Here is a 110774-nt window from a genome sequence, read left to right as displayed (position 1 = left end):
ATCCAGCGCTCGGCCAGCCGCCGCAGCCGCTCCGCCTTGGCCCTGCTCACGGCCGCCATCGGATGCTGGAAGACCCCGGAGCCGACCAGGCCGGCTCTGCGCGTCTTGACCTCACAGACGACCAGTGCTTCGCCGTCCATGGCCACGATGTCGATCTCGCCGGTCCTGCCACCGCGCCAGTTGCGCTCCAGAACCGTCATTCCGGCTTCGCCCAGCCGCCGCGCGGCCAGATCTTCGCCGTACCTCCCGAGTGCCCCCTGTGCGTTCATGTCGGCACCACCTCCGACACCCACACTGGGGCTCACCCGCGAGCGCTGTGGATCTTGGTGGACAGCTCATCCATTGTGGATAAACCGCTCACCCGTGACGGTGAACCGAGCGGTGAAACAGCCGGTCGACCGACCTGTGAGCCGGCCGGTCAACCGCCCTGTGAACCGAGCGGTCGACCGGCCGGTGAACTCAGCCTCCCGGCAGTTCGAGATCGCTCTTGTTGAGCTCCTCGATATTCACGTCCTTGAACGTCAGGACGCGCACCTGCTTCACGAACCGTGCGGGCCTGTACATGTCCCACACCCAGGCGTCCGCCATGGACACCTCGAAGAAAACCTCACCCTGGACCGAGTGCACCTGCATCTCGTAGTCGTTGGTGAGATAGAAGCGCCGTTCGGTCTCGATCACATATTTGAACAGACCGACGACATCGCGGTACTCCCGGTAGAGCTTCAGCTCCATCTCGGTCTCGTACTTCTCGAGGTCCTCGGCGCTCATGGCATGTTCCCCTTCAGCCGTGCGTCCCCCTATTGTGCGTCAGCCCCTGGAGCCTCTACACGATTTCCGTGTCGAGGGTCTCGGGCCGGCTCGGAGGACCCTCGTCGAGCAGCCTGCGAAGCAGCTCGGCGAGCCTGGTCGGATACACCGTCTCATGTGCCTCGGTCAGTTCCCGGCACGTCCACCAACGCGCTCCCGCGACAGTCCGCCGTTCCAGCTCCGTCAGCCCTGTCGCCCGCGTGGCCGTCTGTGACGTACGCGCGAGGAAGTACCGCTCGTCCTGGTCCCAGCGCCGCCCGGCGAAGGGGAAGGAGCAGAACCGCTGCCACAGGGCGGGACCGAGCTCGACCTCGGTGATGCCCGTCTCTTCCATCAGTTCTCGCAGCGCGGCCTGTTCATGCGTCTCGTCGCCCTCCAGACCGCCGCCCGGCGTGAACCACCAGTCGTTCGCAGGGTCGTCCGGCTCATGACCGTGCAGCAGCAGAATCCGGTCCTGCGGGTCAAGGAGAACCACCCGCGCGACCTCCCGCAACGCCTGCGGCTGCGGCTCAGCCGACACGGGCGGTCGCCCCCGAACCGTCGCGGCTCTGCGGACGCTCACGCCCGCGCCGCAGCCGCTTGGCCACCGGACCGTACGCGGCCCCGCCCATGACCAGGGCGGCACCGCCCACGACGGCCCACACCATGAGCCGCACGGGCCCGGGGTCGGAGATGCCGCCCGGCATGCCCGCGAAGCCATCGGGGCGCTCCAGCGTCCCGAACTTGCCCATCGGCCAGGCCACCGCGTCGACCCGCCCCTCCACCGCGCTGCGCGGCACGGAGCCATGGTTGGAGTCGCCGAGGTGCACGCTGGAGTCCAGGGAGCCGCTGCGCTCGTCACCGAGCAGGAAGAGGTTGCCCTCGGGGACCGTGGTGGCCGGGATACCGGTGGCCGCGGCGCCCTTGCCCTCGGGAAGATACGGTTCTGCGACCTTCTTGCCGTTGACCATCAGCTTGCCGTCCGTGCAGCAGGAGATCCGGTCACCGCCGACGCCGACCACACGCTTGACCATCGGCAGATCGCCCCAGCTCGCCTGCCGGAAGACGACGACGTCACCCCGGCGCACGTCGCTGCCGCCGTCCATCCGCTCCGCCAGGACCCGGTCGCCCGCGCCGATCGTCGGCGTCATCGAGCCGGTGGGAACGGTGTACGGCTGGTACACGATGGCGCCCCAGACGAAGCCTCCCAGGAAGAGCACACAGCCGAGGGCCACGGCGATGCCCGACAGCACGCTGCCGAGCCGTCCGTGGCCCTCGTCCGTACCTTGTGTCCTGCTCATCCCAGTGCTCCCCCATATCGGAGACGACCCCGCGCCCCTAGGAGCAGGAGCGCGGAAGATCAGCGATCTGGGACGGCACCCTACCCGGCGGTACCTCCGCCAGAAACCCTCGCGTCCCGGGCCGCGGCCACCGTGAGCCGGCGCCTGCGCCAGAGCACGAGCGGGACCGCACCCGCGAGCCCGAGGGCCGCCGGCGCCGCGCTCATGGCGGCGTTGATGCCCTGCTGGTCGAAGGTGTCCGGCTTGGGCAGCGTCGCCCAGCGGGTGGGCGGCCAGGCGATCACGATGGCGCGGCCCACGACGTTGTCCACGGGGACGGCGCCGCCGCCGGGCTGGTTCTGGTGATAGCGGGAGTCCAGCGAGTTCTGCCGGTGGTCACCCATGACCCAGATTTTGCCTGCCGGAACGGTGACCTTGAACTGGCCGCCCTGGTCGTCGACGGTGCAAGGGGTGTTGCCCTCGAAGACGTACGGCTCGTTCAGGGCCTTGCCGTTGACCTTCACCGGTCCGGTGCCCTTGCACTCGACCGTGTCGCCGCCGACCGCGATGACCCGCTTGATCAGGTCCTTCTCGTCCGCGGACGGCATCAGGCCGACCCAGCCCAGAACACGCTGGATCGCGTTCGGGTCGGGCGTGGGCTCACCGTCCAGCCAGTGGCCGGGGTCCCGGAAGACGACGACCTCGCCGCGCTCGGGCTCCGAGCCGAACCACGGGGTCAGCTTGTCGACCAGGACGCGGTCGCCCTTCTGGAGCGTGTTCTGCATCGAGTCCGAGGGAATCGAGAACGCCTGCACCAGGAAGGTCTTGATCACCAGCGCCAGGATCAGCGCGATGCCGATGAGGAGCGGCAGCTCCTTCCAGAAGGAGCGGGGCTTCTTCGCCCCCTTGGCCCGCTTCCCGTCCTGCTCACCGGGCGCGGGCGTGGCGCCCGCGGAGTCACTCGCCGGGTTCACGCCGTCCGCTGCGGCCTCGACCTCGGGCTCGTCCGACCGCCCTGGCTGCTCCTCGGGCCCACCGTGCCCGGACCGTGCGCCGACCGCCACATCCCCCACATCCACTCCTCAGTCCGTGCCGCTGCCCGCTCTTGATGTGATGCAGGCCCACCACTCCCATAACGAGCGGGAGTTCCGCAGGGGTCGGGAGTCCGGTCAATCCGTATCGATCGCCGGGAGCCACCCTATGCGACGGCCCCATGGCGGTGTCCGACCCCGCACGCGCGTCGGGCACGGACGCGTACGTTCCGGGCTCCTCCAGCTTGCGCCAGTGGTCGAAGGGCCAGGCGATGACGAGCGCGCGTCCCACCACGCTGTCCTCGGACACGGTGCCGCTGAACTTCTCGGTCCGGTGGAAACGGGAGTCGGCGGAGTCCGAGCGGTGGTCGCCCATGACGAAGAGGCGCCCCTCGGGGACCTTCACCTCGAACTCGAAGGACGACGGCTCGTCACCAGGATTGATGTAGGGCTCGGTGAGCGGGACGCCGTTGACCGTGAGTTTCTTGTTCTTGTCACAGCACTTCACGGTGTCGCCGCCGACGCCGACCACGCGCTTGATCAGGTCTCGTTCGTCGTCGGAGGGCAGCAGCCCGATGAAGGTCAGGCCTTCCTTGACCTGCTTGACGACCACGGGGTCGTCCTTCTTCTTGGTCTGTTCGTCCTTGAGCCAGTTTCCGGGGTCCTTGAAGACGACGACGTCACCGCGCTCGGGCTTGGCTCCGAACCACGGGGTGAGCTTGTCGACGAGGACGCGGTCGCCGACCTTGATCGTCTGTTCCATCGAGCCGGAGGGGATCACGAAGGCCTGCACCAGGAAGGTCTTCAGGACCAGGGCTATGAGCAGCGCGACGCCTATGAGGAGAGGTATCTCCTTGATCGCGGAGCGCTGTCTGCGCCGCTTGACCTTCTTCGCGAGCTTGCGCCGCTCGGCCCTGCCGGGCAGTACGGGACCGGTGGTGGGCCGGGAGCCGGTGGGCAGCCTGGTGTCGGCCCGGTGGCTGGCGTCGCGCGTCCGTCCGCGGTTACCCATGCGCGCCGCCCGGTGCGGGCACGCGCGCGTAGCCTTCGGGACGCTCCAGGGAGGTCCAGTGGCCGATGGGCCAGGCGATCCAGTCGGCTCTGCCGATCACGGAGTCGACGGGGATCATCCCGCCGCCGGGGGCACCGAGGTAATCACGGGAGTCGCGGGAGTCGCTGCGGTGGTCACCGAGGAGGAACAGGCTGCCTTCGGGGACGACGGCGACGAAGGGCACCTTCGAGGGGGCGTCCCCCGGGTACAGGTACGGCTCGTCGACGGGCTCGCCGTTCACCTTGATCCTCCCCCGCTTGTCGCAGCAGACCACCCGGTCTCCCGCCACCCCTGCGACCCGCTTGATGTAGTCGGCATCCCCGAAGTAGCCGCTGCCGTCGAAGACGACCGCGTCACCTCGCTGCGGCTCGGAACCGAAACGGTACGCCAACTTGTTGACGAGTACCCGGTCTCCGACCCGGAATGCGGGCTCCATGGAGCTGCTGGGGATCTGGAACGGCTGCATCACGAAGGTGCTGACGACCAGCAGGGACACCATGCAAACGAGCAGCGTCAGGGTGATTCTGCCGCCCGGCACCCGGGAGACGAACGACATAAGAGCGGAGCGCGACCGGTCCTCCGCCCCCGCGGACTCCCCGTCGCTCTGGGCGCTCGGGGAATCGGTGGGTGGGGAGGAGCGGTCGCGCTCCGTGTGCTGTGCTTCGGTGTCCATCGGGGCCAGATGCTATCCGGCTCCGATGTGGACCCGTGCGCGAGCTCAGTTGTCGCGCTTCTCCTTGATCTTCGCGGCCTTGCCGCGCAGCTCACGGAGGTAGTACAGCTTCGCGCGACGGACGGCGCCGCGGGTGACGAGCTCGATCTTCTCGACGATCGGGGTGTGCACCGGGAAGGTGCGCTCCACGCCGACGGAGAAGGAGACCTTGCGGACCGTGAAGGTCTCGCGCACGCCGGCACCCTGGCGACGGATGACTACGCCCTTGAACTGCTGCACACGGGAGCGGTTGCCCTCGATGACGCGCACGTGGACGTTGACGGTGTCACCCGGGCGGAAGGCCGGGATGTCGGAGCGCAGCGAAGCGCTGTCGACGGAGTCGAGCAGGTTAGCCATGATCGTCTGCTTTCTTCACTGATGCCACAGGTCATCAGCGGGAAGTTCGTGATGAGGATTCGATAGCTGTTCGCGTCGGGCGGGCGTCGTTCCCCCTGTGGCAGGGGCGCACGCTGGACGTACAGCAGCGACCTATTGTTCCACGGCCCCGGGGTCTCGCCCAAATCGGCCGTCGGGACCCGGCCGCCACCCCAGGATCGAGAGCATCTCGCGGTCCTTCTTGTCGAAGGCGGCGGGGTCGCAGCGCTCGATCAGGTCGGGCCTGTTGCGGACCGTGCGCCGCAGCGCCTCGTCCCTGCGCCAGCGCGCGATCTTGCCGTGGTGGCCGCTGATCAGCACGTCCGGGATGCCGTGACCGCGCCACTGGGGAGGCTTGGTGTAGACGGGGCCTTCGAGGAGGTTCGCCATGGCGCCCGGTGCGAAGGAGTCGTCGCGGTGGGACTCGGCGTTGCCGAGGACGCCGGGCAGGAGCCGGGCCACGGCCTCGGTGACGACCAGGACGGCCGCCTCGCCGCCCGCGAGGACGTAGTCGCCGATCGAGACTTCGTAGACGGGCATCCGGGTCGCGTACTCGTCCACGACGCGGCGGTCGATGCCTTCGTAGCGCGCGGGCGTGAAGACCAGCCAGGGCCGCCCGGAGAGCTCTACGGCGAGTTCCTGGGTGAAGGGCCGCCCGCTGGGCGTGGGGACGACCAGGACGGGCCCGTGGGCCCCCGCCTCGTACCCGTCGGCGAGTACGTCGTCGAGTGCCGCGCCCCAGGGGTCGGTCTTCATGACCATGCCGGGGCCGCCGCCGTAGGGGGTGTCGTCGACCGTGTTGTGCCGGTCGTACGTCCACTCCCTGAGGTCGTGCACGTTCACGTCGAGCTGTCCACGCGCGCGTGCCTTGCCGACGAGGGAGACGTTCAGGGGTTCCAGGTACTCGGGGAAGATCGTGACGACGTCGAGCCGCATCAGGCATCGTCCTTCGAGGAGGCCTCGTCCTTCGAAGAGGCGTCGTCCTTCGAGGAGCCCTCGTCCGATTCGGCCTCGTCGTCCCTGGCGGAGGCGATCTCCGCGCGGTCGTCGATCAGACCGGGGGGCGGGTCGATGATCGCCCGCTGCTCCTCCAGGTCGATCTCGGTGACGATCTCCTCCACGAAGGGGATCATCACCTCGCTGCCGTCGGGCCGCTCGACGATGAACAGGTCCTGCGAGGGCAGGTGCGAGATCTCCGTGATGCGGCCGACCTCGACCCCTTCCGTGGTGACGACGTCGAGGTCCATCAGCTGGTGGTCGTAGTACTCGTCCTCGTCCTCCGGAAGCTCTTCCGGATCGACCTCAGCGATCAGCAGGGTGTTGCGCAGCGCTTCGGCGCCCGTGCGGTCGCGTACGCCCTCGAAGCGCAGCAGCAGCCGGCCGCTGTGCACCCGCCCGGTCTCGATGGTCAGCGGCCCCGTGGACGCGGGGTCGGTGGCGAGGACGGCGCCGGGGCCGAGCCGCAGCTCCGGCTCGTCGGTACGCACCTCGACGGTGACCTCGCCCTTGATGCCGTGGGCGCGGCCGATCCGCGCGACTACCAGCTGCACTGCTCTCTCCTGTGTCTACAGACGACTACGGGCCGGGGAAGGCCCAGAAGCCCTCCCCGGCCCGTGCCGGTGCTACCTGTGGTTCAGTGAACCTGGTCCACGTCGACGAGGTCGACGCGGACACCGCGGCCGCCGATGGCGCCCACGACGGTCCGCAGAGCGCGCGCGGTGCGGCCGTTACGGCCGATCACCTTGCCGAGGTCTTCCGGGTGGACCCGGACCTCGAGCACACGCCCCCGGCGCAGGTTGCGCGAGGCCACCTGCACGTCGTCGGGGTTGTCGACGATGCCCTTCACGAGGTGCTCGAGAGCCTCCTCGAGCATGCTCAGGCCTCGGTCGACTCGGCGGACTCGGCCTTGGCCTCGTCTGCCTTCTTGTCGGCCTTCTTCGCCTTCTGGGTGATGGCCTCACCCTTGGCGTCGTCGCCCTCGAGGCCCTTGGTGAAGGCCTCGAACGCGGCGCGCTTGTCCTTGGGCTCCGCGACGAGCAGCGGCGCCGGGGCCGGCAGGCCCTTGTGCTTCTGCCAGTCACCGGTGAGCTTCAGGATCGCCATGACCGGCTCGGTCGGCTGAGCGCCGACGGAGAGCCAGTACTGCGCGCGCTCCGAGTCGACCTCGATGCGCGAGGGGTTCTGCACCGGGTGGTACAGGCCGATCTCCTCGATGGCCCGGCCGTCACGGCGGGTACGGGAGTCGGCGACGACGATGCGGTAGTGAGGCGAACGGATCTTGCCCAGACGCTTCAGCTTGATCTTGACTGCCACTGGAGTGGTGTCTCCTGGTCTTGACGTGGTTGGGCACAACGAGATGCCACGTGGGGTTGCGGTACTCGGGGTGCCCGATGGACGCGTCAGCCGGAGGCGAGAGGGTTCCTATGCGGCTGTCGAGTACAGCTAGCCATTGTGCCATACCTCGCCGGGGCGTCCGCACCCAGTCCGGACGCCCCGACCGGCACACCTCCAGCTCAGCCCCGTCAGCGGGCGGCGGCCCCGACCACTTCCGGAATGCGGAAGGGTTTCCCGCAGCCGCCGCAGACGATGGGCGCCTGGGCGAGCACCGAGGGGACCACGCGGACGTTGCGTCCGCAGTCGCAGACCGCCTTGACGCGGACGCCCCCTCCGGAGGAGCCGTGCCGGGCGGCCGGGCCGCGGAAGCTGCGTGCCGTGTCGGCGGCGGTCGCCGCCGTGTGCGCCTTGAGGGCGCGCTGGAGCCGCTCGATCGTGGGGCGGTAGCGCTTGCGGGCCTCGGGGTTGAGCGTGACCAGCGAGAAGCCGCTGCTGGGGTGCGGCTCGTCGGGGTGGTCGAGACCCAGCTCCTCGGCGATCGCGAGGAATCTGCGGTTGTGGTAACGGCCCGCGCGTGAGGTGTCGCGTACGCCGCGTGACGCGGCGATGCCATGGACTGCCTCGTGGAGCAGTCGCTCGAAGGAGAGCTCGGCGCCGCAGGCGGACGACGACTCTCCGATCAGGGATTCGGGCGCGGCAAGATCGGGCAGCTCGGGGTGGTGCCGCTGAATATCGGCCCACGCCTGTGCCAGCTCTGCGGCGAGAACAGGTGGTGTCGTGCTCACGTCGTGAACAACGAGCAGGGATGCCCGGGGGTTCCATTCCGGGGCATCCCAAATAATTTGCACGTACCCGTCAGTTGCCGTTGATGTGTCCGGACGAGGGCGGGTGCGCTGATCTGCGCAGAAGCCTCGCAGCTCGTGGCAAGCCGGTACGTAGTAGCGCGTACGCCCCGGCGCGTAGAGGCGCCCCGCACACCGGGGCTCGTGTTGCGCGGGCAGGCGTGCGAGCCGAGAACAAGCGCCCTGGCACCGGAGGCCCGCCCGTCAGTAGGCGCGGGCCACCACAGCGACGTTACCGGGGGTCTCGTCGGCGTCGGGCACCGCCCCGTCCTCCGCGACCAGACACCGTACGGACACGGAGTGCTCGGCGAGCTCCGCCTCGCCCTCCGGGCCGAGCGCGGCCCACGGGATGCGCGCCCAGCCGCCCGCGGCCGTGGCCTCCACCGCCTGCTCGACGGTGGTGACGTCACAGGTGCGGGACTCCCGGCGCTCGCGGGCCTGGTCCAGGAGCAGTTGCTGGTCCTCTTCGAGGACCGCGGGCAGCAGCGCCGCCAGGAAGTCGATCGCCACCGGCTCCTTGCCGCCCCTGATGCGGCGGGCGAGCATCGCGGTGCCGTTCGCGAGGTCGCGGGGGCCGACCTCGACGCGGACCGGCACTCCCTTGAGTTCCCAGTCGACGGCGCGGCGCCCGAAGGGCGTGTCCGTGCGGTCGTCGATCCGCACGCGGACGCCGGCGGCCGTCAGGCGGTCGCCGATCTCGCGGACCGCGGCGAGCACCGCCTCGTCGTCCTTGACGGCGAGGACGACGGCCTGGACCGGGGCCAGGCGCGGCGGGACCCGCAGACCGCTGTCGTCGCCGTGCATCATCACCAGGGCGCCGATCATCCTCGTCGTACTGCCCCAGGAGGTCTGCCAGACGAGTTCCTGCTTGCCCTCTTTGGAGAGGTACTGCGTCTGGAAGGCCCTGGCGAAGTTCTGGCCGAGCTCGTGGCTGGTGCCGAGCTGGAGGGCCTTGCCGTCGCCCATCATGCCTTCGAGGGTGAGGGTGTTGACGGCGCCCGCGAAGCGCTCGGCGGCGGTCTTGCGCCCGAGGACGAAGTCCATGGCGAGGACGTCCCGCATGAAGGCTCCGTAGACGTCCCGGTGGATGCGGGCCGCGAAGTCGCGTGCGTCCTCGTAGGTGGCGTGCGCCGTGTGCCCCTCCTGCCAGAGGAACTCCGACGTCCGCAGGAAGAGCCGGGGCCGCAGTTCCCAGCGGACCACGTTCGCCCACTGGTTGATCAGGAGCGGCAGGTCGCGGTAGCTCTGCACCCACTTGGAGAAGTACTCGTTGACGATCGTCTCGGAGGTGGGGCGCACGACGACCGGCTCTTCGAGCTCCTTGCCTCCGCCGTGCGTGACGACGGCGAGTTCGGGGGCGAAGCCTTCGACGTGCTCGGCCTCCCTGGTCAGGTACGACTGGGGGATGAGCAGCGGGAAGTAGGCGTTCTGGGTGCCCGTCTCCTTGATGCGCGCGTCCATGTCCTGCTGCATGCGTTCCCACAGGCCGTAGCCGTACGGCCGGATCACCATGGTGCCGCGCACCGGGCCGTTGTCGGCCAGCTCGGCCTTGTTGATCAGGTCCTGGTACCAGCGCGGGAAGTCTTCCGCCCGAGGCGTGAGAACGGGTGCCTTAGCCATGGCGCGCATGGTACGGCGGGGCCCCGGAGCGCGTGAATTGAATTCCTCCGGGGGGCGCACGACGGTGGCACGCAAGCATTGCCCCACAACCTCTGGACGTCGCGACGGATGCGGAGTTCCCTGGCATACGGGGGGAGTGCGAGCGCACTGCACGGGGGCGGACGAACCGTTTGAATACGACACTCCAGCAACTCTCGGCGGATTGGGGCGCTTTCCATGACACCTACACTCGCGCAGCCGCACCTCCCCCGCGCGGGCTCGACCCCCCGCGGCGTGGACCGGTGCGCACGCGCGCGTGACTGGGCGGAAATTCAGGAACGGATGCTGGTTCCGCTCTATGAAGCGGTGTACGAACGACTCGACGTGGGCGGCGGAACCCGGCTTCTCGGCCTCGGCTGCGGTTCCGGACTCGCCCTGCTGATGGCGGCGGCACGGGGCGCCTCGGTCACCGGTCTCGACCCCTCGGCGCCCGAACGGCTCGCCCTGGCCCGCGAACGCCTGCTGCCCGAGGCGAGCCCGGACGCGCAACCTCAGGGCGAGGCCCGGCTCGTGGACGGCGGCCCCGCCGATCTGTCGGGGCCGGGCGCGTCCTCGTACAACATGGTCACCGCGTTCCAGCCGATCGGTTGTACGGCGGGCGACTCCGAAGGGCTCTCCGGGCTCCTGGAGTCCGCCGTTCCGCTGACCGGGCACGGCACCCCCGTGGTCCTGGTCGGCTGGGGTCCGCCGGAGCGCTGCACGACCTCTTCCGTACTGAGGGTGGCGACCAAGCTCGCCGACCCACTCCGTAGTACGGGCAGTTGGCGCCCCGCGCTCCGTGACGATCTGGAGGAGGTCGCCCAGCGGGCGGGACTCAAACCGGACGGCTCGGGACGCGTCGCGTGCCCCTTCGGGTACGCGGACACGGACAGCGCGGTCCGCGGTCTGCTCTCCACGGGACTGTTCGACGCGGCGGTGGGCGCGACGGATCAGGTCCAGGTCGACAAGGAGCTGACGGAGGCCCTGCACCCGCACAAGCGGCGGGACGGGACGGTGTGGATGCCGAACGTGTTCCGGTACCTGATCGCGCGTACGCGGTAGCCGGAGCTCGTACGCGGCAGCCCGGCTAGTTCCGGACCAGGGCTGCCCGCAGCCGGTCGAGCAGCACCCCGGCCGCCGGGCTCGCGGGCCCGTCCGTGCGCCAGATCAGGGCGATCCTGGCGCGGGGCCGGGGGTCCGTGATCTCCAGCGTCCGCAGTCCGTAGGCGGCCGCCGTGCGGGGCTCGATGGCCGGCAGGACGGCCACTCCTAGGCCGCGGACGACGAGTTGGACCAGGACCTGCGGGGCGGCGGCCTCGAAGGCGATGCGGGGCCGGACGCCGGCCTGCGCGCAGGCACGGTCGAGCACGCCGCGCAGCCCGGTGCCGCGCGGCAGGCTGATCAGCGGGCGGTCGCGCAGCTCGGCCAGTGGCACGGTCGTGCGGCCCTCGGGAGCGAGGAGGGGGTCGCCCGGCAGGACGACGGCCACCAGGGGTTCGTCGATCACCAACTGGAGGGAGATGTCCGGCGGGATCTCCTCGCCCGTGAGGCCGAGGAGCGCGATGTCGAGTTCGCCGCCGCGCACCGCGGCCAGCATCCGGTCGGAGCTGTCTTCGGTGAGGGCGATCTCGACTCCGGGGTGGTCGTCGTGGAAGTCGGCGAGTACGGAGACGACGTCGAACTCGTGGGTGGCGGCGCCGGACACCAGGCCGAGCGCGATCCGGCCGCGGAGCAGTCCGGTGAACTCGTCCACGGTGTGCCGCACGCCCTCGACGGCGGCGAGCGCGGCCCGCGCGAACGGCAGGACGGCGCCGCCCACCTCCGTCAGCGTCACCGACCGGCCGGAGCGGTCCAGGAGGGGCTGTCCGAGCTCCCGTTCGAGCTGCCGGATCTGGGCGCTCACCCCGGGCTGGGCCAGGTGCAGGCGTTCCGCGGCGCGGGTGAAGTTGGCCTCTTCCGCCACGGCGACGAAGTACTGGAGCTGCCGGAGTTCCATAACCAGCAATGCTAGTGGCGAGAAGATCCAGCTCTTGGACTTATGGCGAGGCGCTGGACACCCTGGAGACGTGGACATCAGAAAGGCCATCGCCGCCGAACGCCGTGACCTCGCCGCCCTGCTCGACGAACTGACGCCCGCACAGTGGGAGGCGCCGACTCTCTGCGCGGGCTGGCGGGTCCGGGACGTCGCGGCCCATATGTCGCTGGGCTTCCGTTACTCGCTCCCCAAGACGCTGACCGAACTCGTCAAGGCGCGCGGCAGCCTCCACCGGATGACCGACCGCTGCGCCCGCAGGGACGCCGCCGCCCACCCCACCGGGCAGCTCGCCGCCTTCCTGCGGGAGAACGCGGACCACCCCTGGCAGCCGCCCATGACCGGGATCGAGGGAGCCCTGGGCCACGACGTGGTCCACGGCCTCGACATCTCGGTCGCCCTCGGCCTCGGACGCAGCGTCCCTCTGGACCGAATCGGCGTCCTTCTTAAGAAGGTCACGCCCAAGAGCACGAAGTTCTTCGGGGCGGACGTCGGCGGCGTCGAGTTGCGCGCCGACGATCTCGACTGGAGTTACGGCAGCGGCGCTCCCCTGACCGGCTCCGCGCAGGATCTCCTCCTTGTCCTGTACGGCAGGAAGCTCCCCGCGGGCCGTCTCCGGGGAGAGCCGCGGAACCGGTTCGCCCGGCAGGCGGCCTAGTCGGTGTACTTGGTGAGCCGGGTGATGCCGGCGATCCGGTACGCCGCCTCCTCCTCCAGGGTCTCGTTCTCCAGGAGCGCCGTCGCCAGGGCGTCCAACTGGTCCCGGTGGTCCCTCAGCTGGCGGCACGCGCTCTCGTAGCAGGCGTCGACGATCCGCCGCATCTCGTGGTCGATCGTGTCGAGGGTGACCGGGGCGGCCGAGAGTCCGTAGGCCTGCTGGGCGTCGGCCGGGAGCGCGGAGAGGCGGCCCACGCGCTCGCTCATGCCCCAGCGGCCGACCATGCCGCGGGCGATGTTGGTGACCTGTTCGAGGTCGTTCTCGGCGCCCGTGGTGATGGCGTCGAAGACGACGTGTTCAGCCGCCATGCCGCCCAGGGCTCCGACGATCCGGCCGCGCAGATACTCCTCCGTGTACGCGTACTTGTCGGAGTCCGGGGTCGAGAGCGTGACGCCCAGGGCGCGCCCCCGCGGCACGATGGTGATCTTGCGGACCGGGTCGGCGCCGGGCTGCAGCATGCCGAGCAGGGCGTGCCCGCTCTCGTGGTACGCCGTGCGCCGCCGCTCCTCGTCGGGCATGACCAGCGGTCGCTCGGCGCCCAGCTGGACCTTTTCGAGCGCTTCGGAGAAGTCGGCCTGCGTGACCAGCTTCTGCTTGCGCTTGACCGCGAGCAGGGCGGCTTCGTTGGCGAGGTTGGCGAGTTCCGCGCCGGTCATCCCCGGTGTCGTACGGGCCACCTGGGCGAGGTCGACGTCGTCCGCCATCGGGATCTCACGGGTGTGGATCTTGAGGATGGCCTCGCGTCCGTTGCGGTCGGGCGGGCTGACGGTGACGACCCGGTCGAAGCGGCCGGGGCGGGTCAGGGCGGGGTCGAGGATGTCGGCGCGGTTGGTGGCCGCGAGGACGATGACGCCCTCGGAGCCGGAGAAACCATCCATCTCGGTGAGAATCTGGTTCAGCGTCTGCTCGCGCTCGTCGTGCCCGCCCATGCCGCTGCCGCCGCCGCGCGCCCGTCCGATGGTGTCGATCTCGTCGATGAAGATGATGGACGGCGCGACCTTCCTGGCCTCGGCGAAGAGTTCCCGTACGCGCGATGCGCCGACGCCGACGATCATCTCGATGAACTCCGATGCGGACGCCGAGAAGAAGGGCACCCCCGCCTCACCGGCGACGGCCCGCGCGAGCAGCGTCTTGCCGGTGCCGGGCAGGCCCGCGAGCAGTACGCCGCGCGGCATCTTGGCGCCCATCTCGCGATAGGCGCCGGGGTTCTTCAGGAAGTCGACGACGTCGCTGAGCTCGCCCTCCACCTCGTCGATGCCCGCCACGTCCTCGAAGGTGGTGCGCTGCTCGCCGGGTTCGAGCTCCACCGGCTTCGGCGGCGCCTTGCGGCCCAGCATGCCGCCCGCGCCGCCGCCCATGCCCGAGCTCATCCGCCGGGCGATGAAGATCCACAGGAAGACCAGGAGCAACATCGGGGCGAGCGAGATGAGCAGGTTGGAGAGGAAGCTGCGCTCCTGGACGACCGGCTCGGCGGTGACGGTGACGTCGTGCTTGGTGAGGTCGTCCCAGAGCTTGTCGTCGGCGAACGCGGGGCGCTGGGTGAGGAACTTGGTGTACTTCCCCTTCGCGTCGCCCGGCTTCTCCTGCTCCTTCTTGAGCTGCCCCTGGATCGCGTCGCCCTTGGAGTAGATCTTCGTGACGTTCCCGGAGTCGACCTGCTTGCTGAACTCCGTGTACGAGATCGTCGGCTCGTCGCCCTCGTTGAAGAAGGAGAGAACGAGGTTGGCGATGAGATAGACGACGAGCGCGGTGAGGATGAGCCCGCCCCACCCGCCCGGCATCTTCTTCTTGGGCGGCGGCGTGGGCGCGGGCGGGGGTGCGCCCTCGGAGCGCCAGGGCTTGTCGGTCGCCCGGCGCGGCGGCACAGGGTTGCTCATATGGGGACGTTACGACACAAACAGGGGCCGGGCACCTGCTCCGGAAACGCCTGAGGCGCCCCTCCCGGCAGAGCGGAGGAGCGCCTCAGGCGGCGTACGACGCGCGGCGTACGACGGGAAGACGTCAGCCCATGAACTTCTTGAACTCGTCCGGCAGCTCGAAGTTCTGCCCCTGCTGTCCGGCGGGGAGGCCGAAGGCGCCGCCTTCCTGACCGGCCTGCTCGCGGCGGGCGGCGGCCTCCTGCTCCTCCTGCTTGCGCTTCATCGGGTTGCCCGACTTCCGCTTGCCCTTGGCCACCTTCTGCTTCTTCTTCTGCTTGCCGGGGCCGCCCCCCATGCCCGGCATCCCCGGCATGCCCGGCATTCCGCCGCCCTGGGCCATCCGCGACATCATCTTGCGGGCCTCGAAGAAGCGCTCGACCAGGTTCTTGACGGCGCTGACCTCGACACCGGAGCCCTTGGCGATACGGGCGCGGCGCGAGCCGTTGATGATCGCCGCGTCCGCACGCTCGGCGGGCGTCATCGACTTGATGATGGCGGCGGTGCGGTCGACGTCCCGCTCGTCGAGGTTGTTGATCTGGTCCTTGATCTGCCCCATGCCGGGCATCATGCCGAGCAGCTTGCTGATGCTGCCCATCTTCCTGACCTGCTCCATCTGGGCCAGGAAGTCGTCGAGCGTGAAGTCCTTGCCGCCCTTGCTGCCCTGCAGCTTGGCGGCCATCTTCTCGGCCTCTTGCTGGGAGAAGGTCTGCTCGGCCTTCTCGATCAGCGTGAGCATGTCGCCCATGCCGAGGATGCGGGACGCCATGCGGTCCGGGTGGAACGCGTCGAAGTCGTCCAGCTTCTCGCCGTTCGAGGCGAACATGATCTGGCGACCGGTCACCTGGGCGATCGACAGGGCGGCGCCACCACGGGCGTCACCGTCGAGCTTCGACAGGACGACGCCGTCGAAGCCGACGCCGTCGCGGAAGGACTCCGCGGTGTTGACGGCGTCCTGACCGATCATGGCGTCGACGACGAAGAGGACCTCGTCCGGGCTCACGGCGTCGCGGATGTCCGCGGCCTGCTGCATGAGCTCCTGGTCGATGCCGAGCCGGCCGGCGGTGTCGACGATGACGACGTCGTACTGCTTGGTCTTGGCGAACTCGATCGAGTCCTTGGCGACCGCGACGGGGTCACCGACTCCGTTGCCCGGCTGCGGGGCGTAGACGCCGACGCCCGCGCGCTCGGCGACCACGGAGAGCTGGTTCACGGCGTTGGGCCGCTGCAGGTCGCACGCCACCAGGAGCGGCGAGTGGCCCTGCCCCTTGAGCCAGAGGCCGAGCTTTCCGGCGAGGGTGGTCTTACCGGCACCCTGCAGACCGGCGAGCATGATGACGGTCGGCGGGTTCTTGGCGAACCGCAGGCGCCGGGTCTCGCCGCCGAGGATGCCGATGAGCTCCTCGTTGACGATCTTGATGACCTGCTGGGCGGGGTTCAGGGCCTGGGAGACCTCGGCCCCTGCGGCGCGCTCCTTGACCTGCTTGATGAAGGCCCGGACGACGGGAAGGGCGACGTCCGCCTCGAGCAGGGCGATGCGGATCTCGCGCGCCGTGGCGTCGATGTCCGCCTCGGACAGGCGGCCCTTGCCCCGGAGGTTCTTGAATGTCGCTGCGAGGCGGTCGGAGAGAGTGTCGAACACGGCGGTCGCGAATCCTCGGGTCGAAGGGGGCGCCCCCCGCTCGCACGGAGCTGAGCGTGGGGGAGGGCGGATAGGTCGCCCTCCAGGGTATCTGCACCACTGCGGGTGTGGGTCCGCAGTATCCGGGCGGAGCCCAGCACCACGATGCGGGTGGTCACCTACCCCCGCAGCGCCCCTTCCACTACCCCCGCAGCGCCCCTTCCACCGCCCTGGCCACCCCCGCGGCCCGCTCCCCCGTAAGCGGCCCCGACCCCGCTTCCGGCTCCGTCACGTAGAACGCGTCCACCGCGTTCGCACCCAGCGTGGAGACATGCGCACTGCGCACCACCACCCCGGCCGACTCAAGCGCCCGCCCGATGCGGTGCAGCAGACCCGGAGCGTCCTGTGCCCTGACCTCGATCACCGTCGCGACGCGGGAGCCGGCCGGAGCCACCGTCACGCGGGGCGGCGGAGCCACCGTGCCCCGGCGGCGGGGATACGCCGCGTCCCGTTCCGCGAGGCGCGCCGCGATGTCCAGCGAGCCGTCGAGGGCCCGCACCAGATCCGCCCGCAGCCGAGCGGCCTGCGGCAGCGAGCCGTACTCCGCCGCCACCCGCCAGTTCAGGAGCAGCACCGGGTCTTCGAGCCCGGACGGAAGGCCGACCCCGCGCAGCTCCGCGGTACGCACGGCGAGCCGGTGCATCGCGAGCACCCCCGCGACGGCGGGCAGCACGCCGGGCTGGTCCGGCACCGCGATGACCAGCTCCACGCCCAGCGGCTCGGGGTCCCCGGCCGCCCCCTCCTCGGAGCCCGCTGCCCCCTCCGTCTGCGCGCGCAGGGAAAGCACAGGACCGCCCGTACGGAACGCCTCCACGGCGAGCCGCTCCTGCTCGGCGGTGGGCGCGACGTCCTCCGCGCCCTCCGGCTCGTCCCCCGAGAGCACCGCCCCCACCCGCTTCACCAGGTCGGCGACGAGCGATCCCCGCCAGGCGGACCAGGCCGCGGGACCGGTGGCGAGCGCGTCCGCCTCGGTCAGCGCGTGCAGCAGCTCAAGGGTCCCCGCGGACTTCACCGCGTCCGCGACGGACCGCACCGTGGCCGGGTCGTCCAGGTCCCGCCGCGTGGCCGTCTCGATCAGCAGCAGGTGATGGCGTACGAGGGTCGCGAGAACCGCCACGTCCGCCCGGTCGAAGCCGATCCGGGCGGCGACGTCACGGGCGATGATCTCCCCGGCCTCGGAGTGGTCCCCCGGCCAGCCCTTGCCGATGTCGTGCAGCAGCCCGGCCACGAGCAGCAGGTCGGGCCGCCCCACGCGCCGGGTCAGCTCCGAGGCCTGGACCGCCGTCTCCACCAGATGCCGGTCGACCGTCCATGTGTGCACGGCGTTGCGCTGCGGCCTGCACCGCACCCGCTCCCAGTCGGGCAGCAGCCGGGTGATGAGCCCCTCGGCCTCAAGGGCCTCCCACACCTCCACCGTCGGCCGCCCCGCCCCGAGCAGCGTCACCAGCTGCTCCCTGGCCTCGGCGGGCCACGGCGTGGGCAGCGGCCGCACCGCCGCCGCCATCCTGCGCACCGCGTGCAGCGAGAGCGGCAACCCGGCCTGGGCCGCGGCGGCGGCAGCGCGCAGCGGCAGTACGGGATCACGCTCGGGCCTGGCCGCCCGGGCGAGGACGACCTCCCCGTCCTGCTCCACCACGCCCTCGGCCAGCGGCGACCGCTCCGCCGCCGCCCCCTTGCCGCCGCCCAGCATGGCCCGCAGCCGAGGCCGCACGGAGCGGGACCGCAGCACCCGGCTCACCTCGCGCCACGTCACGTCACTCGCGTACGAGACGGTGCGAGCGGCCTCGTACACCTGCCGGAGCAAGGTGTCCGCGTCCAGGAGTCCGAGCTCGGCGGCGACCTGGTCCTGCTCCTGGAGGGCGAGCCGGTCCGTGGCCCGTCCCGTCGTCAGATGCAGCGCGTCCCGCACGTCCAGGAGCCGCCGCCGGGCGTCGGACAGCCCCTCGCGCGGTGCGTCCGCGAGCCATGACGCGGCGACGGCCCGCAGCGCGGTCGCGTCCCTGAGGCCGCCGCGGGCCTCCTTCAGGTCCGGCTCCAGGAGGTAGCTCAGCTCCCCCTGCCGCTCGGCCCGTTCCTCGCACAGCTCGCGCAGCTCGGGCAGGCGCTTCGGCGCGAGGTTGCGCCAGTCGGCGAGTACCGCCGTGCGCAGCCCGGCGGTCAGCCCCAGGTCGCCCACGACGTGCCGGGCGTCAAGGAGCCCCAGCTGCACCTTCAGGTCCTCGCCCGCGGTCTTGCGCGCCTCGGCCGGTGTCCGCACGGAGTGGTCGAGCGCGAGCCCCAGGTCCCAGATGGGGTACCAGATGCGGTCCGCGAGGGCCGCCACCTCCCCCGCGTCCGCGCTGCCGTCGTGCAGCAACAGCAGATCGAGATCGCTGCGCGGCGACAGCTCTCCCCTGCCGTAACCGCCCACGGCGACCAGCGAGACCCCCCTCGGCACGCCCGCACCCGTACCCGCGCCCGTGAAGAGCCCGGTCAGCCAGTCGTCCGTCAGATCGGCGAGGGCCGAACGGCGCGGCGGCCCGGACTGCGCCTCCCCCTGAAGGAGGCGCAGCCGGGCCGCCGCATAGCCGCTGGGTCCGGAGTCTTCCGAGTCCGATTCAGTACGTACGTCCACACTCGTCACCCAGCAGCTCCTGTCAGTCCCGCTCAGTCCCGCTCAGATCCGCTCTGTTCCGGTCGACCGACCCGGCCCACCCCGGCCCGCGTCACAGCGCATCGGGCCCGCGCTCGCCGGTCCGCACCCGTACCGCCGTGTCGACCGGGACGCTCCAGACCTTGCCGTCCCCGATCTTGCCCGTTCGGGCGGCCTTCACCACGACATCCACGAGCTGTTCGGCGTCGTCGTCCTCGACGAGGACCTCGATACGGATCTTCGGCACGAGATCGACGGTGTACTCGGCGCCGCGGTAGACCTCGGTGTGGCCGCGCTGACGGCCGTAGCCGCTGGCCTCGGTGACGGTCAGACCCTGGACGCCGAAGGCCTGGAGGGCCTCCTTGATCTCGTCGAGGCGGTGCGGCTTGACGACCGCGGTGATGAGCTTCATGCGTCCACCTTCTTGTTCTTGCCGGCGTCCTTGTCCTTGCCGGCGTCCTGGGCCGGCGGGCCGGGCACGGCGGCGGTGCGGGGCGCGGTGCCACCGCCCGCTCCGCTGAAGTCGTACGCGGTCTCGGCGTGCTGCACCTGGTCGATGCCCGCGACCTCCTCGTCCTCGCTGACCCGCATCCCGATGGTCTTGTCGACCAGGAGGGCGAGGACCGCGGAGGCGATCAGGGAGTAGGCGAGGACGGCGCCGACACCGGCGGCCTGCTTGCCCAGCTGCTCCAGGCCACCGCCGTAGAAGAGGCCCTTGGCGTCGGACTGGACGCCACCGGTGGCGAAGAAGCCGACGAGCAGCGAGCCGACGACACCGCCGACGAGGTGGACGCCGACGACGTCGAGGGAGTCGTCGTAGCCGAACTTGAACTTGAGGCCGACGGCCATGGCGCACAGCAGACCGGCGATGGCGCCGACGGCGATCGCGCCGAGCGGCGAGATGGAACCGCCGGACGGGGTGATCGCGACGAGTCCCGCGACGGCACCGGAAGCGGCGCCGAGCGTGGTGATCGCGCCGTGCCGGATCTTCTCGTAGGCGAGCCAGGCCAGCATGGCGGCGGCGGTGGCGACCTGCGTGTTCAGGAACATCATCGCGCCGACGCCGTCGTCGTTGCCCAGCCACGATCCGGCGTTGAAGCCGAACCAGCCGAACCACAGGAGTGCGGCGCCGAGCATGACGAGCGGCAGGCTGTGCGGCCGCATCGGGTCCTTCTTGAAGCCGACGCGCTTGCCGATGACCAGGATCACGCCGAGCGCGGCGGCACCGGCGTTGATGTGCACGGCCGTACCGCCGGCGAAGTCGATGACGCCGAGCTCGAAGGCCCAGCCGCCCGTGCCCCACACCCAGTGCGCGACCGGGAAGTAGACGATCGTGGCCCAGAGCGCGACGAACAGCGCCCAGGCGGTGAACTTCACGCGGTCGGCGAGCGCACCGCTGATCAGTGCGGGTGTGATGATCGCGAACATCAGCTGGAAGACGGCGAAGACATAGACCGGGATGGAGTAGCCGTCCCACAGCTCCGTGAGCCCTATGCCGCTGAGGCCCACGTAGTCGGACGACCAGCCGAAGAGGCTGCCGTGGTCGGTGCCGAACGCGATGGAGAAGCCGTACAGCACCCAGAGGATGGTGACGATCCCCAGACTGATGAAGCTCATCATCAGCATGTTCAGCGTGCTCTTGACGCGGACCATGCCTCCGTAGAAGAAGGCGAGTCCCGGCGTCATGAGCATCACCAGGGCGGAACAGATGAGCATGAACCCTGTGTTGGCGGCAGACAGCTGCGGGGCGTCTGCGGCGATCGTGATGCCTGGGGGCATCGGCGTCTCCTCGTCGTCGTATGCGGCCCGTGCGGGCGGGCTGAGGGGGGTGGGCCGTTATGCGCCACGACATTGGCGCAGCGCCGTTTCCGGGGGCGCCCCTCGATGTTTCGCCGCAGTGACGAAGAGGTCGTACGTGTTACGCGTCCATGAACTGCCGGATCAGGCAGGGGGCGGTTTCATACCCTGCGCACACGGCAAAGACCGGCCGCGGCGGCCATCCGATTGACCTGGCGTGGGGGAGCCGAGTCGGGCAGTTCGGGATGGGCCGGCCGCGGCCGGAGTTCCGGTGGGGCGCCGTCAGACGGCCTCCGCGGTTTCCGGCATCTCGACGGCGAGCTGCTCGGTGAGCTGCACGACCTCGGCGTTGTCGCCGAAATCCCGTACGGCGGTGTCGACGGTCTTGCGCAGGCGGGTGTTGACCCGCTCGGAGCGGACCTTCTTGGCGATGGTGAGGGCCTTGCCCGCGAGGATCGTGCTCTGCTCGGGCTCGCGCTGGAGCAGGTGGACCGTGGCCATCCCGATGAGGTTCAGTGCGTACGAACGCTGGTGCTCGGAGTCCTTGCCGAAGAGGTCGACGGCGCGCTCCATGACGGGCTCGGCGAGCGAAGCGTACGTGGGGCTGCGTCCCGCGACATAGGCCAGGTCACGGAACGAGTGGGCGTTCTCGCCGTTCAGCTCGGCCTCGGAGAAGAAGCGGATCCAGTCGGGCTCGGGCTCGTCGAACTCCAGGGCGTCGGCGAAGGTGTCCTCGGCCATGCGCACGGCACGCTTGCACTTGCCGGGCTGGCCCATGCTGGCGTAGGCGCGGGCCTCCATCGCATACAGCATGGCCTGGGTGCGCGGGCTCGCGCAGTCCCGGCTGCCGTACTGCGCGAGGTGGATCAGTTCGAGCGCGTCGTCGGGCCGCCCGAGGTGGATCATCTGGCGGCTCATGCTGGAGAGGATGTACGAACCGAGCGGCTTCTCGCCCGCTTCCTTCGCGGCGTGCAGGGCGAGCACGAAGTACTTCTGGGCGGTGGGCTGGAGGCCCACGTCATAGCTCATCCAGCCGGCCAGCTCGGCCAGCTCGCCCGCGACCTTGAAGAGCCGTTTGGACGTGGCCTCGGGCTGGGGCTCCTGCAACAGGTCCGTCACCTCGTGCAGTTGGCCGACGACCGCCTTGCGCCGCAGCCCGCCGCCGCACTGGGCGTCCCACTGCCGGAACATCACGGTCGTGGACTCCAGGAGGTCCAGCTCCGGTTTGGAGAGCCGGCCGGGCCTGCGCGAGGGCGTGGACGGCTCGGGGTCGCCGACGGGGCTGGTCGGTCCGGGGACCAGCCAGCGCTGCATGGGCTCGATGAGGGCGGTGCCCGCGGAGAGCGCGAGCGAGGTGCCGAGGAAGCCGCGCCGGGCCAGCATGAGGTCGCTGCGCGAGAACTCACTGATGAGCGCGACGGTCTGGGGGCCGGTCCACGGCAGGTCGACACCGGATACGGACGGCGACTGGTGCGCGGCGCGCAGCCCGAGGTCCTCGACCGCGACGACGCAGCCGAACCGCTCGGAGAACAGCTCCGAGAGGATGCGCGGGATGGGCTCGCGGGGATTCTCGCCGTCCAGCCACCGCCGTACGCGCGAGGTGTCGGTGGAGATGTGGTGCGCGCCCAACTGCCGTGCCCTGCGGTTCACTTGGCGGGCCAGCTCGCCCTTCGACCAGCCGCTGCGCATGAACCAGGAATTGAGCAGTTCGTTGGGGCGCTTCTCAGCGTTCGTACCACTTCCGCCATTGCCGCCCACTGGAACGCCCCCATCCCTCAAGACACTTACGCGCGGTCTCACGCCAAGCCCTAGCCAAGCCCTACCAGAATGCCGTGTATTGCGGCTCTCCGTCCGGAGAACGTCACCCATCGAACAGGAAACCGACTTGCCTCCGGCATACCCACGAGTGCACGACACTCGGGCTCCGTGCACTGAAAGTAATCCTACGATCACCCGTCCGGCGAGGGCGATCGCGTAAACGCCACCATTCGCCACCCCTTCGAATGAACTCCCGCTCCGCAACAAGCGATTCACTTGACAGTGGACGTCCGAGGGTGGGCGGAAGGGAGCACTTGAGGGCGCGCATGACCGAGCGCACCCCCCTTCCAGTCACCGGGCGCCCGCACAAAAGCACAGGGTCACGATCCGATTCCGTCACGTAACCACACCGCGCTTGACCCGTTGGAGGGGGCATGGGCTTCACGATCGGCGGCATCCGGGGAATCGACAAGCCCCGCACCGGTTCTCGACGGCGCGGACGCGCCTCGGACTGCACCGCGGTGGCCGAGTACACCGGACTGTGGGGATGGGCCGCGGTCCCCGGCGCACGCGCCCTGGACGGCCGCTGCTCCTGCGGCGCGGACGACTGCGCGGCGCCCGGCGCGCATCCGCTGGAGTTCGCTCCGGAGGTCCCCGCCGGGGCGACGCTCGACGAAGTGACCGAGGCCTGGGCCCAGTTCCCCGGCGCCGCCGTGCTGCTTCCCGTGGGCCGCGCCTTCGACGTGCTCGAGGTGGCGGAGACCGCGGGACGCCGGGCGCTGGTCCGCCTGGAGCGCATGGGCCTGCCGCTCGGCCCGGTGGCGGCCACCCCGGACGGCCGGGCGCACTTCTTCGTCGCCCCCGGCGCCGCCGCCGAACTCCCCCAGCTGCTCTACCGCATGGGCTGGGACGACGCCGGCCTCGACCTGCACGGCCGCGGCCCCGGACACCACCTCACGGCCCCGCCGTCCGACCACGCGGGCCTGGGCCCGGTGCGCTGGCTGCGCGCCCCCGATCTCGACTCGGCGACACATCCGCCGCAGGCGCGGCTGATCCTGGGCACCCTGGCGTACGTGGCACACCGCTCACCGGCGTAACGCCCGCACAGCGAAATGCCCGCCCCGGCTGCACCCCGGGGCGGGCATTTCTTTCGTACGCGGCACAGGAAGCATGCGCGGTGAAGCGGTGCGCACCCGCGGGTGCGTCGTGGCTGGTCGCGCACTTCCCCGCGCCCCTGGGGGGCGCTACTCGCCGATCAACGCCTCCACAAAAGCCTCCGGCTCGAACGGCGCCAGATCGTCCGCGCCCTCGCCGAGCCCGACCAGCTTCACCGGCACGCCCAGCTCGCGCTGGACCGCCACGACGATGCCGCCCTTGGCCGTGCCGTCCAGCTTCGTCAGGACGATGCCGGTGATGTCGACGACCTCTGCGAAGACCCGCGCCTGCACCAGGCCGTTCTGCCCGGTCGTCGCGTCCAGGACGAGCAGCACCTCGTCGAGCGGCGCGTGCTTCTCGACGACGCGCTTGACCTTGCCCAGCTCGTCCATCAGGCCGGTCTTGGTGTGCAGCCGGCCCGCGGTGTCGATGAGGACGACGTCGGCGCCCTCCGCGATGCCCTCCTTGACCGCGTCGAAGGCGATCGACGCCGGGTCGCCGCCCTCGGGGCCGCGGACCGTGCGCGCGCCGACGCGCTCGCCCCAGGTCTGCAACTGGTCGGCGGCGGCCGCGCGGAACGTATCTGCGGCGCCGAGCACCACCGAACGGCCGTCGGCGACCAGGACGCGGGCGAGCTTGCCGGTGGTGGTGGTCTTGCCGGTGCCGTTCACGCCGACGACCATCACGATGCCGGGCGTCTCCAGGCCCGACTCCGTCTTGACCGTGCGGTCGAGCTCCGGGCCGACCAGGGTGAGGAGCTCCTCGCGCAGGAGGGTGCGCAGCTCGTCCGGGGTGCGGGTGCCGAGCACGCGGACGCGCTCGCGAAGGCGCTCGACCAGTTCCTGGGTGGGGGCGACGCCGACGTCGGCGGTCAGGAGCGTGTCCTCGATCTCCTCCCACGTGTCCTCGTCCAGGTGCTCGCGGGAGAGGAGCGTGAGCAGCCCCTTGCCGAGTGCGTTCTGCGAGCGGGAGAGCCGACTGCGCAGGCGAACCAGGCGACCTGCCGTGGGCTCCGGGGTCTCGATCTCCGGCGCGGCCGGCTCTTCGATGACGACGGGTGCCGACGCCGAGGGCTCGGCGAGCGGGAGTTCCACCTCCTCGATCGTGCGGCGCGGTTCGTCGCGCGGCGTCTCGGCCTCGTCGCCGACATGCGGCTCGGCCGGAGGAGCGGTGATGGTGGGCGTCGAGGACGGGGACTTCGGCGGCAGCTGCTTCTTCTTGCGGCTGCCGATCACGAGCCCGCCGAGCGCGCCGATCACGACCACGGCGATGACTACAGCAAGGATGACGATTTCCATAACTCACCCAGTATCAGCCATGGGGGCAACACGGGCCCAGGCTGGAGCTTCCTCCAAAGAACATAAGCTCATAGAGGCCACTACTCGGACTAAAGTACGATGGAGCTCTCCGCATCAACGCGCGTAGAGTCCAACGCGATCACCCCCACGGACGGATCGCGGCGTTGCGATCCGAGCGAGAGGCACGGACCCCACCCCATGAGCACCACCGCCGAAACCGAAGGCGCCCTGGAGACACGCGGCCTCGAGCCCGTCCCCGACTCCGAGCGCACGGGCCGGACCCGCGAGCTGTTCCCCACCTGGGTGGCGGCCAACATCAGTGTCCTGCTGCTCACCATGGGCGCGGGCCTCATCGTGACCAACGGCCTGAACTTCTGGCAGGCGCTGGTCGTCGCCCTCGTGTCGCCCCTCCTCAGCTACGGCCTGGTCGGCCTGATCTCGATCGCGGGCAAGCGCGGCGGCTCCCCCGGCATGACGCTCTCGCGCGCCGTCTTCGGCCAGCGCGGCAACCTCTTCCCCGGCTCGCTGATCTGGGTCGCGCGCTGGGGCTGGGAGACGATCAACGCGGTGACGGGTGCGTACGCGATCATCACCGTCCTGGACATCTGCTTCGGCGTGAAGTCCAGCACGTGGCTGACGGTCGTGACGCTGGTCGCCTTCGTCGCCTGTACGTTCCTGATCAGCGGCCTGGGCCGCAAGGTCCTGCACATCTGCAACACCTGGGCGACGTACCTCTTCGGCGCGTTCAGCGTGCTCGTCCTGGTCTACCTCGTGGCCAACACTCCCTGGTCGGACGTCTTCTCGAGGTCCGCGGGCTCCACCGCCGCGATGGTCGCGGGCATCGGCACGATCGCAGCGGGCGGCATCAGCTGGGTCCCCACGGGCCCGGACTTCACGCGCTACCTCCCGCGCAGGGCCTCCAGCAAGGCCCTGGTGGGCAACGCGATCGGCGGCGCCGGCATCGTCGTCGTGCCCATGGTCCTGATGGGCGCGGTCATGGCGGTCAGCACGCCGAGCCTGTCGAAGGCGTCCGACCCGGTCTCCTTCCTCGGCGAGCTGCTGCCGACGTGGATCGCGGTGCCGTACCTCCTGATGGCGCTGATCGGCATGCTCCTGATCAACTCGATGTCGATGTACTCCGCGGGCTTCACCGCGATGACGCTCGGCATCAAGGTCCCGCGCACCTGGGCCGTGTCGATCAACGCCATCATCAGCCTGATCTTCGGCTACCTCCTGATGAACGTGGCGACCAGCTTCATCGGCTCGTTCATCTCCTTCCTGACCCTGCTCGCGGTCGCCTTCTCCGCCTGGATCGGCGTCTTCGGCATCGACATGCTGCGCAGGAAGACGTACGACGGCGAAGCCCTGATGGACACCAAGCGCACCAGCGCCTACTGGTACAAGGCCGGTTTCGCCTGGCAGGCCATGACCGCGTGGGCGATCGCCCTGGTGGCGGGCCTGCTCTTCACCAAGGTCGACTGGTTCAGCGGTCCGCTCGCCACGTCCTGGATCGGCCGCAACGGCCTGGGCTGGCTCGCCACGATCCTCATCGCGGCCGCGCTGTACGCGGTGCTGCCGAGGAACCCGGCCGTCGAGGCGCCCGAGGGCCGCGAGGGTCCCGAGGGCAAGGGCGGCGACGAGACGGAGCTGGTCTCGGCCTGATCCGGATCGGCCCGTCCCGGAGTCTCGGCCTGATCCGGATCGGCCCCTCCCGGATACTTCTCATCTGACACGACGTCAGCTAGCGTCCCCCTTCGCCGCCCACGGTGAAGGGGGACGTTTCCCATGCCCGTCACAGTCGTACGTTTCAACCTCGTCGAACCGGATGCCACGCCCGCCTCGCTCAGCGACCGCTACAAAGCCGCCCTGGAGATGGCCGCCTATGCGGACGACCGGGGCATCTCCACCGTGCAGACCGAGGAGCACCACGGCGTCGGGAACAACTGGCTGCCCTCGCCCTTCACGTTCGCCGGCGCCGTGTTCGGCGCGACCCGGCGCATCGCGGTCACGGTCTCCGCGATCATCGGCCCGCTGCACGATCCGCTGCGGCTCGCCGAGGACATCGCCGTACTCGACCTGCTCAGCGGCGGGCGTCTGGTGACGGTGGCGGGGATCGGCTACCGGCCCGCCGAGTACGAGGCGTTCGGCGTCGAGTGGAAGCGCCGCGGCAAGCTCCAGGACGAGCTGCTCGAAACCCTGCTCAAGGCATGGACCGGCGAGCCCTTCGAGTTCCGCGGCCGCACCGCACGCGTCACCCCGCGCCCGTTCACCCGGCCCCACCCGATGCTCCTGGTCGGCGGCTCCTCGCAGGCGGCGGCCCGCCGCGCGGCCCGGCTCGGCCTGCCGTTCTTCCCCAGTGCCCATCTGCCGGAGCTCGAGGCGTACTACAACGAACGCCTCACGGAGTACGGCACCGAGGGCTGGACCATGATGCCCGCCGCCGAGACCCCGCTCCTGCACATCGCGGACGACCCCGACCGCACCTGGGCCGAGCACGGCGAGCACTTCCTGCACGAGGCCCGCACCTATGCGTCCTGGCAGTCCAAGGACATCCGCTCGGCGGTGAAGTCCGCCGCCACCACGGTCGATGAGCTGCGCGCCGAGGGCGTCTACCGCGTCCTGACGCCCGACGAGTGCGTGGCGTACGTACAGGGCGGCGCCGCCAATCTCGTGCTGCACCCGCTGTCGGGCGGGATGCCGGTGGACGAGGGCTGGCGCAGCCTGCACCACTTCTGCGAAAACGTACTGCCCCGGCTCAAGGAATAGGTCCTTGAACCGGGGCAGCTTCCTCGGAGGAGGGGCAGCGGGGATTAGCCCATCTCCTCCAGGGTCTTGCCCTTCGTCTCCTTGACGAACTTCATGACGAAGGGGATCGAGATCACGGCGAAGGCGCCGTAGATGATGTACGAGCCGGTCAGGCTCCACTCGGACATGCTCGGGAACGTCTTGGTGATCGCGAAGTTGGCGAGCCACTGGGCCGACGCGGCGACACCGAGGGCCGCGGCGCGGATCCGGTTCGGGAAGATCTCGCCGAGCAGGACCCAGACCACCACGCCCCAGGAGAGGGCGAAGAAGAGCACGAAGGCGTTGGCGGCGATGATCGCGGTCAGGCCCTGAGCGTTCGGCAGCGAGACGTTGTCGCCCGAACCCGTGCGGTAGGAGAACGCCCAGGCGCAGGTGAAGAGCGCGAGCGCCATGCCCGCGGAGCCGATGATGGCGAGCGGCTTGCGGCCGATGCGGTCGACGAAGACCATCGCGATGACCGTACCGACGATGTTCACGATCGACGTCTCGAACGAGTACAGGAACGAGCTGCTCGGGTCCTTGCCGATCGACTGCCACAGCTGGTTCGAGTAGTAGAAGATCACGTTGATGCCGACGAGCTGCTGGAACACCGAGAGGCCGATGCCGATCCAGACGATCGGCAGGAAGCCGACCTTGCCGAGCAGGTCCTTGAACGAGGACTTGTGCTCGCGGCGCATGCCCTCCTCGATCTCGGCGACGCGCCCGTCCAGGTCGATCTCGGTGCCCTCGACCTCGCCGAGCACCTTCTTCGCCTCGGTGTCACGGCCGACGGAGATCAAGAAGCGCGGCGACTCGGGGATCGCGAAGGAGAGCAGGCCGTAGAGGACGGCCGGGATGACCATGACGCCGAGCATCAGCTGCCAGGCCTCCAGGCCCAGGAGCTTGCCGCGCTGGTCGCCGTCGGCCATGTTCAGGATGCCCCAGTTGACCAGCTGGGAGACGGCGATGCCGATGACGATCGCGGCCTGCTGGAACGAGGCGAGACGGCCTCGGTACGCGGGGGGAGCCACCTCGGCGATGTAGGCCGGGCCGATGACGGAGGCCATGCCGATGCCGATGCCGCCGATGAAGCGCCACACCGTCAGGTCCCACGCCGCGAACGGCAGGGCGGAGCCCACGGCGCTCGCCGCGAAGAGGACGGCGGCGATCTGCATGCAGCGGATGCGGCCGATGCGGTCGGCGATGCGCCCGGCGATCGCGGCACCGACGGCACAGCCGAGCAGTGCGGTGGCGATGATCCAGCCGAGCATGTTCGCGTCTACGTCGAAGCGGTGCTGGATGGCGACGGTGGCGCCATTGATCACCGAACTGTCGTAGCCGAAGAGGAAGCCACCCATCGCGGCGGCTGCCGTAATGAAGATGACATGGCCGAGATGGTCCGGATGGGCCTCTCTGCCTCCGGGCTGCGGCGCCTTCGTTGTGCTGGTCACATGGACTCCTCGGGCCACCGGCAACATCGCCGGGGGTGGGGGTGAGCACTTCAAGTGGCGCACAACTTCGCGCCGCCCACCACCTGAAGGTAAAAGCAACGTTGCAGAGACTATGCCTTCAAGTTTCGAAGTCAATACCTGGGTTCCTGTGAAATGCAGGCACCTCTGAGGCAGGCTTCGTTCAAGTGTTGAAGTAATGAAGGGGAGCCCGTGAAGGACTGAGGCCAGCCGGTGAAGGGCTAACGCAGTCGCTGGCTGATCACCTTGGAGACGCCGTCGCCCTGCATGGAGACGCCGTACAGCGCGTCCGCGACCTCCATCGTCCGCTTCTGGTGCGTGATCACGATGAGCTGCGAGGCCTCCTGCAACTCCTCCATGATGCGGATGAGCCGCTGCAGGTTGGTGTCGTCGAGGGCGGCCTCGACCTCGTCCATCACGTAGAAGGGGCTGGGCCGCGCCTTGAAGATCGAAACGAGCAGCGCGACGGCCGTGAGGGACCGCTCGCCGCCGGAGAGCAGCGAGAGCCGCTTGACCTTCTTGCCGGGCGGCCGGGCCTCGACGTCGACGCCCGTGGCGAGCATGTTGTCGGGATCGGTCAGGATGAGCCGGCCCTCGCCGCCGGGGAAGAGCCGCGAGAAGACGCCCTCGAACTCCCGGGCCGTGTCCCGGTAGGCCTCGGTGAAGACCTGCTCGACGCGCTCGTCGACCTCCTTCACCACTTGCAGGAGATCGGCCCGCGTCTTCTTCAGGTCCTCCAGCTGCTCGCTGAGGAACTTGTGGCGCTCCTCCAGTGCGGCGAACTCCTCAAGGGCCAGCGGGTTCACTTTTCCGAGCTGCTGATACGCCCGTTCGGCTGACCTCAGCCGCTTCTCCTGCTCGCCCCGGACGTACGGCACGGGCTTATTGCGCCGGTGCTCCGGATCCTCGGGCAGCTCCTCGCCCTCGGCGGGGGGCGAGGGCGGTACGAGCTGGTCAGGGCCGTAGTCGGCGACGAGACCTGCCGGTTCCACACCGAGTTCCTCCAGTGCCTTGGACTCCAGCTGCTCGATCCGCAGCCGCTTCTCGGCACCGAGTACCTCGCCGCGGTGGACTGAATCCGTCAATTTGTCGAGCTCGGCCTTGAGGTCACGCCCCTGGTTGCGCTCGGCGGTCAGATCCCGCTCCCGCACCTCCTTGGCCCGCTCGGCGGCCGCCCGCTCCTCCTGCGCCCGTACGAGAGAGACCTCGACGTGCGCGAGGAGCTGCCGCGCACCGGCGGCGACGGCCCCGGCGACCTCGGCCTCGTGCCGCATCCGGGCCTTGCGCTGCTCGGCACGCGCGCGTGCCTCGCGTTCGGCGCGGGCGGCCCGGTCGAGCGAGTCGGCACGTCCGGCGAGCCCCTTGACCCGCTCCTCATGGGTACGGACCTGGAGCCTGGCCTCCATCTCGGTCTGCCGGGCATTGGCCCCGTCGGCGGCGAGCCGGTCCCGTACGCCGGTGTCGGGCTCCTCCTCAGCCGGTGCCTCCTCCGCCACGGCGAGGCGCTCGGCCAGCTCCTCGGCGTCCTGGACCGCCTTGTCGAGCGCCTCCTGCGACGTGGCGGCGGCAGCCGCACTGCGCTCGGCCTCACCTGCGGCACCCCGCGCCTGCCCGGCGAGCGCGCCGAGTTGCTGCGCCACGGACGACTTCTCCCGGTCGGCGGCGCGCCTGCGCTCCCCCAGCTCCTCGACGAGCGCCGCGGCCTCCTTGCGCCGCTCGCCCGCGTCCTGCTGGGCGTGCGCCAACTCCTCGCACTGCGCGGCCAGTTGTTCGAGCTCGGCGGCCGCCTCGTCGACGGAGGCCTGCACCTCGATCAGGCTCGGCGCCCCCGCGGACCCGCCGTGCGCGAAGTGCGCCCCCAGCAGGTCGCCTTCGGTGGTGACGGCGGTGAGATCGGGGTGGGCGTAGACGAAGTCCTCGGCGTCCTCGAGCGTGCCGACGGCGACCATGCCGCGCAGCAGCCGCCGCACCGAGGGCATCAACTCATCGGGCCCGCGCACCAGTTCGGCGACCATCGGCGGCCCGTCGGACCCTGCGGAGCGTGCGTCACCGGCATCGGCGTCCGGCGCCCCCGTCAGCAGCAGCGCGGCCCGCCCAGCGTCCTGCTTGCGCAGCAGCCGGATGGCCTCCGCCGCCGACGCCGGAGTGGCCACCGCGATCGCGTCGGCCGCGGCTCCGAACGCCGCCGCGACCGCCACCTCGTGCCCCGGAGCCACCGAGAGCAGCTCCGCCGCCGGACCGAGCAGCCCCGTGAGGCGGTCCTTGGCGGCGAGCAGCGCCCCCGTGCCGTCCTTGCGCCGCAGGCCCAGCGCGAGCGCTTCGTGCCGGGCGGCGACCGCGGCCCGCTTGCGCTCGGCAGCGGTGGCCGCCTCCCTGGCGGCGGTCAGGGCGCCCTCTGCCTCCGTGAGGGAACGCTTCGCCTCGTCGTGCCGCTCGCCGAGCTCCGCGTCACCGGCGTCGAGCCCGTCGACCTCCGCCTTCAGCTGCTCGTACTCCTCCTGCGCGGCGACCGCACGCTCCCCCGCCTCGTCCCGCGCCACGGCGAGCCGGTCGATCTCGGCCTGTGCGGAGGCCGCCCGCGAACGTGCCGCGTTGACCTGGCCGTTCAGCCGCGCGAGCCCTTCACGCCGGTCGGCGATGGCCCGCGCCGCGTCCTTGAGGCGGCGCTCCTCCACCGCAAGTTCCCGCTCCAGATCGGCACGGTGCCCGACGGTGTCCTCAAGCGCGTGCTCGGCCGCTTCGAGGGCGGCTTCCAGCTCCGCCTCCTGCTCGCGGATCCGCGCGGCCTCGCGCTCCATGTCCTCGGGGTCACGCCCGCGCCGCTCCTCCGGGGGCGCGGCGGTGGCGCTCTTGACCCGGGCGTCGGCGAGCGAGACCGTGCCGCGCACCCGCTCGGCCAGCTGCGACAGCTCGTACCAGGTCTGCTGCGCGCGCTGGAGCCGCGGCGTCAGGCGGCGCACCTCGTCCTCGAGCTCCGCCTCCCGGTGGAGCGCCTTCTTCAGCTCGGCCTCGGCACTGTCCTTGCGCCGCTTGAGCTCCGCCTCGTCGGCGACCTCGGTGCGCAGCGCTTCCCGCAGGCGTACTAGATCGTCGGCGAGCAGCCTCAGGCGGGTGTCGCGCAGGTCGGCCTGGATCACGGCGGCCCTGCGCGCGACGGCGGCCTGTCTGCCCAGGGGCTTGAGCTGACGCCTGAGCTCGTCGGTCAGGTCCTGTACGCGGGCGAGGTTGGCCTGCATCGCGTCGAGCTTGCGCAGCGCCTTCTCTTTGCGCTTGCGGTGCTTGAGGACGCCCGCGGCCTCCTCGATGAAGGCGCGGCGCCCCATGGGATCGGCGTGCAGGACGCCGTCGAGCTGGCCCTGCCCGACGATGACGTGCATCTCACGCCCGATGCCGGAGTCGGAGAGCAGCTCCTGGATGTCGAGCAGGCGGCAGGTGTCGCCGTTGATCTGGTACTCGCTGCCGCCGTTGCGGAACATGATCCGCGTGATGGTGACCTCGGCGTACTCGATGGGCAGGGCGCCGTCGGAGTTGTCGATGGTCAGGGACACCTCGGCGCGGCCGAGCGGGGGGCGCCCGGTGGTGCCGGCGAAGATGACGTCTTCCATCTTGCCGCCGCGCAGCGACTTGGCACCCTGTTCGCCCATGACCCAGGACAGCGCGTCCACGACATTGGACTTGCCGGAGCCGTTCGGTCCGACGACGCAGGTGATGCCCGGTTCGAACTTCAGCGTCGTGGCGGACGCGAAGGATTTGAAACCGCGCAGTGTCAGGGCCTTGAGGTGCACGCCGCCGGACTCTACCTTTCACTGACCGTTTCACCCAGGAAGATGCAGGGCACATCAGACGATAAGGAAGCGACCTGCGCAGCGACAAGAAAGTCGGTCGCGGCGACAAAGAAAGAAGGGACGCCGAAGCGTCCCTTGCAGATCTGGACAAGCGGCTGACATGGGCAGCCCGACCATGAGCGTTAACAGGCATCCCGCAGAGCGAAGAGTGCGTCATCGCGTAGAGGTGAGTGTTTCACCGCGTTGAGGTGAGTGCGTCACCGCGTTGAAGCGTCACGCAGCCTGCGGGTCGTGCGCCTTGGTAGGGGTAGTGGTCAGGTGAGCGCAGGCTCCGCCTGGGGTACGTCGAGGCTCTCGAGGAGCGATTCGTGAGAAGCGGCAGCCGCGAGCGCGTCGTTCTCGGCCTGGATCTTGGTGAGCTCGGATTCCAGGTCCTGGACACGCTGCTGGAGCCGTCGCATCTCGGCGAGAAGTCGCGGGTCGGAACCGCCGACGTAACCGAGAAGCGCCTTTGCCATGATGGATGGTCCTCCACAATGAGTGACCGACCGAAGCGGTGTGGGTCGTGAGGGAATCGCACCCGCGGTGCTTGGCACTCGTTGTTCTTGCTGGGTCTTGCTGGCCGTTCTCACATGCCAAACAGCTAAGGTGCGCGGGGATTCCAGAGTCTCACCAAAAAGTTTGACGGTCAACACGATCACGCCCCGTATTGGCGGGCAACCCGGGGGCCTGCGGCCGTAACAACGGCGGCGCGGCCTCTGCTGCGGGGCCCTGGGGGCGTGTCGATCATCCTGCACGGGGGAGCCTGCCACGACATGCCGTTCTTGGCAACCACCAGGCGTTTTCTGTCCCGGACCGTTGCCGTGGCCCCTCCCGGACAGGTCCGCCCGGCAGCTCTCCGTCAGCGAATCGCGAAGGTGTCGTAGATCCCGCGCGGCGTGTCCCAGATCTCAGTCACACCGTCGACGCGGCCGGGTGTGTCGCCCTCCCGAAGCCAGTCGAGCAGCCCCTGGGCACCCGCGCGCCGCCCCTCGGCGACGACTTGCACACGGCCGTCGTCGAGATTGAGAGCAAAACCACTCAGGCCGCCGATCTCCAGCGCCTTGGCCCGCGTGAACCAGCGGAAACCCACGCCTTGCACCTGGCCACGCACCCAGGCCGTGAGTCTGACTTCTTCCTTCATGGGTGCACGCTAACCGGCCAATTGCTCTCGGAGCACTTCGCCCCCATGCGCCATCGCGTACAGTCCCGACTCGATGAGCCTCACTCGTACGGGTGAGCCACTTTGACCGCCAGTACGAGGAAGGCCAGGAGATGGGACGCCACCGACGCTCCGGCGCAGGGGCAGCCGCCACCGGCCGCGCCACAGAGGGCTTTGACGCGTACGACGCGTACACCGACGGGCACCCCGGTACGCCGGAGACCCGCCCCGCCGCCGTGTCCCACCGCCGCAAGGGCCGCCGCTCCGCACCGGTGCGCACCGGCCTGCTCGGCGTGTCCGCGGCCGTCGCGATGGGCGCCGTGGCCGTGGCGTCCGGCCTCGTACCCGGCGCCGAGAACTACTCCCTGGGCGGAGGCGGCGACTCGAACAAGGTGCGCGCCGCCACCACCCCCAGCGACGTGGCCCCCCAGGGCGGCGACAGCGGCACCGCCGACCGCGAGTCGGCCCCGCCGAGCCGCGGCTCCGAGCGCCCCTCCGCCCCGGACCCGACCCCCTCGCAGACCGCAGAGAAGCCCTCGGCCGAGCCTTCGAAGAAGCCGTCGACCAAGGCGCCCGCGCCCCGGACCGACGAGAAGAAGAAGACCCCGGCCCCGAGCACCCCCTCGCGCACGCCCTCCCAGAAGCCCAAGGCTCCGCCGGCCGCGTCGACGTCGCCGTCCGCCGAGAGCGCGGCCGAGGCGGCGGTGCTCACCCTGGTCAACGAAGAGCGGGCCAAGGCGGGCTGCTCCCCCGTCCGCGCCGACGCAGCGCTCGCCGCGCTCGCCGGGGACTTCAGCGCGGACATGGCCGAGCGGGACTTCTTCGACCACACCGACCCGGACGGCGCGACCCCGTGGGACCGCGCGGAGAAGGCCGGGATATCGGATCTGGGCGGCGAGAACATAGCCCGCGGCCAGGCCAACGCGCAGTCCGTGATGGATGCCTGGATGAACAGCCCCGGCCACCGGGCCAACATCCTGAACTGCGACTACAAGACCCTGGGCGTCGGCGCGCACTTCGCGCCGGGCGGCCCCTGGTGGACGCAGGACTTCGGCTTCTAGGGGCGGACCAGCTCACTAACCACTGGTTAGCGCCACCCCTTGGTTTGCGCTGTGCGGGAGTATGCTGGCCGCATGGATTCCGGCACCGAAGACCTGGCGTACGACGTGTTCTCCAGGCAGTGCCCCTCGCGCGGCACCCTGGAGCACGTCACCGGACGCTGGGGCGCACTCACCCTGGCCGCGCTGCACGACAGCTCGTTCCGTTTCAACGAACTGCGCCGCCGGGTCGACGGCGTCAGCGAGAAGATGCTGTCCCAGACCCTGCACGCCCTGGAGCGCGACGGCCTGGTGCACCGCGAGGCCCAGCCCACGAACCCGCCGCGGGTGGACTACCGACTGACCCCGCTGGGACGCGAGATCGCCGACCGCCTGATGAACCTCATCCACTTCGTGGAGGGCAGGATGGACGGCGTGCTCGAAGCCCGCGAGCGCTACGACAGCCTGGCGACCGGCGGCCGCTGACAGCGCGGGCAGAAGTAGCTGGAGCGGTTCATCCAGGGACGGCGGCGCATCGGCGTACCGCAGCGGCGGCACGGCTCGTCCTCACGCCCATAGGCGTCGAGCGACCGGTCGAAGTACCCGGACTCGCCGTTCACGTTCACGTACAGGCTGTCGAAACTGGTGCCGCCGACGGCCAGGGCCGCATTCATCACATCCCGTACGTGGCCCAGGAGTTCGGCCGTGCGCGGGCGCGTGAACGTAGCGGTGGGCCGCTCGTAGTGCAGCTTGGAGCGCCAAAGCGCCTCGTCCGCGTAGATGTTGCCGACCCCGCTGATCAACGACTGGTCGAGCAGGGCTCGTTTGATCGTCGTACGGCGGCGGCGCAGCGCGGTGTGGAAGGCCGCGTCGTCGAACAGCTCGTCCAGCGGGTCGCGTGCGATGTGCGCGATGACGTCCGGAAGGCCGTCCGGAGTGTTCGCGTGCAGCGAGAGTCCGCCGAAGGTGCGCTGGTCCACGAAGCGCAGCTCGGTGCCGAGTTCGTCGGCGAACCGGACCCGGATCCTCAAGTGCTTCTCGTCGGCGGCCTCTTGGGGCTGCACGAGCAGCTGCCCGCTCATGCCGAGATGGGCCAGGATCGAGGTCCCGCTCTCCTCGACGGGCAGCCAGAGATACTTCCCGCGCCGCATCGCCGTACCGACACGCTGGCCCTTGAGGCGGAGCCCGAAGTCCTCACCGCCCGCGACATGCCGCCGCACGGAGCGCGGATGCAGCACCTCGACACCGGCGACGGTGCGATGAGCCACCCACCGCTCAAGCCCACGCCGGACAACTTCAACCTCGGGCAGCTCGGGCATGGGGGTCTTGACTCCGGGTGACGGGCGGGCGGGTGGGAAACCCGCCGCGAAGCGGCGAAAAAGGCTGGTGCCGGCCACCAAAAGGCGACCGGCACCAACAGTAAAGCGCCTGTCAGGCAGACGGAGCTTCGGAGCCCCCGTCAGCCTTCGCGGCAGCGGCGGATGCAGCCCCGGCGGCGACTTCCGCCGCCTTGATCCGCTCATCCGCAGCGGAGCGAATCTCGCGCCACGCGGACTCCGCGGCCTGCTGCTCCGCTTCCTTCTTGCTGCGGCCGGTGCCGGTGCCGTACGAGACGCCTCCGACGCGGGCGGCAGCAGTAAAGGTCTTCTCGTGGTCCGGGCCGCTCTCCGTGACGAGGTACTCGGGAACACCGAGGCTCTCGGTCGCGGTGAGCTCCTGGAGGCTGGTTTTCCAGTCCAGGCCCGCGCCCAGGTTCGAGGACTTCTCGATCAGCGGGTCGAAGAGCCGGTGCACCAGCTCGCCCGCCGCGTCCAGACCCTGGTCCAGATAGACCGCGCCGATCACCGCTTCAAGGGTGTCGGCGAGGATGGATGCCTTGTCCCGGCCACCCGTGCCCTCTTCGCCCCGGCCGAGCCGGATGAAAAGGCCGAGTTCGAGGCCGCGACTGACCTCCGCCAGCGCACGCGAATTGACCACCGCGGCCCGCAGCTTGGCCAGCTGGCCTTCGGGCAGGTCGGGGTGGGTGCGATAGAGCGTGTCCGTGACGACGAGTCCGAGCACCGAGTCCCCGAGGAACTCGAGCCGTTCATTCGTCGGCAGACCGCCGTTCTCGTACGCGTACGAACGGTGGGTCAGTGCACGCACCAGAAGGGCGGACTCGAGTTTGTACCCGAGCCGCCCTTCCAAAAGCGTGTGGGACGAGGCCGTGTTTTCCGCCTGCTTCTTGGCGTTCTCCGCCTTGGCGTCATCCGCCATTTTGTGGCTAGACACGGTGCCTCTCACCAGCCGCTCAGACCTCGAGGACCTGGCGCTTGTTGTACGTGCCGCAGCTCGGGCACGCGATGTGCTGCAGCTTCGGCTCCTGGCAACGCTCACACGAAACCAAGGTGGGGACCGCAGCCTTCCACTGCGACCGGCGGTGGCGCGTGTTGCTGCGCGACATCTTCCGCTTCGGAACAGCCACGGCTACTTCTCCTGCTTCTCGTCGACGCCGGCTTCGGCGCCGCTCACGTCGTCCTTCTCGCCGTCCTGGATGGTCCCAGCGAGTCCCTGCAGCGCCGCCCAACGGATGTCGGCGACGTCATGGTGGTGCTCCGGGTCGTCCGCGAGCCGCGCTCCGCACTGGGAACACAGGCCCGGACAGTCGTCCCGGCACACCGGCTGCATCGGCAGTGCGAGCACCACCGCATCACGCAGCACTGGTTCGAGGTCGAACAGGCCGTCCTCGAGATAGAGCCTGTCCTCGTCTTCCTCGGCGTCGTCGGCCGGTTCCGCAGCGCGGCCCCGGTCGTCGGCGTCAGGGTACGAGAACATCTCCTGGAAGTCCGCTTCCACCTCAAGCTTCAGCGGCTCCAGACACCTTACGCACTCCCCCTCGGCCGTTGCACGGGCGGTGCCTGTGACAAGCACCCCTTCCATGACCGACTCAAGGCGGATCTCCAGCTCGACCGGAGCGCCGGCCGACACTCCGATGACCCCGTCGATGCCGAAGACACCCGGAGAACCGGGGGCCTCGACGGACCGGGTCAGCCGCTGCAGCGCACCAGGACGCCGACCCAGCTCGTGTGTGTCGAACACGAGAGGGTTTCGGTGGTCAAGGTGAGCACTCAGGGCTTTTCCTGCTTTCGATCCTGGAAGTTCAAGGAGAGCGGCCCCGTCATGATGAGCTTGGCTCATTGACCGGGCAGCCCGGATCGCGGACGTACGCGCGACCGAAGAGCCAGGATACTGGACCTTTCGCTCTCGGCCCAATCCGGGCCCTGCCGGTCCGCCGGGCAGGCGCTAGCGGCCCTGTTCGTACTGGCGCAGCTGCTCGGCAGTGATCATGCCGGTGTCGAAGAGGCTGGTCTCGTCGAGCACGCCGGGAGCGGGGTGGTGCTGCTGCTGCGGCTCCGCGTACCCCTGCTGCTGGGTCTGGTCGTAGCCCTGCTGCGGGTAGCCGTACGGATCTTGCTGCTGGTAGCCGTACGGGTCCTGCTGGGCGTACTGCTGCTGGTAGGCGTACTGGTCCTGCTGCGGGTAGCCGTAGGGGTCCGGCTCCTGCTGGGGCGGGGCGTACGGCTGCTGCGCGGGGATCTGCGGGGCCGCCTGCGGCGGCTGCGGCGCCTCGGGGACCGGCGCGGGGACCACAGCTGCCGCGGGGTCGGTAAGACCCGCGAGGTACTCGGCGTCCGTGGTGTGCGCCTGCGGTCCGCCCAGTCCCTCGGCGAGGCCCGCGAGGTCGTCGGCGGGCGCACGGCCGTGCAGGGTCTGCCGGCCGCGGCCGACCGCCTCCAGGGTCTTGGCAAGGACCGCCTCGAAGGCGCCGAGCTTGGCGTCCACGTACGCGTCCGCGTCCCGGCGCAGGGTCTCGGGGTCGTGGCTGCGCTGCGGGGCGTCCTCGTCCTCGTAGCCCTGCTCGTCGAGACCGGGTCCGGTGCCGAGGAGCTTCTCGCGGCCGCGGCCGACCGAGCCGAGGGTCTTGGTGAGGACGACCTCGAAGTTGGCCAGCTTGCTGTCCACGTAGTCGTCGGCCTCGACGCGGACGTCCTCGGCGGCCTGGCGGGCCTCCGCGAGGATGCGCTCGGCCTCGCCCTGGGAGTTGCGGGCGACCTCCGTGTCGGAGATCAGCGAACCGCGCTCGGCGTGGGCGGTCTCGATGATCCGCTCCGCCTCCTGGCGGGCCTGCTCGACCATCTGCTCACGGCCGCCGATGAGCTCCTGCGCCTGGGCGAGGGAGCCGGGCAGCGCCTGGCGCACCTCTTCGAGCATCGACAGCAGATCGGCGCGGTTGACCACGCACGAGGCCGACATGGGCATGGACCGGGCGCTGCCGACCGCCTCGACGATCTCGTCGATCTTCTTCTGCACGTCCACCGTGTGCTCGCCACTCTCTACAGCTGGTTGGAGACGGACGGCACGACTGTAAGGCCAGTCGGCGGCCGTCCGACACCGGGTGACGGGCTGTCAGTTCGCGTCACTTCTTGCCGATGCGCTCCGTCAGTGCCTCGTGGACCACCGGAGGCAGCAGATGGGCGACGTCACCGCCCCAGGCGGCGACCTCCTTGACCAGCGAGGAGGAGAGGAAGCTGTAGGTGGGGTTGGTGGGCACGAAAAGGGTCTCGACGCCCGAGAGGCCGTTGTTCATCTGGGCCATCTGCAGCTCGTAGTCGAAGTCGCTGACCGCTCGCAGACCCTTGACGATGGCCGGAATGTCGCGCTGCTTGCAGAAGTCGACGAGAAGGCCGTGGAAGGATTCGACCTCGACGTTCCCGAAGTCGGCGGTGACCTCGCGGATCAGCTCGATCCGCTCCTCCACGGAGAACAGGCCCTTCTTCGACTGGTTGATCATCACCGCGACATGCACCACGTCGTACAGCCTGGAGGCGCGGGCGATGATGTCGAGGTGTCCATTGGTGATGGGGTCGAATGACCCCGGACAGACGGCGCGGCGCAACTGAAGTCCCTCGCTCTCCGGTCCGGTCATGGCGCGATCACTGAGTCGTCGCACGTAGAGGCGGCGCGACCGTACCAAAACGTGGCTTCGCCGTAGCGACGGGACCTGGTTGCGTCGAAGCCGTCGGGCCAGCTGAATTCTCCGCCTCTGGTACTGCGTTCAACGGTGACGAGCGCATCGTCCGTGAGCCAGCCCCCGGCACGGAGTGTGAGCAGGATCTCGCGAAGATCGTCATCGGTGACGGCGTACGGAGGGTCGAGAAAGACCAGGTCGTACGGGGTCGTGGGGGCGCCGCCCTGGATGATCTGGGCGGCTTTGCCCGCCCTGACCTCGGCGCCGGGCAGGCCGATGGACTTCACGTTCTCCCGGATGGTGCGCACCGCGCGGGCGTCGGTCTCCACGAGCAGGGCGTGGCTCGCGCCGCGGGAGAGCGCTTCGAGGCCGACGGCCCCGGACCCGGCGTACAGGTCGAGGACGCGCGCGTCGTCCAGCGTCCCCTGCAGGGCCTGCCAGGTGGAGAACAGGCCCTCGCGCGCGCGGTCGGACGTGGGCCGGGTGCCGCTTCCCGGCGGGACGGCGAGGAGACGTCCGCCGGCCACTCCGGCGATCACGCGGGTCATCTGAGTCCTTGTCGGTGTACGTACGGGAAGATCCGGCCCCAGTCTCTCAGCCCTTGTGCGTCCGCCGCTTGTCAGCCCATGGCTCAGCCCTTGTCCAGATACTGCTCGCGCTCGTCGTCGAGGAGCGCGTCGAGGGCCGTGCGCAGCTCGGGCAGGTGCTCCAGGTCCGGGTCGGCGGAGACCACCGCGACGGCCTCCTCGCGGGCCTCAGCGATGATCTCCTCGTCCTCGATGACCGCGAGCATGCGCAGGCTGGAGCGGACACCGGACTGTGCCTGGCCCAGTACGTCGCCCTCGCGGCGCTGCTCCAGGTCGATCCGGGAGAGCTCGAAGCCGTCGAGCGTCGCGGCCACGGCCCCGAGGCGGGCGCGGGCGGGGCTGGCCTCGGGCATGTCGGTGACCAGGAGGCAGAGACCGGGTGCCGAGCCGCGTCCGACGCGGCCGCGCAGCTGGTGCAGCTGCGATACGCCGAAGCGGTCGGCGTCCATGATCACCATGGCGGTGGCGTTCGGGACGTTCACGCCGACCTCGATGACCGTCGTCGCGACCAGGACCTGTGTCTCGCCCGCGGCGAAGCGGCGCATCACCGCGTCCTTGTCGTCGGGCTGCATGCGGCCGTGCAGGACCTCCACCTTGAGTCCGGCGAGCGGGCCGCGGGAGAGCTGCTCGGCGACCTCGACGACGGCGAGCGGGGGCCGCTTGTCGGCGGTGGCTTCCTCCTCGGCCTTCTTCTTGGCCTTCTTCGCGTCGGCGGCTTCGTCGGCGTCGTCACCGATCCGGGGGCAGACCACGTACGCCTGGTGGCCGTTCTCGACCTCCTCGCGCACGCGCTCCCACGCGCGCGCCAGGAAGTGGGGCTTGTCCTCGGCCGGGACGACATGGCTGGCGATCGGCGAACGTCCGGCGGGGAGCTGGTCGAGGACCGAGGTCTCCAGGTCGCCGAAGACCGTCATGGCGACCGTGCGCGGAATGGGCGTGGCCGTCATGACGAGGAGGTGCGGCGGCTGCTTGCCCTTGCCGCGCAGGGCGTCGCGCTGTTCGACGCCGAAGCGGTGCTGTTCGTCGACGACGACCAGGCCCAGGTCGTGGAACTGGACCTTGTCCTCGATCAGGGCGTGCGTGCCGATGACGATCCCGGCCTCGCCCGTGACCAGGTCGAGCAGGGCCTGGCGGCGGGCGGCGGCGCCCATGGAGCCGGTGAGCAGCGTGACCTTGGTGCCCTGGTCCGCGCCGCCGAGCATGCCGCCCTCGGCGAGCTCGCCCATCATCTCGGTGATCGAGCGGTGATGCTGCTGGGCGAGCACCTCGGTGGGCGCGAGCATGGCGGCCTGCCCGCCCGCGTCCACGACGGCGAGCATGGCGCGCAGGGCGACCATCGTCTTGCCGGAACCGACCTCTCCCTGGAGGAGGCGGTGCATCGGGTGCTCGGTGGCCAGGTCGTCGAAGATCTCCTTGGAGACCTTCTCCTGGCCGTCGGTGAGGGTGAAGGGCAGCTTGGCGTCGAAGGCGTCGAGCAGGCCTCCCTCGCGGGGGCGGCGGGCGATCGCGGGCAGCTGCGCGTCCGCGTACCTCCGGCGGGCCAGGGCCACCTGGAGGACGAAGGCCTCGTCCCACTTCAGGCGGTCGCGGGCGGATTCGATGTCCGCCTTGGTCTGCGGGCGGTGGATCTTCAGGAGCGCTTCGGGGAGCGGGATCAGCTCCCGGCCGTCGCGCAGGCCAGGCGGCAGCGGGTCGAGCGCCTCGCGGGCGCTGGGCAGGACCGCGTCGACGGACTTGGCGATCTTCCAGGACTCCAGCTTGGCGGTGGCCGGATAGATCGGGATGAGGGCGCCGGCCCAGGAGTCCACCGCCTCGTCCGCGCCGCCGGGGTTGTCCGGGTCGCGCTTCAGGAGTTCGTACGCGGGGTGGGCGAGCTGCATCTTGCGGTTGAAGACGGACGCCTTGCCCGCGAACATCGCGCGGGTGCCGGGCAGCAGGTCCTTGTGCGGTTTGTGGATGCCCCGGCCGAAGAAGACCAGCTGGAGCTGGCCGCTGCCGTCGGTGATGGTCACTTCGAGGCGTTGGCCCCTGCCGCCGTTGAACGTCAGGATGCGGGCCGTCGCGACCTGGGCGACCACCGTGACGTGCTCGTCGAGGGGGAGGTCGGCGAGGCGGGTGAGCTCGCCCCGCTCCGCGTACTTCCGCGGGTAGTGGTGCAGCAGGTCGCCGACCGTGTGCAGGTCGAGGTGCTCGGCCATCACCTTCGCGGTGGCGGGACCGACCACTTTCTTCAGGGGTTCTTCGAGCGCGGGCACGAGATCCATTGCACACCACCCCACTGACAATTCGGCGTACGTCTCTGAAATCCGCTGGTCAGGGCCGCCGCGAAGGCCGGTTACTCCACGCCGATGAGGAGCAGCGCCGACTGGCGGCCGCCGCGGTAGACCACCGTGTCGACCGCCAGATGCACCTCGCGCACATGCTTCTCCAGCTCGTCGCCCAGGCTGTCCGGCACGTCCTCGCCGAGCACCAGCGTGACCATCTCGCCGCCCGCGGCCAGCATCCGGTCCAGGACGGACCTCGCGGTGCGCGTGGTGTCGTCGCCGATCACCGCGACGTCCCCGTCGATCAGGCCGAGTACGTCACCGGCCTGGCAGATGCCCGCCATGGTCCACGACTGCCGCTCGGCGACGGCCAGCTCGGCGTACCGGGTCGCGCCGGCCGCCGAGGTCATCGCGACGACGTCCTCGTCGAAGCGGCGGTCCGGCTCGTGCACGGCGAGCGCCGCGATGCCCTGGACCGCGGACCGGGTGGGGATCAGCGCGACGCGCACCCCTTCGGTGCGGGCCTGCTCCGCGGCGGCGGCAGCGGTGTGGCGCAGCTCGGCGTCGTTCGGCAGGAGCACCACCTCGCGCGCGTGGGCGCGCCGGACGGCTTCGACGAGCTCCCCGCTCGCGGGCGGCTCCCCCGGCCGCGCGGGCACGGTGGTGGCCCCCGCCTCGGCGTAGAGACCGGCGAGGCCCTCCCCCGGTACGACGGCGACGATCGCGCGCTGCGCGCGCTCCCGCGGCGGCTGTGCGGCGCCCGCGGTGTGTGCGTCTCCCGCTCCGAAGTGGGTGATGCGGATGCGGTGGGGCCGCCCCGCCTCGACGCCCGCTTCGACTGCGGCTCCTGCGTCGTCGACATGGACGTGGACGTTCCACAGTCCGTCGCCGCCGACGACGACGAGCGAGTCACCGAGCCCGTCGAGCCGCGTCCGCAGCCGTGCGACGGCCGTGTCGTCGGCCTCCAGGAGGTAGATGACCTCGAAGGCCGGGGCCGGGGCGTCGGCCTGGATGTCCTGGCACTCGACGGGTTCCGCGGGTTCCACGCGCGCGTGGCCGCCCGAAGCGCCCGTCTTCACGTACGGGGAGAGCACCGTCTGTCCCGACAGGGCCCCCACCAGCGCCCCGAGCACCGCCACGAGACCGCGCCCCCCGGCGTCCACCACTCCCGCACGCCCGAGCACGGCCAGCTGCTCGGGCGTCGCGTCGAGCGCCCGGCACGCGCTGTCGTACGCGGCCCGCGCCACCGCACCGCAGTCGCTGTCGTCCCCGGCGTCGCAGGCCGCGTCGGCGGCGGCGGCCGCCACCGTCAGGACCGTGCCCTCCACGGGACGTGCCACCGCCTGGTAGGCCGACTCGGCGGCCCGCCGGAGGGCGAGCGCCAGGGCCGGGCCGTCGGCGTGAGCAGTGTCACGGTCGGCGCCGAGGACCTGCGCCATCCCGCGCAGCAGCTGCGACAGGATCGTGCCCGAGTTCCCGCGGGCGCCTATCAGCGCGCCGTGCGCCATCGCCCGTACCGCCTCGGCTAGGGAGGGCCGGGCGGGTTCGAGGCCGGTGAACACCGCGTCGACGGCCTGCGAGGCCGATTCCACGGTGAGGTAGAGGTTGGTTCCGGTGTCTCCGTCCGCGACCGGATAGACGTTGATCGCGTCGATCTCCTCGCGGGCCCCTCCCAGGGCGTCCAGAGCGAGGCCGCACCAGGCGCGCACCGCGACGGCGTCGAGGTTCTGCGGCACCTGCTCGCCTCCTAAGGGCATCCGGAATGGACGCAGCGTAGACCGGGACGGGCGAAGGACCCGGGGCGGGGCCGGGGCGAGACATGGTAGTTTCGTTCTACCGAAGCAGTCGTTGTATGCTGCTCCGGTTGCCCGATACCCATCGGGCCATTCCTCCTGGCAACGCCACCCACGATCATTGCACTGATCCCGGCATGCCGGGATTAACCGTAAGTGCATCTGAAGTCTTGGAGTGACCCGTGGCTGCCAACTGCGACGTCTGCGGCAAGGGGCCGAGCTTCGGCAACAACATCTCGCACTCTCACCGCCGTACGTCCCGTCGCTGGAACCCGAACATCCAGCGCGTTCGTGCCGTGGTCAGCGGGACGCCGAAGCGGCTCAACGCCTGCACCTCGTGCATCAAGGCCGGCAAGGTCTCGCGCTGACGCATGTAAGCGCGGCCACCTAGCTGGTTGCTGAAAGAGCCGGTCCTCCCTCGGGAGGACCGGCTCTTTCGTGTGTGCGTGTAAGTACCCGCAGTACTTACTGGCAGGAGGGGGCGTCCGTGCCCGCGATCAACTCGGCGACCGTCGCGACCAGTTCGGCAGAGGCCGGCATGCCGGTCTTGACGGCCTGTACGCCGAGTTGGTTCTGCGCGGTGACGGCGGTGGCGACGCTCACTCCATGTCGCCGTTGTCGCCGAAGTGGTCCCAGCCCTTGCTGGTCCAGGGCGCCCCGTCCACCGTGACCTGGGGCAGCGCCGAGGGGTTCAGGACCTCGCCGATGACCTTCCAGCGGGCGGGGAGCTTCACGTCGGCCGGGAACGTCGCCACTATCGCGTGGTCCTCGCCGCCGTTGAGCACCCACTGCAGCGGGTCGACGCCGACGGCCTGGCCGATGTCGTTCATCTGGGAGGGCACGTCCACGGCTCCGGAGCGGATGTCGATGCGCACCTTGCTCGACTCGGCGATGTGGCCGAGGTCGGCGATCAGACCGTCGCTCACGTCCGTCATCGAGGTCGCTCCGAGGCCGGCCGCTGCGGGACCCGCGTGGTACGGCGGTTCGGGCCTGCGGTGGGCCTCCACGAAGGCGCGGGGCGAGCGGAAGCCGCGCGAGAGCACGGCGTGCCCGGCGGCGGACCAGCCCAACCAGCCGGTGACGGCGACGGCATCGCCGGGCTGCGCTCCCGCGCGGGTGACCGGCTCGTGGTTGCGCAGATCGCCGAGCGCGGTGATCGCGACGGTGATCGTGTCGCCGCGTACGACGTCGCCGCCCACGACGGCCGCCCCGGCGACCTGGCATTCGTCCCGCAGGCCGTCCATGAGCTCGGTGGGCCAGCTGGCGGGGAGTTCGGCGGGCACGACAAGGCCGAGCAGGAGAGCGGTCGGTACGGCGCCCATGGCGGCGATGTCCGCGAGGTTCTGCGCGGCGGCCTTGCGGCCCACGTCGTACGCGGTGGACCAGTCGCGGCGGAAGTGCCGGCCCTCCAGGAGGATGTCGGTGCTGGCCACGACCCTGCGGTCCGGCGCCGACACGACGGCGGCGTCATCGCCGGGCCCGAGCCGGACGGCCGGGGTGGAGGTGAGCCGGGACGTGAGTTCCCTGATGAGCCCGAACTCCCCCAACTCGCCGACGGTTCCCTTCACCGGGACTCACCATGCCCTTTCACGCTGCTCGGCTTGCGGTCGCGAGCCTTCACTGTCATAGGTACGGTCGAGATGACCGTCAACTTCTGTTGCCCGTCCGCCGCGATGTGCGCGCCACAGCGATCCCGGGTCTCCCCGCGAGAAGCAGCGACGCGGTACCGTGGCGTCCCTTCTCCCCACATGATCCTCGTGGCCGCCCTGGAGGTTCCGTGGTACAGGCGTACATCCTGATCCAGACCGAGGTCGGCAAGGCGTCGACCGTCGCCGAGCTGATCGGCAAGATCCCGGGAGTGATCCAGGCCGAGGACGTGACCGGACCCTACGATGTCATCGTGCGCGCCCAGGCGGACACGGTGGACGAACTCGGCCGCATGGTGGTCGCCAAAGTCCAGCAAGTGGACGGCATCACCCGGACCCTGACCTGCCCCGTCGTGCACTTGTAGCCCCCGTCTACCCTTGGCCGGTGATGATTTCCCGTCGCCGGCGCCGCTGCCTGGTCTCAGCTCCCGCTCTCGCACTCCTGATCGCGTCCGCGGGCTGCTCCTCAGCAGACGAAGAGGTGAAGGCCACGGTTCCCACCCCGGACAGCAAGGTCACCGAACTGTGCCGGAACCTGGACAAGCAGCTGCCGGAGAAGGTGGACGGTCTCGCACGGGTTGATCCCGCGCCGAAGTCGGAGCTGACCGCCGGGTGGGGAGACCCGGCGATCATACTGCGCTGCGGTGTCGCCAAACCGCCGAAGATGAACGACCCCGAGGCGGACGGCGTGACGGCGGACGGCGTCAACTGGCTGATCGAGGAGCAGGACGACGGTTCGTTCCGCTTCACCTCCACGCTGCGCGAGGCGTACGTGGAGGTGACCCTGCCCGAGGAGCGCGCGGGGAGCGGCGTGAGCCCGCTGACGGACTTCGCCGCCCCCGTCAAGAAGACGATCCCCGAAGGGATCTCTTCCTAGCGGTTGCTAGCGCAGCCCCGTGGACCGGTTGAGGGCGGCCTGGACGAGGCGGTCCACCAGCTCGGGGTAGCTGACGCCGCTGGCTTCCCACATCTTCGGGTACATCGAGATGGGCGTGAAGCCGGGCATCGTATTGATCTCGTTGATCACGAACCCGTCCTCGGTGAGGAAGAAGTCCGCGCGCACCAGGCCCTCGCAGGACGTGGCCTCGAAGGCGTCGACCGCGAGCCGCTGGATCTCGGCGGTCTGCTCGGGCGTCAGCGGGGCGGGCACGATGCCGGGCGTCGAGTCGATGTACTTCGCCTCGAAGTCGTAGTAGTCGTGCGACTGCACCGGCGGGATCTCGGCGGGCACGCTGGCGCGCGGCCCGTCCTCGAACTCCAGGACGCCGCACTCGATCTCGCGGCCGCGCAGAAGCGATTCGACCAGGATCTTCGGGTCGTGGCGGCGGGCCTCATCGATCGCCTCGTCGAGGCCCTCGAAGGAGTCGACCTTCGTGATGCCCATCGAAGAGCCCCCGCGCGCGGGCTTGATGAACAGCGGCCAGCCGTGGTCGCCGGCGAACTCCGCGATCTTCTTGCGGGCGCCCTCCTGGTCACGGTCCCACTCGCGCGGGCGGATCACCAGATACGGGCCGACGGGCAGCCCGAACGAGGTGAACACCCGCTTCATGTACTCCTTGTCCTGGCCGACGGCCGAGGCGAGCACTCCGGCGCCCACGTAGGGCACTCCGGAGAGTTCGAGGAGTCCCTGGAGGGTGCCGTCCTCGCCGTACGGGCCGTGCAGCATCGGGAAGACGACGTCGACCTCGCCGAGCGCCTTGGGCACGGAGCCGGGCTCGCTGTAGACGACCTCGCGGTTGTTGGGGTCCAGGGGGATCACCACTCCCCCGTCGGCCGAATCGGCCAGTGCGTCGACGTTGGGCACCTGGCGGTCGGTGATCGCCATGCGCTCGGGATCGTCGGCGGTCAGCGCCCAGCGGCCGTCCGTCGTGATGCCGATGGGCAGGACGTCGTACTTGGTGCGGTCGATGGCACGCAGTACGGCGCCCGCCGTGACGACCGAGATGCCGTGCTCCGAGCTGCGGCCGCCGAACACGACGGCCACACGCGGCTTGCGGAGCGGCAGCTCAGAGCTCTGCTCGGGGTGCGCCTTGGGGCTCTGGGGGGAGTTCTCGCTGCTCATATCGGCTTGAGGGTACCCGCTGGCCCCCGGAGAGTCAGCGGCGCTCGGGCTTGGCGCTGCGCGACATGAGCTCCTTGAGGGCGACCACCGGCGGCGTGCCCTCGTGCACGATGCCCACGACCGTCTCCGTGATGGGCATGTCGACGCCGTGCCTGCGGGCCAGTTCGAGGACCGACTCGCAGGACTTGACGCCCTCGGCGGTCTGCTTGGTGACCGCGATGGTCTCCTCGAGGGTCATGCCCTTGCCGAGGTTCGTGCCGAAGGTGTGGTTGCGCGAGAGCGGCGACGAGCAGGTGGCCACCAGGTCGCCGAGGCCCGCGAGTCCGGAGAACGTCAGCGGGTCCGCGCCCATCGCCAGGCCCAGACGGGTGGTCTCGGCGAGGCCGCGGGTGATGAGCGAGCCCTTGGTGTTGTCGCCCAGGCCCATGCCGTCCGCGATGCCGACGGCGAGACCGATGACGTTCTTGACGGCGCCGCCGAGCTCGCAGCCGACGACGTCCGTGTTCGTGTACGGGCGGAAGTACGGCGTGTGGCAGGCCGTCTGGAGGCGCTGCGCGATCGATTCGTCCCGGCAGGCGACCACCGCGGCGGCGGGCTGCCTGGCGGCGATCTCACGGGCGAGATTGGGCCCCGTGACGACGGCGACGCGGTCGGCGGCGACCTTCGTGACGTCCTCGATGACCTCGCTCATCCGCATCGCGGAGCCCAGCTCGACGCCCTTCATCAGGGAGACGAGCACGGTGCCGGGGGCGAGCAGCGGCGCCCATTCGGCGAGGTTGGCGCGCAGCGTCTGGGAGGGCACGGCGAGCACGGTGAAGTCGGCGCCGGCCGCGGCCTGCGCCGGGTCGGTGGTCGCCCTGAGGTTATCCGGGAGTTCGACGCCGGGGAGGTAGTCGGGGTTGCGGCGCGAGGAGTTGACCGCGTCCGCGAGTTCGGCGCGGCGGCCCCACAGGGTGACGTCGCACCCCGCGTCGGCGAGCACCATGCCGAAGGCGGTACCCCAAGAGCCCGTTCCGAAGACGGCGGCCTTCACCGGGTTCGTCACTTGCTGTCCTCCGTGGTGTTCTCGGTGCTGTTCCCGGAGACGCTCCGACCGTTCCGGTCCGCCGCCTTGCGTCGCTGGGCGAGCCGCGCCTTGCGGGGGTCGTAGGGGGTCTCGGGGGCCTTCTCCTGCCGGATCTCCTCCAGGAGTTCGGTGACCGCGGCCATGATCTCCTCGGTCACCTCCCGCAGGATCTCGGGGGTGGGCTCCTTGTCGTAGAAGCGCGAGAGATCGACCGGCTCGCCGGCGAGGACCTGGAGCTTCTTGCGCGGGAAGAGGTTGAGCTTCTTGCTGTACGGGGGAAGCGCGAGGTTGGCGCCCCACTGCGCGACGGGGATCACCGGGCACTGGGTCCGCAGGGCGACCCGCGCGGCACCCGACTTGGCCGTCATCGGCCACATCTCGGGGTCCCTGGTGAGGGTGCCCTCGGGGTAGAACGCCACGCACTCGCCGCGCTCGATCGCGTCGACCGCGGCACGGAAGGCGTCGAGCGCGTTCGTGGTCTCGCGGTAGACGGGGATCTGGCCCGTGCCCTTCATGACCTTGCCGACGAAGCCGTCCTTGAAAAGGCCGTCCTTGGCCAGGAAACGGGGCACTCGTCCGGTGTTGTACTGAAAATGCGCGTACGACAGCGGGTCGATATACGAGTTGTGATTCACCGCCGTGATGAATCCACCGTCGGCCGGAATGTGTTCCATTCCTCGCCAGTCCCGCTTGAACAGAACCACCAGCGGCGGTTTAGCGATGACCGCCGCCAGGCGGTACCAGAAGCCGATTCTGCGGCGGGACACTCGGACACCTTCCTCCATGAACCCGGACGGCCGCACAAGTGTCGCCCCGGGCTGCCTGTCTGTCGAGAACACCGTACGCCCGCTCTCGCGGCCCGGGCCTCCCAGCAGGCCACAATGGGCGCTGACGCGAAGGACGGAGCCGCCACCCGTGCAGTGGACCCTGGTAATACCCCTGAAGCCGCTGGAGCGCGCCAAGAGCAGGCTCACGGCCGCCACCGGCGACACTCTGCGGCCGGGCCTCGCCCTCGCCTTCGCCCAGGACACCGTGGCCGCGGCGACGGCCTGTCCGGCGGTACGGAGTGTGGTGGTCGTCACGGACGACGGCCTCGCCGGGCGGGAGCTCGCGGCGCTGGGAGCCCGGATCGTGCGCGACGAGCCGGCGGGCGGCCTCAACGCCGCTCTGGTCCACGGGACGGCGGCCGTGCGCGCCGTGCGGCCCGAGACCCCTGTCGCGGCGCTGAATGCCGACCTTCCCGCACTGCGTCCCCCGGAATTGGCCCGGGTGCTCGACAGCGCGGCCCGATTTCCCCGCGCTTTCCTCGCGGATGCCGCCGGAATGGGGACCACACTGCTGTCCGCGGCCCCCGGCACGGAATTGCACCCCGCTTTCGGCGAGAGGTCGCGCGCCCGGCACGCGGCGTCGGGCGCCGTGGAACTTCCGCTCGGCGGCGTCGATTCCGTACGCCAGGACGTGGACACCGGCGACGACCTGCGGGCCGCGCTCGCGCTTGGCGTGGGGCCGCGTACGGCGGCGGCCGCGGCGCGGCTGCTGATCGCCGACTGAGTACGCTTCCCCCATGCAGGCGACCGCGTACACGTACGACTCCGAGACCCGCAGCGGCAGCGTGCTGCTCGACGACGGCACGCCCGTGCCCTTCGATCCCCCGGCGTTCGACGCGGGCGGCCTGCGGTTGCTCAGGCCAGGACAGCGGGTACGGATCGAAGTCGAGGGTGAGGGCGAGCAGCGGCGCATCACTCTGGTGACGCTGCAGACGTTCTGAGCCCCCGGCCCCGTCGCCTCCGTCCGGGCCCCGCACACGCCGCGGGCCGGGCTCCCAGTGGGGAGCCCGGCCCGGCGCGTGAGTACCCTCGTGCCCTTACTTCTTGCGGGCGGTCGCCTTCTTGGCGGTGGTCTTGCGCGCCGTCGACTTCTTGGCGGGAGCGGTCTTCTTGGCCGTGGCCTTCTTGGTGGCCGGCGCCGTCTTCTTGGCGGTGGCCTTCTTGGCGGCGGGAGCGGCCTTCTTGGCCGTGGCCGCCTTCTTGGCGGTCGCCGTGGTCTTCTTGGCGGTGGCCTTCTTGGCGGTTGCCGCCTTCTTCGCCGTCGCCGTGGTCTTCTTGGCGGTGGCCTTCTTGGCGGTCGCTGCCTTCTTCGCCGTCGCCTTCTTGGCGGTGGCCTTCTTGGCCGCGGCCTTCTTGACGGTGGCCGAGGCGCCGCCCGAAAGGCTGCCCTTGGGCGCCTTCTTGACCGCGACGTCGTTCTTCGGGAGCTTCTTCGAGCCGCTCACCAGGTCCTTGAAGCCCTGTCCGGCGCGGAAACGCGGAACCGAGGTCTTCTTGACCCGAACGCGCTCCCCGGTCTGCGGGTTGCGGGCGTAACGGGCCGGACGGTCAACCTTCTCGAACGAGCCGAACCCGGTGACCGAAACACGGTCTCCGCTGACCACGGCACGGACGACTGCGTCCAGAACCGCGTCCACGGCGTCGGCGGCCTGCTGGCGGCCACCCACCTTGTCGGCAATCGCTTCTACGAGCTGCGCCTTGTTCACGTCTTCCCCTTCGGAGACCTCGCCCGAGCGTATTCGCCAGGCTTTTTCGCACGTTAGGCAGATATATACCGCAAATCAAACACGAAACGGGCTAATCACCCTTGTGCCGCAACGAACTCGGCTGTCCATGAGTTCCTCGAAGGTTCCTCGAAGGGCCGTTTGAGCCTTGTGACTCAGGTGTCTTCGGGGAATCGGCCCTCGTCAGCTTGGTCGAGGTCCGCCATGAATCGCTCCAGACGCCTTGCCGCATCGGCGAGATCGTGTTTGGCCGCGGCCGTAATGACCAGCAGCTTCCGGGTCAGCGCCATCCGTACGCCCTCCGGGACTTGCAGTGCACGCACCCTTGAGTGCGCTTCCTTCAGTTGGTCCGCAACAAGCCCGTAGAGCTCGAGTTGGCTGTTACGTTCCATGCACCGATTGTGCCATCTGGGGCGAGTTGTCGCCTCCGCAGGGGGTAACTACCCACATCCGGCGCCCTCCTGAGGGTACCCGCTCGGAGCGAGTACAAGGGGATTTCAAGCCTCTTCTGCCGTCCGAATCAAGGGAGTTGAGACCACCCGTTCAGGTCATCGGGTACCCGTCCGGGGCCAGACACAGATGTACCCCCAACCGTCCACGATTGGGGGTACACCAGGGTCTTGCGGGGGTGTCAGACCTGCACCGTCCGGGGCTTGTACGAGCGTCGCTTCGACTCGTATTCGGCGATGTCCGGCTCGTTCTGGAGCGTGATGCTGATGTCGTCCAGACCGTTCAGGAGACGCCAGCGGGCGTTCTCGTCGAGCTCGAAGTCGGCGGTGATGCCCTCGGCGCGAACCTGGCGATCCTGCAGGTCAACGGTGATTTCGGCCTGCGGGTCGGCCTCAGAGAGCGCCCAGAGCGCGTCCACGACCTTCTGGTCGAGCACGACGGTCAGCAGGCCGTTCTTCAGCGAGTTGCCGCGGAAGATGTCGGCGAAGCGCGAGGAGATGACGGCCTTGAAGCCGTAGTTCTGCAGCGCCCACACGGCGTGCTCGCGCGAGGAGCCCGTACCGAAGTCGGGGCCGGCGACCAGGACCGTGGCGCCCTGGCGTTCGGGTTTGTTCAGGACGAACTCGCCGTCCTTGCGCCAGGCCTCGAAGAGCCCGTCCTCAAATCCGTCCCTGGTGACCTTCTTCAGCCAGTGGGCGGGGATGATCTGGTCGGTGTCGACGTTGCTGCGGCGCAGCGGGACGGCCCGGCCGGTGTGCGTGGTGAATGCTTCCATGGCTCTCAGACTCCGGCGGTGACGGGGGCGTCAGGGGCATCGGTCAGGTCGGCGGGCGACGACAAGTGGCCCGTCACCGCGGTGGCGGCGGCGACCTGCGGCGACACCAGGTGGGTGCGGCCGCCCTTGCCCTGCCTGCCCTCGAAGTTGCGGTTGGAGGTCGACGCGGAGCGCTCGCCCGGCGCCAGTTGGTCGGGGTTCATGCCCAGGCACATCGAGCAGCCCGCGTGCCGCCATTCGGCGCCCGCGGCGACGAAGACCTTGTCCAGGCCCTCCTCGATGGCCTGCAGGGCGACCCGGACCGAGCCGGGGACGATCAGCATGCGCACGCCGTCGGCGACCTTGCGGCCCTCGACAATGGCGGCTGCCGCCCGCAGGTCCTCGATACGGCCGTTGGTGCAGGAACCTACGAAGACGGTGTCGACCTTGATGTCGCGCAGCGCCTGCCCGGCGGTCAACCCCATGTATTCCAGGGCCTTTTCGGCGGCGAACCGCTCCGAGGCGTCTTCGTACGAAGCAGGATCGGGGACCTGCGCCGAGAGCGGCGCGCCCTGGCCCGGGTTGGTGCCCCAGGTGACGAACGGCGAGAGCTCGGCGGCGTTGATGTAGACCTCGGCGTCGAAGACCGCGTCCTCGTCCGTCTTCAGGGTCTTCCAGTACGCGACCGCGGCGTCCCACTCCTCGCCCTTCGGGGCGTGGTCGCGGCCCTCGATGTAGTCGAAGGTGGTGGCGTCGGGGGCGATCATGCCCGCGCGGGCGCCGGCCTCGATCGACATGTTGCAGATGGTCATGCGGGCTTCCATCGAGAGCTTCTCGATGGCGGAGCCGCGGTACTCCAGGACGTAGCCCTGGCCGCCGCCGGTGCCGATCTTGGCGATGATGGCGAGGATCAGGTCCTTGGCCGTGACGCCTTCGGGCAGTTCGCCGTCGACCGTGATGGCCATGGTCTTCGGGGGCGCCATCGGCAGCGTCTGGGTGGCCAGGACGTGCTCGACCTGGGAGGTGCCGATGCCGAACGCCAGCGCGCCGAAGGCGCCGTGCGTGGAGGTGTGCGAGTCGCCGCAGACCACGGTGGTGCCGGGCTGGGTCAGGCCCAGCTGGGGGCCCACCACGTGGACGACGCCCTGCTCGACGTCGCCCAGCGAGTGCAGCCGCACGCCGAACTCCGCGCAGTTCTTGCGCAGCGTCTCCAACTGGGCGCGCGAGACCGGGTCCGCGATCGGCTTGTCGATGTCGAGGGTCGGGGTGTTGTGATCCTCGGTGGCGATGGTGAGGTCGAGACGCCGCACGGGCCGGCCGGCCTGCCTGAGGCCGTCGAAGGCCTGCGGGCTCGTCACCTCGTGCAGCAGGTGCAGATCGATGAAGAGGAGGTCGGGCTCGCCTTCGGCGCGCCGGACGACGTGGTCGTCCCAGACCTTCTCCGCGAGTGTCCTACCCATCGCTTTCCCTCCGACCGGCTGTGTTGGGCCGGCCCAACTAGAGAATGTTCGTCCACGCCCGTACCCCTCGTGCCGTGCGTGGACCGCTTTCCGTTGGTCCGCGGATCGCACGTACAGGGTGACGTGTTCCATCGGAAATTGAACTTGCGTTTCACAGAGTGAGACGCGAGTATCGACGCATGGACAACTCTAGCGGCGTCGGCGTTCTCGACAAGGCGGCTCTCGTCTTGAGCGCCCTGGAGTCCGGTCCGGCCACCCTCGCGGGGCTGGTCGCGGCCACCGGACTCGCACGACCCACGGCACATCGCCTCGCCGTGGCACTGGAACACCACCGGATGGTGGCGCGCGACATGCAGGGCCGTTTCATTCTCGGCCCGCGGCTCGCGGAACTCGCGGCGGCGGCCGGCGAGGACCGCCTGCTCGCCACGGCGGGCCCGGTCCTCACGCACCTGCGCGACGTCACCGGCGAGAGCGCGCAGCTCTACCGCCGCCAGGGCGACATGCGCATCTGCGTCGCCGCGGCCGAGCGCCTCTCGGGCCTGCGGGACACGGTGCCCGTCGGCTCGACGCTCACCATGAAAGCGGGCTCGTCCGCGCAGATCCTGATGGCCTGGGAGGAGCCGGAGCGCCTGCACCGCGGCCTCCAGGGCGCCCGCTTCACGGCCACGGCCCTCTCGGGCGTACGCCGCCGGGGCTGGGCCCAGTCGATCGGCGAGCGGGAGCCGGGCGTCGCGTCCGTCTCCGCCCCCGTGCGCGGACCCTCGAACCGCGTGGTCGCCGCCGTCTCGGTCTCCGGACCGATCGAGCGCCTGACCCGGCACCCCGGCCGGATGCACGCGCAGGCCATCATCGACGCCGCCGGGCGCCTGTCCGAGGCCCTGCGCCGCACGGGCGGCTGACCCGCGACGCCCGCACCCAGCACTCAGAACGCCCGAGGGGCCGCCTCAACGCCGCGGCTGCCCCTCGGGCGTTTTCATGTGCCCTCTTACGCATCCCCCGTACGCACCCCCGTGCGCCTCCTGTGCCCTCAGGCCGCCTTGAGCCGGTCCGCGGCCCTGTCCCCCCGGCGGCCGACAGGGACCACGCCGATGGCCTTGCCCAGGCCGAACTCCGGCATGTTGATGTAGACGGCCTCATGGGCGCCGGCCGGCACGTCGTACGTCTCGTGCCAGAAGCCGACCTTCCCCTTGCCCTCCCGCAGCCGCCGGTTGAAGGCGGCCCAGGCGGGCCGGTGCTCCTTGCCCTGCTCGGACGCGTAGGCGAGCAGCTTCTGTGTCGACTCCCAGTACTGCACGACGTACAGCAGCCGCGGACCGCCCAACAGCAGCTGATACCCCAGCATGCCGCTCCCCCGGTCCACGGACAGCTCCTTGAGCATCCGCGGCATGGCACGGAAGACGGGCCACCAGCTGCGCACGGCGCGGAAGTTGTTGATGCGCATCCCGATGGTGAAGACGGTCACGCCGCCCTGCGCATCGGCGGTCATGCGCCCTTCGATCGGCTTGGTGCTCACGATGATTCCCCCATCCGGAGAGCCTTAGATAGTGGCACTATCCATGATTGGATAGTGCCACTCCCCAAGTGGATACGCAAGGGGGTAAGACGGCAGGACAGGCAAGAAGGAACAAGAGGAGAAGTGAGCCGATGAGACTGGCGGAGCTCAGCGCGCACAGCGGGGTCTCGACGGCCACGATCAAGTACTACCTGCGCGAGGGTCTGCTCCCGCCGGGCCACCGGGTGACGGCGACGCAGGCCGAGTACGACGAGACCCACCTGCGGCGACTGCGCCTGGTCCGGGCGCTCATCCAGGTGGGCCGGGTGCCGATCGCGTCCGCACGGGAAGTGCTCACGGCCCTCGAGGACGACTCGCTGGACCACAACTCCCGCTTGGGTACGGCCGTTTGGGCACTCCCCCACGGCCCCGAGGCCGCCGAGGACGACGCGCACACGCAGGCCGCGCGGCGCAGTGTCGACGCGCTCCTCGACCAACCGGACTGGGAGCACGCACGGGAGTACGGGGACGATGCGCCGGCGTACCGGATGCTGGTGACCGCGGTCGGCACGCTGTCCCGGCTCGGATATCCGTGCGCCGTCGAGGACTTGGCGCCCTACGCGCGCGCCGGTCGTCAACTTGCGGTGGCCGACCTGGACTTGATCGAGCGGTACGAATCGCCGGACGAGCAGTTGCAGGCGGCCGTCGCCCTGACCGTGCTCTATGAACCGGTGCTGCTCGCGCTGCGCCGTATCGCACAGGCCGAGGAGTCCAACCGCCGCTTCGGGCGGGGCGCCGAGGAGGAGTGAGGGAACGACGAAGGGGCCCTCCCTGACGGGAAGGCCCCTTCGGCTTTCTGTACCCCCGACCGGATTCGAACCGGCGCTACCGCCTTGAGAGGGCGGCGTGCTAGGCCGCTACACAACGGGGGCTAGCTTGTCCTGCTGTACTGCGCTGGGCTACCAGGACTCGAACCTAGAACAACGGAACCAGAAACCGTCGTGTTGCCAATTACACCATAGCCCACTGTGGTCTAGACCAGCTAGACCCTGCGTACCCCCGACCGGATTCGAACCGGCGCTACCGCCTTGAGAGGGCGGCGTGCTAGGCCGCTACACAACGGGGGCCCTAGCGATCCTGCATCGGTAGCAGTGGGTGCGACCCTGACTGCTTCCATGGGAAGGATCTGTACCCCCGACCGGATTCGAACCGGCGCTACCGCCTTGAGAGGGCGGCGTGCTAGGCCGCTACACAACGGGGGCGTTGCAGATAAGCTCTGCGAGCTGGCCTACCAGGACTCGAACCTAGACTAACGGAACCAGAAACCGTCGTGCTGCCAATTACACCATAGGCCATCGATACGCAACCCCTTCAAGGGGTTTTGCTTCGATTTACGTCTCCCTGTCCGGACCTTTCGGCCTTCTCGGGCGGCGCAGGAAGAACATTACCCGAAGGTGGACGGCGCTCCAAAACGGGTATCGCCGCGGAGCAGCGGGGGCAGCTCGGTGAGCCGCGAGATGCGGTGCACGCCCGACGGACCTTCCTGGACCGCGCTGTTGCGGTCGAGCCAGATCCCGAGAAGGCCCGCGTCCCGCGCGCCTCGTGCATCGATCTCCGGCTGGTCCCCGACGTAGGCGACCTCCTCGGGCCGCAGGTCCATCGCCGTGCACACCGCGAGGAAGGCCTCCGCCGCGGGCTTGGAGACGCCGAGTTCGGCGGCGCACAGGACGGACTCGAAGCGGTCGCGTACGCCGAGGACGCGCAGCTTGCGCTCCTGGACGGTCAGGGCGGAGTTGGACAGGACCGCGTGACGATAGTCACCGGCGAGGGTGTCCAGTACGGGGACGGTGTCGGGGAAGAGCTTCCACGCGGATTCGTAGTGGACGAGATAGCGCGCGAACCAGGCGTCCGCCTCCTCGTCGGTCAGCACGGCGTCCAGGAACTCGCGTACGCGGTCACGCCGCTGCGCCTCGAACTCGATCCCCCCGGCACTGAAGCGGGCCCAGTGCCGCTCGGTGACCTCTTTCCACAGCACGAGGGCGCGCTCGGCGGTCTCGTACCGCTCGATGATCCCTTCGGCGGTGAGATGGGCGTGCATGCCCGCGGTGTCGGCGTGCGCGTAATCGAAGATCGTGTCGTCTACGTCCCAGACCACGGCTTTGATCGGCATGGTTCGAACGTACGGGAAGGGCCCGGTTGCCGTCGTGGCTTCCGGGCCCTTCGTTGCGTACGAGGTTGCGTACGGGAGTGCTTACGCGGCCAGCTTCGCCAGGGCCGCGTCGATGCGGGCCAGCGACTTCTCCTTGCCCAGGATCTCCAGGGACTCGAAGAGGGGCAGGCCGACCGTGCGGCCGGTGACGGCGACGCGGACCGGGGCCTGGGCCTTGCCGAGCTTCAGGCCGTGCTCCTCGCCGGCGGCCAGGACGGCCTCCTTGAGGGACTCGGGGGACGTCCAGTCGGCGGCGTCGAGCTTGGCGCGGGCCGTCGTCAGGAGCGCGGCCGGGTCACCCTTGCCCATGGCCTTGGTCCAGGACGCCTCGTCCTCGACGGGCTCGTCCAGGAACAGGAAGTCCACGTTCTCCGTGATCTCGGAGAGGACCTTGATCCGGGTCTGGGCGTGGGGGGCGATGGCCTCCCAGGCCGCCTGGTCGAAGGCCTCGGGGGCCCAGTTGGCGTGCGGGGCCTTGAGCCAGGGCTCGCAGGCCGCCGCGAACGCCTTCACGTCCAGCATCCGGATGTGGTCGGCGTTGATCGCCTCGGCCTTCTTCAGGTCGAAGCGGGCCGGGTTGGCGTTCACGTCCGCGAGGTCGAACTTGGCGACCATCTCGGGGATCGTGAAGACGTCCTGGTCCGCGGAGAACGACCAGCCCAGGAGGGACAGGTAGTTCAGCAGGCCCTCGGGGAGGAAGCCGCGCTCGCGGTAGAGGTTCAGGGACGCCTGGGGGTCGCGCTTGCTCAGCTTCTTGTTGCCCTCGCCCATGACGTACGGGAGGTGGCCGAAGGCCGGGATCTCCTTGGCGACGCCCAGGTCGGCGAGCGCCTTGTAGAGGGCGATCTGCCGCGGGGTCGAGGAGAGCAGGTCCTCGCCGCGCAGGACGTGGGTGATCTCCATCAGGGCGTCGTCGACGGGGTTCACCAGCGTGTAGAGCGGTGCTCCGTTGGCGCGCACGATGCCGTAGTCCGGGAGGTTCTCCGGCTGGACGGTGATCTCGCCGCGGACCAGGTCCGTGAAGGTGATCGCCTCGTCGGGCATGCGGAAGCGGACGATGGGCTTGCGGCCCTCCGTCTCGTACGCGGCGCGCTGCTCGGTGGTCAGGTCGCGGCAGTGGCCGTCGTAACCGGACGGCTTGCCGGCGGCGCGGGCGGCCTCGCGGCGGGCGTCCAGCTCCTCCGTGGAGCAGTAGCAGTAGTACGCACGCCCGGCGTCCAGGAGCTTGGCGGCGACGTCCTGGTAGATGTCCATGCGCTGCGACTGGCGGTACGGCGCGTGCGGGCCGCCGACCTCGGGGCCCTCGTCCCAGTCGAAGCCCAGCCAGCGCATCGCTTCGAGCAGCTGCTCGTACGACTCCTCGGAGTCGCGGGCCGCGTCGGTGTCCTCGATGCGGAAGACCAGGGAGCCCTCGTTGTGCCGGGCGTAGGCCCAGTTGAAGAGAGCGGTGCGGACCAGACCCACGTGGGGGTTGCCGGTCGGCGAGGGACAGAACCGTACGCGTACGGGAGTCGCGTTAGCCACGCTTGATCACCTTGTTGGTGAGAGTGCCGATGCCTTCGATGGTGACGGCGACCTCGTCGCCGACGTTGAGGGGGCCGACCCCTGCCGGGGTGCCCGTGAGGATGACGTCGCCGGGGAGCAGCGTCATGGCCTCGGAGATGTGCACGATCAGGTCCTCGATGGAGCGGACCATCTCGGTCGTACGACCCAGCTGGCGCTGTTCTCCGTTGACCGTGCACTGGATGGTGAGGTCGGAGGGGTCCAGGTCGGTCTCCACCCAGGGGCCGAGCGGGCAGGAGGAGTCGAAGCCCTTGGCCCTGGCCCACTGCTTCTCGCGCTGCTGCACGTCACGCGCGGTGACGTCGTTCGCGCAGGTGTAGCCGAGGATGACGTCGCGGGCGCGCTCGCGCGGGACCTCGCGGCACATACGGCCGATGACCACGGCGAGCTCGGCCTCGTAGTGCACCTCCTGCGAGAAGGAGGGGTACGCGATGGAGTCGCCGGGGCCGATCACCGAGGTGGAGGGCTTGAAGAAGGCCACCGGGATGTCGGGGACCTCGTTGCCGAGCTCCGCGGCGTGGTCGGCGTAGTTGCGGCCGATGCCCACGACCTTGTTGGGGAGCACCGGGGGCAGCAGCCTGACCTTGCTCATCGGGACCTTCGTACCGGAGAGCTCGAAGTCCGCGAACGGGATGCCCTTGATGATGTCGAGGACGAGCCCGTCGGTCGTTCCGGGGGGACTTTCGCCCTCGACCGCGCCGAAGGCGACGTTGCCGTCGATGGAGAACCTGGCGATGCGCAAGAGCGGTGCCCTTTGCTGGAGGGAGAGTCTGGACACCCCAGGCTAACGTGGCGTCGCGAGGCCGGGCCTCCCGCGACCCCGTGGCTCCGTCCCTCGTCAATCGCGCCGCGCGCTCGTCCTCGGACGCCGGACGGGCCGAGTCACACCCCGGCCGGGGTGAACTCCTCCGGCGCGTCCATCAGGATCGTGCGCTTCGGGTTGGCCGTCACCGTCGGCAGTTCCAGTGCGTGGTCCGGCTGCTCGGCGGCCGGGGCGACCTCTTGCGCGTCCGTGAGGTGGGCGAGGGTGGTGCGGCGCGGGTTGGCTATGTTGCGGAACATCGCCGACTTCACAGTCTTCATCTGCTGTTCGGATCCTGTCGGTTGAGGCGCCCTGCTGCGGGCGCTGGTTGTCGGATTCGCCATCCCTGTAAAGCGTCAGGCTAAACATCCAATTCCCGGCCAAAGCTTTGGGGAGGCCTTGATCTTGATGTGAGTTTGCTCACGAGCGAGCGGGCAAATGGGTCAATTCAGGCCCGTGAAGGCCTTGTTGGAATCGGACATTGCGCCACTGAAGCCATCATTCCGCTCCCGATCATGAAGACTGGGACACCAGCAGCGCGTAGCTTTCTTGGGCGCAATAGACCGATTTACCCTGGATAACTTTCTACGTCTCGTGACCCGCCCCTCACGCCGCGTCACGGACGTCGCGACGCGACACACGGGCCTTGTTGGAGATCCTGCACTGTGCTGGAATTCCCGGGACCGCCGCGGGATCGAACCGGCGCGCAGGGGCGCAACGCAGCGCCGAGTGGCGGCGGGAAAGGGGAGCCAGCGCCGGTCACTCACGACCACCATGGGGCGTTCTGCGCCCCACGACGCCGACACCGTCCCGCCGTTTGTGCGGAGGGACGCCTGGTCCAGAGGTTGCGACGCTAGTGCAGGGACGTTTCAAGAGGGATGGCAGCAGCGCTGCGGCAGAGCCGGAGCGCGGCGGGACCGACCGCGGCTCCTCGGCCCAGCACGCCCAGAACCCCGGGCAGGCACCCGGCGACGGCGGCCCCAGTGCCGTGCGCGGTCCGGGCGGCGGCACGAGCCTGCCCACGGCCACCACGCCGACGGGCGGTACGACGGGCACCGCCAAATCGCCCACCGGGCCCGGCTCCCGAATAGCCCTGCGCAACTGGCGCATCTCCACCCGACTCGTCTCGCTGCTCGCGCTCCCCGTGATCACCGCGACCTCGCTCGGTGCTCTTCGTATCAATGAGTCGATGGACGAGATCCAGCAGCTCAACAACATGAAGATGCTGACCGACATGACCAAGCGGGCCACCGAGCTGGCCTCCGCGCTCCAGGAGGAGCGCGACCGCTCGGCAGGACCCCTCGCGCACGGCGCGAAGTCGTCGGACTACGTGGTCAAGGGCTCCCGGCAGAAGACCGACCGCGCGTACAACCGTTTCCTCCAGGAGACGCAGGAGCTCGACAACACCGACAACGACAAGGGCCTCCTGGGCGTCCGCGCGAACACGGTCGACATCACCCAGCAGCTCCAGAAGATCAGCGACGTGCGCCAGAAGGCGTACAGCGACACGAAGTCGACGTCGCAGACGATCGACGCCTACAGCCAGCTCATCGAGCAGCTGCTCACCCTGTCCTCGGACATGGCGCAGGCGACCAGTAACCCGGACATGATCCAGCGCACCCGCGCCCTGTCGGCCTTCTCCTCCGCCAAGGAGTACGCCTCGGTGCAGCGGGCCGTGATCGCCGCCTCGCTTCCCGCGGGCGACAGCACGTTCGGTTCGATCTCCGAGACCGACCGGCGCTACGGCTTCGCCGCGCTCGACAAGGAGAACTCCGAGCTGGATGCCTTCAAGGGCATCTACGCGGGCAACCCCGACGAGCTGACCAAGCCGATCGACGGCGGCAACTCGTCCATCGAGGGCGCCAACTCCTACGCGAAGCGGGTGCTGAGCCAGGAAGGCGGCATCAAGCTCCAGGACAAGCGCTCGTACAAGGACTGGGTGGACGCCGACACCACCAAGATCGACGCGATGTCCAAGATCGAGCTCACGCTGCTCAACGAGATGGAGCAGAAGGCCCGCGAGCTGCGCAACGAGTCCGAGCAGGCCGCCATCCTCAACGGTGCGCTGATCCTGCTCGTCCTCGGTGTCTCGCTCGTCGGCGCCTTCGTCGTGGCCCGGTCCATGATCCGCTCGCTGCGGCGCCTCCAGGACACCGCGACCAAGGTCGCCCAGGACCGGCTGCCCGAGCTCGTCAAGCAGCTCTCCGAGGCCGACCCGCAGGACGTCGACACCTCCGTCGAGTCCGTCGGTGTGCACTCCAGGGACGAGATCGGCCAGGTGGCCGCGGCCTTCGACGACGTGCACCGCGAGGCCGTCCGCCTCGCCGCCGAGCAGGCGCTTCTGCGAGGCAACGTCAACGCGATGTTCACCAACCTCTCGCGCCGTTCGCAGGGCCTCATCCAGCGCCAGCTCTCGCTCATCTCCGAGCTGGAGTCGCGCGAGGCCGACCCGGACCAGCTGTCCTCGCTCTTCAAGCTCGACCACCTCGCGACCCGCATGCGCCGTAACGGCGAGAACCTCCTCGTTCTCGCCGGTGAAGAGCCCGGCCGCCGGTGGACCCGGCCCGTGCCGCTCGTCGACGTGCTGCGTGCCGCCGCGTCCGAGGTGGAGCAGTACGAGCGCATCGAGCTCTCCGCCGTGCCGACGACCGAGGTCGCCGGACGCGTGGTCAACGACCTCGTGCACCTGCTCGCCGAGCTCCTGGAGAACGCGACGTCGTTCTCCTCGCCGCAGACCAAGGTCAAGGTCACCGGTCACGCGCTGCCCGACGGGCGTGTACTGATCGAGATCCACGACACGGGCATCGGCCTGTCCCCCGAGGACCTCGCCGCGATCAACGAGCGGCTCGCCTCGCCGCCCACCGTGGACGTCTCGGTCTCGCGCCGCATGGGTCTGTTCGTGGTCGGCCGTCTGTCGCAGCGCCACGGCATCCGCATCCAGCTCCGTCCTTCGGACTCCGGCGGTACGACCGCGCTCGTCATGCTGCCCATCGACGTCGCCCAGGGCGGCAAGAAGGCGCCGAACAAGCCCGGTACGCCCGGCCCCGGCCAGAGCGGCGGCCCCGTCGCCGCGCAGGCCTCCGCGGGTGCGGCCGCCGCGCGCCGCGGTGTCGGTGCGGGCAGCGGTGCGCCCGGCTCGGCTCCGGCGGGTTCCGCGGGCCGGCTCGGTGCGGGTCCGCCCCGTGGTCAGGTCACGGGATCGGGGCCGCGGGCCGCGCTGCCGTCGCGTGACGCGGGGCCGCGTGCCGGTTCGCCGGCCGGTCCGGCCGGGCCTTCGGGTCAGCAGCCTCCCCGGCAGGGGCCGCCCGGACAGGGCGCCGGTGCCGCGGGCAGTTCCGGCGGCAGCCTCTTCGGGGCCGCGCCGAGCGCGAGCCGCGGTCAGGGTTCCGCGCCGCAGCCTCCCGTGCCCCAGCAGCGTACGAACCCGGTGAACCCGGCCGCCGGTCCCGCGAACCCGGCAGCCAACCCCTCCGCGGGCAACGCCGGGGACCAGGGGCGCCGCCCGCAGCTGCCGCCGCGCGGTGGCCCGCGTGCCGAGCTTCCCGGTGGCAACCCGCAGCCCCGCGTGCCCAGTTGGAGCGACGAGAACGCGCAGCCGCAGGTCTCGCGCGAGCCGTTCGACACCCCGCGCGGGCACGAGGAGCCGGAGACCACGGGGCAGTTCCCGCAGCACCCCGCGGCCGACGCCGGTATCCAGGGCCCCGGTTCGACCGCCGAGTTCGCGCGGCCGGACTTCAACGGTCCGCCGCCCGGCACGGGTGCGCCGCAGTACACCGGGCAGCAGGGTCCGGGCCAGGGCGGCCAGCAGGGCACCGGGCAGTACGTACGCCCGGACGTCTTCGGCGGCCAGAGCGGCCAGGGCGGTCAGGGCGGTCAGGCCAACCAGGGCGTCCACGGCAACCAGGCCGGCCCCGGCAGCCAGGACACCTCCTCCGGCACGGGCCAGTTCCAGCGCCCCGGCACCAGCGCCCCCGGCTACAACAACGAGGCGCCCGGGCGCGGTCAGGGTCCCGGCCAGGGTCAAGGCCAGGGCCAGGGCAACCAGCTCGGCATCCCGCCGGTGCCGCCGCAGGCCTCGCAGCCGCAGCAGCCCCAGCAGCCGTCCCAGCCGGAGGGCCTGCCGCCCGCCGGTCCCGGTGACGGCCGCACCCCGCTGTTCGACACGCTGGAGACCAACTGGTTCCAGCAGCAACAGCAGCAGGGCTACCAGGACCCGCAGGGCGGCGACCGCTCTCCCGAGCAGCAGCAGCCCCAGCAGCCTCAGCGCCCCCAGCGCCCGCAGCCGTCGTCGCCCCTCCCGTCGCGGCCCCGGGCCCAGCAGCCGCAGAACCCGGCCGCGCCCCAGCGTCCGGCCCAGCCGCCCGCTCCCGTGTCCAACGGAACCGGCGGCGGCAACAACATCAATGGCGTCACCAACGGCAGCGCCGCCACCTGGCGCACCTCGCCCAACGACGAGCTGGGCCGCCAGGCCGAGCGCGTCCGGCAGCCGTCCGCCGGTGGCGTCACCACATCCGGCCTGCCGCGCCGCGTCCCGCGAGCCAACCTCGTCGCGGGCACCGCTCAGCAGCAGCAGGACAGCACAGGTCCGCAGGTCTCGCGTGCGCCCGATGACGTGCGCGGCCGGCTGACGAATCTCCGTCGGGGCATCCAGCAGGGTCGGCAGGCCGGTACCGGCCAGACCGGCAGCTTCCCCACTCACCAGCAGGAGCGTTAGTTGAGTCCGAGCCAGGCGGCACAGAATCTGAACTGGTTGATCACGAACTTCGTGGACAACACCCCCGGGGTGTCCCACACGGTCGTGGTCTCCGCCGACGGCCTCCTTCTGGCGATGTCCGAGGGCTTCCCGCGTGACCGCGCCGACCAGTTGGCCGCGGTGGCGTCGGGTCTGACCTCCCTCACCGCCGGAGCCTCCCGGATCTTCGAGGGCGGCGCCGTCACCCAGACCGTGGTGGAGATGGAGCGGGGGTTCCTCTTCCTCATGTCGGTCTCCGACGGTTCGTCCCTGGCCGTGCTCGCACACCCCGAGTGCGACATCGGCCTCGTCGGATACGAGATGGCGCTCCTCGTCGACCGTGCGGGCGCCGTCCTCACCCCGGACCTCCGCGCCGAACTGCAGGGCAGCCTGTTGCACTGACTTTTCTCATCGGCCGCCCCACCGACCGAACGTACTGACCACCGTCCGGCCACCCTGGTGCCCCCCACCGGCTCTATCAGACGGCACGCAGACCACCTGCTGTCCCGCCCGGAGGATCCATGACCCCGCCCAACGCCTCTCACGACCCGTACGGCTCCGCGTCGTACGGCATTGAAGGCGACCAGCCGCTGGTGCGTCCTTATGCGATGACCGGCGGCCGGACCAGGCCCCGCTACCAGCTCGCGATAGAGGCGCTGGTGAGCACGACGGCCGACCCGGCGCAGCTGATGGGGCTGCTCCCCGAGCACCAGCGCATCTGCCACCTGTGCCGCGAGGTCAAGTCGGTGGCCGAGGTGTCGGCGCTCCTCTCCATGCCGCTCGGCGTGGCCCGGATCCTCGTGGCCGACCTGGCGGAAGCCGGGCTCGTCGCCATTCACCAGCCCGGCGGCGACGAGAACGCCGGCGGTCAGCCTGACGTGACACTGCTCGAAAGGGTGCTCAGTGGACTTCGCAAGCTCTAGCAGCGGAGCGCCGGCTCGCTCCACCACCAGCGCGAAGATCGTGGTGGCGGGCGGCTTCGGCGTGGGCAAGACGACGTTCGTGGGCGCGGTCTCCGAGATCAACCCGCTGCGCACCGAGGCCGTCATGACGTCCGCGTCCGCGGGCATCGACGACCTCACCCACACCGGGGACAAGACGACGACGACCGTCGCCATGGACTTCGGCCGCATCACCCTGGACCAGGACCTGATCCTGTACCTCTTCGGTACGCCGGGTCAGGACCGCTTCTGGTTCATGTGGGACGACCTCGTACGCGGCGCGATCGGCGCCGTCGTGCTCGTGGACACCCGCCGTCTCGCCGACTGCTTTCCGGCCGTCGACTACTTCGAGAACAGCGGCCTGCCCTTCGTCATCGCGCTCAACGGATTCGACGGCCACCAGCCGTACACCCCCGATGAAGTGCGCGAAGCTCTCCAGATCGGCCCCAACACGCCGATCATCACGACCGACGCGCGACACCGTGCGGACGCAAAGAGCGGCCTGATCACGCTGGTCGAGCACGCACTTATGGCACGACTCAAGTAGACGAGGGAGTACGGCAGTTGCCGTAGATTCAACAGAGCGGCCTGTGTCCTTTGACACGGACGTCCGCTCTGTTCATAACGTTTCGACAGAGAATTAACCGCGCGCCGACACGCGTCGCGGTCATCCGGTGTCGCTGCGCGCACGAGAGCCCCGCCTTTTGGCGGGGCTCGCTCTTTTTGACCGTTTTATCTGAGGCTTACACCACTCGGAACAAGCGCTTCTCACTGTTTGGTAGAGGACCGCCTGACGTGCTGGAATGCGCTGAACTGCCCAGTAGCACGGGCCTTGGAGACGACAGCGGGACCGATACAGGTCCCGCCGCCGAGAGGTTGTTGGTCGAGTGAGGCGAAGCAAGACGAGCCCCGCACCGCCGCAGACGCGGGACACGCGGGGCAACTTCACCCCGCCGCCGCGCACAGCGGCGTCCCCCGCCGATGTGCAGGGCATGGAAACGCCGGCGCCCTCCGGCGGCAGAATGTCCCCGCGCAACTGGCGCGTGCCGACCCGCCTGAACGCGATTCTCCTCATACCCGTGCTCGTCGGCCTCGTCATGGGCGGCTTCCAGGTCAAGGCGTCGATCGACACCTGGAGCGAAGCCCAGGACGCCGAGAACACGGCCCGCCTCGTGCAGGCCTCGCTGAACTACGGCAACCGCCTCATCGAGGAGCGCGACCTCTCCGCCGCTCCCCTCCTTCGCGGCAAGAAGAACGACCCGGTCGTCGTGAAGGCCCGCAAGGCCACCGACGAGGCGAAGACCGAGTTCGACGCCGCCGCCGAGAACATGCCGCAGAAGGAAGGCCTCAAGCGCCGCCTCGACGGCTTCCACAAGGTGGAGCCCGGTCTGCAGTCCCTGCGTGCGGCCGCCTACACCTCCAAGCTCTCCGGCGCGCAGACCGAAGAGGGCTACGTAGCCATCCAGCACCCCCTGATGGAGTTCGCCAACGAACTCGGTCTGGGCACCGGAAACATCACCAGCTACGGCCGCACCGTCTACGCGATCTCGCTGACCAAGGCCGCGCTCTCCCTCGAGCGCTCCATCGGTACGCACCTCCTGGTCAAGCCCGGCCCCACCGCCTCCAGCCTCGCCAAGCAGCGCGTGGCCCTCTCCTCGTACGCCTACCTCGAAGGCATCGCCATCGAGGAGTACACGGGCGGCGGCACCCCCGAGGACGTCGCCAAGCTCGAAGCCGCGAAGAAGAAGCTGAAGGCCGACGGCGAGAAGCAGGCCAAGCAGGCCGCGGCCGCCGCGAAGGCCAAGGGCGAGACGTTCGTGCCGCCGCCGGCGCCCGAGGCGATGGTCGCCGCCATGGCGCAGCTGGAGAGCACGCAGCCCAGCGCCCGGGTCGCCCTCGCGGGCAAGGGCATCACCCCCGAGACCTGGTGGGCCACCACCTCCGCCAAGTTCGACGCGTACCGCACCATCGAGTCGGACCTCGCCGACAAGGCCGTGAGCGAGGCGTCGGACATCGCCGCCAACGCCCAGCGCACCGCGTACATCAACGGCGCCATCGTCGTGATCGCGCTCCTGGCCGCCTTCATCCTCGCCGGGCTCATGGCCCGCCAGATGTCGCGCTCGATGCGCCAGCTGCGCACCGCCGCCTTCGGCATCGCCGAGCAGCGCCTGCCGATGCTGGTCGACCAGCTCTCGCGCACCGACCCCGGCCGGGTCGACACGCGCGTGCAGCCCATCCCGATCAACTCCACGGACGAGATCGGCGAGGTCGCCCGCGCCTTCGACCAGGTGCACCGCGAGGCCGTCCGGCTCGCCGCCGAGCAGGCACTGCTCCGCGGCAACATCAACGCGATCTTCACCAACCTCTCGCGCCGCAACCAGTCCCTGATCGAGGGCCAGCTGACCCTCATCACCGACCTGGAGAACAACGAGGCCGACCCGGACCAGCTGGAGAGCCTCTTCCGCCTGGACCACCTGGCCACCCGTATGCGACGCAACGGCGAGAACCTCCTGGTCCTCTCCGGCGAGGAGCCCGGCCGCCGCTGGGACCAGCCGGTCCCGCTGGTCGACGTCCTGCGCGCCGCCTCCTCCGAGGTGGAGCAGTACGAGCGCATCGAGCTCTCCGGTGTCCCCGAGGCCGAGATCCACGGCCTCGCCGTCACCGACCTCGTCCACCTGCTCGCCGAGCTCCTGGAGAACGCCACCACGTTCTCCTCGCCGCAGACCAAGGTCCGCGTCACCGCGACCCGTCTTCCTGACGGCCGCATCATGGTCGAGATCCACGACAAGGGCATCGGCCTCACCGCCGAGGACTTCGCGGACATCAACCACAAGCTGGCCAACCCGCCGACGGTGGACGCCGCGATCTCGCAGCGCATGGGCCTGTTCGTGGTCGGCCGCCTCTCCGACCGGCACGGCATCCGCGTCCAGCTGCGCCCCTCGGGCGAGCAGGCCGGCACGACCTCGCTCGTCATGCTCCCCGACGGGATCACGCACGGCGGTGGCGGCGGCGAAAGCCAGCTGCCCGAGTCCGAGTTCACGGTCTCCTCGATCATGGCGGAGCAGCAGACCCCCGAGCAGCCGGCCTTCCACCACGAGCCGATGCGCACGGCGGCCGAGCTCGGCTTCGACGACAGCCGCTACAACGGCGACGCCGCCGATTCGCCGGACCTCGACCCGGTGGGCCGCTCGCTGATGCGCGAGGAGCGGCGTGCCGCTCTGGAGGCGCAGGCGCAGTCCCCCGACGGCCGTCCGCTCTTCCGCGACGAGATGGACGCGCGGCCCGGCTTCGACCAGCAGGGCGGCTACGACCCCTCGTACGAACAGCAGTCCCCGACGTACGACGAGTACGGTCAGGGCCAGGCCATGCAACCGGCGTACGACGACCCGTACTACCCGGCGCGGGACGGTTACCAGGACGCCCCCTATGCGGAAGCCGGTCAGGACGACCAGGCCGCTCGCGGCGGTGCCGTCTCCGAGCCGTTCACGGCTTACCCCGACCGCTCCCACCAGGACGACTGGCCGACGCGCGGCGGATTCGACGACAACTCGGGTGCGTATCAGGCCGAGTACTCTCCGGAACCGGAATCTGGTCCGGCGGCTCCCGCGAACGGTGCCGAACGCGTAGGCTTCGACCGTCCCGGACCGGCTCCGTCCGCGGTCCACGACACCACCGCAGCGGGTCTTCCGCGCCGCGGCGGCGGCAGCGGTGCGGCCTCCAACGGCAACGCTCCGGCGGCCCCGGCGGAGGACGCGTTCGGAAACAACGACAGCGGCTGGCGTACGTCGAACGACGACCGCTGGCAGCGCGCCGAATCGCTGAAGGAGCCCAAGGCGGGTGGGGTCACCCCGTCGGGTCTCCCGAAGCGGGTGCCCAAGGCCAATCTGGTCGAGGGCACGGCGGAACAGACCCCACAGGGAGGCCCTCAGGTCTCCCGCGACCCCGAGGACGTGCGGGGTCGGCTGAGCAACCTGCGCCGCGGCGTCCAGCGGGGACGCAACGCAGGCAGTGACACCACGAATGGCCAGGACACCGGTAATCACCGCGGTGGGCCTGACAGCACCTACAACCAGGAGCGTTAGTGTGAGCCCGATGAGCCAGGCGGCGCAGAATCTGAACTGGTTGATCACGAACTTCGTGGACAACACCCCCGGGGTGTCCCACACGGTGGTGGTCTCCGCCGACGGACTCCTTCTGGCGATGTCCGAAGGCTTCCCCCGCGACCGGGCCGACCAGCTCGCGGCCGTCGCGTCCGGTCTGACCTCCCTCACCGCCGGGGCCTCCCGGATCTTCGAGGGCGGTTCCGTGACCCAGACCGTTGTGGAGATGGAGCGAGGATTCCTCTTCCTTATGTCCATCTCCGACGGCTCTTCCCTGGCCGTCCTTGCACACCCTGATGCGGACATCGGTCTCATTGGGTACGAAATGGCGCTTCTTGTCGACCGCGCCGGCACCGTACTCACCCCCGACCTGCGCGCGGAGCTGCAGGGGAGCCTTCTCAACTAGTAGACGTACGGTGCGTTTTCGCGTCCCGTGGCCGTAAGGTTTCGGGACGCGGCTCCAGAATGATGGTGCCCGGCACAGTCGGAGGAGGAGTACGTGGCAGGTTCAGGAACACCCCCGGACGGTTCGTCATCGGCCAACTGGTCGCCTGGTCACGGCCAGGGTCAGGGGCCGCACGAAGGGGCGCCGAACCGGTACAACTTCCCCTCCGCGCCCAGCCAGCACCGCAGGCCTTATCAGCAGCCGCAGCAGCCGGGCCCCCGCCAGAGCCCGTACGAGCAGCCTCAAACCCCCAGGATCCAGCCAGTGCAACCACAGCGACGCGCCCCCGAACCGGCGCCCGCGGGTGCTGCGAGCAACCCCCTGGTGCGTCCGTACGCCATGACGGGCGGCCGTACCAGGCCCCGCTACCAGCTCGCCATCGAGGCGCTGGTGCACACCACCGCCCAGCCGCACCAGCTCCAGGGCCAGTTGCCGGAGCATCAGCGGATCTGCAATCTGTGCCGGGAGATCAAGTCAGTCGCTGAGATCTCGGCACTTCTCTCCATTCCCCTCGGCGTCGCCCGAATCCTCGTAGCCGACCTGGCGGAGGCCGGACTTGTCGCCATCCATCAGCCGGGCGGCGACGAGACCGCCGGCGGCCAGCCAGACGTGACACTGCTCGAAAGGGTGCTCAGTGGACTTCGCAAGCTCTAGCGGCGGAGCAACAGCCCGCTCCACCACTTCCGCGAAAATCGTGGTGGCGGGCGGCTTCGGCGTGGGCAAGACCACGTTCGTCGGGGCGGTCTCTGAGATCAACCCGCTGCGCACCGAGGCCGTCATGACGTCCGCGTCCGCGGGCATCGACGACCTCACCCACACCGGGGACAAGACCACCACCACGGTGGCCATGGACTTCGGCCGCATCACCCTGGACCAGGACCTGATCCTGTACCTCTTCGGTACGCCGGGTCAGGACCGCTTCTGGTTCATGTGGGACGACCTCGTACGCGGCGCGATCGGCGCGGTGGTACTGGTCGACACGAGGAGGCTCGCCGACTGCTTCCCCGCCGTCGACTACTTCGAGAACTCCGGACTGCCGTTCGTCATCGCCCTCAACGGCTTCGACGGCCATCAGCCGTACACGCCGGACGAGGTCCGCGAGGCGCTGCAGATCGGTCCGGACACCCCGATCATCACCACCGACGCGCGGCACCGGGCCGACGCGAAGAGCGGGCTGATCACGCTCGTGGAGCACGCGCTCATGGCGCGGCTGCGGTAACAGCCCCGCACACGTTCACCGTTCGCCCCCGCCGGCTCCTGCCGGCGGGGGCGAACTGCTGTGTGGACGGGCTCAGATTCTGGCCTGTCGCCTTGCGTAACATCTTTGGCCAAAACACATGCCTGCCGCTGTGATGTTTTCGATGGCACTCTCGCTGGAGAGAGAGGCAGGTTCGCGCGACCACTCCTGCCCTCCTTTCGACGACGGACCGAGCAGGAAGCGGAGCCCCCACATGCGCCTGCCCCACTCAGGCGGAAGCCGGAGCCAGTTCCGGAACAGTTGTGCCGACCGGGCCCGCGCCGGCCCCTGACGGCGACGGGGCCGGGTCGCTATCCGGTCAATCGGGCCGCAGGGCACCTTCTGTGCGGCGGTACAACGGACACAGGCGCGAGAACGGCCGCAGGAGAGCGCCAGGGGCTCCGTCAGGCCCCGGGGTGACCCCGGAGAGTCCCGGAGCGTACCCGGAGAGTCAGAGAGGCCCGTGAGGGCCCGGAGAGACCGCACGAGAGAGGAGAGTCATGCCGTTATACAGACGCAGACGCCGGCCGACGCATCGCGTCCGACCGACGTCTTACCCCCCACCACCGGCCTCGTCAGCCGAAACCAGGCACCTTCAGCTCCGCCCAGACCATCTTGCCGCCGAGCGTCGGTTCGACCCCGACGTCGGTGGACAGAGCCGCGACGAGAAACAGTCCACGCCCACTGACCTGGAACGGGTCCGGGGGCTCGGTGGGCACCACCGGAAGCTCGGTGGAGGTATCCGTCACCTCCAGGCGCACACCCTCGGCGCCCGTGCGACGGACGGCGAACTCGAACGACGAGCGCGTGCAGTGCCGCACATTGCTGCACAGCTCGGTGGCCACGAAGGCGCAGTCGTCTACCAGCGCCTCCAGGCCCCAACTGCGCAGGCAGGCGCCGACGATCCGGCGTATCTGCTCCAGGCAGTGCGGGTCGTACTCCATGCGGACCTCGCAGGATCTGCTGATCACTACGAGCTCTTCCGCGGACGTGTTCGGCATTGCCCCTCCGGCACCGCTGTAGGTGTCAACTCAACCGAGAACAAAGGACGTTGGACTCGCATCATGTCGAGGCATCTATCACCTAGGCAAGTATTACTCGCTGTTCACATCCCTCAAAGGGGCTGGGACAGATGACAGTTGTCTGGCCGGAAGACGCGGGACATCATGTGCGCATGCCGCAAAGTGAGATGCCCACCATGCGCAGCCGCCGTCTCGGCGCCGAGCTGCGAAGACTTCGCTCGGACGCCGGCCTCAAGGTGCAGGACGCGGCCGACGCACTGGAGTGTGGGCAGCCAAAGATCAGTCAGATCGAGACAGGCAAACGGGGCATTCGGCAGCTCGATCTGACCACTCTGCTCAATCTGTACGGGGTGAAGGACGATCAGCAGCGGGCGAATCTGAAGCGACTGGCCCGGGACATCCACAAGGTCGACTGGTGGTCCGGACAGGGCCCCTTGCTCAGCGGCGACCTGCGCGACTACCTCACTCTCGAGGCCGACTCCTCGCTCATCCGCGCCTATGAGCCGATGGTGCTGCCGGGTCTGCTCCAGACAGAGGCGTATATGCGCCAGATATTCACCGCGGGCGCCGAAGCTGATCGCGTCGAAACTCTTGTGAAGACGCGGTTGAGGCGCAAAGATCTGCTCTACGGGAACAGTGAATTCCGGCTCCGCGTCGTCATCGACGCTCCGGCACTGCACCGCATTTCTGGTCCCACTGAATTGATCCGTCAACAGTTTCAGCACCTGATCGAAGTGGGAAATCAGGCCAATGTCACCGTTCAGATCCTCCCTCTGAACATCACATTGCCGCTCGCGCAGTACGCTCCGTACACGGTGTTCACCCTGCACGGAGAACCCCCCATAGAGGTGACCTGGTTGGAACACATGACCGGGGGAACATTGCTGGAACAGCGGCCTGACGTCCAGGTTTACACCAAGGCCTGGGATGACTTGACGGCCGCGGCACTCTCTCCCGCCGAGTCTCGCCAGTACATCCTTGACCACATGAAGGAAAGCGGGTCGTGATGTCTCGCACATCTGCGGCCAGTACCGCGTTCACAGAGACAGAAGAAATTTCAGTGAAAGCGAACTGGCACAAGAGCACCTACAGCGGCGCCTCGAACGGCTGCATCGAGCACACAAAGCTTTCGGCCGATCAGCGGGCGATTCGCGACACGAAGAATCCGGAGTTCGGAACACTCGTCTTCGACTCCACCGCGTGGCGCGCATTCATTACTGGAATCAACTCCGGGATTCTGCAGATATGAGCACGGACACGGCAAGCGGCACACGCGTCACACAGCGGGAGAAGGCGTTGCTCTACGCCCTCGACATCTCTCGCGCCCAGTGGACAAGCACCCCCGGGAGCCCTGTGGAGGGCCCTGTGGAGATCGCACCGCTGGGGAACGGCGCAGTGGCCCTGCGCAACCCCGCGGACCCTCGTGGCCTCGTCCTGCGCTTCACCGCGGAGGAGTGGTACGCGTTCAAGCTCGGTGTGCTGGACGGAGAGTTCGACTGACCTGACGGGCATACGCCGAAGGACCCCGCCACCAGGGCGGGGTCCTTCGGGGTGCCTGTCGGCCTTGCCGGCTGCTTCAGGGGACCGGTCAGCCCTGCCAGCTGTGCGGGGCGCGGAAGCCGGGGGTGCGCTCCAGACGGCGCCAGCCGGCCTTGTCGCGGCCTCGGCGGGGCGTGGGGGTCTGCGCGGTGGCGGCAGCACGGGCCAGCAGGATCGCGGTGATGGCGGCGACCTCTTCGGGCTCGGCGTGGCCCTTCTCTACGCGGATGTCGGGGTTAGTCATGTGCAGCGTTCTCCTTGTGGGCTACTGCAGGATTACTGCGGGGGGTTGCCGTGCTTGCGGGACGGCAGGTCCGCGTGCTTGTTGGCGAGCATCGCCAGGGAGCTGATGAGGACCTCGCGGGTGGCGGCGGGGTCGATGACGTCGTCCACCAGGCCGCGCTCGGCGGCGTAGTAGGGGTGCATCAGCTCGGCCTTGTACTCCTTGACCATCTTCTGCCGCATCGCCTCGGGATCCTCGGCGGCGGCGATCTGCCGGCGGAAGATGACGTTGGCGGCACCCTCGGCGCCCATCACCGCGATCTCGTTCGTCGGCCAGGCGTAGGTCAGGTCGGCGCCGATGGACTGGCTGTCCATGACGATGTACGCGCCGCCGTAGGCCTTGCGCAGGATCAGCGAGATCCGCGGCACGGTGGCATTGCAGTACGCGTACAGCAGCTTGGCGCCGTGCCGGATGATGCCGCCGTGCTCCTGGTCCACGCCGGGCAGGAAGCCCGGCACGTCCAGCAGGGTCACGATGGGGATGTTGAAGGCATCGCACATCTGCACGAACCGCGCGGCCTTCTCCGAGGCCTCGATGTCCAGGACCCCGGCCAGGGCCTGGGGCTGGTTGGCGACGATGCCCACCACCTTGCCGTCCAGGCGGGCCAGCGCGCAGATGATGTTGCGGGCCCAGCGCTCGTGGACCTCCAGGAAGTCGCCGTCGTCGACGAGTTCCTCGATCACCTTGGCCATGTCGTAGGGCCGGTTGCCGTCCGCCGGCACCAGGTCCAACAGGACGTCCGAGCGGCGCCCGGCGGGGTCGTCGCTCTCGTGGACGGGCGGGTTCTCCCGGTTGTTGGAGGGCAGCATCGCGATGAGGTAGCGCACCTCCGCCAGGCAGGTCTCCTCGTCGTCGTAGGCGAAGTGACACACCCCCGAGGTCTCGGCGTGCACGTCCGCGCCGCCCAGACCGTTCTGGGTGATCTCCTCGCCGGTCACCGCGCGCACCACGTCCGGGCCGGTGATGAACATCTGCGAGGTGTCGCGGACCATGAACACGAAGTCGGTGAGGGCGGGTGAGTACGCCGCGCCGCCGGCGCAGGGGCCGAGCATCACGCTGATCTGCGGGATCACGCCCGACGCCCTGGTGTTGCGCTGGAAGATGCCGCCGTAGCCGGCCAGCGCCGAGACGCCCTCCTGGATCCGGGCGCCCGCGCCGTCGTTCAACGAGACCAGCGGCGCCCCGGCCGCGATCGCCATGTCCATGATCTTGTGGATCTTCGTGGCGTGCGCCTCGCCAAGGGCACCGCCGAAGATCCGGAAGTCATGCGCGTAGACGAAGACCGTCCGGCCCTCCACCGTCCCCCAGCCGGTGATCACACCGTCCGTGTACGGCTTCTTCGCCTCAAGCCCGAACCCGGTCGCCCGGTGCCGGCGCAACTGCTCGACCTCCTGGAACGACCCCGCGTCCAGAAGCAGCTCGATCCGCTCGCGTGCGGTCAGCTTGCCCTTCGCGTGCTGGGCCTTCGTCGCCTTCTCGCTCGGGCCGCGCAGGGCCTCGGCACGGATCGCGTGCAGTTCGGCAACGCGTCCACGTGCGTCGGTGGGCTCGCCCTCGGGAGTAGAAGCGGTGTCGTCCAAAACGGTCATGTAGTGACCTTACGAAGTGGGCCTACCGAAACGGACCGTCGACTATGAACAGTCTCCGGCCCGTTTTCCTGGCACCCCCGAACAGAAGCCCGTTCCAGTGCGTCCTAAGTGACTGCTCAGAGGGCCGTCGCGCTGTAGGGACTCAACAAAGGGCCGGGTCATGCGCCGGTGAGAGACACCTCACACCATCCGGTGCGGAGGCCGAGAGGCGGGCCTGCGGCGCGAGTACTACCTTCGAGTTCGGTGCGTGTTCACTCGAACACGGCGTGTTGGATGTTGAACATTGAACTGAATGGGGCTAGAGTTCATCTCGTTGAACATTCAACATAAGCAAGTCCGCAGCTCGCAACTCGCAGCTCGACTATTCCGCTCGTATCCCGCTCGTATCCCGCTCGCAGCTCGTCCCCAAGGAGCAGTCATGGGTCTCTTCGGCCGCAAGAACGAAACCACCCCGTCGTCCACCGACACGACCGCCGGCACCGCATCGGCGTCCGCTTCGGTCAGCCCCGACCTGGCCGCGCTGACCGGCGAGTACACGATCGACCCCGCGCACACCTCGATCGGCTTCGTCGCCCGCCACGCGATGGTCACCAACGTCAAGGGCTCCTTCACCGATGTCGCGGGCACGCTGCACCTCGACGGTTCGGACCCTGCCGCGTCGACGGCCTCCATCGACGTGCAGATGGCGAGCATCGACACCGGCAGCGCGGACCGTGACGGTCACCTGAAGAGCGCGGACTTCTTCGACATCGAGAAGTACCCGGAGATGACGTTCCGCTCCACGAAGGCGGAGGCGCTGGGCGGGGACGACTACCGGATCACCGGTGACCTGACGATCCTCGGCACCACGAAGCCGCTCTCCATCGATCTGGAGTTCAACGGCTCCGCGAAGGACCCCTTCGGGAATGAGCGGGTCGGGTTCGAGGGGACGGCGCAGATTCTCCGCTCGGAGTGGGGGCTCACGTGGAATGCCGCGCTCGAGACGGGCGGGGTGCTTGTGTCCGACAAGATCAAGCTGAGCTTTGACATTTCCGCGATTAAGTCTGGCTCCTGAGCCTTGGGGGATCTCTAGGCCGCCGCTTCGCGACGGATCTGTCCCACCCACCCACCCGATCACCCCGCGTCTGGGGGTGGGGTGGGTGGGTTCTTTGCGTCCGGGGCGGGTGGAGGGGCGGCTGGGGATGGGGTGGGGGGCTCGACTGGGTCCGGGGCGGGTGGAAGGGCGTCCGGGGATGGGGTGGGGGGGCTCGACTGGTCAGGGGCGGGTGGAGGGGCGCCTGCGGCTGGGGTGGGGGCTCGACTGGGTCCGGGGTGGGGGGAGCTCCCCTGTGCCTGGGGGTGGGGGGGGCTCCGTGCGTCCCCGGGGGGGGCGAGTGGGCCCCGTGCGCCCGGGGGGGTCCCGTGCGTCCCAGGGGTCCGTGGTCCGGGGCCATAAGGCCCTGCGTCCGGGATGGGTGGGCCGTTCCCCCGCGTCCGGTGTGAGGGCTTGTTGGTGCTACTGCTGTAGCAGCCTCTGCAATGTCTCCGTCAGGTGGGTTCTCGTGCGGGGGTCTGTGAGGATGCCGTTCTTGGTCGGTGTGTTGGGGAGTACCGGGATTCTTGTGCAGGCCTCTTCCACGATGGTGGCGCCCGTGTAGTCGAGTACCGTCCGCAGCGTGGCCGACGCGCCCTCGCCGCGGCCCGGTGCCGCCGCGGTCACCCAGGCGACCGGCTTGTCGCAGATCTCCGTGCCGCCGACCGTCCAGTCGAGCAGGTTCTTGAACGATCCGGGCAAGGTCCCCGCGTACTCCGGCGTGCAGACCAGGATCGCCGCCGCCGCGTCAATCGCCGCCCGGAGCCCGGTCACCGCCTGCGGCAGAGGGTCCGCGTCGTCGTCGGGGTTGAAGTGGGGCAGCGTCGCGAGGCCTTCGTAGCGAAGAGTGCGTACGTCCGGCGGAGCCACGTCCTCCGCCGTGCGCAGCACGGTCTCGTTGGAGGAACCGGCGCGCAGGCTTCCGGACAGCAGCAGGATCATGGGCGGCATTCGCCGAACGTACCCAGCTGTCCGGCTGTCCCGCACCTCCTATACGGTTCGGGCCGTGAGCGAGTTCATGCAGCAACTGCCCACCCTCATAGGCGTGATCGTCGGCGCGCTCGGTTCCTATCTGGCGATCACCCGCGGCGATCGGGCCCGGTTCCAGCGAGAGCAGGCGGCGCGCTGGGACGAACGGCGTCTCGCCGTCTACGGGGACTACGCGCGCGTGGTGAAGCAGACGGTCACGATCACCTACCGCGTCGCGTCCCACCTCGGCAATGACCCGCACCCGCACCCCCTGTCCCCCGAGGAGGCCGCGCCCCACCTGGCGGAGGCCGCCATCGCGCGGGATCCGGCCGGTGAGGCGCTGCTGATGCTCGGCACTCCGGATGTGGTGGACAAGGCGCGGGTCTGGGTCCTGACGGTCGTCGAGATGGAGCGTTTCCTGCGCGACGACATCAGGGACCCCGACGCCTGGTCCGCGCTCCTGGAGCGTCAGCGGACCACACGCGAGGGCTACTACCAGGCGGTCCGGCGCGACTTGGCGCTCCCGCCCGGGCACTCGGGGTCCTGGAGCATGCAGCCCCCGACGGGGCGCGCCTGAGCGTGCCAATGCCGACTTGGCTCCCGGTTACGGCGTCCAGTCGGGGTTGCGGCCCAGGTAGCAGAGCAGTTCGGCTGCCTCCCCCTTCTCCACGTCTCCCTCCCCCGCCTCAAGAGCCGGCGCGAAGGCGAAGGCGCGGACCGGCTCGACGATCTGCCGGGCCACGTCCAGCAGCGGTTGCGCCAAGTCGTCGGTGAGCGGCGACGGTTGGCCGGTGGCCACGGCGATGTCCCATGCGTGGACGGCCGCGTCGAGTGCGCACGCGCCGACGCCGAGGGCCGCGGTCATGGTGCCGGGCGGGATCGGGACCCGTACCTCCTGCACCGTCTCGTCGACCGTCGCCCAGGCCTCGGCAACCGCCGCGAGCGCCGGTTCCAGCAGGGCCTCGGGGGTGTCCGTCAGCTTCCCGGAGGGCGCGAAGGGGTTCTCCGCGGGGCCGGGGCCTCCAGTGAGGGCAGCGGCGTAGCCGAGCTGGTCGCCGGCGGCGTGCTGGAGGACCTGCGTGACGTTCCACTCCGCGCAGGGTGTCGGAAGGGCCCGGGCGTCGTCCGGCACGCCTTGGACTGCCCTGCGCAGTGCCTCGTGCGCACGGTCGAGGAGGGGCCAGGTGGTGTTCGTGCCGTGCTCGTCGCTCATGTCTTCTCCCGCTCGTCGGGGTGCGCCCGCCACCTTGCCCTAGAGCGCGGTCCAGCATCTAGCTTCACGCTCATGAGCACACAGCAAGCGCGACAGACAGGGATCGGCAGCGGGTTCGGCGCGTTGAGCACGGCGGACGACGTACTCGAAGGGATCGACCTCTCGGGCAGGACGGCGCTGGTCACCGGCGGCTACTCGGGCCTCGGTCTGGAGATCAGCCGGGCGCTCTCCAAGGCGGGCGCGCACGTCGTCGTCCCGGCGCGCAGGCCCGGCACGGCGGAAGCGGCGCTGCGGGGCACGGACCGCGTGGAGGTACAGGCGCTGGACCTGGCGGACCAGGACAGCGTCCGGCACTTCGCGGACCGGTTCCTCGCGTCGCACCGCACCCTCGACATCCTGATCAACAACGCGGGCGTCATGGCCTGCCCCGAGACCCGGGTAGGCCCGGACAACGCCTGGGAATCCCACTTCGCGATCAACCACCTCGGCCACTTCGCCCTGGTCAACCGCCTCTATACGGCGCTGAGTCCGGGCACCGCGCGCGTGGTCTCCGTGGCCTCGTCCGGGCACTTTCTCTCCGACATCCGCTGGACGGACCCGCACTTCGACCAGGGCTACGACCGCTGGCTGGCCTACGCCCAGTCCAAGACGGCGAACGCGCTCTTCGCCCTGCACCTCGACTCCCTGAGCGCGACCGGCAAGGGCGTACGGGCCTTCTCCGTGCATCCCGGCAGCATCCTCACCCCTCTCCAGCGCCACGTTCCCCGCGAGGAGCAGCTCGCGCAGGGCTGGATGTCCGACGACGGCACACCGGCGCAGGGCTTCAAGAGCCCGGCGCAGGGCGCGGCCACGGCGGTCTGGGCGGCGACGTCACCGCTGCTGGACGCCCGTGGCGGCGCGTACTGCCAGGACTGCGACATCGCGGAGCCCGCCACGACGGACGACATGCTGATCGGCGGCGTCAAGCCGTGGGCGAGGGACCCGGAGTCGGCGGCCCGCCTCTGGCAACTCTCAGCGGAGCTCACGGGGTTGGGCGACGCCCTGGCATGATGACGCCATGACCCCGGACCGGCCCGACGAGTGGATCACCGTCGCCTCGTACGAGAACGTCCCCGGCCGACCGCGGCCGCTCGCCGCTCTGCGCGGTTGACTGCGTGAGCGAGGCATCGACTGGATGCCGTTCGCGCCGGACGAGGTGTACGTCGACCATATCTGCGGCCGCGGGGCCGACGGTCACTGGCGCGGCTCTTTCGTGATCCACGTCCGGGCGGACGCACTCCGCCCGCTCGGCCTGCATCCCGGCCAGCCCATGTCCCGCGTGGTCGGCCCCTCGCCACCGGCCTGGTGGCACGCGGCGGCGGAACGGCGCAACTAGGCCCGTGCGGTGTGCGTCAGGATCGCTTCCGCGAGCGGACCCTGCACCGCCGGGGGCAGCGCGTGCCCCATGCCCGCGATCTCCACCACCCGGGTGTCGCCGCCGATGACCTGCGCCAGGTGGTGCGGATGCGGGGGCGGGAAGACCGGTTCGGCCGGGGCGGAGACGGCGAGCACGGGGACTTTCGCGGCGGCCAGTTGGTCGGTGCGGAGCATGTCGGAGTCGTCGGCCCGTCCGTGAGCCGTCGAGGCGACGTGCGTGCCGGTGTGCGTGATGATCCTGCGCTCCAGATCGCGGAAGTAGGAGTCGTCGACGTCGAGCATGCCGCCGTTCAGGACGCGCCAGTGCTCGACCCTGCGGTCCAGCTCGGCCTCCGGGCCCTTGTCCTCGACGGGGCGGGACCACATCTCCAGTACCTCCGGGGCGATGCCTGGGAGTTCACCGACCGGGATGTCGGTTCCGTCCGGCGCCGCGTACGGGGTGTCGCTGAGCGCGCACGTGCCGATCAGGGTGGCGCTGAGGACGCGCTCGGGGTGGTCGGCGAGAACGAGCTGGGCCAGCATCCCGCCGAGTGACATGCCCACCAGGTGCGCCCGCTCGACACCGAGGCCGTCCAGGACCGCCACGGCGTCCCGCGCCAGATCGGTGATCGCGTACGGGTGCTCGTCGAAGGCGGTGGTGGAGCGCCCCGTGTCCCGGTGGTCGTAGCGGATGACCTGGTGGCGGGCGGCGAGCGCGTCGACGAGGGCGTCGGGCCAGCCGAGGCCGGATGCCTGGGCGCCCATGACCAGGAGCAGCGCCGGGGCGTCGGGCGCACCGCGCCGCTCCGTCCAGAGGCGGACGCCGGGGGCGGCGTCGACGTACTGCTGCGTGGGCTGCATGGACGGGACGTGCTGCATGGGAAGGCCTCCGAGCCGACGCACTCTCAACGGAACGATACGTATCGTCTCGTCAATCTCGCGTGCCGTCAACCCCGGCCGGCCGCCACCCGGTCCTCCCTAGAACCCGCCGCCCCCGAAGTCCCCGCCGCCCCCGCCGAAGTCCCCGCCCCCGAAACCGCCCCCGAAGTCACCGGGGTCGAAGTCCGAGCCCGAGTAGTCGCCGCCCTCGAACCCGGTGCCCGCACCGCCGCCGAAGTCGCCGTACCCCGCGCCGTAGTCCGCCGCGTAGGCGGGGCTAGCCATCATGCCGCCCAGCATCGTGCCGACCAGGAGGCCCGGCAGCAGACCGCCGCCGAAGTAGCCGCCGGCCCAGGGACCGTAGGCCGGGCCCGCCTCCCAGTACGGGCGCCGCTCCCCCGAGTCCGTGGCCACCGTCCGTGACATGGGCTGCTCGCCGTCCGCGAGGCGCGTCGCGTCCGCCAGGCAGACCGGGACCGTCCGCTCGGTCCCGCCCGGCGGCGCCCACTGCGCGTCCTTCACCGAGGGGCCGTGACGCGGGTCGAAGAAGCAGGGAGCACGGCGCTCCGGCAGCGCTCGGCCTTCCCGGCGCGCGGCCAGGAGCGCGAGCGAGAAGCGGCCGTCCTCCAGGGACTGGGTGACGGCCCGCACCTGCTCGGGCCGCTCCGCCGCCGCCATGAACGACTTCGCCTTCTCGTACGAGTCGAGGGCGCGTTCGTAGTCGGCGCGCATCGCGTCGTCCGCGCCCGCCTCCGCGGGGTGGAAGTCGAGGCGGTCGAGCTCCTCGCCGTACGCGGTGATGTCCTCGTCCACCACGACCCGCAGCTTCTCCAGGGCCGCTCGCTGCTCCTCGGCCCGCCGCCTGCGGTTGCGCCGGATCCGCGCGTACGCGACGCCGCCGCCCGCGACGAGCACCGCGCCGACGCCGACCAGAGCGCCCACGTTGACGCCGTCGTCGGAACCGGCGCCGCCCCACGAGTCGGGCGCCGAGCCGCGTGCGTCCTTCACGGCCTGGTCGACGAAGGCGTTCAGCTGGGTCTTGGTGTCGGCCTCGTCCCCGTACGTCGTGACGAGGTTGGAGACGGCATTGCTGCTCAGGACCTGCCGGTCGGCCTTCGCGTCGAAGGCGTCACCGAGCCGGATGCCGTACAGGCCCGTCACGCCGGTCTCGGTGCGCAGCTTGTCGAAGAGGTCCTTCTTCGGGAAGTCCGCGGGCAGCACCGCCACGAAGACCGGCTTGTCGGCGTCCTTGATCTTCTGCGCGAGGGCCTTCGTGTCGGCGCCGGACAGCTGGTCCGAGACGGCCGGGTCCACGTACACCGGGCTCTTCTCCCAGGCGTCGGCCACGGCCGGGACGCTCGCGGCCCGCACCTCGGCCGCGGCCCCGGGCGCCGCCGTGAACGACACGGCGCCCAGAGCCACGAGAAGCCCGGACAGCGCGACACCTACTCGCTTCGCCCCATTGTTCATACTTCGAAGCTAACTCAGCCGGGCCGCGGACGGAGGCCCGCGACGGTCCGGTTTTCTACTCCACGGGCTCGACGCCCGCCCGCAGCAGGCCGTACGTGTAGGCGTCCTCAAGGGCCTGCCACGACGCCGCGATGACGTTCTCCGCCACGCCCACCGTCGACCACTCGCCGTCGCCGTCACTGGTGGAGATAAGGACCCGGGTCGTGGAAGACGTGCCGTGCTTGCCCTCCAGGATGCGGACCTTGTAGTCGACCAGATCCATCTTGGCGAGTTGGGGGTAGATCCGCTCGAGGCCGACCCTGAGTGCCCGGTCGAGCGCGTTGACCGGGCCGTTGCCCTCGGCCGTGGCGACGATGCGCTCGCCCTTGGCCCACAGCTTCACGGTCGCCTCGTTCGCGTGCGTGCCGTCGGGGCGGTTCTCGACGATGCCCCGCCAGGACTCGACGCGGAAGTAGCGCCGGGCGCGGCCCTCGGCCTCCTCCCGCAGCAGCAGCTCGAAGGACGCGTCCGCAGCCTCGTACGTGTAGCCGTTGAGCTCGCGCTCCTTGACCCGCTCGACGACCCGGCCCACCAGCTCGCGGTCGTCGCCGAGGTCGACGCCGAGCTCCTTGCCCTTGAGCTCGATGGAGGCGCGGCCCGCCATGTCCGAGACCAGCATCCGGATGCGGTTGCCCACCAGGTCCGGGTCGATGTGCTGGTAGAGATCCGGGTCGATCTTGATGGCGGAGGCGTGCAGGCCCGCCTTGTGGGCGAAGGCCGATACGCCCACGTACGGCTGGTGCGTGGAGGGGGTGAGGTTGACGACCTCGGCGATGGCGTGCGAGACGCGGGTCATCTCGCGCAGGGCGCCCTCGGGCAGGACCTGCTTGCCGTACTTCAGCTCCAGGGCGCCGACCACGGGGAAGAGGTTGGCGTTGCCGACCCGCTCGCCGTAGCCGTTGGCGGTGCACTGCACGTGCGTGGCGCCCGCGTCGACGGCGGCGAGGGTGTTGGCGACCGCGCATCCGGTGTCGTCCTGGGCGTGGATGCCGAGCCGGGCGCCGGTGTCGGCGATGACGGTGCCGACGATCGCCTTGATCTGGGCGGGGAGCATGCCGCCGTTGGTGTCGCACAGGACGACGACGTCGGCGCCCGCCTCGGAGGCCGTGCGGGCGACGGACTTCGCGTACTCGGGGTTGGCGCGGTAGCCGTCGAAGAAGTGCTCGCAGTCGACGAAGACGCGCCGCCCCTGCTCCACGAGGTAGGAGACGGTGTCGCGCACCATCTCCAGGTTCTCCTCCAGGGTGGTGCGCAGGGCGAGTTCGACGTGCCGGTCGTGGGATTTGGCGACGAGCGTGATGACCGGGGCGCCGGACGCCAGCAGGGCGTTGACCTGCGGGTCCGTGGCCGCCGAGCCACCCGCGCGGCGCGTGGCGCCGAAGGCGACGAGCTGGGCGTGCCGGAAGGTGATCTCTTGCTGCGCGCGGGCGAAGAACTCGGTGTCGCGGGGGTTGGCGCCCGGCCAGCCGCCCTCGATGAAGCCCACGCCGAAGTCGTCCAGGTGCCGGGCGATGGTCAGCTTGTCCGCGACGGTCAGGTTGATTCCCTCGCGCTGCGCGCCGTCGCGCAGCGTGGTGTCAAAGACGTGGAACGAATCGTCGGGTGTGCTGGTTTCCGTCATGCTGATCTGGCTCCTGTGTCGGATCTCGGTCTACCGGAATGACCGGCTCCACCGCCTCAATGATCCCCCGCGCTCCGCGTCCGGCTGATGTTGGGCCAGGAAACGAAAAAACCCCTCGTGGGTACGAGAGGTTTGCGCGCGGGTCTGAGAGACGACGGTGTCCGCCCGTACATGGTGGTACGAGACGGTCACTGCGGACCGGCGCGCCTGCTGCCAATAATCATGGCGAACGAGAGCACGGTGGCAGCCTGCCACAGCCCGCACACACCGCGCTGCCCCGTCTCACCATGCGGGCGGCGCATGGACGCGCCGCCCGCATGGTGCGGGCCCCGGCTCTACCGCAGGTGCCGTACGAAGATGTCCCGCACCCCATTGGTGTCACCGGTCACCAGGTTCGTGGCGTCCGACGAGAAGACGACGGTCTTCGCGTCCGCGGCGATCCCGAAGTGGGACACGGCGGAGTCGGCGTCGCCGCCGCCCTGCGGCACGTCCACGCGCTGGTTCTTTCCGGTGCGCAGATCACGTACGTAGAGCGAACCCTTGCCGGGGTCGCCGGCGACGAGACCCGGGGCGCTGGACTGGAACACCACGCGGCGGCCGTCCGGAGTGATCCGGGCCTCGATCGAGTCGCCTTCCGTCTGACCGCCCTCGGCGTCGTACACGATCCGCTCGATGGCGTCGGTGCGCAGGTCGATGCGGAAGATGTCGTACTTCTCGTTGGTGTCGCCGGGGACGAGGTCGCCGGACCGGGCGGAGAAGACGCCGTAGCGCCCGTCCTTGGTCAGCGAGCTCACGCCGACCTCGCGGTCGGCGCCCGAGGGTGTGAGGTCCAGGCGCCTGCCCTCGCCGGCCTTCATGTCGTAGATGTAGGTACGGCCGTCGAGACCCGGACGCTGCTGGCCTATCGAGTAACCGATGTGGCTGCCGTCGGCGCTCGTCGTGAACTGCGAGATGAAGTACGAGGAGCTCGCGCCGCCCGTGACGATCTCGCTGATCCGCTTGGTGGTGCCCTTCTTGCGGTCGCGGACGTAGACGCCGGTGTTCATGCCGTCGATGTAGTCGCCGTTCTCCTTGAGCTGCGAGACGAACGTGACGTACCGGCCGTCCGCGCTCGTCCGCGCGGGTGTCGTGCTCTCTCCGGTCACGGGCTTGTCCGCGTCCGAGAGGCTGACGAGCTCGGTCCGCTTCTTCTTGAGGTCCCTCAGGTAGATGCCGCTGTAGTAGGTGCCGTCCTCGTCGTACGTGACGGCGGCGAAGGTCACGTAGCGGCCGTCGGCGCTGATGGTCGGGCGCTGGCTCACGAAGTCGGTGAACTCGGCGCCGGAGTCCTGCACGCTGACCCGTTCGACCGTGCCGCGCTTCTGGTCGCGGACATAGACATCGGGCCAGGTGTCGGTGTCGCCCGGCACGAGGTTCTTCGCCTCCGTCGAGAAGACCACGTACCGCCCGTCGTCGCTGACGTCCGGCAACTCCGACGCCCCGTCGGCCTGCGCCCCGCCCCGGCCGACACTGACACGTTCGGTACCCGGAGCGGCGTCGGGCGCGGCGGACGCGGCGGGCAGGGTGGCGGCGGTGACCGCGACGACGAGTGCTGCGGCGGCCAGGACGGCGCGGCGCTTGGTTCTGTGCATGCTTCAAATCCCCCGTTATTGCCGGATGTTCGGTGCGTGCAATGTCTGTGATGCGCGAGATGGTCTTATGGTTGCGGTGTTCGCGGAACTGTCCACTTGAAGATGTCGCTCGCGCCGTTCGTGTCGCCCGGCACGATGTCCGTGCCGTCCGAGGCGTAGACGATGCCGTGGCCCTTGTCGGCGATCGCGCCCGCCGTGGCGCCTCCGTGGCCGATGGTCCGCTCGCGGCCGCTGGGCAGGTGGCGCAGCCTGAGGTCCGACTGGCCGTCGCCGTTGACGCCGTAGAGGAGCTGTCGGCCGTCCCGGCTGACCGCCTGCGCGTTTCCTCCCGCGATGTACTGGACCTTTCCGGTGCGCAGGTCGCGTACGTAGGCGCCGTCCGGGCCGTTCATCGCCACCGTGCGGCCGTTGACCTGCACCAGGTCGGAAGGGGTGCCGTCGTCGACGCGGGTGAGGCTGTCCGTGGTGCGGTCGCGGAGCCAGACCTGGCCGGTGCCCTTGTCCTCGTAGGCGACATGGCGACCGTCGGCGCTGATGGACGGGTCCACCATGTCGCGGGCCGAGTCGGGCGGTCCGTCGCTGATGACCTCGCGGGTGTCCGTCTCGCGGTCGTAGACCTCGACGCGCTGCGGATCTCCGGGGTGTTGCGGCTGGAGGTCGTAGGCGATGTAGCGGCCGTTCGCGCTCATGGCCGGCGAGGAAGAGCTGTACTTGAAGCCCCGGCCGTCGATCTGCTTGATCTCCCCCGTGTCCAGGTCAGTGAGGAAGACGTTGATGCCGTGCGAGCCCCAGCCGGTGTGTGCCGCGTACCGTCCGTCGTCGCTGATCACGGGCGCGGCCATGGAGTTCCGCAGGCGCTTGACCTCGCCGGTCTCCAGATCCTTCACGAACGCCCAGTCGTACGGTCCTTGATGCCCCTGTGTCAGGTTCTCCGCGTCGCTGTAGAAGGCGACATAGCGGCCGTTCCCCGAGATGGACGCGGTACGGGAGGCCCCGTCGGCCTCGGTCCCGTCGGCCGCGGTGCTCACGCGCTCCACCCGCGGCACCGGCGGCTCGTGCGGCGCGGCCTGCGCCGCGGCCGGTAACGCCGTCACGCCGAGCGCCGTGATCAGTAAGGCGCTCCCGGTCAGCAAGGACACACGCCCGGCAATGGACACACATCTGGCAGTGGACATGGCTTCCCCCAAAACCTGTCGCAGCCCCCGGCCCGATACCGAGGGCCCACGGGGATACAAGCGCACCACCAGGAGACGCACAATCCGCAGGAACGCGTACAACCTAGACGGGGTCGTCCGGGTCCAGGGAGGCACCGGAGGCGAGTGCTCCGTCCAGGAACTCCCTGACGTGCGCCAGGATCTGGTCACGCCCCGTGCCGCGCAGGCCGATCGCCACATGGATGGAGAACCCGTCGAGCAGCGCCCGCAGGCGGGCCGCGAACCGGTCGGGATCGAGGGCCCCGAACTCGCCGCGCGAGACGCCTTCGGCGAGCAGCGCCACCAGGTCGCGGTGCCAGGCGCTCTCGATGGCGACCTGCCGGTCGCGCTCGTCCTCGTCGGCGTTCAGGGAGCGGTTCCAGACCTCCAGCCAGAGCGTCCAGTGGGGGTCGCCGGGGCCGTCGGGGACGTACAGATCGACGTACGCGTCGAGGCGCTCGCGGGCGGTGCCCTGCCGGGCGAGCAGCCTGCCGCGTTCGGCGCCGAGCGCGGACTCGCTCCACTCCAGGGTGCGCAGGAGCAGTTCGTCCTTGGTGCGGAAGTAGTAGAGGAGGTGGCCGCTGCTCATGCCGACCTCACGGCCGAGCGCGGCCATGGTCAGCTTCTCCAGGCCGCGCTCGGCGATCATCTCCATGGCACAGGCAAGGACGTCCTCGCGCGGTGGGGCGTTCTTCCGCGCGCGGGCCTGGCCTGCCATGTCGTTCTCCTTGATCACACCTTCGGCTGCTGCTGGGTGATGCAGTGGATGCCACCACCTCCGGCAAAGATCGTACGGGCGTCGACGAGCGTCACCGTACGGTCGGGGAAGAGGCCGCGGAAGATACCGGCCGCGATCTCGTCGTGGGGGTCGCCGAAGGCGCACAGGACGACGCCCCCGTTGCAGAGGTAGTGGTTGATGTAGGAGTAGTCGACCCAGCCGTCGTCGTCCTTCAGGACGGTCGGGGCGGGCACCTCGACGATCCGCAGGGTGCGGCCGCGCGCGTCCGTCTGTCCGGTGAGGGCGGCGACGATCTCCTTGCTGACCTCGTGGTCGGGGTGGTCGGGGTTGCGCTGGGAGTGGACCAGGACCACACCGGGCGCGGCGAAGGCGGCGACGATGTCGACGTGGCCGAGGGTGCCGAAGCCGTGGCCGGGGTAGTCGGCGGTGAGGCCGCGCGGCAGCCAGATCGCCTTGGTGGTGCCGAGGCGGGCGTGGATCTCCGCCTCGACCTGCTCCTTGGTCCAGCCGGGGTTGCGCTCGGGGCCGAGCTGCACCGTCTCGGTGAGCAGGACGGTGCCCTCGCCGTCGACGTGGATGCCGCCGCCCTCGTTCACCAGCGACGAGGGGTACGTCCGGGCTCCGGCGAGGTCGGCGACGTACGCGCCGATCTTCGCGTCGTGGTCCCAGCGGGCCCACTCCTGGGCGCCCCAGCCGTTGAACGTCCAGTCGACGGCGGCGAGGCGGCCCTTGCCGTCGGTGAGGAAGGTCGGCCCGATGTCCCGCATCCAGGCGTCGTCGAGCTCCCGCTCCACCACCTCGATGTCCGGGCCGAGCAACTCGGTGGCGTACGCGGCCTGCGCGGGTCCGCAGACCACGGTGACCGGCTCGAAGCGGCGTACGGCACGGGCGACGTTCGCCCAGGCGATGCGGGACTCGTCCAGGCCCGAGGGGTCGTCGAAGGTCGGGTTGGGGCACGGCCACGCCATCCAGGTGCGCTCGTGCGGGGCCCACTCGGCGGGCATGCGGAAGCCGTCGGCGGCTGCGCTCATGACGTACACCCTTAAAGGAAGTAGAGGCGGTTGAGGGATACGGAGTCGGCGGGCTCGGAGCGGACCGGGTCGCCGTCGAGCGTGACGAGGCCGGAGCGCTGGTCGACGTCGATGGAGCCGGTGCGGGAGTTGAGGCGCAGATCGGCGGGCCCGATGCCGCGGGTGCCCCGCACGGCGACCCTGCGCCGCCGGGTCGGCATCGTGTCGTTGCCCTGGTCGACGGCGGCCTGCGCGACGAACGCCACCGAGATGTCGGCGGGCGTCGCGCCGTACGACCCGAACTGCGGTCCCAGGACGAGCGGTTCGCAGGTGTCGGTCGCGGCGTTCGGGTCGCCCACGACTCCGTAGGCGGGGAAGCCGGACTTCAGGACCAGCTGCGGTTTGGCGCCGAAGTACTCGGGCCGCCACAGCACGACGTCGGCCATCTTGCCGACCTCGATGGAGCCGACCTCGTGCGCCAGGCCGTGGGCGATGGCGGGGTTGATGGTCAGCTTGGCCATGTAGCGCAGGACGCGGGCGTTGTCGTCCCCGTCGCCGTCGCCGTCCATGGGGCCGAGCTCGGCCTTCATCTTCCCGGCCATGGCGAAGGTCCTGCGTACGGTCTCGCCCGCGCGTCCCATGCCCTGCGCGTCGGACGAGGTGATGCCGATGGCGCCCAGGTCGTGCAGCACGTCCTCGGCGCCCATCGTCCCGGCGCGGATACGGTCGCGGGCCATCGCCGCGTCGCCCGGCAGGTCCGTCTTCAGGTCGTGGACGGAGACGATCATGCCGTAGTGCTCGGCGACGGCGTCGCGCCCGAAGGGCAGCGTGGGGTTGGTGGAGGAGCCGATGACGTTCGGCACGCCCGCCATCTTCAGGACGTTCGGTACGTGACCACCGCCGCAGCCCTCGATGTGGAAGGCGTGAATGGTCCGCCCCTCCAGAACCTTCAGCGTGTCCTCGACCGACAGGCACTCGTTCAACCCGTCGCTGTGCAGGGCGACTTGGACGTCGTGCTCCTCGGCGACCCGCAGCGCGGTGTCCAGGGCGCGCGTGTGGGCGCCCATGTCCTCGTGCACCTTGAAGCCCGATGCCCCGCCCTCGGCGAGCGCCTCGATCAGCGGCGCGTCGTGCGAGGACGAACCCCGGCCCAGGAAGCCGATGTTGACCGGCCAGGCATCGAAGGCGCTGAACGCGTGGCGCAGCGCCCACGGGGAGTTGACGCCGACGCCCCAGACGGGTCCGAACTCCTGGCCGATGATCGTGGTGACGCCGGAGGCGAGCGAGGCCTCCATGATGCGCGGCGAGAGCAGATGGACGTGCGTGTCCACGGCTCCGGCGGTGGCGATCAGGCCCTCGCCCGACACGATGGACGTGCCGGTGCCGACCACGACGTCGACGCCGTCGAGGGTGTCCGGGTTGCCGGCCCGCCCTATGGCGTGGATACGGCCTTCCCGGATGCCGATCGACACTTTGCGGATGCCCTGCACGGCGTCGATCACCAGGACGTTGCTGATCACGACGTCACAGGTCTCGCGGACGGCGGCGGCCTTCAGGTGCAGGCCGTCGCGGGCCGTCTTGCCGAATCCGGCGAGGAATTCCTCGCCGTGCTTCTGCGCGTCGGACTCCACCCGGACGGTCAGGCCCGAGTCGCCGAGCCGGACGCGGTCGCCCGCGCGGGGGCCGTGGGTGGCGGCGTACTCGTACGGGGTGAGGCGGCGCGGTTCGGCGGGGTGGCCTCCGGGGCGGCTCATCGCTCGACCTCCTGGTCGGTGGATTCCGGTACGCCGAGGTAGCCGCAGGCGGCGGCGCGGCGAAGGGCCTCTTCGCGGGCGCCCGGCGCGTCCAGCGGGCCGTCGACAAGTCCGGCGAAGCCGATCGCGATCCGCTCGCCGCCGATCGGAAGGAGCCCGACCTCGACGCTCTCGCCGGGCCCGAAGCGGACCGAAGACCCGGCAGGCACCGCGAGGCGCATGCCGTAGGCGGCACCGCGGTCGAAGTCGAGCCGGGGGTTGGCCTCGAAGAGGTGGAAGTGCGAGGTCACGGAGACGGGCACGGTCGCCGTGTTGTGCACGGCGATCGTCGCGACGGGCGCGGGCTCCGGGTGCTCGGGGCCGGGCAGCAGCGCCCCCGGAGCCTTGCTGCCAAGGCCCGCTCCCTCCCCCGCGCCGATCGGCTGCGAGACGACCGCGAGCCGGGACCCGTCGTCGAAGACGGCCTCCACATGCACCTCGGTCACGACGTCGGCGACACCCGGCAGCACGTCGTCGGGGCCGAGGACCGAGCGCGCCCGCTCGATCGCCTCGGCGAGCCGGGCGCCGTCGCGGGCCGCCTCGCACACCGTGTCCGCGATCAGCGCGGTCGCCTCGGGGACGTTGAGTCTGAGGCCGCGCGCCTTGCGGGCCCTGGCCAGCTCGGCGGCCCCGAAGAGCAGCAGCCGGTCGCGTTCCGTGGGGGTAAGCCGCACGCCACCACACCTCCATCGTTTGAACAACACTCTAACCACGAGATTGCCACGACGAAAAGATTGACGTGCGAGCTTGACTCAGGTCACATTGAGCGGCACTCAAACAGTCGAACGGCGACCTGTGTGCGCAGGTCGCCACGATCGAGCGTCAGGGGCACCCTCATGCCGATAGAACAGCGCGGAGTCGACACCATCCCGGACGGGGAACGCACCAGCGGCCCCCGCGATCTCATCTCGATCCTGCTCGGCTCCAACCTCTGCCTCGGGGTGATCGTCTTCGGCTGGCTGCCGGTGTCGTTCGGCCTGGGCTGGTGGGCGTCGGTCACGTCCGTGGTGGCGGGCACGGTGATCGGCACGGCTCTCACGGCTCCGCTCGCCCTGGTCTCGCTCCGTACGGGCACGAACCTCTCGACCTCGTCCGGGGCCCAGTTCGGCGTGCGGGGCCGCCTGGTCGGCTCGATTGTCGGCCTGCTGCTTTCCCTCGGCTACACCGCGCTGACCATCTGGATCGGCGGCGACGTGATGGTGGGCGTCCTGCACCGCCTGACGGGACTTCCGACGGGCGGCCTCTCGTACGGGATCGTGTACGCGCTGCTCGCCGCCGCCACGGTGACGGGCGCGGTGTACGGCTACCGGGTGCTGCTGCGTCTGTCGCGCGTGCTGGCGGTCGGCATGACGGCGCTGCTCGTCCTCGGCGTGGTGGCGTACGCCCCCGACTTCACGACGTCGGCGCTCCCCGGGGCGGGCGGCTACCTCCTCGGCTCGTTCTGGCCGACGTGGCTCCTGGCCCTGGTGGCGGCGGGCCTGAGCGGCCCGATCGCGTTCATCACGCTCCTGGGCGACTACACCCGCTACATCTCCCCCGCGCGCCACAGCTCGCGCACGGTCCTTCGGGCGTCGTGGGCCGGCCTGCTCGCCGGGCTCCTGGTCCCCCAGCTCTTCGGTACGTTCACGGCGTACGCGGCGGGGGCGGCGCTCGACTACGCGGGGCCGCTGGTCTCCGCGTCGCCCGGCTGGTACCTGGTCCCGCTGCTCCTGGCCGCGTCCGCGGGGTCGGTCGGCAACGCGGGCCTGATGCTGTACTCGATGGGCCTCGACCTGGACGCGATCCTGCCGCGCGCCTCGCGGGCCCGGGCGACGTACACGGTGGCGGTGGTGGCCACGGGGTGCGTGTTCGCGGGGCACTACGCGTGGGAGGCGCAGGGCGCGATGACGTCCTTCGTGCTGCTCCTCACGGCGATCGGCACGCCCTGGGCGGTGATCACCCTGGTCGGGTTCGCGCGCTGCGGGGGCTCCTACGACGCGGAGGCGCTCCAGGTCTTCAACCGGCGCTCCAGGGGCGGGGTCTACTGGTACCGCGCGGGCTGGAACATCCCGGCGACGGCGAGCTGGGCCCTGGGTGCGACGGTGGGCCTCGCGGCGGTCTCGCTCCCCTCCTACGAGGGTCCGCTGCTCTCCCTCACCGGCGGGGTGGACTGCAGCTTCCTGCTGTCGGGGGTGGTGGGCGGCCTGGCGTACGTGATCCTGGAGCGCGGCCCGGTACGGGCGCCCGCGCCGGAGGGCTCCGACGGAACGGCGGTCAGCGCGCCGGCGCCGTGATCAGCGCGTGCAGGTAGCGCTTGGTGATGACTCCGCCGTACGTGCCGTCGATCAACTGCCTGACGCAGCCGAGCAGTCCGGCCCGCGTTGCCCCGTCGAGGGCACGGTGGCCCGAGTAGGTGCGCAGGACGTCGATGTACTGATCGGCGGTATAGGTGATGTCGCGCGCGAAGCGCCGCACGGTGACCGGGCCGAGCCCGTCCGCACGGTCGAACTCGGCCGTATCGGCCCGGACATCGTCCTGCGGGGTCAGCCGCAGGCCCGGCTCGGTGGCGTCGGGGTCCCACCGCTCGTAACACCCCTGCGCCTCGACCCAGAAGTCCTCGCTCCCCCCGGCGACATGATCGGTGGTGACGACCGCGAGAGTCCCGCCGGCCCGCAAGGCCTGCCGCATCCTGGGCAGGCGCACGGCGGGGTCGAGCCAGTGGAAGGCGGTGGCGCAGACGATCAGGTCGTACGGCTCCCCGGGCAGCGGCCAGGTCTCGAACTCCCCCACCTCCACCCGGGCCCGCGGATACGGGGCGAGATTGCGCCGGGCCACGGCGGCGAGGGCGGGCCCCAGCTCCACGGCGGTGAGGCTGCTGCCGGTGCGCGCCAGCGGCACGGTCAGCTGGCCGGTACCGGGCGCCACCTCCAGCACGCGGCTGCCGGGCCCCAGGCCTGCCTGCCGGACCAGCGCGTCGACCAGCCCGGAGGGGTAGCGGGGCCGGGCCCGGTCGTACAACTCGGCATCCCCGTCGAAGATCCCTCGCAGCATCTCCCCACTGTCGCAGAAGGCCGGCCCCGGAAGGTTCACTTCCAGGACCGGCCGTCATCCGCGTATCCGCGTAAGCCCTCAGCCGAGGTCATGCATCCAGCCGTGCCGGTCCTCCGCAGTCCCCCGCTGGACGTCGAGCAGCGCCTCGCGCAGCTTCATCGTGACCGGGCCCGGCTCGCCGCCGCTCTGGGTCCACTCGCCCGAGCGGCACTTGACCGTGCCCACCGGGGTGATCACCGCGGCCGTGCCGCAGGCGAAGACCTCCGTCAGGGTGCCCTCGGCGGTGTCCGCCTGCCACTGGTCGATCGAGACGCGCGACTCCTCCGAGGAGTAGCCCAGGTCACGGGCGACCGTGAGCAGCGAGTCACGGGTGATTCCGGCGAGGAGCGAGCCCGTCAGGGTCGGGGTGACGATCTTGTCCCCGTACACGAAGTACAGGTTCATGCCGCCGAGCTCCTCGACCCACTTGTGCTCCACGGCGTCCAGGTACGCGACCTGGTCGCAGCCCTTCTCCGCCGCCTCGGCCTGCGCGAGCAGGGACGCCGCGTAGTTGCCGCCGGTCTTGGCGTCACCCACACCGCCCGGCACCGCACGCACGCGGTCCTCCGAGAGCCAGATCGAGACGGGCTTGACGCCACCGGGGAAGTACGCGCCCGCGGGCGACGCGATCACGATGAAGAGGTACTCGTTGGCCGGCTTCACGCCGAGCCCGACCTCACTCGCGATCATGAACGGACGCAGGTACAGCGACTCCTCGCCACCGTGCGCCGGAACCCACGCCTTGTCCGCCTTCACCAGCGCGTCGCACGCCTCGATGAACGTCTCGACCGGCAGCTCCGGCATGGCGAGGCGCCGCGCCGACCGCTGGAAGCGCTCCGCGTTGGCCTCGGGGCGGAAGGAGGCCACGGAGCCGTCGGGGCGGCGGTAGGCCTTCAGGCCCTCGAAGATCTCCTGCGCGTAGTGCAGGACGTTGGTCGCCGGATCGAGGGAGAGCGGGCCGTACGGCGTGAGCTGGCCGTCGTGCCAGCCGCGGCCCTCCGTCCACTTGATCGTCACCATGTGATCGGTGAAGTGGCGACCGAACCCGGGGTTGGCCAGGATCGCCTCGCGCTCCGCCTTCGACAGCGGGGACGAGGTGGGCTTGAGCTCGATCGTGGGTGTCGGCGTCGTCGTCATGAGTACTAGTCCTTCACGGTGTGATGGTGACGGACCGCGCTCACGCCCGTACTTCTCGTACTAGGACGTCCGAGTAACCCTGCATTCCGCGGCCCCACGTTCGATTATCGCTCGCGTGGCGCCGAGGAAGAAACAGCGTGAATGCGGCCCGGGGGTCGATGGTGGCACCCGCAGCCGCATACGAGAAGCCGCCGGGTGGTCGACCGACCCGGCGGCTTCTGTGTCAAAAGGGTGAGCCGCCGGGTCAGCCGGCTACTCGCACGGCGAGCGCGTCGCCGATCTGCTCGGTGGTACGGACGGTGTCACCGCGCTCCGCGAGGTCCGCGGAGACCGCGGCCTCGATGCGCGCCGCCTCGTCCTCGTGGCCGAGGTGGCGCAGGAGCAGGGCGACGGACAGGACGGTGGCGGACGGGTCGGCCTTGCCCTGACCCGCGATGTCCGGCGCCGAGCCGTGCACGGGCTCGAACATCGAGGGGAACTCGCGGCTCGGGTTGATGTTTCCGGACGCCGCGACGCCGATGCCGCCGGAGACGGCAGCGGCGAGGTCGGTGATGATGTCGCCGAAGAGGTTGTCGGTGACGATCACGTCGAATCGCGCGGGGTCGGTGACGAGATAGATCGTCGCCGCGTCCACGTGGATGTAGTCGGTGGTGACGTCGGGGAACTCCTTCGCCACCTTGTTGAAGACGTTCGTCCAGAGGTGCCCGGCGTAGGCCAGGACGTTGTTCTTGTGGACGAGGGTCAGCTTCTTGCGCGGGCGGGCCTGCGCACGGGCGAAGGCGTCACGGACCACGCGCTCCACACCGAAGGCGGTGTTGACGGAGACCTCGGTGGCCACCTCGTGCGGGGTACCGGTGCGGATGGAGCCGCCGTTGCCCGTGTACGGACCTTCGGTTCCTTCGCGCACGACGATGAAGTCGATCTCGGGCTGGCCCGCGAGCGGCGTGGCCACACCCGGCAGCAGCTTCGAGGGCCGCAGGTTGACGTGGTGGTCGAAGAGGAAGCGGAGCTTCAGCAGGAAGCCGCGCTCCAGGACGCCGGACGGGACCGAGGGGTCGCCGATCGCGCCGAGCAGGATCGCGTCGTACTGCTTCAGGGCCTCGGCGTCCGCGTCGGTGAGGGTCTCACCGGTCGCGTGGTAGCGCTTGGCGCCGAAGTCGAACTCCTTGGTCTCCAGCTTCACATCCTGCGGGAGGACGGCATTGAGGACCTTGAGCCCCTGGGCCACGACCTCTTGGCCGATGCCGTCTCCGGGGATGACTGCGAGATTGAGGATGCGAGAGCTTGCCGACATACGGGCAGCCTACGCTTCGTCCCACGGGATGACACACCGAGTCCGGCATGCGGACACCCCTGGTCACGCCACGGGCGGGTCATCACATGGCCACCCTCTCTTTACCCGCAGGCCCGGCGGTAGTTGTCGGTCACGGGGAAGTTCCCTTCCATGGACACTCCCGATGTCGGCATCCCGGAGCGGCTCGCGTCGAAGATGAGCATGCCGGAACAGCACGAGTACCTCCGCGGGAAGCTCTCGCGCCGCAGAGTCCTGGCCGGTTCGTTCGCCACCGCGGGCACGGTCGGCGGCATCGGCCTGCTCGCCGGCAGTGCGGCCGGCGCCGGCGGCGAAGGCGCGTCGCCCCGGGGCCCGTTCGCCGCCCCTTTCGCCGCCCCGTCCGCGCCCGTGAAGGTCGACGGCAAGATGGTGGCGCCCTTCGCCCGGCATCTCGCGTTCGGTGCCGACCCGAAGACGCAGATGCGGGTCTCCTGGCAGGTGCCGTTCGCGGTCAGGGCCCCGTATCTGCGGGTGGGCCTGAAGCCCTGGGAGCTGAGCCGGAAGATCGAGGCGGAGGTGCGCGACCTGCACACCCCGTCCCTGTCGAAGAAGCTGCCCGCGGTCGAGCAGTACTACCTGCACGCGGCGCTCGACGGACTGCGGCCGGACACGACGTACTACTACGGCGTCGGGCACGACGGCTTCGACCCGGCCTCGCCCGAGCGCATGGCGACGATCGGCACCTTCCGCACGGCCCCCGCGCAGGCGGAGAGGTTCGTCTTCACGGCCTTCGGCGACCAGGGCGTCAGCTATCACGCGCTCGCCAACGACCAGTTGATCCTGGGCCAGAACCCGTCGTTCCATCTGCACGCGGGCGACATCTGCTACGCGGACAGCACCGGGCACGGCAAGGATTCCGACACGTACGACGCGCGCGTGTGGGACACCTTCCTCGCGCAGACGGAGTCCGTGGCGAAGTCGGTCCCGTGGATGGTGACGACCGGCAACCACGACATGGAGGCGTGGTACTCGCCGAACGGCTACGGCGGTCAGTCCGCCCGCTGGTCACTCCCGGAGAACGGTTTCGACCCGAAGAACGCGCCGGGCGTCTACTCCTTCACGTACGGCAATGTCGGCGTCGTCGCGCTCGACGCGAACGACGTCTCGTACGAGATCCCCGCCAACAAGGGCTACACGGACGGCAAGCAGACCGCCTGGCTGGACAAGCGCCTGGGCGAGTTGCGCGCGGACGAGGCCGTCGACTTCGTCGTGGTCTTCTTCCACCACTGCATGTACTCGACGGCGCGGCACGCGTCGGACGGCGGGGTGCGCGACGCGTGGCTCGACCTGTTCACGAAGCACCAGGTGGATCTGGTGGTGAACGGCCACAACCACGTCTACGAACGCACCGACGCGATCAAGGGCGGAGAGGTCGGCAAGCCCGTGCCGGTCGGCGCGTCGACCGATCCGACGCGCGACGGCATCGTGTACGTCACCGCGGGCGGCGCGGGCAAGGACCTCTACGACTTTCCGGCGGGCGTGCGGGACAGCTACGAGGGCCATGTCAACGACCGGGATTCGATCCCGTCGTTCCACTGGACCAAGGCGGGCCGGCACGATCCGGACACCGTCGAGTGGTCACGGGTGCGGTACACCGGCTTCTCGTTCCTCGCGGTGGAGGTGACGGCCGGCGCCCGCCCGACCTTGTCGGTTTCCGCGCTCGCCGAGAGCGGTGAGCGCGTGGACCACTTCGAGGTGGTGCGCGGGAAGTAGCGGTTTACGCAGGTGAGCGCAGGTGAGGGGACGTCAGGGGCGTGGGCGGGTCAGTGACCCGTCTCGCCGCCGTTGTCCCTGCGGTCCAGCGCTCGCTGGAGGGCCGCGGCGGCCTTCCTGCGCTCGGAATCACTGGTACGGGAGGCGTGGCGGACTCGGCGTGCGGTCGTCTCGGCCATGGGGGATCCACTCCTTGAGGGAAGGGGGTATTTCGAGACGCCGGTAGGGCGGCGAGCGGGGGGCCGCAGGGGTTGCCTGCACGGGGCTCCGGCTCACGACCGCCATTCGCTTGGTCGAGCGAGACGTTCGGCTCCTACAAAGCTAAGCGAGGACGGAGCGTCTGTCTCCACAATTACTCGGACTTCCTACTATCTGAGACGGCCTTTGCTCCCGACCCCCCCTCCGGCCGCTCTGAGCTCGCGGATCAGAGCCCGTACGGCGACCGAAGAGGCCAGCTCAGGGGTGGTGACATAGCCCACCGAGCGCACCGGGCGCTCCGGACCGAGATCAGCGATCCCGATTCCGTCCGGTGCTCCGTTCAGCGAGAGCTCGGGCATGATCGCCATGCCGAGACCCCTGCTCACCATCGAGAGCACCGCTCCGTCGTCCTCGGTGAGGACGGTCGCCTTCGGGATCCAGTCCTGCCCCGCCCACCACTCCCGGGTGTAGGAGCCGCAGTTCTCGTGCCAGTCCACCAGCGGCAGGGAGCGCGGATCGGGATGCCCGGCCGGGTGCACGAGCGAGTAGGGCTCCTCGATCAGTACGTCGCCGATGAGCCCGGCGGGCACCGGCGACGTCGCCCCGATCGTCGCGATGCCCACGTCCGCACGCCCCTCGGCGACCTCCCCGGCGGTGCCCGCACCCAGCTCGCGGACGACGCGCACCTCGGGCTCGATGCCGGGATGGCGGGCGGTGAGCCGCTCCAGGACGGGCGGCAGCAGATACAGGGCCACGCTGCGGAACGCGGCGATGCGCAGCACTCCCGCGACCGCCCCCCGCTCGGCGCCGCGGGCCTCGGCGGCCAGGGTGTCCAGGAGCCGCAGGACGCGCCGGGCGTGGGCGGCGGCGGACGCACCAGCCGGGGTCGGCGTCGCGCCCTTGCGGCCCCGCTCGAAGAGCACCGCTCCGATTTTGCGCTCCGTCCCGCGTATGGAGTGCGAGACCGCGGACTGCGTGAGCCCCAGCGCCTTGGCGGCCGCCGAGAACCCGCGCTCGCGGTCGACGGCGACGAGGATGCGGAGCTCGTGGGGCGCGAGGTCGGTGGCAACCCCGGCTGTCGTGCCGGATGCAGCGGTCATCAGGGGGTCCCACCTGCTTCTATGAGGGCTCTTCATGGTCCGGCCCGTTCCATGAGCGCAACCCTCTCCCCGGCCCCCGCATTCCTCCGTACGGTCACCGCCATGACCGAGACCGCGCTCACCGTGCACCAGACCGCCCGCCCCCACGGCTTCCCCACCCCCGACCACTTCGCCTTCGTCGAGTCCCCGCTGCCCGAACCCGCCCCCGGCACCGCCCTGGTGGAGAACCTGTACTGGTCGGTGGATCCCTACCACCGCGAAATGATGGACGGCGACTTCGCGCTGAACGCCCCCTTGGAGGGCCGCACTCTCGGCCGTGTCATCGCGTCCCGCGACCCCGCGCTCCGCGAGGGCGAGATCGTCTTCCACCGGCAGGGCTGGCGCACCCACACCGTCGTCACCCCCGACGAGGCACGCGCCGTCCCCCGCTTCGACGGCGTACCCCTCTCCGCGCACCTGAGCATCCTCGGCGGCACGGGCCTGACCGCCTACGTCGGCCTCACCCGCATCGCCGAACTCCGCGAGGGACAGGACCTGTTCGTCTCGGCCGCGGCCGGCGGCGTGGGCACGGCCACCGGGCGCCTTGCCCGGCTCATGGGCGCGGGGCGGCTCGTCGGCAGCGCGGGCACGGCGGCGAAGGCGGCGTACCTGACAGAGCACGTCGGCTACGACGAGGTGTTCGACTACCACACGGGCCCCGCGGCCGACCTGCTCGCGAAGGCGGCGCCCGAGGGGATCGACCTCTACATGGACAATGTCGGCGGCGAACACCTCGAAGCCGCGATCTCCTCGCTGCGCGATCACGGGCGGATCGTGCGCATCGGCACGATCGCGCAGTACAACAGCACCGGCACGCCGTACGCCCTGCGCAACCTCCCCGACATCGTCGAGAAGAGCCTGCGCATGGAGGGCTTCCTCGTGCGCGACTACTACGAGGTGCAGGAGGAGTTGAACGCGTTCGTGGTGCCACACTTGCAGAGCGGGCGCATTGGGCTCGACGAGACCGTGGTCGAGGGCTTCGGCAGCATCGTGGACGCGTTCCTGGGGATGCTGCGGGGCGAGAACCTCGGCAAGATCATCGTGCGGGCGGCGGGAGCCGAGGGCTGAGCCCCGGCTAGTAGACGTCCCCGTCGCGCCAGTCGATGAGGAGTTCGTGCACGGGGTCGAGGTCGGCGCCCCACAGGAGCGGGGGCTCTTCGTCGGGCATGTGGACCACGCCCTCCGGGCCGACGGTGCCGACCGCGCCCTTCCACTCCTGCCAGCCGCGCCCGAGGTAGAGCCGCTGCCCCTCGTCCGACGCCGAGAGCGCGCCGAGGACGTACGCCCGGTCGATCACCCGCTCGAGCGCGCCCATCACCTGCCCGCCCAGCCCCTGCCGCTGCCGGTCGGGGCGGACGGCGACCGCCTCTACGTAACCGATGCGCAGCGAACGGCCGTCGTGCAGGAGCCGGCGCTGGACCACCGACCCGTGTGCGAGGAGGAGGCCGGAGTCGTCGTGCACGAGCGCGTGCATCCCGCCGAGGCCGTGGTCCCAGTCCTGGTCGCTGAAGTCGCCGTCGAACGCCTCGTCCATCAGGGCGCGGGCCGCGCGGAGTTCGGCGGGGTCCAGATCGCAGGTATGGGCCGTACGCAACGTGGTCACCCAACCACCGTACTCAGGCCATATCTGAGTACGCACCCCGATTTGCCCGTGCCCGGACGGCGGCAGAGTCGGTGCCATGAACGGCCTCTACGCTCTCAAGCCCTGGTACGCGGACCGGTTGTCCGGCGTACGCGGCGCGCTCGCCCGCCGCGAGGTGTCGCCCGACACCCTCACCGCGGCGGGTGTGCTCTGCGCCGCGGGCGCGGCGGCGGCGCTCGCCTGGTTGCCGGCGCCGATCTCGGCGCTCCCCGTGGCCGTACTGCTGGCCGCCCGGCTCGCCTTCGCGAACCTCGACGGGGCGCTCGCCCGTGACACGGGCCGCATCACCCGTCGCGGGGCGCTCCTGAACGAACTGGGCGACCGGGCGGCCGACCTGGCCGTGCTCGCCGGTTTCCTCGCCCTGGCCCCGCTGTGGCTGGTGGCAACGGCGGGCCTCGCGGCGACGCTGCCCTCGTGGGTGTCGCTCGCGGGTGCGGCGGCGGGCGCGCCCCGCCTGAACGGGGGCCCGGTCGGCAAGACGGAGCGCTGCGCCCTGGTGGTCCTCGCGGCGGCTTCCGGGTGGGTCGTGCCGGTGCTCGCGGTGATCGCCGCGGGGTCGGTGCTTACGGCCGGGCTGCGATGCGCGCGCCTGTGGCGGCAGTTGGGCACTTCCGCACCGGCTGCCGGTGACGTCCGATGAGCGCCGGGTTCATCGCGGGGGAGGTCGCGGGGCGGGCCCTGCCCGTGGTCGCCGGAGTGCTCGGCGCCGGTGGAGTGGCCGTCGCCGCGCTGCCCTCACGGGTGCGGATGCGGGCCGAGTTGCGCAAGCGGTGGCGCACCTGGGCGCTGGCCGCGCCGCTCTTCCTCGGGGCGTTCTTCCTGGGCCGGGCGGGGGCGTTCGCGCTCGCCGCCGGGCTCGGAGTGATCGCCGTGGGCGAGTACGCGCGGATGGCGGGGCTGCCGCGGGGCGAGCGGGCGGGGCTCGGGGTGGCCGCCGTGGCGGTGCCGGGGGTCGCCTGGGCCGCGCCCGATGCCCTGGATCTGCGGACGGCGGGCGGGCTGCTCGTCGCCGCCGCCGGTGTGGCCCTCTTCTCGGGGGACGCCGCGCAGGGCTTCACGCGGGCGAGTCGGACGGTCTTCGGGCTGCTCTGGATCCCGGTCTCCCTCAGCGGCCTCGTCCTGCTCGGCGACACGGCCGTGGCGGTGGGTGTCGCGGTGGCGTTCGGGGACGTGGGCGCGTGGTGCGGCGGCACGGCCCTCGGCCGCCGGGGACTCCTGTCCCGGCCGCTCTCGCCCCTCTCCCCCAACAAGACCTGGGCGGGCGTCGCGGGCGCCGCCGCCGCGACCGCCGGGGCGCTTGCCGCGGTCGGCGCGTTCTCCCTGACGCTGTGGGCCGCGGTGCTCGTCGGCTGCGTGCTCGGGGATCTTCTGGAGTCGATGGTCAAGCGCGAGGCGGGCGTGAAGGACGCGGGCAGCTGGCTGCCGGGGTTCGGCGGCCTGCTCGACCGGATCGATTCGCTGCTGGTGGCGCTGTTGCTGACGATGGTGGTGACGCTGTGAGGCTTCGTACGAACTATCCGGCCCGTACGACGGATGCGGACCGTACGACTGACACGGACCGTACGACGGATGCAGCCTGTCCGGCGTTTGAGGACGAGCTCGGCGCAGCCGGTGACCGACGGCGCCCGAAGCGGGACGCGGCCGGTGACAAGCGGCGGTCAAAGCCGGGCGCGGCCCTGCGCCGTGCCCTGTGGTGGACCCTGCTCACCCTCACCGGAGGTGTCGAGCGCCGCGGGCGGCTCCCGCGCGGCGGCTGCGTGGTCGTGGCGAACCACTCGTCGCACGCGGACACCGCGGCCCTGCTCGCCGCCCTTGACGCCCGCCACGCGCCCGCGATCGGCGCCGCCGCCGACTACTGGTTCGCATCGCCCTGGCGCAGGCGGATCTGCAGCCGCCTGGCCGCCGGCTTCCCCGTGCGCCGTACGGGAGGCGGCATGGACGACCTGCTGTCCAGGGCGGACGACCTGCGCGCGGGCGGAGCCGTCGTCCTCTTCCCCGAGGGCACCCGCGCCCGGGCGGGCGAACTGGGCGCCTTCCACAAGGGCGCGCTCGTCCTGGCCCGGCAGGCCGGCGTGCCCGTCGTCCCGGTCTCCATCGACGGCACCGCCCGCCTCCTGCCCAAGCACGGCAAGCTCCGCCCCACCCTGGTCAGGGTCCGTATCGGAGCCCCGCTGCCCCCGGACACCGCTCCCGAGGCGGCGCGTGACGCGGTGGCCGAGCTGCATCGCCGTACGGCCCGTGAGCCGCTCAGGGACTCCGTCACGCGCAAGCGGATCGCGGCTGTCGTCGGCTCCCGCTGGGGCCTCGCCGCGGCCTTCGCCTGGGCCTTCGCGGAGGCGCTGAGCTGGCCCCTGATGCCGGAGCTGTTCCTGGCGATCGCGTGCGTGGCGGTGCCGCGCCGGGCCCTGAAGCTGTCCGTGACGGCACTCGCTGGCAGCCTCGCGGGCAGTCTGCTGGCGCTCCAACTGACGTCTTCGGGCGTCCAGTTGCCGCATCCGCTGACCACGGACCGGATGCGCGCGGAAGTACGCGCCGAGCTCGCCGTCGAAGGCGCGGCGGCCGTCCGCCACCAGCCGTGGAACGGCATCCCCTTCAAGGTGTACGCACGCGAGGCGGGCCGCGCCGACATCGCGCCGCAGGAATGGCTCACGCAGTCGGCGCTCTCCCGCGGCTCCCGCACTCTCACGGTGGGCCTCGCCTTCGGCGCCTTCGGCTTCCTCGTGCACCGGCTGCGACGGTTCTATGTCCTGTATCTGGCCCTGCTCGGCGGCGGATTCACGATCGGGCTCTCTTTGATCGTGACGGGATGGAGCTGACCGGGGCACACTCGTCGGCATGGCTGACGAGACCGCAGAACGGCCCTGGATCCCCATTCACGGCGAGCCGTACCGCTCCGTTCCCTACCGTCCCGAGCGCATGCCCGCGACCGAATCCCTCGCGCAGGCCGCCGAGTTGAGGACGCGGATGCAGGAGCGGCGTACGGTACGGCAGTTCGCGCCCGACCCCGTGCCCCCGCAGGTCGTGCGGGACGCCATCGCGTGCGCGGCGACGGCTCCGTCCGGCGCGCACCAGCAGCCGTGGACGTTCGTCCTCGTCCAGGACCCCGGGGTGCGCCGCCTGATCCGCGAGGCCGCGGAACACGAGGAGCAGATCTCGTACGACGGCCGTCTCGGCGAGGAGTGGCTCGCGGCGCTGCGTCCCCTCGGCACGGACGAGGTGAAGCCGCACCTGACGGACGCGCCCGCGCTCGTCGTCGTCTTCCAGCAGCGTTACTGGCTCGGCGACGACGGCACCAAGCACAAGCACTATTACGTCGACGAGTCGGTCGGCATCGCGGTGGGGATGCTGCTGTCCGCGCTGCACCTGTCGGGCCTCGCCGCGCTGATCCATACGCCGAGCCCGATGCGGTTCCTGTCGCAGGTCCTCGGCCGCCCCGAGAACGAGAAGGCGTTCGCGGTGATCCCCGTGGGCTATCCGGCGGCGGACTGCCGGGTCCCCGATCTCGTACGGAAATCGCTGGATCAGGTGCTGGTGGAGGTCTGAGCGGAGACCAACCGGCTCTCCAGCGAGGGGTAGTCGGTGTACCCCTCGGCTCCGTGGGTGTAGAGGTGCGCCGCGTCGATCTCCTGGAGCGGCGCGCCCGCCGCGAACCGCTCCGGCAGGTCGGGGTTGGAGATGAAGGCGCGCCCGTACGAGACGAGGTCCGCGAGTCCCTCGGCGAGTACCGCCTCTCCCGCCTCGCGGGTGGTCGGGTCACCGTTCTCGCCGACGTTGCCGATGAGGGTGCCGTGCCAGTGGGGGCGCAGGTCGGTGAGGGCGGGGTAGCTGTCGTTGTCGGTGAGGTGGAGGTAGGCGAGCCCGAGGCCGTCGATCTCGTCCAGGAGCGCGCGGTAGACGGGGCCGGGGTCCGCCTCCGCCATCCCGAACTGCGGGTTGCCCGGCGAGAGGCGCAGGCCCAGGCGCTCGGCGCCGATGGCGTCGGCGACGGCGCGGGTCACCTCGACGGCGAAGCGGATGCGGTCGGCGATCGAGTTACGGCCGTACGCGTCGTCGCGGAAGTTGGTGTTGTCGGCGAGGAACTGGTGGATCAGGTAACTGTTGGCGCCGTGCAACTCGACGCCGTCGAAGCCGGCGGCGATGGCGTTGCGCGCCGCGGTGACGTGGTCGCGCACGGCGGCGTGGATCTCGTCGACGGTCATGGCGCGCGGAACGACCGGGTCCGCCTTGCGGCCGCCGCTCACGTGCACACGGCCGGGGACGAGCACGGCGGAGGGTCCCGCGGGGAGATCACCGTCGATCCGCGCCAGGGGGTGGCCCTTGCGGCCTCCGTGCATGAGCTGGGCGTAGATCCGGCCACCGGCCTCGTGCACCGCCTCGGTCACCGCGCGCCAGCCCGCGATGTGCGCCGGGGTCTGCAGACCGGGGATCCGCCAGTCGCTCTGGCCACTGCTGGCGGGCCAGATGCCCTCGGTGACGATGAGGCCCGCGCTCGCGCGCTGGGCGTAGTGGTCGGCGACCACCGGCAGCGGGGTCCCGTCGTCGGTGGCGCGGTGGCGGCTCATGGGGGCCATCACGATGCGATTGGGCAGACGCAGGCCGTGGGCGGTGGGCGCGGAATACGGTGTGAGGAGCTTGATGTTCGTCATGCCGGAACGGTAGAAGCTGACACCGGTGTCAGATTCAAGTGCGGAGGTACGCGGGACATGAGAATCGGCGAGCTGGCGAAGCGTACCGCTGTGAGCGAGCGGTCCCTGCGCTACTACGAGAAGCAGGGCCTGCTGCACGCGGAGCGCACACCGGGCGGCCACCGCGACTACCCCGACTCGGCGGTGGACCGGGTCGTACACATCCAGGAGCTGTTCGCGGCGGGCCTGTGCAGCGCGAAGATCGTGCAGCTCCTGCCCTGCATGCGGGACAAGGACGGCGGCCCCTCGGAAACGGCCACGCCGTGGCTGGTGGAGGAGTTGTCGGTGGAGCGCGCCCGCATCGACGGAATGGTGGAGGAACTGCTGCGCGCCAGAGAGGTCCTGGACGAGGTCATCTCCGCGGCTGCGGGCAGCTGAGCGGGGGCGGGCCCGCCGCGGCCTGCTTTTCCCCCCGCCCCCCGCGTCCGCCCCCCGCACGGACAAGCCTTTCCCGCCCACCCACCCGTTTACCCCGCATCCACCCCCTGAACGAACAAGCTCCCCCATTCGGCCAGGACCGGACGCGGAGTACCGGGCGGGTGGGCGGGAAAGGCCCGTTCGGCAGGGAGTGGACGCAGGGTGCTGGGCGGGTGGGTGGGAGAGGCCGTTCGACCGCGACCCGACGCAGAGTGCCGGGCGGGTGGGTGGGAGAGGCCCGTTCGGCCACAGGAACCGCCACGAAAGCAACACCGCCCCCGGCCGGGGTGGGGCCCAGGCCGGGGGCGGGGTAGGGAGGGGCGCGAGGCCCGGGAGGGGCTAGCCCATGTGCGGGTAGCCGTACTCCGTCGGAGACACCAGGGTCTCCTTGATGGCACGGGTCAGCGTCCACCGCTGGAGGTTCTGCGGGGCGCCGGCCTTGTCGTTCGTACCGGAGGCGCGGCCACCGCCGAAGGGCTGCTGCCCGACAACGGCGCCGGTCGACTTGTCGTTGATGTAGAAGTTCCCCGCGGCGTAGCGCAGCTTCTCCATCGTGTACGCGGCAGCCGCCCGGTCACCGGCGATGACCGAACCGGTCAGGGCGTAGTCCGACGCCGACTCCATCTGGGTCAGCATCTCCTCGTACTTGTCGTCCTCGTAGACGTGGATCGCGAGGAACGGACCGAAGTACTCGGTGGTGAAGACCTCGTTGGCCGGGTCCGAGCACTCGACGACGGTCGGGCGCACGAAGTAGCCCACGGAGTCGTCGTACGTGCCGCCCGCGACGATCGTGCAGGTCGGGTCGGACGCCGCGCGGTCGATCGCCGCCTTGTTCTTGGCGAACGCGCGCTCGTCGATGACGGCGCCGATGAAGTTCGACAGGTCGGTGACGTCACCCATCTTGATGCCGTCGACCTCGGCCGCGAACTCCTCCTTGAAGCCGGAGTTCCAGATCGAGGCGGGGACGTACGCACGCGACGAGGCGCTGCACTTCTGGCCCTGGAACTCGAAGGAGCCACGGGTCAGCGCGGTCTTCAGGACGGCGCGGTCGGCGCTCGGGTGCGCGACGACGAAGTCCTTGCCGCCGGTCTCGCCGACGAGGCGCGGGTACGTGCGGTAGTTGGCGATGTTCTCGCCGACCGTCTTCCACAGGTGCTGGAAGGTCGGGGTCGAGCCGGTGAAGTGGATGCCCGCCAGATCGCGGTGGGTCAGGGCCACCTCGGAGACGGCGATGCCGTCACCGGTGACGAGGTTGATGACGCCCTTGGGCAGGCCCGCCTCCTCCAGGAGCTGCATGAGCAGCACGGCGGCGTGCGTCTGCGTCGGGGACGGCTTCCACACGACGACGTTGCCCATGAGGGCCGGGGCGGTCGGCAGGTTGCCCGCGATCGCGGTGAAGTTGAACGGCGTGATCGCGTAGACGAAGCCCTCGAGCGGGCGGTGGTCCAGACGGTTCCAGACACCGGTCGAGTTCGCCGGGGGCTGCTCGGCGAGCAGGTCACGGGCGTACTTGACGTTGAAGCGCCAGAAGTCGACGAGCTCACAGGGCGTGTCGATCTCGGCCTGCTGGGCGGTCTTGGACTGGCCGAGCATCGTCGAGGCGGCCATGGTCTCGCGCCACGTCGTGGAGAGCAGCTCGGCGGCGCGCAGGATGATCGCGGCGCGGTCGTCGAACGACATCGCGCGCCACGCCGGGGCGGCGGCGAGGGCGGCGTCCACGGCGTCCTGCGCGTCCTGCTTGGTGGCGCCGCGGCCGGTGCCGATGACGGCCTGGTGGTTGTGCGGCTGCACGACCTTGAAGGGCTCACCGCCACCGAGGCGCTTGACGCCGCCGATGGTCATCGGCAGCTCGATGGGGTTCTCGGAGAGCTCCTTGAGCTTCGTCTCGAGGCGGGCACGCTCCGGGGAACCGGGTGCGTAGCCGTGCACCGGCTCGTTGACCGGCGCGGGGACCTGGGTGACGGCGTCCATGAGTTCTCTATCTCCTTGGAGGGGGTCGGGGGAAAGGGAGCTCAGCCCTTGGTGAGGATGGAGCGTGCGAAGAAGAGCAGGTTGGCCGGCTTCTCCGCGAGGCGGCGCATGAAGTATCCGTACCAGTCGGTGCCGTAGGCGGTGTAGACGCGCATCCGGTGGCCCTCGGCCGCGAGCCGCAGGTGCTCGTCGCTGCGGATGCCGTACAGCATCTGGAATTCGTACTCGTCCAGTTTGCGCCCCGCGCGCCGTCCGAGCTCCTGTGCGATGGAGATCAGGCGCGGGTCGTGGGACCCGATCATCGGGTACCCGTCGCCCTCCATCAGGATGCGCATGATCCGCACGTACGCCTTGTCGATCTCCGCCTTGTCCTGGTACGCGACCTCGGCGGGCTCCTTGTAGGCGCCCTTCACGATGCGTACGCGGCTGCCGGCGGCGGCCAGGCGGCGGGCGTCGTCCTCGGTGCGGAAGAGGTAGGACTGGATGACGCAGCCGGTCTGCGGGAAGTCCTTCCGCAGCTCCTCGTGGATGGCGAACATCGAGTCGAGGGTGGTGTGGTCCTCGGCGTCCAGGGTGACCGTGGTGCCGATCGCGGCGGCCGCGATGACGACCGGGCGGACGTTGGCGAGGGCCAGCTCGTGGCCCCCTTCGAGCGCCTGGCCGAACATGGAGAGCTTCACGGACATCTCGGCCTTGGCGCCGAGCCCCAGGTCCTTGAGGCGCTCGATGAGCTCCAGATAGGCGTCGCGCGCGGCGGCGGCCTGCTCGGGCGTGGTGATGTCCTCGCCGACGACGTCGAGGGTGACCTCGAGGCCCTTGTCGGCGGCGTCCGTGATGATCGGTACGACCTGGTCCACGCTCTCACCGGCGATGAAGCGGTCGACGACCTGCTTGGTGCCCGGGGCCGCCGAAACGAATCGGCGCATCTGGTCGCTGCGCGACGCGGCGAGGATCACGGGACCCAGCACGGGCACCTCCACGGAGAGTAGATACGGGGCCGTACCTGGATATGCGTAACGAACCGGTACGGCACGGAGAACCACCGTGAAACTTAAGGATCCCGCCGATCCGGGGCCATCGACACCTGTCACGCATCCGTGCCCTGGATCTCATACATCTGTCTGAAGGTGGGGTCGAAGTACGTCAGAATGGACAGTGTGAAAGGTGATTACCAGGAACTCGTCGACGAGATCTCGGCGCTGCTCGGCGCCCCCGCGACGCTGGAGAACCGCGATTTCGAGCTGATCGCCTTCGGCGCGCACGACAGCGGCGACACCGATTTCGACGCGACGGCCCTCGACCCGGTGCGCACCCGCTCGATCCTCACGCGCCGCTCCACGGCGGAGGTCCGCACCTGGTTCGAGAGCTTCGGCATCACCCGGGCGACGACCCCGGTCCGCATTCCGCCCACGCCGGAGGCCGGCGTCCACCGCGGGCGGATCTGCCTTCCCGTACGGCATCGGGGGTTCGCCCTGGGTTACGTATGGCTGCTCGACGGCGATCCGGGGCCCACGGACGCCCAGCTGACCGCCGCCATGG

General features: G+C 70.1%; 109 protein-coding genes, 5 tRNA genes and 1 pseudogene (2 of these 115 cut by a window edge). 38 read left to right on the top strand and 77 right to left on the bottom strand.

All coding sequences use genetic code 11. The features are described 5' to 3' along the window. From ABZ906_RS35985 to proS, 14 genes are all read right to left on the bottom strand, one after another. Nucleotides 1-269, bottom strand: the 5' portion of a protein-coding gene (locus ABZ906_RS35985; RefSeq protein WP_361390019.1) for a YraN family protein. 109 nt of this gene lie to the left of the window's left edge; the window shows 269 of its 378 coding nt (coding positions 1-269); it begins with the start codon at nt 267-269; its stop codon lies beyond the left edge, outside the window. A gap of 190 nt (nt 270-459) precedes the next feature. Beyond that, entirely contained in the window at nt 460-768 is a 309-nt protein-coding gene (locus tag ABZ906_RS35980; RefSeq protein WP_003965949.1) for a DUF2469 domain-containing protein, read from the bottom strand. Nucleotides 769-823: 55 nt separating this feature from the next. Further along, a complete protein-coding gene (locus ABZ906_RS35975; protein WP_361390017.1) occupies nt 824-1327 on the bottom strand; it encodes an NUDIX hydrolase in 504 nt (167 codons plus the stop codon). Continuing rightward, a complete protein-coding gene (gene lepB / locus ABZ906_RS35970; RefSeq protein WP_361194077.1) occupies nt 1317-2087 on the bottom strand; it encodes a signal peptidase I in 771 nt (256 codons plus the stop codon). The genes ABZ906_RS35975 and lepB (ABZ906_RS35970) overlap by 11 nt, the downstream gene beginning before the upstream one ends. A gap of 80 nt (nt 2088-2167) precedes the next feature. Continuing rightward, nucleotides 2168-3139 carry a signal peptidase I gene (gene lepB, locus ABZ906_RS35965; RefSeq protein WP_361390015.1) on the bottom strand — a complete coding sequence of 324 codons (972 nt, stop codon included), beginning with the start codon at nt 3137-3139 and terminating at the stop codon, nt 2168-2170. Beyond that, nucleotides 3024-4109 carry a signal peptidase I gene (gene lepB, locus ABZ906_RS35960; protein WP_361194081.1) on the bottom strand — a complete coding sequence of 362 codons (1086 nt, stop codon included), beginning with the start codon at nt 4107-4109 and terminating at the stop codon, nt 3024-3026. Before lepB (ABZ906_RS35960) ends, lepB (ABZ906_RS35965) begins: the two co-directional genes overlap by 116 nt. After that, on the bottom strand, nt 4102-4821 hold the full coding sequence (lepB, locus tag ABZ906_RS35955) for a signal peptidase I (RefSeq protein WP_361390013.1): 720 nt from the start codon (nt 4819-4821) through the stop codon (nt 4102-4104). Before lepB (ABZ906_RS35955) ends, lepB (ABZ906_RS35960) begins: the two co-directional genes overlap by 8 nt. 45 nt (nt 4822-4866) lie before the next feature. After that, nucleotides 4867-5217: a 50S ribosomal protein L19 gene (gene rplS / locus ABZ906_RS35950; protein ID WP_361194087.1), complete on the bottom strand. Its 351-nt coding sequence runs from the start codon at nt 5215-5217 to the stop codon at nt 4867-4869. 132 nt (nt 5218-5349) lie between these two features. After that, nucleotides 5350-6171, bottom strand: coding sequence for a tRNA (guanosine(37)-N1)-methyltransferase TrmD (trmD, locus tag ABZ906_RS35945; protein WP_361390011.1), 822 nt, complete (start codon nt 6169-6171; stop codon nt 5350-5352). Continuing rightward, nucleotides 6171-6785, bottom strand: a complete 615-nt coding sequence (gene rimM, locus ABZ906_RS35940) for a ribosome maturation factor RimM (protein ID WP_361390009.1) — start codon at nt 6783-6785, stop codon at nt 6171-6173. Before rimM ends, trmD begins: the two co-directional genes overlap by 1 nt. Before the next feature lie 83 nt (nt 6786-6868). Next, a complete protein-coding gene (locus ABZ906_RS35935) occupies nt 6869-7108 on the bottom strand; it encodes an RNA-binding protein (RefSeq protein WP_119295199.1) in 240 nt (79 codons plus the stop codon). Nucleotides 7109-7110: 2 nt separating this feature from the next. Then, a complete protein-coding gene (rpsP, locus tag ABZ906_RS35930) occupies nt 7111-7548 on the bottom strand; it encodes a 30S ribosomal protein S16 (protein WP_135334708.1) in 438 nt (145 codons plus the stop codon). Nucleotides 7549-7757: 209 nt separating this feature from the next. Next, the gene (locus ABZ906_RS35925) at nt 7758-8354 is read right to left on the bottom strand and encodes a hypothetical protein (protein WP_361194096.1); all 597 of its coding nucleotides are present in this window, start codon (nt 8352-8354) and stop codon (nt 7758-7760) included. Nucleotides 8355-8615: 261 nt separating this feature from the next. Next, nucleotides 8616-10031, bottom strand: coding sequence for a proline--tRNA ligase (proS, locus tag ABZ906_RS35920; RefSeq protein ID WP_361390007.1), 1416 nt, complete (start codon nt 10029-10031; stop codon nt 8616-8618). Between the two features lie 216 nt (nt 10032-10247). Between proS and ABZ906_RS35915 the strand changes: the two genes are divergently transcribed. After that, entirely contained in the window at nt 10248-11111 is an 864-nt protein-coding gene (locus tag ABZ906_RS35915; protein WP_361390005.1) for an SAM-dependent methyltransferase, read from the top strand. Between the two features lie 25 nt (nt 11112-11136). Here ABZ906_RS35915 and ABZ906_RS35910 read toward each other — a convergent pair whose 3' ends face one another. Further along, nucleotides 11137-12045 carry a LysR substrate-binding domain-containing protein gene (locus tag ABZ906_RS35910; protein ID WP_361390003.1) on the bottom strand — a complete coding sequence of 303 codons (909 nt, stop codon included), beginning with the start codon at nt 12043-12045 and terminating at the stop codon, nt 11137-11139. Nucleotides 12046-12115: 70 nt separating this feature from the next. Here ABZ906_RS35910 and ABZ906_RS35905 point away from each other — a divergent pair, with 70 nt between their 5' ends. Continuing rightward, complete coding sequence (locus ABZ906_RS35905) at nt 12116-12739, top strand: maleylpyruvate isomerase family mycothiol-dependent enzyme (RefSeq protein ID WP_361390001.1); 624 nt, start codon at nt 12116-12118, stop codon at nt 12737-12739. Here the strand turns inward: ABZ906_RS35905 and ftsH are convergent. The 6 genes from ftsH to ABZ906_RS35875 form a co-directional block, all read right to left on the bottom strand. Then, nucleotides 12736-14676 carry an ATP-dependent zinc metalloprotease FtsH gene (gene ftsH / locus ABZ906_RS35900; RefSeq protein ID WP_361194109.1) on the bottom strand — a complete coding sequence of 647 codons (1941 nt, stop codon included), beginning with the start codon at nt 14674-14676 and terminating at the stop codon, nt 12736-12738. The two genes, ABZ906_RS35905 and ftsH, sit on opposite strands and share 4 nt — an antisense overlap. Nucleotides 14677-14800: 124 nt before the next feature. Further along, complete coding sequence (gene ffh / locus ABZ906_RS35895; RefSeq protein ID WP_361194112.1) at nt 14801-16357, bottom strand: signal recognition particle protein; 1557 nt, start codon at nt 16355-16357, stop codon at nt 14801-14803. 181 nt (nt 16358-16538) lie between these two features. After that, nucleotides 16539-19019, bottom strand: coding sequence for a [protein-PII] uridylyltransferase (locus tag ABZ906_RS35890; protein ID WP_361389999.1), 2481 nt, complete (start codon nt 19017-19019; stop codon nt 16539-16541). 82 nt (nt 19020-19101) lie between these two features. Beyond that, nucleotides 19102-19440: a P-II family nitrogen regulator gene (locus tag ABZ906_RS35885; protein ID WP_150493276.1), complete on the bottom strand. Its 339-nt coding sequence runs from the start codon at nt 19438-19440 to the stop codon at nt 19102-19104. Further along, nucleotides 19437-20807: an ammonium transporter gene (locus ABZ906_RS35880; protein ID WP_361389997.1), complete on the bottom strand. Its 1371-nt coding sequence runs from the start codon at nt 20805-20807 to the stop codon at nt 19437-19439. Before ABZ906_RS35880 ends, ABZ906_RS35885 begins: the two co-directional genes overlap by 4 nt. A 300-nt stretch (nt 20808-21107) precedes the next feature. Continuing rightward, nucleotides 21108-22583: a hypothetical protein gene (locus tag ABZ906_RS35875; RefSeq protein ID WP_361389995.1), complete on the bottom strand. Its 1476-nt coding sequence runs from the start codon at nt 22581-22583 to the stop codon at nt 21108-21110. A 434-nt stretch (nt 22584-23017) separates the two neighbouring features. Here ABZ906_RS35875 and ABZ906_RS35870 point away from each other — a divergent pair, with 434 nt between their 5' ends. Then, nucleotides 23018-23680 (top strand): bifunctional DNA primase/polymerase, encoded by a 663-nt coding sequence (locus ABZ906_RS35870; RefSeq protein WP_361194122.1) that lies wholly within the window; start codon nt 23018-23020, stop codon nt 23678-23680. Nucleotides 23681-23827: 147 nt separating this feature from the next. Here the strand turns inward: ABZ906_RS35870 and ftsY are convergent, their stop codons facing one another. Further along, on the bottom strand, nt 23828-25036 hold the full coding sequence (ftsY, locus tag ABZ906_RS35865) for a signal recognition particle-docking protein FtsY (RefSeq protein ID WP_361389993.1): 1209 nt from the start codon (nt 25034-25036) through the stop codon (nt 23828-23830). Nucleotides 25037-25234: 198 nt separating this feature from the next. Here ftsY and ABZ906_RS35860 point away from each other — a divergent pair, with 198 nt between their 5' ends. Together ABZ906_RS35860 and ABZ906_RS35855 are read left to right on the top strand one after the other, a co-directional pair. After that, nucleotides 25235-26698 carry a cytosine permease gene (locus ABZ906_RS35860; protein ID WP_361389991.1) on the top strand — a complete coding sequence of 488 codons (1464 nt, stop codon included), beginning with the start codon at nt 25235-25237 and terminating at the stop codon, nt 26696-26698. Between the two features lie 123 nt (nt 26699-26821). Next, nucleotides 26822-27802: an LLM class flavin-dependent oxidoreductase gene (locus ABZ906_RS35855; protein ID WP_361389989.1), complete on the top strand. Its 981-nt coding sequence runs from the start codon at nt 26822-26824 to the stop codon at nt 27800-27802. Between the two features lie 44 nt (nt 27803-27846). Here the strand turns inward: ABZ906_RS35855 and ABZ906_RS35850 are convergent, their stop codons facing one another. The 4 genes from ABZ906_RS35850 to ABZ906_RS35835 all read right to left on the bottom strand — a co-directional run bounded on the left by ABZ906_RS35850 (nt 27847) and on the right by ABZ906_RS35835 (nt 34257). Continuing rightward, complete coding sequence (locus tag ABZ906_RS35850; protein ID WP_361194133.1) at nt 27847-29271, bottom strand: sugar porter family MFS transporter; 1425 nt, start codon at nt 29269-29271, stop codon at nt 27847-27849. 239 nt (nt 29272-29510) lie between these two features. Continuing rightward, the gene (gene smc, locus ABZ906_RS35845; protein WP_361389987.1) at nt 29511-33074 is read right to left on the bottom strand and encodes a chromosome segregation protein SMC; all 3564 of its coding nucleotides are present in this window, start codon (nt 33072-33074) and stop codon (nt 29511-29513) included. 314 nt (nt 33075-33388) lie between these two features. Further along, on the bottom strand, nt 33389-33592 hold the full coding sequence (locus ABZ906_RS35840; protein WP_190084741.1) for a hypothetical protein: 204 nt from the start codon (nt 33590-33592) through the stop codon (nt 33389-33391). A 383-nt stretch (nt 33593-33975) separates the two neighbouring features. Next, nucleotides 33976-34257, bottom strand: coding sequence for an acylphosphatase (locus ABZ906_RS35835; protein WP_361389985.1), 282 nt, complete (start codon nt 34255-34257; stop codon nt 33976-33978). 131 nt (nt 34258-34388) lie between these two features. Here ABZ906_RS35835 and ABZ906_RS35830 point away from each other — a divergent pair, with 131 nt between their 5' ends. Together ABZ906_RS35830 and ABZ906_RS35825 are read left to right on the top strand one after the other, a co-directional pair. Continuing rightward, nucleotides 34389-35336 carry a CAP domain-containing protein gene (locus ABZ906_RS35830; protein WP_361194337.1) on the top strand — a complete coding sequence of 316 codons (948 nt, stop codon included), beginning with the start codon at nt 34389-34391 and terminating at the stop codon, nt 35334-35336. Between the two features lie 72 nt (nt 35337-35408). Continuing rightward, nucleotides 35409-35798 carry a helix-turn-helix domain-containing protein gene (locus ABZ906_RS35825; protein ID WP_361389983.1) on the top strand — a complete coding sequence of 130 codons (390 nt, stop codon included), beginning with the start codon at nt 35409-35411 and terminating at the stop codon, nt 35796-35798. Here ABZ906_RS35825 and mutM read toward each other — a convergent pair. The 9 genes from mutM to ABZ906_RS35780 all read right to left on the bottom strand — a co-directional run bounded on the left by mutM (nt 35768) and on the right by ABZ906_RS35780 (nt 44928). Next, on the bottom strand, nt 35768-36631 hold the full coding sequence (gene mutM, locus ABZ906_RS35820) for a bifunctional DNA-formamidopyrimidine glycosylase/DNA-(apurinic or apyrimidinic site) lyase (RefSeq protein WP_361389981.1): 864 nt from the start codon (nt 36629-36631) through the stop codon (nt 35768-35770). The genes ABZ906_RS35825 and mutM overlap by 31 nt on opposite strands. A gap of 112 nt (nt 36632-36743) precedes the next feature. Next, nucleotides 36744-37595, bottom strand: a complete 852-nt coding sequence (gene rnc, locus ABZ906_RS35815) for a ribonuclease III (RefSeq protein WP_361389979.1) — start codon at nt 37593-37595, stop codon at nt 36744-36746. Between the two features lie 7 nt (nt 37596-37602). Further along, nucleotides 37603-37776, bottom strand: a complete 174-nt coding sequence (gene rpmF, locus ABZ906_RS35810; RefSeq protein WP_003965982.1) for a 50S ribosomal protein L32 — start codon at nt 37774-37776, stop codon at nt 37603-37605. 2 nt (nt 37777-37778) lie between these two features. Then, nucleotides 37779-38489, bottom strand: coding sequence for a DUF177 domain-containing protein (locus ABZ906_RS35805; protein ID WP_361389977.1), 711 nt, complete (start codon nt 38487-38489; stop codon nt 37779-37781). A 105-nt stretch (nt 38490-38594) separates the two neighbouring features. Beyond that, a complete protein-coding gene (locus tag ABZ906_RS35800) occupies nt 38595-39668 on the bottom strand; it encodes a cell division initiation protein (protein WP_361389975.1) in 1074 nt (357 codons plus the stop codon). A gap of 100 nt (nt 39669-39768) precedes the next feature. Continuing rightward, nucleotides 39769-40248 carry a pantetheine-phosphate adenylyltransferase gene (gene coaD / locus ABZ906_RS35795; RefSeq protein WP_361194339.1) on the bottom strand — a complete coding sequence of 160 codons (480 nt, stop codon included), beginning with the start codon at nt 40246-40248 and terminating at the stop codon, nt 39769-39771. Between the two features lie 26 nt (nt 40249-40274). Further along, the gene (gene rsmD, locus ABZ906_RS35790) at nt 40275-40868 is read right to left on the bottom strand and encodes a 16S rRNA (guanine(966)-N(2))-methyltransferase RsmD (protein WP_361389973.1); all 594 of its coding nucleotides are present in this window, start codon (nt 40866-40868) and stop codon (nt 40275-40277) included. Between the two features lie 83 nt (nt 40869-40951). After that, nucleotides 40952-43171, bottom strand: a complete 2220-nt coding sequence (recG, locus tag ABZ906_RS35785) for an ATP-dependent DNA helicase RecG (RefSeq protein WP_361389971.1) — start codon at nt 43169-43171, stop codon at nt 40952-40954. Between the two features lie 71 nt (nt 43172-43242). Beyond that, nucleotides 43243-44928 (bottom strand): DAK2 domain-containing protein, encoded by a 1686-nt coding sequence (locus ABZ906_RS35780; RefSeq protein ID WP_361389969.1) that lies wholly within the window; start codon nt 44926-44928, stop codon nt 43243-43245. A gap of 218 nt (nt 44929-45146) precedes the next feature. Between ABZ906_RS35780 and rpmB the strand changes: the two genes are divergently transcribed. Next, nucleotides 45147-45332, top strand: coding sequence for a 50S ribosomal protein L28 (gene rpmB / locus ABZ906_RS35775; RefSeq protein WP_160507429.1), 186 nt, complete (start codon nt 45147-45149; stop codon nt 45330-45332). Nucleotides 45333-45438: 106 nt separating this feature from the next. Here rpmB and ABZ906_RS35770 read toward each other — a convergent pair. Both ABZ906_RS35770 and ABZ906_RS35765 read right to left on the bottom strand, forming a co-directional pair. Continuing rightward, a pseudogene (locus ABZ906_RS35770) lies at nt 45439-45573 on the bottom strand (bifunctional hydroxymethylpyrimidine kinase/phosphomethylpyrimidine kinase); the annotation flags it as partial. Continuing rightward, a complete protein-coding gene (locus ABZ906_RS35765; protein WP_361389967.1) occupies nt 45564-46532 on the bottom strand; it encodes a thiamine-phosphate kinase in 969 nt (322 codons plus the stop codon). The pseudogene ABZ906_RS35770 and the gene ABZ906_RS35765, both read right to left, overlap by 10 nt. A 209-nt stretch (nt 46533-46741) precedes the next feature. Here ABZ906_RS35765 and ABZ906_RS35760 point away from each other — a divergent pair, with 209 nt between their 5' ends. Further along, complete coding sequence (locus ABZ906_RS35760) at nt 46742-46975, top strand: Lrp/AsnC ligand binding domain-containing protein (protein ID WP_016642988.1); 234 nt, start codon at nt 46742-46744, stop codon at nt 46973-46975. Between the two features lie 23 nt (nt 46976-46998). Then, nucleotides 46999-47487 (top strand): DUF3515 domain-containing protein, encoded by a 489-nt coding sequence (locus ABZ906_RS35755; RefSeq protein ID WP_361390122.1) that lies wholly within the window; start codon nt 46999-47001, stop codon nt 47485-47487. 6 nt (nt 47488-47493) lie between these two features. On the opposite strand, the gene ABZ906_RS35750 is transcribed toward ABZ906_RS35755, so the two are convergent. The 3 genes from ABZ906_RS35750 to ABZ906_RS35740 are packed head-to-tail and all read right to left on the bottom strand — an operon-like array spanning nt 47494 to nt 50505. Next, nucleotides 47494-48672 carry a D-alanine--D-alanine ligase family protein gene (locus tag ABZ906_RS35750; RefSeq protein WP_361194169.1) on the bottom strand — a complete coding sequence of 393 codons (1179 nt, stop codon included), beginning with the start codon at nt 48670-48672 and terminating at the stop codon, nt 47494-47496. 34 nt (nt 48673-48706) lie between these two features. Then, nucleotides 48707-49717, bottom strand: a complete 1011-nt coding sequence (locus ABZ906_RS35745) for an NAD(P)H-dependent glycerol-3-phosphate dehydrogenase (protein WP_361389965.1) — start codon at nt 49715-49717, stop codon at nt 48707-48709. Continuing rightward, a complete protein-coding gene (locus tag ABZ906_RS35740) occupies nt 49714-50505 on the bottom strand; it encodes a lysophospholipid acyltransferase family protein (protein ID WP_361389964.1) in 792 nt (263 codons plus the stop codon). The genes ABZ906_RS35745 and ABZ906_RS35740 overlap by 4 nt, the downstream gene beginning before the upstream one ends. A 148-nt stretch (nt 50506-50653) precedes the next feature. Between ABZ906_RS35740 and cofC the strand changes: the two genes are divergently transcribed. Both cofC and ABZ906_RS35730 read left to right on the top strand, forming a co-directional pair. Continuing rightward, nucleotides 50654-51289, top strand: coding sequence for a 2-phospho-L-lactate guanylyltransferase (cofC, locus tag ABZ906_RS35735; RefSeq protein ID WP_361389962.1), 636 nt, complete (start codon nt 50654-50656; stop codon nt 51287-51289). A gap of 13 nt (nt 51290-51302) precedes the next feature. Next, a complete protein-coding gene (locus ABZ906_RS35730) occupies nt 51303-51506 on the top strand; it encodes a hypothetical protein (protein ID WP_190084725.1) in 204 nt (67 codons plus the stop codon). 96 nt (nt 51507-51602) lie between these two features. Here ABZ906_RS35730 and ABZ906_RS35725 read toward each other — a convergent pair whose 3' ends face one another. The 4 genes from ABZ906_RS35725 to leuC form a co-directional block, all read right to left on the bottom strand. Further along, nucleotides 51603-52271: an HU family DNA-binding protein gene (locus tag ABZ906_RS35725; protein WP_361389960.1), complete on the bottom strand. Its 669-nt coding sequence runs from the start codon at nt 52269-52271 to the stop codon at nt 51603-51605. 173 nt (nt 52272-52444) lie between these two features. After that, nucleotides 52445-52681, bottom strand: a complete 237-nt coding sequence (locus ABZ906_RS35720; RefSeq protein WP_361194186.1) for a hypothetical protein — start codon at nt 52679-52681, stop codon at nt 52445-52447. Between the two features lie 239 nt (nt 52682-52920). Continuing rightward, nucleotides 52921-53514: a 3-isopropylmalate dehydratase small subunit gene (gene leuD / locus ABZ906_RS35715; protein ID WP_361194189.1), complete on the bottom strand. Its 594-nt coding sequence runs from the start codon at nt 53512-53514 to the stop codon at nt 52921-52923. Between the two features lie 5 nt (nt 53515-53519). Next, nucleotides 53520-54953 (bottom strand): 3-isopropylmalate dehydratase large subunit, encoded by a 1434-nt coding sequence (leuC, locus tag ABZ906_RS35710; RefSeq protein ID WP_361194192.1) that lies wholly within the window; start codon nt 54951-54953, stop codon nt 53520-53522. A gap of 179 nt (nt 54954-55132) precedes the next feature. Between leuC and ndgR the strand changes: the two genes are divergently transcribed. After that, entirely contained in the window at nt 55133-55852 is a 720-nt protein-coding gene (ndgR, locus tag ABZ906_RS35705; protein WP_190084720.1) for an IclR family transcriptional regulator NdgR, read from the top strand. A gap of 128 nt (nt 55853-55980) precedes the next feature. On the opposite strand, the gene ABZ906_RS35700 is transcribed toward ndgR, so the two are convergent. Further along, complete coding sequence (locus tag ABZ906_RS35700) at nt 55981-56439, bottom strand: DUF4188 domain-containing protein (RefSeq protein ID WP_361390120.1); 459 nt, start codon at nt 56437-56439, stop codon at nt 55981-55983. A 158-nt stretch (nt 56440-56597) separates the two neighbouring features. Between ABZ906_RS35700 and ABZ906_RS35695 the strand changes: the two genes are divergently transcribed. Further along, complete coding sequence (locus ABZ906_RS35695) at nt 56598-57254, top strand: MerR family transcriptional regulator (RefSeq protein ID WP_361389958.1); 657 nt, start codon at nt 56598-56600, stop codon at nt 57252-57254. A 50-nt stretch (nt 57255-57304) separates the two neighbouring features. Here the strand turns inward: ABZ906_RS35695 and ABZ906_RS35690 are convergent. The 9 genes from ABZ906_RS35690 to ABZ906_RS35650 form a co-directional block, all read right to left on the bottom strand. Continuing rightward, nucleotides 57305-57377: transfer RNA gene (locus ABZ906_RS35690), tRNA-Glu, on the bottom strand. 22 nt (nt 57378-57399) lie between these two features. Then, nucleotides 57400-57471: transfer RNA gene (locus ABZ906_RS35685), tRNA-Gln, on the bottom strand. Nucleotides 57472-57499: 28 nt separating this feature from the next. Beyond that, nucleotides 57500-57572, bottom strand: a tRNA-Glu gene (locus ABZ906_RS35680). Nucleotides 57573-57634: 62 nt separating this feature from the next. After that, nucleotides 57635-57707, bottom strand: a tRNA-Glu gene (locus tag ABZ906_RS35675). 21 nt (nt 57708-57728) lie between these two features. Further along, nucleotides 57729-57800 (bottom strand) — tRNA-Gln (locus tag ABZ906_RS35670). A gap of 89 nt (nt 57801-57889) precedes the next feature. Continuing rightward, the gene (locus tag ABZ906_RS35665; protein WP_361389956.1) at nt 57890-58615 is read right to left on the bottom strand and encodes an HAD family hydrolase; all 726 of its coding nucleotides are present in this window, start codon (nt 58613-58615) and stop codon (nt 57890-57892) included. An 81-nt stretch (nt 58616-58696) separates the two neighbouring features. Continuing rightward, on the bottom strand, nt 58697-60178 hold the full coding sequence (gltX, locus tag ABZ906_RS35660; RefSeq protein WP_361389954.1) for a glutamate--tRNA ligase: 1482 nt from the start codon (nt 60176-60178) through the stop codon (nt 58697-58699). Then, nucleotides 60171-60959 carry a fumarylacetoacetate hydrolase family protein gene (locus ABZ906_RS35655; RefSeq protein ID WP_361389952.1) on the bottom strand — a complete coding sequence of 263 codons (789 nt, stop codon included), beginning with the start codon at nt 60957-60959 and terminating at the stop codon, nt 60171-60173. The genes gltX and ABZ906_RS35655 overlap by 8 nt, the downstream gene beginning before the upstream one ends. Before the next feature lie 140 nt (nt 60960-61099). Beyond that, complete coding sequence (locus ABZ906_RS35650) at nt 61100-61300, bottom strand: hypothetical protein (protein ID WP_361194208.1); 201 nt, start codon at nt 61298-61300, stop codon at nt 61100-61102. Nucleotides 61301-61875: 575 nt separating this feature from the next. Here ABZ906_RS35650 and ABZ906_RS35645 point away from each other — a divergent pair. The 8 genes from ABZ906_RS35645 (at nt 61876) to ABZ906_RS35610 (ending at nt 72456) form a co-directional block, all read left to right on the top strand. Then, a complete protein-coding gene (locus ABZ906_RS35645; RefSeq protein WP_361389950.1) occupies nt 61876-65733 on the top strand; it encodes a nitrate- and nitrite sensing domain-containing protein in 3858 nt (1285 codons plus the stop codon). Then, nucleotides 65734-66153: a roadblock/LC7 domain-containing protein gene (locus ABZ906_RS35640; protein WP_098244998.1), complete on the top strand. Its 420-nt coding sequence runs from the start codon at nt 65734-65736 to the stop codon at nt 66151-66153. Between the two features lie 119 nt (nt 66154-66272). Then, nucleotides 66273-66674 carry a DUF742 domain-containing protein gene (locus tag ABZ906_RS35635; protein WP_361194212.1) on the top strand — a complete coding sequence of 134 codons (402 nt, stop codon included), beginning with the start codon at nt 66273-66275 and terminating at the stop codon, nt 66672-66674. Then, on the top strand, nt 66655-67239 hold the full coding sequence (locus tag ABZ906_RS35630; protein WP_190084711.1) for an ATP/GTP-binding protein: 585 nt from the start codon (nt 66655-66657) through the stop codon (nt 67237-67239). Before ABZ906_RS35635 ends, ABZ906_RS35630 begins: the two co-directional genes overlap by 20 nt. 445 nt (nt 67240-67684) lie before the next feature. Then, on the top strand, nt 67685-70774 hold the full coding sequence (locus ABZ906_RS35625) for a nitrate- and nitrite sensing domain-containing protein (protein WP_361194215.1): 3090 nt from the start codon (nt 67685-67687) through the stop codon (nt 70772-70774). Nucleotides 70775-70784: 10 nt separating this feature from the next. Then, complete coding sequence (locus tag ABZ906_RS35620; RefSeq protein WP_135330751.1) at nt 70785-71198, top strand: roadblock/LC7 domain-containing protein; 414 nt, start codon at nt 70785-70787, stop codon at nt 71196-71198. A 93-nt stretch (nt 71199-71291) separates the two neighbouring features. Continuing rightward, nucleotides 71292-71891, top strand: a complete 600-nt coding sequence (locus ABZ906_RS35615; protein WP_361194216.1) for a DUF742 domain-containing protein — start codon at nt 71292-71294, stop codon at nt 71889-71891. Then, nucleotides 71872-72456: an ATP/GTP-binding protein gene (locus tag ABZ906_RS35610; RefSeq protein ID WP_190084708.1), complete on the top strand. Its 585-nt coding sequence runs from the start codon at nt 71872-71874 to the stop codon at nt 72454-72456. Before ABZ906_RS35615 ends, ABZ906_RS35610 begins: the two co-directional genes overlap by 20 nt. 593 nt (nt 72457-73049) lie before the next feature. Here the strand turns inward: ABZ906_RS35610 and ABZ906_RS35605 are convergent. Further along, nucleotides 73050-73475, bottom strand: a complete 426-nt coding sequence (locus tag ABZ906_RS35605; RefSeq protein ID WP_361194220.1) for an ATP-binding protein — start codon at nt 73473-73475, stop codon at nt 73050-73052. Between the two features lie 173 nt (nt 73476-73648). Between ABZ906_RS35605 and ABZ906_RS35600 the strand changes: the two genes are divergently transcribed. The 3 genes from ABZ906_RS35600 to ABZ906_RS35590 are packed head-to-tail and all read left to right on the top strand — an operon-like array spanning nt 73649 to nt 74996. Further along, nucleotides 73649-74503, top strand: a complete 855-nt coding sequence (locus ABZ906_RS35600; protein ID WP_361194348.1) for a helix-turn-helix transcriptional regulator — start codon at nt 73649-73651, stop codon at nt 74501-74503. Beyond that, nucleotides 74503-74745, top strand: coding sequence for a DUF397 domain-containing protein (locus ABZ906_RS35595; RefSeq protein WP_361194351.1), 243 nt, complete (start codon nt 74503-74505; stop codon nt 74743-74745). The genes ABZ906_RS35600 and ABZ906_RS35595 overlap by 1 nt, the downstream gene beginning before the upstream one ends. Further along, entirely contained in the window at nt 74742-74996 is a 255-nt protein-coding gene (locus ABZ906_RS35590; RefSeq protein WP_361194223.1) for a DUF397 domain-containing protein, read from the top strand. The genes ABZ906_RS35595 and ABZ906_RS35590 overlap by 4 nt, the downstream gene beginning before the upstream one ends. A gap of 88 nt (nt 74997-75084) precedes the next feature. Here the strand turns inward: ABZ906_RS35590 and ABZ906_RS35585 are convergent, their stop codons facing one another. After that, nucleotides 75085-75279: an acyl-CoA carboxylase subunit epsilon gene (locus ABZ906_RS35585; protein WP_361194226.1), complete on the bottom strand. Its 195-nt coding sequence runs from the start codon at nt 75277-75279 to the stop codon at nt 75085-75087. Between the two features lie 32 nt (nt 75280-75311). Further along, nucleotides 75312-76907, bottom strand: a complete 1596-nt coding sequence (locus ABZ906_RS35580; RefSeq protein ID WP_361389948.1) for an acyl-CoA carboxylase subunit beta — start codon at nt 76905-76907, stop codon at nt 75312-75314. Between the two features lie 418 nt (nt 76908-77325). Between ABZ906_RS35580 and ABZ906_RS35575 the strand changes: the two genes are divergently transcribed. Then, entirely contained in the window at nt 77326-77961 is a 636-nt protein-coding gene (locus ABZ906_RS35575) for a YceI family protein (protein ID WP_361194232.1), read from the top strand. A gap of 441 nt (nt 77962-78402) precedes the next feature. On the opposite strand, the gene ABZ906_RS35570 is transcribed toward ABZ906_RS35575, so the two are convergent. Then, on the bottom strand, nt 78403-78930 hold the full coding sequence (locus ABZ906_RS35570) for an NADPH-dependent FMN reductase (RefSeq protein WP_361389946.1): 528 nt from the start codon (nt 78928-78930) through the stop codon (nt 78403-78405). A 55-nt stretch (nt 78931-78985) separates the two neighbouring features. On the opposite strand from ABZ906_RS35570, the gene ABZ906_RS35565 reads away from it, so the two are divergent. After that, nucleotides 78986-79525, top strand: coding sequence for a hypothetical protein (locus tag ABZ906_RS35565; RefSeq protein ID WP_361194236.1), 540 nt, complete (start codon nt 78986-78988; stop codon nt 79523-79525). A 27-nt stretch (nt 79526-79552) separates the two neighbouring features. Here ABZ906_RS35565 and ABZ906_RS35560 read toward each other — a convergent pair whose 3' ends face one another. Then, nucleotides 79553-80161: a TIGR03086 family metal-binding protein gene (locus ABZ906_RS35560; protein ID WP_361389944.1), complete on the bottom strand. Its 609-nt coding sequence runs from the start codon at nt 80159-80161 to the stop codon at nt 79553-79555. A gap of 72 nt (nt 80162-80233) precedes the next feature. Here ABZ906_RS35560 and ABZ906_RS35555 point away from each other — a divergent pair, with 72 nt between their 5' ends. After that, on the top strand, nt 80234-81211 hold the full coding sequence (locus ABZ906_RS35555; RefSeq protein ID WP_361389942.1) for an SDR family NAD(P)-dependent oxidoreductase: 978 nt from the start codon (nt 80234-80236) through the stop codon (nt 81209-81211). 124 nt (nt 81212-81335) lie between these two features. Beyond that, a complete protein-coding gene (locus tag ABZ906_RS35550; protein ID WP_361194249.1) occupies nt 81336-81536 on the top strand; it encodes a hypothetical protein in 201 nt (66 codons plus the stop codon). Here the strand turns inward: ABZ906_RS35550 and ABZ906_RS35545 are convergent. From ABZ906_RS35545 to ureA, 9 genes are all read right to left on the bottom strand, one after another. After that, complete coding sequence (locus ABZ906_RS35545; RefSeq protein WP_361389939.1) at nt 81533-82435, bottom strand: alpha/beta hydrolase; 903 nt, start codon at nt 82433-82435, stop codon at nt 81533-81535. The two genes, ABZ906_RS35550 and ABZ906_RS35545, sit on opposite strands and share 4 nt — an antisense overlap. Nucleotides 82436-82534: 99 nt before the next feature. Next, nucleotides 82535-83905, bottom strand: a complete 1371-nt coding sequence (locus ABZ906_RS35540) for a hypothetical protein (protein ID WP_361389937.1) — start codon at nt 83903-83905, stop codon at nt 82535-82537. Nucleotides 83906-83960: 55 nt separating this feature from the next. Continuing rightward, nucleotides 83961-85565 carry a citramalate synthase gene (gene cimA, locus ABZ906_RS35535; protein WP_361194257.1) on the bottom strand — a complete coding sequence of 535 codons (1605 nt, stop codon included), beginning with the start codon at nt 85563-85565 and terminating at the stop codon, nt 83961-83963. A 335-nt stretch (nt 85566-85900) separates the two neighbouring features. Beyond that, nucleotides 85901-87196 (bottom strand): hypothetical protein, encoded by a 1296-nt coding sequence (locus ABZ906_RS35530; RefSeq protein ID WP_361389935.1) that lies wholly within the window; start codon nt 87194-87196, stop codon nt 85901-85903. 65 nt (nt 87197-87261) lie between these two features. Next, a complete protein-coding gene (locus ABZ906_RS35525) occupies nt 87262-88290 on the bottom strand; it encodes a protein TolB (protein ID WP_361389933.1) in 1029 nt (342 codons plus the stop codon). A gap of 184 nt (nt 88291-88474) precedes the next feature. Then, a complete protein-coding gene (locus tag ABZ906_RS35520; protein ID WP_361194264.1) occupies nt 88475-89107 on the bottom strand; it encodes a TetR/AcrR family transcriptional regulator in 633 nt (210 codons plus the stop codon). Nucleotides 89108-89121: 14 nt separating this feature from the next. After that, entirely contained in the window at nt 89122-90159 is a 1038-nt protein-coding gene (locus ABZ906_RS35515) for an agmatine deiminase family protein (protein ID WP_361389931.1), read from the bottom strand. A gap of 11 nt (nt 90160-90170) precedes the next feature. Then, nucleotides 90171-91892, bottom strand: a complete 1722-nt coding sequence (locus ABZ906_RS35510) for an urease subunit alpha (protein WP_361389929.1) — start codon at nt 91890-91892, stop codon at nt 90171-90173. Next, nucleotides 91889-92605 (bottom strand): urease subunit gamma, encoded by a 717-nt coding sequence (gene ureA / locus ABZ906_RS35505; RefSeq protein ID WP_361389927.1) that lies wholly within the window; start codon nt 92603-92605, stop codon nt 91889-91891. The genes ABZ906_RS35510 and ureA overlap by 4 nt, the downstream gene beginning before the upstream one ends. A 162-nt stretch (nt 92606-92767) precedes the next feature. Here ureA and ABZ906_RS35500 point away from each other — a divergent pair, with 162 nt between their 5' ends. Further along, complete coding sequence (locus ABZ906_RS35500) at nt 92768-94204, top strand: cytosine permease (RefSeq protein WP_361389925.1); 1437 nt, start codon at nt 92768-92770, stop codon at nt 94202-94204. Here ABZ906_RS35500 and ABZ906_RS35495 read toward each other — a convergent pair. The 3 genes from ABZ906_RS35495 to ABZ906_RS35485 form a co-directional block, all read right to left on the bottom strand. Continuing rightward, complete coding sequence (locus ABZ906_RS35495; RefSeq protein WP_361389923.1) at nt 94185-94961, bottom strand: class I SAM-dependent methyltransferase; 777 nt, start codon at nt 94959-94961, stop codon at nt 94185-94187. The genes ABZ906_RS35500 and ABZ906_RS35495 overlap by 20 nt on opposite strands. A gap of 78 nt (nt 94962-95039) precedes the next feature. Next, on the bottom strand, nt 95040-96137 hold the full coding sequence (locus ABZ906_RS35490) for a branched-chain amino acid aminotransferase (protein WP_361194279.1): 1098 nt from the start codon (nt 96135-96137) through the stop codon (nt 95040-95042). 244 nt (nt 96138-96381) lie between these two features. After that, a complete protein-coding gene (locus tag ABZ906_RS35485; protein WP_361194282.1) occupies nt 96382-97431 on the bottom strand; it encodes a 3-isopropylmalate dehydrogenase in 1050 nt (349 codons plus the stop codon). Between the two features lie 150 nt (nt 97432-97581). Between ABZ906_RS35485 and ABZ906_RS35480 the strand changes: the two genes are divergently transcribed. Continuing rightward, nucleotides 97582-99183, top strand: coding sequence for a metallophosphoesterase family protein (locus ABZ906_RS35480; RefSeq protein ID WP_361389921.1), 1602 nt, complete (start codon nt 97582-97584; stop codon nt 99181-99183). A 50-nt stretch (nt 99184-99233) separates the two neighbouring features. Here the strand turns inward: ABZ906_RS35480 and ABZ906_RS35475 are convergent, their stop codons facing one another. Together ABZ906_RS35475 and ABZ906_RS35470 are read right to left on the bottom strand one after the other, a co-directional pair. Then, a complete protein-coding gene (locus tag ABZ906_RS35475) occupies nt 99234-99362 on the bottom strand; it encodes a hypothetical protein (protein WP_361194286.1) in 129 nt (42 codons plus the stop codon). Between the two features lie 189 nt (nt 99363-99551). After that, entirely contained in the window at nt 99552-100481 is a 930-nt protein-coding gene (locus tag ABZ906_RS35470; RefSeq protein ID WP_361389919.1) for a LysR family transcriptional regulator, read from the bottom strand. Nucleotides 100482-100583: 102 nt separating this feature from the next. Here ABZ906_RS35470 and ABZ906_RS35465 point away from each other — a divergent pair, with 102 nt between their 5' ends. Next, complete coding sequence (locus ABZ906_RS35465; RefSeq protein ID WP_361389917.1) at nt 100584-101588, top strand: NADP-dependent oxidoreductase; 1005 nt, start codon at nt 100584-100586, stop codon at nt 101586-101588. Nucleotides 101589-101595: 7 nt separating this feature from the next. On the opposite strand, the gene ABZ906_RS35460 is transcribed toward ABZ906_RS35465, so the two are convergent. Then, nucleotides 101596-102123, bottom strand: a complete 528-nt coding sequence (locus ABZ906_RS35460; protein ID WP_361389915.1) for a GNAT family N-acetyltransferase — start codon at nt 102121-102123, stop codon at nt 101596-101598. 76 nt (nt 102124-102199) lie between these two features. Here ABZ906_RS35460 and ABZ906_RS35455 point away from each other — a divergent pair, with 76 nt between their 5' ends. Genes ABZ906_RS35455 through ABZ906_RS35440 form a run of 4 tightly spaced genes read left to right on the top strand, consistent with a single transcriptional unit; the run spans nt 102200 to nt 105705 of the window. Beyond that, a complete protein-coding gene (locus ABZ906_RS35455; RefSeq protein ID WP_361389913.1) occupies nt 102200-102802 on the top strand; it encodes a CDP-alcohol phosphatidyltransferase family protein in 603 nt (200 codons plus the stop codon). After that, nucleotides 102799-103662, top strand: a complete 864-nt coding sequence (locus tag ABZ906_RS35450) for a phosphatidate cytidylyltransferase (protein ID WP_361389911.1) — start codon at nt 102799-102801, stop codon at nt 103660-103662. Before ABZ906_RS35455 ends, ABZ906_RS35450 begins: the two co-directional genes overlap by 4 nt. Beyond that, entirely contained in the window at nt 103659-104978 is a 1320-nt protein-coding gene (locus tag ABZ906_RS35445; RefSeq protein ID WP_361389909.1) for a lysophospholipid acyltransferase family protein, read from the top strand. Before ABZ906_RS35450 ends, ABZ906_RS35445 begins: the two co-directional genes overlap by 4 nt. A 19-nt stretch (nt 104979-104997) precedes the next feature. Then, nucleotides 104998-105705, top strand: a complete 708-nt coding sequence (locus ABZ906_RS35440) for a nitroreductase family protein (RefSeq protein ID WP_361389907.1) — start codon at nt 104998-105000, stop codon at nt 105703-105705. Here ABZ906_RS35440 and ABZ906_RS35435 read toward each other — a convergent pair. Further along, the gene (locus tag ABZ906_RS35435; RefSeq protein ID WP_361389905.1) at nt 105684-106808 is read right to left on the bottom strand and encodes an alkene reductase; all 1125 of its coding nucleotides are present in this window, start codon (nt 106806-106808) and stop codon (nt 105684-105686) included. The two genes, ABZ906_RS35440 and ABZ906_RS35435, sit on opposite strands and share 22 nt — an antisense overlap. A gap of 57 nt (nt 106809-106865) precedes the next feature. Between ABZ906_RS35435 and ABZ906_RS35430 the strand changes: the two genes are divergently transcribed. Next, a complete protein-coding gene (locus tag ABZ906_RS35430; RefSeq protein WP_361389903.1) occupies nt 106866-107225 on the top strand; it encodes a MerR family transcriptional regulator in 360 nt (119 codons plus the stop codon). 378 nt (nt 107226-107603) lie between these two features. On the opposite strand, the gene pruA is transcribed toward ABZ906_RS35430, so the two are convergent. Together pruA and ABZ906_RS35420 are read right to left on the bottom strand one after the other, a co-directional pair. Next, nucleotides 107604-109235 (bottom strand): L-glutamate gamma-semialdehyde dehydrogenase, encoded by a 1632-nt coding sequence (gene pruA, locus ABZ906_RS35425; protein ID WP_361389901.1) that lies wholly within the window; start codon nt 109233-109235, stop codon nt 107604-107606. Nucleotides 109236-109276: 41 nt separating this feature from the next. Then, entirely contained in the window at nt 109277-110203 is a 927-nt protein-coding gene (locus ABZ906_RS35420) for a proline dehydrogenase family protein (protein ID WP_361389899.1), read from the bottom strand. A gap of 180 nt (nt 110204-110383) precedes the next feature. Between ABZ906_RS35420 and ABZ906_RS35415 the strand changes: the two genes are divergently transcribed. Continuing rightward, nucleotides 110384-110774 carry the 5' end (the start) of a helix-turn-helix domain-containing protein gene (locus tag ABZ906_RS35415; RefSeq protein ID WP_361389897.1) on the top strand. 776 nt of this gene lie beyond the right edge of the window, so the window shows 391 of its 1167 coding nt (coding positions 1-391); it begins with the start codon at nt 110384-110386; its stop codon lies beyond the right edge, outside the window.

Origin of the sequence: Streptomyces sp. NPDC046925, from assembly GCF_040644915.1 — a bacterium.
In the GTDB taxonomy this organism is placed as follows: Bacteria; Actinomycetota; Actinomycetes; order Streptomycetales; family Streptomycetaceae; genus Streptomyces.
This window is presented reverse-complemented; position numbering and strand designations above follow the sequence as displayed.

What these genes read in the sequence shown, in the direction of transcription:
- ABZ906_RS35980 (WP_003965949.1), bottom strand. Translation starts at nt 768, where the DNA reads ATGAGCGCCGAGGACCTCGAGAAGTACGAGACCGAGATGGAGCTGAAG.
- lepB (WP_361194077.1), bottom strand. Translation starts at nt 2,087, where the DNA reads ATGAGCAGGACACAAGGTACGGACGAGGGCCACGGACGGCTCGGCAGC.
- lepB (WP_361194081.1), bottom strand. Translation starts at nt 4,109, where the DNA reads ATGGGTAACCGCGGACGGACGCGCGACGCCAGCCACCGGGCCGACACC.
- lepB (WP_361390013.1), bottom strand. Translation starts at nt 4,821, where the DNA reads ATGGACACCGAAGCACAGCACACGGAGCGCGACCGCTCCTCCCCACCC.
- rplS (WP_361194087.1), bottom strand. Translation starts at nt 5,217, where the DNA reads ATGGCTAACCTGCTCGACTCCGTCGACAGCGCTTCGCTGCGCTCCGAC.
- trmD (WP_361390011.1), bottom strand. Translation starts at nt 6,171, where the DNA reads ATGCGGCTCGACGTCGTCACGATCTTCCCCGAGTACCTGGAACCCCTG.
- ABZ906_RS35935 (WP_119295199.1), bottom strand. Translation starts at nt 7,108, where the DNA reads ATGCTCGAGGAGGCTCTCGAGCACCTCGTGAAGGGCATCGTCGACAAC.
- proS (WP_361390007.1), bottom strand. Translation starts at nt 10,031, where the DNA reads ATGGCTAAGGCACCCGTTCTCACGCCTCGGGCGGAAGACTTCCCGCGC.
- ABZ906_RS35915 (WP_361390005.1), top strand. Translation starts at nt 10,248, where the DNA reads ATGACACCTACACTCGCGCAGCCGCACCTCCCCCGCGCGGGCTCGACC.
- ABZ906_RS35910 (WP_361390003.1), bottom strand. Translation starts at nt 12,045, where the DNA reads ATGGAACTCCGGCAGCTCCAGTACTTCGTCGCCGTGGCGGAAGAGGCC.
- ftsH (WP_361194109.1), bottom strand. Translation starts at nt 14,676, where the DNA reads ATGAGCAACCCTGTGCCGCCGCGCCGGGCGACCGACAAGCCCTGGCGC.
- ABZ906_RS35885 (WP_150493276.1), bottom strand. Translation starts at nt 19,440, where the DNA reads ATGAAGCTCATCACCGCGGTCGTCAAGCCGCACCGCCTCGACGAGATC.
- ABZ906_RS35880 (WP_361389997.1), bottom strand. Translation starts at nt 20,807, where the DNA reads ATGCCCCCAGGCATCACGATCGCCGCAGACGCCCCGCAGCTGTCTGCC.
- ABZ906_RS35870 (WP_361194122.1), top strand. Translation starts at nt 23,018, where the DNA reads ATGGGCTTCACGATCGGCGGCATCCGGGGAATCGACAAGCCCCGCACC.
- ftsY (WP_361389993.1), bottom strand. Translation starts at nt 25,036, where the DNA reads ATGGAAATCGTCATCCTTGCTGTAGTCATCGCCGTGGTCGTGATCGGC.
- ABZ906_RS35860 (WP_361389991.1), top strand. Translation starts at nt 25,235, where the DNA reads ATGAGCACCACCGCCGAAACCGAAGGCGCCCTGGAGACACGCGGCCTC.
- ABZ906_RS35855 (WP_361389989.1), top strand. Translation starts at nt 26,822, where the DNA reads ATGCCCGTCACAGTCGTACGTTTCAACCTCGTCGAACCGGATGCCACG.
- ABZ906_RS35840 (WP_190084741.1), bottom strand. Translation starts at nt 33,592, where the DNA reads ATGGCAAAGGCGCTTCTCGGTTACGTCGGCGGTTCCGACCCGCGACTT.
- ABZ906_RS35835 (WP_361389985.1), bottom strand. Translation starts at nt 34,257, where the DNA reads ATGAAGGAAGAAGTCAGACTCACGGCCTGGGTGCGTGGCCAGGTGCAA.
- ABZ906_RS35830 (WP_361194337.1), top strand. Translation starts at nt 34,389, where the DNA reads ATGGGACGCCACCGACGCTCCGGCGCAGGGGCAGCCGCCACCGGCCGC.
- ABZ906_RS35825 (WP_361389983.1), top strand. Translation starts at nt 35,409, where the DNA reads ATGGATTCCGGCACCGAAGACCTGGCGTACGACGTGTTCTCCAGGCAG.
- mutM (WP_361389981.1), bottom strand. Translation starts at nt 36,631, where the DNA reads ATGCCCGAGCTGCCCGAGGTTGAAGTTGTCCGGCGTGGGCTTGAGCGG.
- ABZ906_RS35805 (WP_361389977.1), bottom strand. Translation starts at nt 38,489, where the DNA reads ATGAGCCAAGCTCATCATGACGGGGCCGCTCTCCTTGAACTTCCAGGA.
- rsmD (WP_361389973.1), bottom strand. Translation starts at nt 40,868, where the DNA reads ATGACCCGCGTGATCGCCGGAGTGGCCGGCGGACGTCTCCTCGCCGTC.
- recG (WP_361389971.1), bottom strand. Translation starts at nt 43,171, where the DNA reads ATGGATCTCGTGCCCGCGCTCGAAGAACCCCTGAAGAAAGTGGTCGGT.
- ABZ906_RS35780 (WP_361389969.1), bottom strand. Translation starts at nt 44,928, where the DNA reads ATGCCCTTAGGAGGCGAGCAGGTGCCGCAGAACCTCGACGCCGTCGCG.
- ABZ906_RS35755 (WP_361390122.1), top strand. Translation starts at nt 46,999, where the DNA reads ATGATTTCCCGTCGCCGGCGCCGCTGCCTGGTCTCAGCTCCCGCTCTC.
- ABZ906_RS35750 (WP_361194169.1), bottom strand. Translation starts at nt 48,672, where the DNA reads ATGAGCAGCGAGAACTCCCCCCAGAGCCCCAAGGCGCACCCCGAGCAG.
- ABZ906_RS35730 (WP_190084725.1), top strand. Translation starts at nt 51,303, where the DNA reads ATGCAGGCGACCGCGTACACGTACGACTCCGAGACCCGCAGCGGCAGC.
- ABZ906_RS35720 (WP_361194186.1), bottom strand. Translation starts at nt 52,681, where the DNA reads ATGGAACGTAACAGCCAACTCGAGCTCTACGGGCTTGTTGCGGACCAA.
- leuD (WP_361194189.1), bottom strand. Translation starts at nt 53,514, where the DNA reads ATGGAAGCATTCACCACGCACACCGGCCGGGCCGTCCCGCTGCGCCGC.
- leuC (WP_361194192.1), bottom strand. Translation starts at nt 54,953, where the DNA reads ATGGGTAGGACACTCGCGGAGAAGGTCTGGGACGACCACGTCGTCCGG.
- ndgR (WP_190084720.1), top strand. Translation starts at nt 55,133, where the DNA reads ATGGACAACTCTAGCGGCGTCGGCGTTCTCGACAAGGCGGCTCTCGTC.
- ABZ906_RS35700 (WP_361390120.1), bottom strand. Translation starts at nt 56,439, where the DNA reads ATGACCGCCGATGCGCAGGGCGGCGTGACCGTCTTCACCATCGGGATG.
- ABZ906_RS35695 (WP_361389958.1), top strand. Translation starts at nt 56,598, where the DNA reads ATGAGACTGGCGGAGCTCAGCGCGCACAGCGGGGTCTCGACGGCCACG.
- ABZ906_RS35665 (WP_361389956.1), bottom strand. Translation starts at nt 58,615, where the DNA reads ATGCCGATCAAAGCCGTGGTCTGGGACGTAGACGACACGATCTTCGAT.
- ABZ906_RS35650 (WP_361194208.1), bottom strand. Translation starts at nt 61,300, where the DNA reads ATGAAGACTGTGAAGTCGGCGATGTTCCGCAACATAGCCAACCCGCGC.
- ABZ906_RS35635 (WP_361194212.1), top strand. Translation starts at nt 66,273, where the DNA reads ATGACCCCGCCCAACGCCTCTCACGACCCGTACGGCTCCGCGTCGTAC.
- ABZ906_RS35625 (WP_361194215.1), top strand. Translation starts at nt 67,685, where the DNA reads ATGGAAACGCCGGCGCCCTCCGGCGGCAGAATGTCCCCGCGCAACTGG.
- ABZ906_RS35620 (WP_135330751.1), top strand. Translation starts at nt 70,785, where the DNA reads ATGAGCCAGGCGGCGCAGAATCTGAACTGGTTGATCACGAACTTCGTG.
- ABZ906_RS35605 (WP_361194220.1), bottom strand. Translation starts at nt 73,475, where the DNA reads ATGCCGAACACGTCCGCGGAAGAGCTCGTAGTGATCAGCAGATCCTGC.
- ABZ906_RS35600 (WP_361194348.1), top strand. Translation starts at nt 73,649, where the DNA reads ATGCCGCAAAGTGAGATGCCCACCATGCGCAGCCGCCGTCTCGGCGCC.
- ABZ906_RS35595 (WP_361194351.1), top strand. Translation starts at nt 74,503, where the DNA reads ATGTCTCGCACATCTGCGGCCAGTACCGCGTTCACAGAGACAGAAGAA.
- ABZ906_RS35590 (WP_361194223.1), top strand. Translation starts at nt 74,742, where the DNA reads ATGAGCACGGACACGGCAAGCGGCACACGCGTCACACAGCGGGAGAAG.
- ABZ906_RS35585 (WP_361194226.1), bottom strand. Translation starts at nt 75,279, where the DNA reads ATGACTAACCCCGACATCCGCGTAGAGAAGGGCCACGCCGAGCCCGAA.
- ABZ906_RS35580 (WP_361389948.1), bottom strand. Translation starts at nt 76,907, where the DNA reads ATGACCGTTTTGGACGACACCGCTTCTACTCCCGAGGGCGAGCCCACC.
- ABZ906_RS35575 (WP_361194232.1), top strand. Translation starts at nt 77,326, where the DNA reads ATGGGTCTCTTCGGCCGCAAGAACGAAACCACCCCGTCGTCCACCGAC.
- ABZ906_RS35570 (WP_361389946.1), bottom strand. Translation starts at nt 78,930, where the DNA reads ATGCCGCCCATGATCCTGCTGCTGTCCGGAAGCCTGCGCGCCGGTTCC.
- ABZ906_RS35560 (WP_361389944.1), bottom strand. Translation starts at nt 80,161, where the DNA reads ATGAGCGACGAGCACGGCACGAACACCACCTGGCCCCTCCTCGACCGT.
- ABZ906_RS35555 (WP_361389942.1), top strand. Translation starts at nt 80,234, where the DNA reads ATGAGCACACAGCAAGCGCGACAGACAGGGATCGGCAGCGGGTTCGGC.
- ABZ906_RS35550 (WP_361194249.1), top strand. Translation starts at nt 81,336, where the DNA reads ATGCCGTTCGCGCCGGACGAGGTGTACGTCGACCATATCTGCGGCCGC.
- ABZ906_RS35545 (WP_361389939.1), bottom strand. Translation starts at nt 82,435, where the DNA reads ATGCAGCACGTCCCGTCCATGCAGCCCACGCAGCAGTACGTCGACGCC.
- ABZ906_RS35540 (WP_361389937.1), bottom strand. Translation starts at nt 83,905, where the DNA reads ATGAACAATGGGGCGAAGCGAGTAGGTGTCGCGCTGTCCGGGCTTCTC.
- cimA (WP_361194257.1), bottom strand. Translation starts at nt 85,565, where the DNA reads ATGACGGAAACCAGCACACCCGACGATTCGTTCCACGTCTTTGACACC.
- ABZ906_RS35530 (WP_361389935.1), bottom strand. Translation starts at nt 87,196, where the DNA reads ATGCACAGAACCAAGCGCCGCGCCGTCCTGGCCGCCGCAGCACTCGTC.
- ABZ906_RS35520 (WP_361194264.1), bottom strand. Translation starts at nt 89,107, where the DNA reads ATGGCAGGCCAGGCCCGCGCGCGGAAGAACGCCCCACCGCGCGAGGAC.
- ABZ906_RS35515 (WP_361389931.1), bottom strand. Translation starts at nt 90,159, where the DNA reads ATGAGCGCAGCCGCCGACGGCTTCCGCATGCCCGCCGAGTGGGCCCCG.
- ABZ906_RS35510 (WP_361389929.1), bottom strand. Translation starts at nt 91,892, where the DNA reads ATGAGCCGCCCCGGAGGCCACCCCGCCGAACCGCGCCGCCTCACCCCG.
- ABZ906_RS35500 (WP_361389925.1), top strand. Translation starts at nt 92,768, where the DNA reads ATGCCGATAGAACAGCGCGGAGTCGACACCATCCCGGACGGGGAACGC.
- ABZ906_RS35495 (WP_361389923.1), bottom strand. Translation starts at nt 94,961, where the DNA reads ATGCTGCGAGGGATCTTCGACGGGGATGCCGAGTTGTACGACCGGGCC.
- ABZ906_RS35490 (WP_361194279.1), bottom strand. Translation starts at nt 96,137, where the DNA reads ATGACGACGACGCCGACACCCACGATCGAGCTCAAGCCCACCTCGTCC.
- ABZ906_RS35485 (WP_361194282.1), bottom strand. Translation starts at nt 97,431, where the DNA reads ATGTCGGCAAGCTCTCGCATCCTCAATCTCGCAGTCATCCCCGGAGAC.
- ABZ906_RS35480 (WP_361389921.1), top strand. Translation starts at nt 97,582, where the DNA reads ATGGACACTCCCGATGTCGGCATCCCGGAGCGGCTCGCGTCGAAGATG.
- ABZ906_RS35475 (WP_361194286.1), bottom strand. Translation starts at nt 99,362, where the DNA reads ATGGCCGAGACGACCGCACGCCGAGTCCGCCACGCCTCCCGTACCAGT.
- ABZ906_RS35470 (WP_361389919.1), bottom strand. Translation starts at nt 100,481, where the DNA reads ATGACCGCTGCATCCGGCACGACAGCCGGGGTTGCCACCGACCTCGCG.
- ABZ906_RS35465 (WP_361389917.1), top strand. Translation starts at nt 100,584, where the DNA reads ATGACCGAGACCGCGCTCACCGTGCACCAGACCGCCCGCCCCCACGGC.
- ABZ906_RS35455 (WP_361389913.1), top strand. Translation starts at nt 102,200, where the DNA reads ATGAACGGCCTCTACGCTCTCAAGCCCTGGTACGCGGACCGGTTGTCC.
- ABZ906_RS35450 (WP_361389911.1), top strand. Translation starts at nt 102,799, where the DNA reads ATGAGCGCCGGGTTCATCGCGGGGGAGGTCGCGGGGCGGGCCCTGCCC.
- ABZ906_RS35440 (WP_361389907.1), top strand. Translation starts at nt 104,998, where the DNA reads ATGGCTGACGAGACCGCAGAACGGCCCTGGATCCCCATTCACGGCGAG.
- ABZ906_RS35435 (WP_361389905.1), bottom strand. Translation starts at nt 106,808, where the DNA reads ATGACGAACATCAAGCTCCTCACACCGTATTCCGCGCCCACCGCCCAC.
- ABZ906_RS35430 (WP_361389903.1), top strand. Translation starts at nt 106,866, where the DNA reads ATGAGAATCGGCGAGCTGGCGAAGCGTACCGCTGTGAGCGAGCGGTCC.
- pruA (WP_361389901.1), bottom strand. Translation starts at nt 109,235, where the DNA reads ATGGACGCCGTCACCCAGGTCCCCGCGCCGGTCAACGAGCCGGTGCAC.